The sequence below is a fragment of the Mesorhizobium sp. DCY119 genome (assembly GCF_003590645.1).
GTDB lineage: Bacteria > Pseudomonadota > Alphaproteobacteria > Rhizobiales > Rhizobiaceae > Mesorhizobium_M.
On sequence record NZ_CP031834.1, the window covers coordinates 4,525,112 to 4,636,317 of the forward strand.

General features: G+C 62.9%; 113 protein-coding genes and 1 tRNA gene (2 of these 114 running past the window's edge). 55 read left to right on the top strand and 59 right to left on the bottom strand.

Translation table 11 applies throughout. The features are described from left to right. Both DZG07_RS22125 and DZG07_RS22130 read left to right on the top strand, forming a co-directional pair. Positions 1–2, top strand: a 2-nt sliver of a protein-coding gene (locus DZG07_RS22125; RefSeq protein ID WP_091918746.1) for an HAD family hydrolase. 706 nt of this gene lie to the left of the window's left edge; just 2 of its 708 coding nucleotides fall inside the window; the start codon falls outside the window, past its left edge; only part of the stop codon is in view: it crosses the left edge, with 2 bases visible at positions 1–2. A gap of 102 nt (positions 3–104) precedes the next feature. After that, positions 105–542 carry a hypothetical protein gene (locus tag DZG07_RS22130; RefSeq protein ID WP_091918745.1) on the top strand — a complete coding sequence of 146 codons (438 nt, stop codon included), beginning with the start codon at positions 105–107 and terminating at the stop codon, positions 540–542. Positions 543–685: 143 nt separating this feature from the next. On the opposite strand, the gene DZG07_RS22135 is transcribed toward DZG07_RS22130, so the two are convergent. Beyond that, entirely contained in the window at positions 686–2,335 is a 1,650-nt protein-coding gene (locus DZG07_RS22135) for a long-chain fatty acid--CoA ligase (RefSeq protein WP_206782008.1), read from the bottom strand. 1,331 nt (positions 2,336–3,666) lie between these two features. Here DZG07_RS22135 and DZG07_RS22145 point away from each other — a divergent pair. The 5 genes from DZG07_RS22145 to DZG07_RS22165 all read left to right on the top strand — a co-directional run bounded on the left by DZG07_RS22145 (position 3,667) and on the right by DZG07_RS22165 (position 8,921). Next, entirely contained in the window at positions 3,667–5,262 is a 1,596-nt protein-coding gene (locus DZG07_RS22145; protein WP_091918744.1) for an ABC transporter substrate-binding protein, read from the top strand. Positions 5,263–5,326: 64 nt separating this feature from the next. After that, positions 5,327–6,334 carry an ABC transporter permease subunit gene (locus DZG07_RS22150; RefSeq protein ID WP_119820924.1) on the top strand — a complete coding sequence of 336 codons (1,008 nt, stop codon included), beginning with the start codon at positions 5,327–5,329 and terminating at the stop codon, positions 6,332–6,334. A gap of 7 nt (positions 6,335–6,341) precedes the next feature. Beyond that, the gene (locus DZG07_RS22155; RefSeq protein WP_091918742.1) at positions 6,342–7,247 is read left to right on the top strand and encodes an ABC transporter permease subunit; all 906 of its coding nucleotides are present in this window, start codon (positions 6,342–6,344) and stop codon (positions 7,245–7,247) included. Between the two features lies 1 nt (position 7,248). After that, entirely contained in the window at positions 7,249–8,094 is an 846-nt protein-coding gene (locus tag DZG07_RS22160) for an ABC transporter ATP-binding protein (RefSeq protein ID WP_119820926.1), read from the top strand. Then, on the top strand, positions 8,091–8,921 hold the full coding sequence (locus DZG07_RS22165; RefSeq protein ID WP_091918740.1) for a dipeptide ABC transporter ATP-binding protein: 831 nt from the start codon (positions 8,091–8,093) through the stop codon (positions 8,919–8,921). The genes DZG07_RS22160 and DZG07_RS22165 overlap by 4 nt, the downstream gene beginning before the upstream one ends. Positions 8,922–9,014: 93 nt before the next feature. Here the strand turns inward: DZG07_RS22165 and DZG07_RS22170 are convergent, their stop codons facing one another. After that, positions 9,015–10,817, bottom strand: coding sequence for an IlvD/Edd family dehydratase (locus DZG07_RS22170; RefSeq protein WP_119820928.1), 1,803 nt, complete (start codon positions 10,815–10,817; stop codon positions 9,015–9,017). A 1,271-nt stretch (positions 10,818–12,088) separates the two neighbouring features. On the opposite strand from DZG07_RS22170, the gene DZG07_RS22175 reads away from it, so the two are divergent. Then, a complete protein-coding gene (locus tag DZG07_RS22175) occupies positions 12,089–12,541 on the top strand; it encodes a carbon monoxide dehydrogenase subunit G (protein WP_091918920.1) in 453 nt (150 codons plus the stop codon). A 103-nt stretch (positions 12,542–12,644) separates the two neighbouring features. Beyond that, complete coding sequence (locus tag DZG07_RS22180; protein ID WP_119920317.1) at positions 12,645–12,938, top strand: hypothetical protein; 294 nt, start codon at positions 12,645–12,647, stop codon at positions 12,936–12,938. A gap of 160 nt (positions 12,939–13,098) precedes the next feature. Here the strand turns inward: DZG07_RS22180 and DZG07_RS22185 are convergent, their stop codons facing one another. From DZG07_RS22185 to DZG07_RS22195, 3 genes are all read right to left on the bottom strand, one after another. Next, complete coding sequence (locus DZG07_RS22185; protein WP_119820932.1) at positions 13,099–14,277, bottom strand: Mrp/NBP35 family ATP-binding protein; 1,179 nt, start codon at positions 14,275–14,277, stop codon at positions 13,099–13,101. A 114-nt stretch (positions 14,278–14,391) separates the two neighbouring features. Next, positions 14,392–14,649 carry a transcriptional regulator gene (locus tag DZG07_RS22190; RefSeq protein ID WP_133304790.1) on the bottom strand — a complete coding sequence of 86 codons (258 nt, stop codon included), beginning with the start codon at positions 14,647–14,649 and terminating at the stop codon, positions 14,392–14,394. Between the two features lie 38 nt (positions 14,650–14,687). Continuing rightward, positions 14,688–14,948: a type II toxin-antitoxin system RelE/ParE family toxin gene (locus tag DZG07_RS22195; RefSeq protein WP_245429552.1), complete on the bottom strand. Its 261-nt coding sequence runs from the start codon at positions 14,946–14,948 to the stop codon at positions 14,688–14,690. A gap of 181 nt (positions 14,949–15,129) precedes the next feature. Between DZG07_RS22195 and DZG07_RS22200 the strand changes: the two genes are divergently transcribed. The 6 genes from DZG07_RS22200 (at position 15,130) to DZG07_RS22225 (ending at position 22,158) form a co-directional block, all read left to right on the top strand. Next, entirely contained in the window at positions 15,130–16,026 is an 897-nt protein-coding gene (locus DZG07_RS22200) for a LysR family transcriptional regulator (protein ID WP_091917334.1), read from the top strand. A gap of 96 nt (positions 16,027–16,122) precedes the next feature. Next, a complete protein-coding gene (locus DZG07_RS22205; RefSeq protein WP_119820934.1) occupies positions 16,123–16,602 on the top strand; it encodes a formate dehydrogenase subunit gamma in 480 nt (159 codons plus the stop codon). Next, positions 16,599–18,155 carry an NADH-quinone oxidoreductase subunit NuoF gene (locus DZG07_RS22210; protein ID WP_119820936.1) on the top strand — a complete coding sequence of 519 codons (1,557 nt, stop codon included), beginning with the start codon at positions 16,599–16,601 and terminating at the stop codon, positions 18,153–18,155. The genes DZG07_RS22205 and DZG07_RS22210 overlap by 4 nt, the downstream gene beginning before the upstream one ends. A 12-nt stretch (positions 18,156–18,167) precedes the next feature. Continuing rightward, on the top strand, positions 18,168–21,044 hold the full coding sequence (gene fdhF / locus DZG07_RS22215; RefSeq protein WP_119820938.1) for a formate dehydrogenase subunit alpha: 2,877 nt from the start codon (positions 18,168–18,170) through the stop codon (positions 21,042–21,044). A 3-nt stretch (positions 21,045–21,047) separates the two neighbouring features. Further along, positions 21,048–21,878 (top strand): formate dehydrogenase accessory sulfurtransferase FdhD, encoded by an 831-nt coding sequence (gene fdhD, locus DZG07_RS22220; protein WP_119820940.1) that lies wholly within the window; start codon positions 21,048–21,050, stop codon positions 21,876–21,878. Then, entirely contained in the window at positions 21,868–22,158 is a 291-nt protein-coding gene (locus DZG07_RS22225) for a formate dehydrogenase subunit delta (protein ID WP_119820942.1), read from the top strand. The genes fdhD and DZG07_RS22225 overlap by 11 nt, the downstream gene beginning before the upstream one ends. A gap of 21 nt (positions 22,159–22,179) precedes the next feature. Here the strand turns inward: DZG07_RS22225 and DZG07_RS22230 are convergent, their stop codons facing one another. The 9 genes from DZG07_RS22230 to DZG07_RS22270 all read right to left on the bottom strand — a co-directional run bounded on the left by DZG07_RS22230 (position 22,180) and on the right by DZG07_RS22270 (position 31,766). Beyond that, positions 22,180–23,028 (bottom strand): sugar phosphate isomerase/epimerase, encoded by an 849-nt coding sequence (locus DZG07_RS22230; RefSeq protein ID WP_119820944.1) that lies wholly within the window; start codon positions 23,026–23,028, stop codon positions 22,180–22,182. A gap of 320 nt (positions 23,029–23,348) precedes the next feature. Then, positions 23,349–24,776, bottom strand: coding sequence for a gamma-aminobutyraldehyde dehydrogenase (locus tag DZG07_RS22235; protein WP_119820946.1), 1,428 nt, complete (start codon positions 24,774–24,776; stop codon positions 23,349–23,351). 116 nt (positions 24,777–24,892) lie between these two features. Next, complete coding sequence (locus DZG07_RS22240; RefSeq protein WP_091917326.1) at positions 24,893–25,708, bottom strand: ABC transporter permease; 816 nt, start codon at positions 25,706–25,708, stop codon at positions 24,893–24,895. Between the two features lie 194 nt (positions 25,709–25,902). Then, positions 25,903–26,871 carry an ABC transporter permease gene (locus DZG07_RS22245; protein ID WP_119820948.1) on the bottom strand — a complete coding sequence of 323 codons (969 nt, stop codon included), beginning with the start codon at positions 26,869–26,871 and terminating at the stop codon, positions 25,903–25,905. Positions 26,872–27,073: 202 nt separating this feature from the next. After that, on the bottom strand, positions 27,074–28,069 hold the full coding sequence (locus tag DZG07_RS22250) for an ABC transporter ATP-binding protein (protein ID WP_119821983.1): 996 nt from the start codon (positions 28,067–28,069) through the stop codon (positions 27,074–27,076). Positions 28,070–28,293: 224 nt separating this feature from the next. Then, the gene (locus DZG07_RS22255; RefSeq protein ID WP_119820950.1) at positions 28,294–29,451 is read right to left on the bottom strand and encodes an ABC transporter substrate-binding protein; all 1,158 of its coding nucleotides are present in this window, start codon (positions 29,449–29,451) and stop codon (positions 28,294–28,296) included. 126 nt (positions 29,452–29,577) lie between these two features. After that, positions 29,578–30,489, bottom strand: coding sequence for a LysR substrate-binding domain-containing protein (locus tag DZG07_RS22260; RefSeq protein WP_119820951.1), 912 nt, complete (start codon positions 30,487–30,489; stop codon positions 29,578–29,580). 42 nt (positions 30,490–30,531) lie between these two features. Further along, complete coding sequence (locus DZG07_RS22265; protein ID WP_119820952.1) at positions 30,532–31,170, bottom strand: DedA family protein; 639 nt, start codon at positions 31,168–31,170, stop codon at positions 30,532–30,534. After that, a complete protein-coding gene (locus tag DZG07_RS22270) occupies positions 31,167–31,766 on the bottom strand; it encodes a phospholipid methyltransferase (RefSeq protein ID WP_091917321.1) in 600 nt (199 codons plus the stop codon). The genes DZG07_RS22265 and DZG07_RS22270 overlap by 4 nt, the downstream gene beginning before the upstream one ends. Positions 31,767–31,980: 214 nt before the next feature. On the opposite strand from DZG07_RS22270, the gene DZG07_RS22275 reads away from it, so the two are divergent. The 4 genes from DZG07_RS22275 to DZG07_RS22290 are packed head-to-tail and all read left to right on the top strand — an operon-like array spanning position 31,981 to position 35,414. After that, on the top strand, positions 31,981–32,655 hold the full coding sequence (locus DZG07_RS22275) for a response regulator transcription factor (protein WP_119820953.1): 675 nt from the start codon (positions 31,981–31,983) through the stop codon (positions 32,653–32,655). Further along, complete coding sequence (locus DZG07_RS22280; protein WP_119820954.1) at positions 32,652–34,019, top strand: HAMP domain-containing sensor histidine kinase; 1,368 nt, start codon at positions 32,652–32,654, stop codon at positions 34,017–34,019. The genes DZG07_RS22275 and DZG07_RS22280 overlap by 4 nt, the downstream gene beginning before the upstream one ends. Before the next feature lie 59 nt (positions 34,020–34,078). Beyond that, on the top strand, positions 34,079–34,528 hold the full coding sequence (locus DZG07_RS22285) for an Rrf2 family transcriptional regulator (protein WP_091917318.1): 450 nt from the start codon (positions 34,079–34,081) through the stop codon (positions 34,526–34,528). After that, positions 34,518–35,414, top strand: a complete 897-nt coding sequence (locus DZG07_RS22290) for an NAD(P)/FAD-dependent oxidoreductase (protein WP_119820955.1) — start codon at positions 34,518–34,520, stop codon at positions 35,412–35,414. Before DZG07_RS22285 ends, DZG07_RS22290 begins: the two co-directional genes overlap by 11 nt. Positions 35,415–35,419: 5 nt before the next feature. On the opposite strand, the gene DZG07_RS22295 is transcribed toward DZG07_RS22290, so the two are convergent. Beyond that, positions 35,420–36,199, bottom strand: coding sequence for a DeoR/GlpR family DNA-binding transcription regulator (locus DZG07_RS22295; RefSeq protein ID WP_091917316.1), 780 nt, complete (start codon positions 36,197–36,199; stop codon positions 35,420–35,422). A gap of 242 nt (positions 36,200–36,441) precedes the next feature. Between DZG07_RS22295 and DZG07_RS22300 the strand changes: the two genes are divergently transcribed. From DZG07_RS22300 to DZG07_RS22320, 5 genes are all read left to right on the top strand, one after another. Then, positions 36,442–37,416, top strand: coding sequence for an ABC transporter substrate-binding protein (locus DZG07_RS22300; protein WP_091917315.1), 975 nt, complete (start codon positions 36,442–36,444; stop codon positions 37,414–37,416). Positions 37,417–37,494: 78 nt separating this feature from the next. Then, positions 37,495–38,514, top strand: a complete 1,020-nt coding sequence (locus DZG07_RS22305; protein ID WP_091917347.1) for a betaine/proline/choline family ABC transporter ATP-binding protein — start codon at positions 37,495–37,497, stop codon at positions 38,512–38,514. Positions 38,515–38,728: 214 nt separating this feature from the next. Then, complete coding sequence (locus DZG07_RS22310; RefSeq protein ID WP_119820956.1) at positions 38,729–40,750, top strand: ABC transporter permease subunit; 2,022 nt, start codon at positions 38,729–38,731, stop codon at positions 40,748–40,750. Between the two features lie 208 nt (positions 40,751–40,958). Beyond that, positions 40,959–41,849 (top strand): phosphotransferase family protein, encoded by an 891-nt coding sequence (locus DZG07_RS22315; protein WP_119820957.1) that lies wholly within the window; start codon positions 40,959–40,961, stop codon positions 41,847–41,849. Further along, positions 41,846–44,287, top strand: a complete 2,442-nt coding sequence (locus tag DZG07_RS22320; RefSeq protein WP_119820959.1) for an FAD-dependent oxidoreductase — start codon at positions 41,846–41,848, stop codon at positions 44,285–44,287. Before DZG07_RS22315 ends, DZG07_RS22320 begins: the two co-directional genes overlap by 4 nt. Before the next feature lie 82 nt (positions 44,288–44,369). Here DZG07_RS22320 and DZG07_RS22325 read toward each other — a convergent pair whose 3' ends face one another. The 3 genes from DZG07_RS22325 to DZG07_RS22335 are packed head-to-tail and all read right to left on the bottom strand — an operon-like array spanning position 44,370 to position 46,539. Continuing rightward, complete coding sequence (locus DZG07_RS22325; RefSeq protein WP_119820961.1) at positions 44,370–45,143, bottom strand: lipo-like protein; 774 nt, start codon at positions 45,141–45,143, stop codon at positions 44,370–44,372. After that, positions 45,140–46,072 carry a CHAD domain-containing protein gene (locus DZG07_RS22330; protein ID WP_119820963.1) on the bottom strand — a complete coding sequence of 311 codons (933 nt, stop codon included), beginning with the start codon at positions 46,070–46,072 and terminating at the stop codon, positions 45,140–45,142. The genes DZG07_RS22325 and DZG07_RS22330 overlap by 4 nt, the downstream gene beginning before the upstream one ends. Then, positions 46,069–46,539 carry a CYTH domain-containing protein gene (locus DZG07_RS22335; protein WP_091917310.1) on the bottom strand — a complete coding sequence of 157 codons (471 nt, stop codon included), beginning with the start codon at positions 46,537–46,539 and terminating at the stop codon, positions 46,069–46,071. Before DZG07_RS22335 ends, DZG07_RS22330 begins: the two co-directional genes overlap by 4 nt. A gap of 79 nt (positions 46,540–46,618) precedes the next feature. Here DZG07_RS22335 and DZG07_RS22340 point away from each other — a divergent pair, with 79 nt between their 5' ends. The 4 genes from DZG07_RS22340 to DZG07_RS22355 all read left to right on the top strand — a co-directional run bounded on the left by DZG07_RS22340 (position 46,619) and on the right by DZG07_RS22355 (position 50,438). Further along, positions 46,619–47,317 (top strand): CerR family C-terminal domain-containing protein, encoded by a 699-nt coding sequence (locus DZG07_RS22340; protein WP_119820965.1) that lies wholly within the window; start codon positions 46,619–46,621, stop codon positions 47,315–47,317. Next, entirely contained in the window at positions 47,314–48,258 is a 945-nt protein-coding gene (locus DZG07_RS22345) for an HlyD family efflux transporter periplasmic adaptor subunit (RefSeq protein WP_119820967.1), read from the top strand. Before DZG07_RS22340 ends, DZG07_RS22345 begins: the two co-directional genes overlap by 4 nt. Positions 48,259–48,387: 129 nt before the next feature. Then, positions 48,388–49,305, top strand: a complete 918-nt coding sequence (locus DZG07_RS22350; protein WP_091917307.1) for an ABC transporter ATP-binding protein — start codon at positions 48,388–48,390, stop codon at positions 49,303–49,305. Continuing rightward, positions 49,302–50,438 carry an ABC transporter permease gene (locus DZG07_RS22355; protein ID WP_091917306.1) on the top strand — a complete coding sequence of 379 codons (1,137 nt, stop codon included), beginning with the start codon at positions 49,302–49,304 and terminating at the stop codon, positions 50,436–50,438. Before DZG07_RS22350 ends, DZG07_RS22355 begins: the two co-directional genes overlap by 4 nt. Before the next feature lie 231 nt (positions 50,439–50,669). Here DZG07_RS22355 and DZG07_RS22360 read toward each other — a convergent pair whose 3' ends face one another. Further along, positions 50,670–50,987 carry a hypothetical protein gene (locus DZG07_RS22360; RefSeq protein WP_091917305.1) on the bottom strand — a complete coding sequence of 106 codons (318 nt, stop codon included), beginning with the start codon at positions 50,985–50,987 and terminating at the stop codon, positions 50,670–50,672. 166 nt (positions 50,988–51,153) lie between these two features. Here DZG07_RS22360 and mbfA point away from each other — a divergent pair, with 166 nt between their 5' ends. After that, positions 51,154–52,137 (top strand): iron exporter MbfA, encoded by a 984-nt coding sequence (gene mbfA / locus DZG07_RS22365; protein WP_119820969.1) that lies wholly within the window; start codon positions 51,154–51,156, stop codon positions 52,135–52,137. Here the strand turns inward: mbfA and DZG07_RS22370 are convergent. The 3 genes from DZG07_RS22370 to DZG07_RS22380 form a co-directional block, all read right to left on the bottom strand. Continuing rightward, a complete protein-coding gene (locus DZG07_RS22370) occupies positions 52,134–52,478 on the bottom strand; it encodes an antibiotic biosynthesis monooxygenase (RefSeq protein WP_119820971.1) in 345 nt (114 codons plus the stop codon). The two genes, mbfA and DZG07_RS22370, sit on opposite strands and share 4 nt — an antisense overlap. Beyond that, positions 52,475–52,807: an NIPSNAP family protein gene (locus DZG07_RS22375; RefSeq protein WP_119820973.1), complete on the bottom strand. Its 333-nt coding sequence runs from the start codon at positions 52,805–52,807 to the stop codon at positions 52,475–52,477. Before DZG07_RS22375 ends, DZG07_RS22370 begins: the two co-directional genes overlap by 4 nt. Positions 52,808–52,882: 75 nt before the next feature. Beyond that, positions 52,883–53,107 (bottom strand): DUF1127 domain-containing protein, encoded by a 225-nt coding sequence (locus tag DZG07_RS22380; RefSeq protein ID WP_119821984.1) that lies wholly within the window; start codon positions 53,105–53,107, stop codon positions 52,883–52,885. Between the two features lie 70 nt (positions 53,108–53,177). Here DZG07_RS22380 and DZG07_RS22385 point away from each other — a divergent pair, with 70 nt between their 5' ends. Continuing rightward, entirely contained in the window at positions 53,178–53,858 is a 681-nt protein-coding gene (locus tag DZG07_RS22385; protein ID WP_119820975.1) for a winged helix-turn-helix domain-containing protein, read from the top strand. Between the two features lie 187 nt (positions 53,859–54,045). Here DZG07_RS22385 and DZG07_RS22390 read toward each other — a convergent pair whose 3' ends face one another. Beyond that, the gene (locus DZG07_RS22390) at positions 54,046–54,552 is read right to left on the bottom strand and encodes a ferritin-like domain-containing protein (RefSeq protein WP_091917299.1); all 507 of its coding nucleotides are present in this window, start codon (positions 54,550–54,552) and stop codon (positions 54,046–54,048) included. A 416-nt stretch (positions 54,553–54,968) separates the two neighbouring features. Between DZG07_RS22390 and DZG07_RS24380 the strand changes: the two genes are divergently transcribed. Continuing rightward, a complete protein-coding gene (locus tag DZG07_RS24380; protein ID WP_091917298.1) occupies positions 54,969–55,100 on the top strand; it encodes a hypothetical protein in 132 nt (43 codons plus the stop codon). On the opposite strand, the gene DZG07_RS22395 is transcribed toward DZG07_RS24380, so the two are convergent. From DZG07_RS22395 to DZG07_RS22410, 4 genes are all read right to left on the bottom strand, one after another. After that, positions 55,094–55,465 carry a DUF1850 domain-containing protein gene (locus tag DZG07_RS22395; protein WP_119821986.1) on the bottom strand — a complete coding sequence of 124 codons (372 nt, stop codon included), beginning with the start codon at positions 55,463–55,465 and terminating at the stop codon, positions 55,094–55,096. The two genes, DZG07_RS24380 and DZG07_RS22395, sit on opposite strands and share 7 nt — an antisense overlap. After that, on the bottom strand, positions 55,462–57,567 hold the full coding sequence (locus tag DZG07_RS22400) for a TRAP transporter permease (protein ID WP_119821988.1): 2,106 nt from the start codon (positions 57,565–57,567) through the stop codon (positions 55,462–55,464). Before DZG07_RS22400 ends, DZG07_RS22395 begins: the two co-directional genes overlap by 4 nt. A gap of 190 nt (positions 57,568–57,757) precedes the next feature. After that, entirely contained in the window at positions 57,758–58,717 is a 960-nt protein-coding gene (locus tag DZG07_RS22405; RefSeq protein WP_091917295.1) for a TAXI family TRAP transporter solute-binding subunit, read from the bottom strand. 152 nt (positions 58,718–58,869) lie between these two features. After that, a complete protein-coding gene (locus DZG07_RS22410; protein WP_119820977.1) occupies positions 58,870–60,159 on the bottom strand; it encodes an MFS transporter in 1,290 nt (429 codons plus the stop codon). A 91-nt stretch (positions 60,160–60,250) separates the two neighbouring features. Here DZG07_RS22410 and DZG07_RS22415 point away from each other — a divergent pair, with 91 nt between their 5' ends. The 4 genes from DZG07_RS22415 (at position 60,251) to DZG07_RS22430 (ending at position 62,993) form a co-directional block, all read left to right on the top strand. Next, positions 60,251–60,709, top strand: a complete 459-nt coding sequence (locus tag DZG07_RS22415; RefSeq protein ID WP_091917293.1) for a helix-turn-helix domain-containing protein — start codon at positions 60,251–60,253, stop codon at positions 60,707–60,709. A 137-nt stretch (positions 60,710–60,846) separates the two neighbouring features. Further along, the gene (locus DZG07_RS22420; RefSeq protein WP_091917292.1) at positions 60,847–61,209 is read left to right on the top strand and encodes a YciI family protein; all 363 of its coding nucleotides are present in this window, start codon (positions 60,847–60,849) and stop codon (positions 61,207–61,209) included. Beyond that, complete coding sequence (locus tag DZG07_RS22425; RefSeq protein WP_119820979.1) at positions 61,182–62,456, top strand: DUF6596 domain-containing protein; 1,275 nt, start codon at positions 61,182–61,184, stop codon at positions 62,454–62,456. The genes DZG07_RS22420 and DZG07_RS22425 overlap by 28 nt, the downstream gene beginning before the upstream one ends. 72 nt (positions 62,457–62,528) lie before the next feature. Further along, positions 62,529–62,993 carry a DCC1-like thiol-disulfide oxidoreductase family protein gene (locus DZG07_RS22430; RefSeq protein WP_119820981.1) on the top strand — a complete coding sequence of 155 codons (465 nt, stop codon included), beginning with the start codon at positions 62,529–62,531 and terminating at the stop codon, positions 62,991–62,993. 28 nt (positions 62,994–63,021) lie between these two features. On the opposite strand, the gene DZG07_RS22435 is transcribed toward DZG07_RS22430, so the two are convergent. The 3 genes from DZG07_RS22435 to DZG07_RS22445 form a co-directional block, all read right to left on the bottom strand. Continuing rightward, positions 63,022–63,642, bottom strand: a complete 621-nt coding sequence (locus DZG07_RS22435) for a glutathione S-transferase family protein (protein WP_119821990.1) — start codon at positions 63,640–63,642, stop codon at positions 63,022–63,024. Between the two features lie 250 nt (positions 63,643–63,892). Continuing rightward, positions 63,893–64,873 (bottom strand): cysteine synthase A, encoded by a 981-nt coding sequence (cysK, locus tag DZG07_RS22440; protein WP_119820982.1) that lies wholly within the window; start codon positions 64,871–64,873, stop codon positions 63,893–63,895. 150 nt (positions 64,874–65,023) lie between these two features. Beyond that, entirely contained in the window at positions 65,024–65,638 is a 615-nt protein-coding gene (locus DZG07_RS22445) for a LysE family translocator (protein ID WP_119820984.1), read from the bottom strand. Positions 65,639–65,798: 160 nt separating this feature from the next. On the opposite strand from DZG07_RS22445, the gene DZG07_RS22450 reads away from it, so the two are divergent. Continuing rightward, a complete protein-coding gene (locus tag DZG07_RS22450; protein WP_119820986.1) occupies positions 65,799–66,401 on the top strand; it encodes a cytochrome b in 603 nt (200 codons plus the stop codon). Between the two features lie 2 nt (positions 66,402–66,403). Then, complete coding sequence (locus DZG07_RS22455; protein ID WP_119820988.1) at positions 66,404–66,994, top strand: YceI family protein; 591 nt, start codon at positions 66,404–66,406, stop codon at positions 66,992–66,994. Between the two features lie 75 nt (positions 66,995–67,069). On the opposite strand, the gene DZG07_RS22460 is transcribed toward DZG07_RS22455, so the two are convergent. The 3 genes from DZG07_RS22460 to hrcA all read right to left on the bottom strand — a co-directional run bounded on the left by DZG07_RS22460 (position 67,070) and on the right by hrcA (position 69,430). Continuing rightward, complete coding sequence (locus DZG07_RS22460; RefSeq protein WP_091917285.1) at positions 67,070–67,267, bottom strand: hypothetical protein; 198 nt, start codon at positions 67,265–67,267, stop codon at positions 67,070–67,072. Between the two features lie 51 nt (positions 67,268–67,318). Further along, positions 67,319–68,182, bottom strand: coding sequence for a DUF2189 domain-containing protein (locus tag DZG07_RS22465; protein WP_091917284.1), 864 nt, complete (start codon positions 68,180–68,182; stop codon positions 67,319–67,321). A 171-nt stretch (positions 68,183–68,353) separates the two neighbouring features. Continuing rightward, positions 68,354–69,430 (bottom strand): heat-inducible transcriptional repressor HrcA, encoded by a 1,077-nt coding sequence (hrcA, locus tag DZG07_RS22470; RefSeq protein ID WP_119820990.1) that lies wholly within the window; start codon positions 69,428–69,430, stop codon positions 68,354–68,356. A gap of 135 nt (positions 69,431–69,565) precedes the next feature. Between hrcA and rph the strand changes: the two genes are divergently transcribed. The 5 genes from rph to DZG07_RS22495 all read left to right on the top strand — a co-directional run bounded on the left by rph (position 69,566) and on the right by DZG07_RS22495 (position 73,138). Beyond that, positions 69,566–70,282: a ribonuclease PH gene (rph, locus tag DZG07_RS22475; RefSeq protein WP_091917344.1), complete on the top strand. Its 717-nt coding sequence runs from the start codon at positions 69,566–69,568 to the stop codon at positions 70,280–70,282. A gap of 9 nt (positions 70,283–70,291) precedes the next feature. Continuing rightward, a complete protein-coding gene (locus DZG07_RS22480; RefSeq protein ID WP_119820992.1) occupies positions 70,292–70,702 on the top strand; it encodes a VOC family protein in 411 nt (136 codons plus the stop codon). Further along, a complete protein-coding gene (gene rdgB / locus DZG07_RS22485; protein ID WP_119820994.1) occupies positions 70,703–71,350 on the top strand; it encodes an RdgB/HAM1 family non-canonical purine NTP pyrophosphatase in 648 nt (215 codons plus the stop codon). It begins immediately after the preceding gene. 11 nt (positions 71,351–71,361) lie between these two features. Further along, positions 71,362–72,516: a radical SAM family heme chaperone HemW gene (gene hemW, locus DZG07_RS22490; RefSeq protein WP_119821992.1), complete on the top strand. Its 1,155-nt coding sequence runs from the start codon at positions 71,362–71,364 to the stop codon at positions 72,514–72,516. A 184-nt stretch (positions 72,517–72,700) separates the two neighbouring features. Further along, complete coding sequence (locus DZG07_RS22495) at positions 72,701–73,138, top strand: EamA family transporter (RefSeq protein ID WP_091917280.1); 438 nt, start codon at positions 72,701–72,703, stop codon at positions 73,136–73,138. 70 nt (positions 73,139–73,208) lie between these two features. On the opposite strand, the gene DZG07_RS22500 is transcribed toward DZG07_RS22495, so the two are convergent. Next, a complete protein-coding gene (locus DZG07_RS22500; RefSeq protein WP_162931699.1) occupies positions 73,209–73,376 on the bottom strand; it encodes a hypothetical protein in 168 nt (55 codons plus the stop codon). A 166-nt stretch (positions 73,377–73,542) separates the two neighbouring features. Between DZG07_RS22500 and rsmI the strand changes: the two genes are divergently transcribed. The 3 genes from rsmI to DZG07_RS22515 all read left to right on the top strand — a co-directional run bounded on the left by rsmI (position 73,543) and on the right by DZG07_RS22515 (position 75,685). Continuing rightward, complete coding sequence (gene rsmI, locus DZG07_RS22505; protein ID WP_119820998.1) at positions 73,543–74,415, top strand: 16S rRNA (cytidine(1402)-2'-O)-methyltransferase; 873 nt, start codon at positions 73,543–73,545, stop codon at positions 74,413–74,415. Continuing rightward, on the top strand, positions 74,408–74,779 hold the full coding sequence (locus tag DZG07_RS22510; protein ID WP_119821000.1) for a YraN family protein: 372 nt from the start codon (positions 74,408–74,410) through the stop codon (positions 74,777–74,779). Before rsmI ends, DZG07_RS22510 begins: the two co-directional genes overlap by 8 nt. A gap of 78 nt (positions 74,780–74,857) precedes the next feature. Then, positions 74,858–75,685: a cyclase family protein gene (locus DZG07_RS22515; protein WP_119821002.1), complete on the top strand. Its 828-nt coding sequence runs from the start codon at positions 74,858–74,860 to the stop codon at positions 75,683–75,685. On the opposite strand, the gene DZG07_RS22520 is transcribed toward DZG07_RS22515, so the two are convergent. After that, a complete protein-coding gene (locus DZG07_RS22520) occupies positions 75,682–75,966 on the bottom strand; it encodes an acylphosphatase (protein ID WP_348626400.1) in 285 nt (94 codons plus the stop codon). The two genes, DZG07_RS22515 and DZG07_RS22520, sit on opposite strands and share 4 nt — an antisense overlap. 10 nt (positions 75,967–75,976) lie before the next feature. Then, positions 75,977–77,347: a cytochrome P450 gene (locus DZG07_RS22525; RefSeq protein WP_119821005.1), complete on the bottom strand. Its 1,371-nt coding sequence runs from the start codon at positions 77,345–77,347 to the stop codon at positions 75,977–75,979. A gap of 205 nt (positions 77,348–77,552) precedes the next feature. Between DZG07_RS22525 and DZG07_RS22530 the strand changes: the two genes are divergently transcribed. Then, positions 77,553–78,143, top strand: a complete 591-nt coding sequence (locus tag DZG07_RS22530) for an NAD(P)H-dependent oxidoreductase (RefSeq protein ID WP_119821007.1) — start codon at positions 77,553–77,555, stop codon at positions 78,141–78,143. 196 nt (positions 78,144–78,339) lie between these two features. Further along, on the top strand, positions 78,340–80,814 hold the full coding sequence (gene gyrB / locus DZG07_RS22535; RefSeq protein WP_119821009.1) for a DNA topoisomerase (ATP-hydrolyzing) subunit B: 2,475 nt from the start codon (positions 78,340–78,342) through the stop codon (positions 80,812–80,814). Between the two features lie 58 nt (positions 80,815–80,872). Here gyrB and DZG07_RS22540 read toward each other — a convergent pair whose 3' ends face one another. The 9 genes from DZG07_RS22540 to ubiE all read right to left on the bottom strand — a co-directional run bounded on the left by DZG07_RS22540 (position 80,873) and on the right by ubiE (position 90,521). Next, positions 80,873–84,421: a pre-peptidase C-terminal domain-containing protein gene (locus DZG07_RS22540; RefSeq protein ID WP_091917273.1), complete on the bottom strand. Its 3,549-nt coding sequence runs from the start codon at positions 84,419–84,421 to the stop codon at positions 80,873–80,875. Positions 84,422–84,663: 242 nt separating this feature from the next. Beyond that, on the bottom strand, positions 84,664–84,921 hold the full coding sequence (locus DZG07_RS22545; protein WP_091917272.1) for a hypothetical protein: 258 nt from the start codon (positions 84,919–84,921) through the stop codon (positions 84,664–84,666). A 232-nt stretch (positions 84,922–85,153) separates the two neighbouring features. After that, positions 85,154–86,029, bottom strand: a complete 876-nt coding sequence (locus DZG07_RS22550) for a M20/M25/M40 family metallo-hydrolase (RefSeq protein ID WP_197716892.1) — start codon at positions 86,027–86,029, stop codon at positions 85,154–85,156. Continuing rightward, a complete protein-coding gene (locus DZG07_RS24135) occupies positions 86,026–86,187 on the bottom strand; it encodes a hypothetical protein (RefSeq protein ID WP_197716893.1) in 162 nt (53 codons plus the stop codon). The genes DZG07_RS22550 and DZG07_RS24135 overlap by 4 nt, the downstream gene beginning before the upstream one ends. A 4-nt stretch (positions 86,188–86,191) precedes the next feature. Continuing rightward, positions 86,192–87,409 carry a bifunctional phosphopantothenoylcysteine decarboxylase/phosphopantothenate--cysteine ligase CoaBC gene (coaBC, locus tag DZG07_RS22555; RefSeq protein ID WP_119821011.1) on the bottom strand — a complete coding sequence of 406 codons (1,218 nt, stop codon included), beginning with the start codon at positions 87,407–87,409 and terminating at the stop codon, positions 86,192–86,194. Beyond that, a complete protein-coding gene (locus DZG07_RS22560) occupies positions 87,406–87,834 on the bottom strand; it encodes a type II toxin-antitoxin system VapC family toxin (RefSeq protein WP_119821013.1) in 429 nt (142 codons plus the stop codon). The genes coaBC and DZG07_RS22560 overlap by 4 nt, the downstream gene beginning before the upstream one ends. Beyond that, on the bottom strand, positions 87,831–88,070 hold the full coding sequence (locus tag DZG07_RS22565) for a hypothetical protein (protein ID WP_091917269.1): 240 nt from the start codon (positions 88,068–88,070) through the stop codon (positions 87,831–87,833). Before DZG07_RS22565 ends, DZG07_RS22560 begins: the two co-directional genes overlap by 4 nt. An 86-nt stretch (positions 88,071–88,156) precedes the next feature. Next, positions 88,157–89,731 (bottom strand): 2-polyprenylphenol 6-hydroxylase, encoded by a 1,575-nt coding sequence (ubiB, locus tag DZG07_RS22570; protein ID WP_119821015.1) that lies wholly within the window; start codon positions 89,729–89,731, stop codon positions 88,157–88,159. 13 nt (positions 89,732–89,744) lie between these two features. Then, positions 89,745–90,521: a bifunctional demethylmenaquinone methyltransferase/2-methoxy-6-polyprenyl-1,4-benzoquinol methylase UbiE gene (gene ubiE, locus DZG07_RS22575; protein ID WP_091917267.1), complete on the bottom strand. Its 777-nt coding sequence runs from the start codon at positions 90,519–90,521 to the stop codon at positions 89,745–89,747. Positions 90,522–90,653: 132 nt separating this feature from the next. Here ubiE and DZG07_RS22580 point away from each other — a divergent pair, with 132 nt between their 5' ends. The 4 genes from DZG07_RS22580 (at position 90,654) to DZG07_RS22595 (ending at position 93,428) form a co-directional block, all read left to right on the top strand. Beyond that, positions 90,654–91,628 carry an adenosine deaminase gene (locus DZG07_RS22580; protein ID WP_091917266.1) on the top strand — a complete coding sequence of 325 codons (975 nt, stop codon included), beginning with the start codon at positions 90,654–90,656 and terminating at the stop codon, positions 91,626–91,628. A gap of 101 nt (positions 91,629–91,729) precedes the next feature. Continuing rightward, complete coding sequence (upp, locus tag DZG07_RS22585) at positions 91,730–92,356, top strand: uracil phosphoribosyltransferase (RefSeq protein WP_091917265.1); 627 nt, start codon at positions 91,730–91,732, stop codon at positions 92,354–92,356. Positions 92,357–92,364: 8 nt separating this feature from the next. Continuing rightward, positions 92,365–92,757 carry a lysozyme inhibitor LprI family protein gene (locus DZG07_RS22590; RefSeq protein WP_119821017.1) on the top strand — a complete coding sequence of 131 codons (393 nt, stop codon included), beginning with the start codon at positions 92,365–92,367 and terminating at the stop codon, positions 92,755–92,757. Between the two features lie 113 nt (positions 92,758–92,870). After that, positions 92,871–93,428 carry a TIGR02281 family clan AA aspartic protease gene (locus DZG07_RS22595; protein WP_119821019.1) on the top strand — a complete coding sequence of 186 codons (558 nt, stop codon included), beginning with the start codon at positions 92,871–92,873 and terminating at the stop codon, positions 93,426–93,428. Positions 93,429–93,437: 9 nt separating this feature from the next. Here DZG07_RS22595 and DZG07_RS22600 read toward each other — a convergent pair whose 3' ends face one another. After that, positions 93,438–94,418, bottom strand: coding sequence for an AraC family transcriptional regulator (locus tag DZG07_RS22600; RefSeq protein WP_119821021.1), 981 nt, complete (start codon positions 94,416–94,418; stop codon positions 93,438–93,440). 73 nt (positions 94,419–94,491) lie between these two features. Here DZG07_RS22600 and DZG07_RS22605 point away from each other — a divergent pair, with 73 nt between their 5' ends. Then, positions 94,492–95,715, top strand: coding sequence for an MFS transporter (locus tag DZG07_RS22605; RefSeq protein WP_119821023.1), 1,224 nt, complete (start codon positions 94,492–94,494; stop codon positions 95,713–95,715). A 170-nt stretch (positions 95,716–95,885) separates the two neighbouring features. On the opposite strand, the gene deoA is transcribed toward DZG07_RS22605, so the two are convergent. The 7 genes from deoA to DZG07_RS22640 form a co-directional block, all read right to left on the bottom strand. Then, entirely contained in the window at positions 95,886–97,205 is a 1,320-nt protein-coding gene (deoA, locus tag DZG07_RS22610) for a thymidine phosphorylase (protein WP_119821024.1), read from the bottom strand. A gap of 183 nt (positions 97,206–97,388) precedes the next feature. Beyond that, positions 97,389–98,195 (bottom strand): purine-nucleoside phosphorylase, encoded by an 807-nt coding sequence (locus tag DZG07_RS22615; protein WP_119821026.1) that lies wholly within the window; start codon positions 98,193–98,195, stop codon positions 97,389–97,391. Next, positions 98,192–98,584, bottom strand: coding sequence for a cytidine deaminase (gene cdd, locus DZG07_RS22620; RefSeq protein ID WP_119821028.1), 393 nt, complete (start codon positions 98,582–98,584; stop codon positions 98,192–98,194). Before cdd ends, DZG07_RS22615 begins: the two co-directional genes overlap by 4 nt. A gap of 6 nt (positions 98,585–98,590) precedes the next feature. After that, positions 98,591–99,553, bottom strand: a complete 963-nt coding sequence (locus tag DZG07_RS22625; RefSeq protein WP_091917258.1) for an ABC transporter permease — start codon at positions 99,551–99,553, stop codon at positions 98,591–98,593. 1 nt (position 99,554) lies between these two features. Continuing rightward, positions 99,555–100,694, bottom strand: a complete 1,140-nt coding sequence (locus DZG07_RS22630) for an ABC transporter permease (protein WP_119821030.1) — start codon at positions 100,692–100,694, stop codon at positions 99,555–99,557. Beyond that, positions 100,691–101,608, bottom strand: a complete 918-nt coding sequence (locus DZG07_RS22635; RefSeq protein WP_245429553.1) for a GIY-YIG nuclease family protein — start codon at positions 101,606–101,608, stop codon at positions 100,691–100,693. The genes DZG07_RS22630 and DZG07_RS22635 overlap by 4 nt, the downstream gene beginning before the upstream one ends. Continuing rightward, on the bottom strand, positions 101,605–103,137 hold the full coding sequence (locus DZG07_RS22640; RefSeq protein ID WP_119821032.1) for an ABC transporter ATP-binding protein: 1,533 nt from the start codon (positions 103,135–103,137) through the stop codon (positions 101,605–101,607). Before DZG07_RS22640 ends, DZG07_RS22635 begins: the two co-directional genes overlap by 4 nt. Before the next feature lie 208 nt (positions 103,138–103,345). Between DZG07_RS22640 and DZG07_RS22645 the strand changes: the two genes are divergently transcribed. Together DZG07_RS22645 and DZG07_RS22650 are read left to right on the top strand one after the other, a co-directional pair. Beyond that, positions 103,346–103,555, top strand: a complete 210-nt coding sequence (locus tag DZG07_RS22645; protein ID WP_091917255.1) for a SlyX family protein — start codon at positions 103,346–103,348, stop codon at positions 103,553–103,555. A 109-nt stretch (positions 103,556–103,664) separates the two neighbouring features. Further along, the gene (locus tag DZG07_RS22650; protein ID WP_091917254.1) at positions 103,665–104,075 is read left to right on the top strand and encodes a hypothetical protein; all 411 of its coding nucleotides are present in this window, start codon (positions 103,665–103,667) and stop codon (positions 104,073–104,075) included. 72 nt (positions 104,076–104,147) lie between these two features. Here DZG07_RS22650 and DZG07_RS22655 read toward each other — a convergent pair whose 3' ends face one another. From DZG07_RS22655 to DZG07_RS22670, 4 genes are all read right to left on the bottom strand, one after another. After that, positions 104,148–105,356, bottom strand: coding sequence for an MFS transporter (locus DZG07_RS22655; RefSeq protein WP_119821034.1), 1,209 nt, complete (start codon positions 105,354–105,356; stop codon positions 104,148–104,150). A 73-nt stretch (positions 105,357–105,429) separates the two neighbouring features. Further along, positions 105,430–106,419 carry a BMP family ABC transporter substrate-binding protein gene (locus tag DZG07_RS22660; RefSeq protein WP_119821036.1) on the bottom strand — a complete coding sequence of 330 codons (990 nt, stop codon included), beginning with the start codon at positions 106,417–106,419 and terminating at the stop codon, positions 105,430–105,432. 217 nt (positions 106,420–106,636) lie between these two features. After that, positions 106,637–107,308: a peptide-methionine (S)-S-oxide reductase MsrA gene (msrA, locus tag DZG07_RS22665; RefSeq protein WP_119821037.1), complete on the bottom strand. Its 672-nt coding sequence runs from the start codon at positions 107,306–107,308 to the stop codon at positions 106,637–106,639. A 76-nt stretch (positions 107,309–107,384) separates the two neighbouring features. Continuing rightward, a complete protein-coding gene (locus DZG07_RS22670) occupies positions 107,385–107,681 on the bottom strand; it encodes a hypothetical protein (RefSeq protein WP_119821039.1) in 297 nt (98 codons plus the stop codon). A gap of 242 nt (positions 107,682–107,923) precedes the next feature. Here DZG07_RS22670 and DZG07_RS22675 point away from each other — a divergent pair. Then, positions 107,924–108,013 (top strand) — tRNA-Ser (locus DZG07_RS22675). A 5-nt stretch (positions 108,014–108,018) separates the two neighbouring features. Here DZG07_RS22675 and DZG07_RS24060 read toward each other — a convergent pair. Both DZG07_RS24060 and DZG07_RS24065 read right to left on the bottom strand, forming a co-directional pair. After that, positions 108,019–108,195 carry a hypothetical protein gene (locus DZG07_RS24060; RefSeq protein WP_162931700.1) on the bottom strand — a complete coding sequence of 59 codons (177 nt, stop codon included), beginning with the start codon at positions 108,193–108,195 and terminating at the stop codon, positions 108,019–108,021. 5 nt (positions 108,196–108,200) lie between these two features. Continuing rightward, positions 108,201–111,206 carry the final stretch of an Ig-like domain-containing protein gene (locus DZG07_RS24065; RefSeq protein ID WP_162931701.1) on the bottom strand. Its footprint extends 19,173 nt past the window's final position, so only the last 3,006 of its 22,179 coding nucleotides appear in the window; the start codon falls outside the window, past its right edge; its stop codon occupies positions 108,201–108,203.

A 111,206-nucleotide genomic window follows, 5' to 3' on the forward strand; every position in this document is an offset into this window, starting at 1 on the left:
GACCGTCAGAACCAATGACGTGACCCCACCTGCCGACATCACGATGGCAGCAGGCCGCGATTAATAGTGTTCGCACATTTTACAAACCAAAGGATGGCGCGACGATGCGGAGCTTCGAGACAAAGTCTGTTCGCATGGAGCCGTTGCTTCTCGTGACGGTCCAGATGCCTGTCGAGGATGTAGACCGCGTCATGGAGCATGTGGTGAAGGCTGCGCCGCTGGTCATGGGCAAGTATGACAGCAATGCCTACCAGTCTGGTGCCGGTATTGAACGCTATCGCCCGCTTGAAGGCGCGGCGGCGGGCGCGGAAAGCGAACTGCGCAAACGACCTGACATAGTCGAGGTGAGCTTCGAACTGGCCGACGACCAGGCTCTTCTGGAACAGGTCGTAGAGCTGATTTTCCAGGTTCACAGCTATCAGGAGCCTGTGATCCGGGTGGCGAACATACTGGGCAGCAGGTCAAAGGGCCTTGACGACAAGGACAATCCGAATCGCTGGTGGAACACGACCGGAGACTGGAAGAAGACGTCGGGCCAATAAACGGCGGCCTATGCCGCCGCTAATCGGCGCGTTTGAGACTACGCTGCCGTAACTGCTGCTCCAGCCCTCCGCTTAGGCTCCGGGCGTTCGTCACTCGAAAAGCCAAATCGTTGGCTTTTCGTTGGCCTTCGGCCAAACGCTCCTTACCCCCGCAGTTCCCGCCTGAGAATCTTGCCGACATTGGTCTTCGGCAATTCGGTGCGGAATTCGATCAGCCTCGGGCGCTTGTAGCCGGTCAGGTTTTGCTTGCAGTAGGCCAGTAGTTCTTCGGCGGTCAGGTTTGGGTCCTTCTTGACCACGAAGAGCTTCGGCACCTCGCCCGAATGCTCGTCCGGCACGCCGATTGCCGCCACTTCCAGCACGCCCGGATGCTGGGCGACCACTTCCTCCAGCTCGTTGGGATAGACGTTGAAGCCGGAGACCAGGATCATGTCCTTCTTGCGGTCGACTATCTTGGTGTAGCCGTTCTCGTCCATGAAGCCCATGTCACCGGACTTGAAGTAGCCGTCGGGCGTCATCACCTTGGCTGTCTCGTCCGGCCGGTTCCAGTAGCCGGCCATGACCTGCGGACCCTTTATGCAGATCTCGCCGACCTCTCCGAGGGGCATGTCGCGGCCTTCCTCGTCGCGGATGGCGAGTACGGTCGAGGGGATCGGCAGGCCGATCGTGCCGGTGAACGCGTCGGCGTCGAAGCGGTTGGCCGTCGCGACAGGCGCCGTTTCCGAAAGGCCGTAGCCTTCCGAGATGAGGCAACCGGTGAGTTTCTGCCAGCGATCTGCAACGCCGCGCTGCACCGCCATGCCGCCGCCGAATGTCAGCAGCAGCGGCTTGAAGTCCAGCTTGCGGAAGTCCTCATTGTTGAGCAGCGCATTGAACAGCGTGTTGAGGCCGGGGAAAACGTTGACCTGATACTTGGCCAGTTCCTTGACGAAGCCCGGAATGTCGCGCGGATTGGGGATCAGCACGTTCTGAGCACCCTGCTGCATGCCCATCAGCGCGTTCACCGTCAGCGCATAGATATGATAGAGTGGCAGCGCGCAGACGAAAGTGAGGGTTGCCGGCCGCGGCTTCTTCACGAAAGCCGTTTCCATCCACAGCAGGTTCTGCGCGACATTGGCCAGCACGTTGCGGTGAAGCAGGATCGCGCCTTTTGAAACGCCTGTGGTGCCGCCGGTATATTGCAGGAAGGCGACATCGTCAGCTTCCGACTTCACCGGCTTGAAGGTGCGCGCAGCGCCTTCCTTCTGCACCGCCGGGAATTTGGTGTGACCCGGCAGCGACCAGGCCGGCACCATTTTCTTGACGCGGCGCACGACCAGATTGACGATCAACCCCTTCATGCCGAGCATGTCGCCCATCGTCGCGACGACGACATGCTTGACCGGGGTCTTGGCAATCACCGCCTGCAAGGTGGTGGCAAAGTTCTCAAGGATGATGATTGCTTCCGCGCCCGAATCCTTGAGCTGGTGCTCGAGCTCGCGCGGCGTGTAGAGCGGATTGACGTTCACCACCGTATAGCCGGCGCGCAGAATGCCCATCATCGCCACGGGATATTGCAGCACGTTGGGCATCATGATCGCCACGCGCGCGCCCTTGGCCAGGCCCTTTGATTGAAGCCAGGCACCGAAGGCGGCAGACTGGCGTTCCAGTTCGCCATAGGTGATCGTCTTGCCCATGCAGGTGAAGGCGGGCCGCGTCGCGAATTTCTTGGACGAGTTCACCAGGAAATCGCCGATGGAATCGAATTCCAGCGGAGCGATTTCGGCCGGCACGACAGACGAATAGCTTTTCAGCCACGGCTTTCCTGCTGCCGTAGCGGGTTTCTTCGCGGCCGGCTTGTCGTCTTTTGGCGCAGCTGCGGCTTTTGCCGGGGTCGCATGGCCGGCAGCGCCGTTCGTCAGCGGCACCTTGGCAGCTGCGGGTTTGGGCGGAGTTTCGGCCTTGGCTGCTGGCTTCGCGACCTTGGGCGCGGCAACCGCTTTCGCCTTCGCGGCAGCGGGCTTCTTTGGTCCAGTCTTCGCCGCACCGGCCTTGGCTGCCACAGCCTTCGGCAACTCGATAAGTGCAGCTTTCGCAGCCGGCTCGACGGCAGGAGATGAAGCAACCGACGCCTTGCTGGATGCGGCTTTCGTCACCGGCTTGGCGCGCGATTTCGACGGCGCGGATTTTGCGGCTACTGGTTTTGCTGCGGGTTTGGCAGGGCTTGAGCTCTTCGAGCTTGTCTTTGCGGTGGCAGGCGCGGTCTTCACCGCCGGCTTGGCCGCAGCCGTCTTTGCAGTTGGCTTAACTGTTGCCTTGGCCCCTTGAGTGGGTTTAGCAGCTTTCGCCGGCGCAGCCTTGGTCGCTGGTTTGACTGCGGCGGCTTCCACCGCCGGCTTCGTCTGCGATTTCGCCGCTGGTGCTGCCTTGCCGGTTGCTGCCGCTTTCGCAGAGGGTTTCGCCGCCGGCTTGGCAGTTGCGGGCTTTGAGGACTTCGCAGCACTTGCAGCCTTCGGCGCCTTGGAGCCGGCCTTCGTGGAAGCCGCGGATGCCGTCGTGGCAGCCGCCTTCGGCGCTGCTGTCTTTTTCGCCGGGGCTTTCTTTGCCGGATCGTTTTTCACTGCCGCCGCAGCCGTTGCCTTGCCCGCCTTGCTGATCGTCGTCTTGGCCACTCGTTCCTCCCTGCCCTGTATTCTATTTCTTGGTCTCTCGGTCCTCACCGTGCATTCGCCCCGGCTTGCCCGCCTCGTCTGCCTCCTGCAGCATCTCGCGCAAAACCGCTGTGTCTCTATGTATTGTCACAAGGGCTGGCCATGCAAGTCTTGCCCCAGCGTAATGAAGGCAATGAAATTTACTGCGTGCTTCAGAACAATTTTTCAGAACAGCAGCGCTTCGACGTTGAAAGCCAGATCAGTCGAGCGGCACGAAAATCAAGCTTTCGTCGTCACTGCATGACTGCGACGCTCTATTTCGTCGAGGCATTCCCGAATGAAATATTATGTCTATAATTTATCGGCTTTTTGAAACTTTGTTCCTCTTCCCAAACGGCATGTAGACAGGGAGTTCCAAAGCCCTGAAAACGATGCTTATATGCGCGCTCGAAGCCTGTTCAGAGGGGCTTGGTATCATGACAGGGAGTGTTTCAATGATAAGGAAGCTGACTTTTGCAGCTGCGCTTGCGGCTGCAACCGTCTTGGGCGGCGCGGCAGCAAATGCCAAAACGCTGGTTTATTGCTCGGAAGCGTCACCGGCCGGTTTTGACCCGTCGCCATGGAGCGGCGGCAACGATTTCGACGCGTCCTCGCGCACCATCTATTCGCGCCTGGTCGAGTTCGAGCACGGCAAGACGACCATCACGCCGGGTCTCGCCGAAAGCTGGACCGTCTCGGACGACGGTCTCGAATACACCTTCAAACTCAAGCCGGGCGTCAAGTTCCAGACGACCGACTATTTCACGCCGACCCGCGACCTCAACGCCGACGACGTGATCTTCTCCTTCGAGCGTCAGTGGAAAAAAGAGAACAAGTGGTTCGAATATCTTCCCGGCACCGGCTGGGAATATTTCACCGGCATGGGCTTCCCGGACCTGCTCAAGGAAATCGTCAAGGTCGACGACCTGACGGTGAAGTTCGTCCTCAACAAGCCGGAAGTCGCCTTCCTGCCTGACCTTGGCATGGACTTCGCTTCGATCGTCTCCAAGGAATATGCCGACTCGCTCGAAAAAGCCGGCACCATGCAGCAGTTCACGCAGAAGCCGATCGGCACCGGCCCGTTCCAGTTCGTTGACTACCAGGTCGACGCCGTCATCCGCTATGCGGCATGGGACGGTTACTTCGGCGGCCGTCAGAAGATCGACGACCTGATCTTCGCGATCACGCCCGACCCGGCAGTGCGCGCTCAGAAGCTGAAGGCCGGCGAATGCAACATCATGTCCTATCCTGCTCCGGCCGACATTGCCGGCTTGCAGGCTGACGAGAACCTGCATGTTGCCGAACAGGAAGGCCTGAACATCGGCTACATGGCCTACAACACGACCGTGGCGCCCTTCGACAAGGTCGAGGTCCGCAAGGCCCTCAACATGGCCGTCAACAAGCAGGCCATCATCGATGCGGTCTATCAGGGCGCTGGCCAGGTGGCCGTCAACCCGATCCCGCCAACGATGTGGTCCTACAACACCTCGATCAAGGACGACGAGTACAATCCGGAAGAATCAAAGAAGATGCTTGAGGCCGCTGGCGTCAAGGATCTCTCGATGAAGATCTGGGCAATGCCCGTCAGCCGTCCGTACAACCCGAACGCCCAGCGCGTCGCGGAACTGATCCAGGCCGACTACGCCAAGGTGGGCGTGAAGGCTGAGATCGTCAGCTACGAATGGACCGAGTATCGCGAACGCGGCAAGCAGAAGGACCGCGACGGCGCCTTCCAGCTCGGCTGGACCGGCGACAATGGCGATCCGGATAACTTCCTGTTCCTGCTCGGCTGCGATGCCATCGGCCAGTCCAACTATGCGATCTGGTGCAACAAGGAGTTCCAGGACCTGCTTCTGAAGGGCAAGGCCACGACGGATCAGGCCGAACGCACCAAGATCTACGAAGAAGCACAGGTCGTCTTCAAGCGCGAAGCGCCGTGGTTGACCATCGCTCACTCGAAGGTCTTCATGCCGATGTCCAAGAAGGTCTCGGGCTTCGTCATGGACCCGCTCGGCATCCATCGCTTCGACGGCGTCGACATCGCCGAATAACAAGGCAAGCGAATCGAGGGGACGGCGCCTTTAATGGGGCGTCGTCCCCTTCTCGCAAGAAAAAATGCTCCGATATATTCTCAACAAGCTCGCTCTGATCGTTCCGACGATCTTCGGCATCTCGCTGGCTGCGTTCGCCTTCGTGCGTTTGCTGCCCGGCGACCCCATTCTGGCCATGGCCGGCGAACGCGGCGTCAGCCCCGAGCGCTATCAGGAACTGCTCGAACGCTTCGGCTATAACCGTCCGATCTGGCTGCAATATTTCGACTATATCGGGAACGTGCTGCAGGGCGATTTCGGCATCTCCATCGCCACCAAGCGCCCCGTCATCGGCGAATTCCTGGCGCTGTTTCCGGCGACGCTGGAACTGGCGACGGTCGCCATGATCATTGCGGTTGTCATCGGCATTCCGGCCGGCATTTTCGCCGCCGTCAAACGCGGTTCGTGGTTCGATCAGTTGACCATGGGTGCCGCACTGACCGGCTATTCCATGCCGATCTTCTGGTGGGGCCTGCTGCTCATCATCTTCTTTTCCGGCTATCTCGGCTGGACGCCTGTCTCGGGCCGCATCGGCCTGCAATATTTCTTCCCACCGGTCACCGGCTTCATGCTGATCGACAGCCTGCTGTCGGGCAAGAGCGGCGCTTTCAGCTCCGCCGTCAGCCATTTGATCCTGCCGTCGATCGTGCTTGCCACCATTCCGCTTGCCGTCATTGCGCGCCAGACGCGCTCGGCGATGCTGGAGGTTCTCGGCGAAGACTATGTGCGCACCGCGCGGGCCAAGGGCCTGACGCCCCGCCGCGTCATCGGCATGCATGCCTTCCGTAACGCGCTGATCCCGGTCGTCACCACCATCGGCCTGCAGGTCGGCACGCTGATGGCAGGTGCCATCCTCACCGAAACCATTTTCTCCTGGCCGGGCATCGGCAAGTGGATGATCGATTCCATCGGCAAGCGCGATTATGTCGTGGTGCAGAGCGGCCTGCTTCTGATCGCGCTGATCGTGATGGCCGTCAATCTGATCGTCGATCTCCTCTACGCCGTCATCAACCCGCGAATCCGCGTGCAGTGAGGCCGAGATGAGCAACGAAACAGTCACATTGCCCGTCGAAGCCAAAGCCCGTCCGGGCGCCTTTGGCGAATTCTGGCACTATTTCTCCATGAACCACGGTGCGGTCCTCGGCCTTATCGTTTTCTCGCTGCTGGTACTGGTCGCGATCTTTGCGCCCTTGATTGCGCCGCATCTGCCCAACGAGCAGTATCGCGACGCGCTGCTGACGCCGCCCGCCTGGCATGAAGGCGGCAAGTCGATGTTCATCCTCGGCACCGACGCCGTCGGCCGCGACATCCTCTCGCGGCTGATCTACGGTGCGCGCTATTCGCTGTTCATCGGTCTCGTCGTCGTCGTCTTCTCACTGACCAGCGGCATCATACTCGGCGTACTCGCCGGCTATTTCCGCGGCTGGGTCGACACGCTGATCATGCGCGTCATGGACATCATTCTTGCCTTCCCCTCGCTGCTTCTGGCGCTGGTGCTGGTGGCAATCCTCGGGCCTGGCTTGTTCAACGCGATGCTGGCAATCGCGGTCGTCCTGCAACCGCACTTCGCCCGCCTGACGCGTGCTGCCGTGATGGCGGAAAAGAACCGGGAATACGTCATCTCGGCCAAGGTTGCGGGTGCTGGCCACCTGCGGCTGATGGCTGTGACGATCCTGCCGAACTGTCTCGCACCGCTGATCGTGCAGGCGACACTGTCCTTCTCCAACGCCATTCTCGAGGCTGCGGCACTGGGCTTCCTCGGCATGGGCGCGCAGCCACCGACGCCGGAATGGGGCACGATGCTGGCCGCCGCGCGCGAGTTCATCCTGCGCGCACCCTGGGTGGTGACCTATCCCGGCCTCGCCATCCTGATCACCGTGCTTGCCATCAACCTGATCGGCGACGGCCTGCGCGACGCCTTCGACCCCAAGCTGAAGAGGTCGTAAGATGCCGCTTCTCGAAATCAAGAACCTTTGCGTTTCCTTCGACACCAGCGTCGGCGCGTTCATGGCGGTGAAGGGCATCGACATGTCGATCGAGCCGCGCGAAGTGCTGGCGATCGTCGGCGAGTCCGGCTCGGGCAAATCCGTGTCGATGCTGGCCGTGATGGGGCTGCTGCCGAAGACCGCGACGGTGACCGCCGACCGTATGGCCTTCAACGGCGTCGATCTGCTCGGCCTCACCGGCGAACAGCGCCGCAAGATCATCGGCCGCGACATCGCCATGATCTTCCAGGAACCGATGGCGAGCCTGAACCCGTGCTTCACCGTCGGTTTCCAGATCGAGGAGGTGCTGCGCGTGCATATGGGCATGGACCGTGTCCAGCGCCGCGCCCGCGCCATCGAGCTCATGCAACAGGTCGGCATTGCCGAACCCGCCGAGCGGCTCGGCTCCTATCCGCACCAGATGTCGGGTGGGCAGTGCCAGCGCGTGATGATCGCCATCGCCATCGCCTGCAATCCGAAGCTGCTGATTGCCGACGAGCCGACGACCGCGCTCGACGTGACGATCCAGAAGCAGATCCTCGATCTCCTCATGCGCCTCCAGGCCGAGCACGGCATGGGGCTGATCATGATAACCCACAATATGGGCGTGGTCGCCGAAACCGCCGACCGCGTCATCGTCCAGTACAAGGGACGCAAGATGGAAGAAGCCGACGTGCTGTCGCTGTTTGAATCGCCGAAGAGCAACTACACCAAGGCGCTTCTTTCGGCCCTGCCCGACAACGCCACCGGCGACCGTCTGCCGACGATCACCGACTTCGTGCTCGACCCAGAGGGAGCGACGGCATGACCGAGATCGTTCTCCAGGCAAAGAACATCGTTCGCGACTATCATGTCGGCGGTGGTCTGCTTACGAAATCGCGCACCGTGCATGCGGTCAAGGGCGTGAGCTTCTCGGTCGAGAAAGGCAAAACGCTGGCCATCGTCGGCGAAAGCGGCTGCGGCAAGTCGACGCTCGCCCGCATCATCACGCTGATCGATCCGGCGACCTCCGGCGAGCTTCTGATCGACGGCAACAAGGTCGACATCGCCCATTCGGCGCTGACGCCGGAAATGCGCCGCAAGGTGCAGATCGTCTTCCAGAACCCCTACGGCTCGCTCAATCCGCGCCAGAAGATCGGCGACGTGCTCGGCGAACCGCTGAAGATCAACACCGACATTCCGGCAGCCGAGCGGCGCGACCGCGCCATGGCGATGCTGAAGAAGGTCGGGCTCGGCCCCGAGCACTACAACCGCTATCCGCACATGTTTTCCGGCGGCCAGCGCCAGCGCATCGCGATCGCCCGCGCGCTGATGCTGAACCCGAGCCTGCTGGTGCTCGACGAGCCGGTCTCGGCACTCGATCTTTCGGTGCAGGCGCAGGTGCTGAACCTGCTCGCCGATTTGCAGGACGAGTTCCAGCTTACTTACGTCTTCATCAGCCACGACCTCTCGGTGGTGCGCTACATCGCCGACGATGTGATGGTGATGTATTTCGGCGAGGCAGTCGAGTACGGGTCACGTGACGAGGTCTTTTCCGACCCGAAGCACAGCTACACCAAGACGCTGTTCGCCGCGACGCCCCGCGCCGATGTGGAGAGCATCAAGGCGAGACTGGCGAAGAAGAAGGCGGCTTGAGGTCTCGGTCACCAACGCTGGTTTAGACCCCTCTCCGTCTCGGCTTCGCCGAGACGGGAGCTAGCGCAGCGCTCGCAGGCCTGCCTTCTATCGTCAATGATTGTCCCGCGGCACGCCCTTCGTCTGCGCCACGCGCTGGTATTTCACCGCCGGCTTCAGCACCATGCCTTGCGCGAGCTGGTCGACCATGCCGCGCTGGATTTCCTGCCAGGGCGTCTGATGCTCGGGATAATGATAGCCGCCATTGTTCTGCAGTTCGGCGCGGCGGCGCACGATCTCATCGTCGGTGACGAGGATGTCGGCGGTGCCCTTCCGCAAGTCGATGCGCACACGATCACCTGTCTTCAGCAGCGCCAGCCCACCGCCGACCGCCGCTTCCGGCGAGGCGTTGAGGATGGACGGCGTGCCGGACGTGCCGGACTGACGGCCGTCTCCGATACAGGGCAGCGAGTGGATGCCCTTCTTGATGAGGTAGGCAGGCGGCTGCATGTTCACCACCTCCGCACCTCCGGGATAGCCGACAGGACCTGCCCCGCGCATGAACAGCAGCGTGTGCTCGTCGATGCCGAGCGCGGGATCATCGATGCGGGCGTGGTAATCCTCCGGTCCGTCGAACACCATCGCCTTACCCTCGAAGGCTTCGGGGTCTTTCGGGTTGGAGAGATAGCGGTCGCGGAATTCCGGCGAGATCACGCTGGTCTTCATGATGGCGCTGTCGAAAAGATTGCCCTTGAGATTGATGAAGCCCGCGCTTTCCTTGAGCGGGTTCGAGACGGAGTGGATCACCTCCGGATTGAAATTTTCGGCGTCGGCGCAATTGTCGCCTATCGAGCGGCCATTGACCGTAAGTGCTGCGGGATGCGGCAGCAGCTCGGCCTTGAGCAGTTCGGCGACCACCGCCGGCACACCGCCGGCATGATGATAATCCTCGCCGAGATATTCGCCGGCCGGCTGGAGGTTGACCAGCAGCGGAATCTTGTGGCCGACAGCCTGCCAGTCGTCATTGTCGAGCTTGACGCCGAGATGGCGCGCAATGGCGTTGAGGTGGATCGGCGCATTGGTCGAACCGCCGATCGCGGAATTGATGACGATGGCGTTTTCGAAGGCCTCGCGCGTCATGATGTCGGACGGCTTGAGATCCTCATGGACCATGCCGACGATGCGCTTGCCGGTCTCGTAGGAAATCTGCCCGCGCTCGCGATAGGGCGCGGGAATGGCGGCCGAACCCGGCAGCTGCATGCCGAGCGCCTCGGCCAGCGAATTCATCGTGGTCGCCGTGCCCATCGTGTTGCAATAGCCGACCGACGGTGCGGACGAGGCCACGATGTCCATGAACTCGTCATAGTCGATCTCGCCTGCCGAAAGCCGCTGGCGCGATTCCCAGACGATGGTGCCGGAGCCGGTGCGCTTGCCCTTGTGCCAGCCGTTCAGCATCGGTCCGACAGAGAGCGCGATCGCCGGAATGTTGACGGTTGCGGCGGCCATCAGCATGGCCGGCGTGGTCTTGTCGCAGCCAATGGTCAGCACCACGCCATCGAGCGGATAGCCGTAGAGCACCTCGACCAGCGAGAGATAGGCAAGATTGCGGTCGAGCGCGGCGGTCGGGCGCTTGCCCGTCTCCTGGATCGGATGGCAGGGAAATTCAAAGGCGACGCCCCCGGCCGCGACGATACCTTCGCGCACCCGCTTGGCAAGCTCAATGTGATGGCGGTTGCAGGGTGACAGGTCCGAGCCGGTCTGGGCGATGCCGATCAACGGCTTGCCCGATTGCAGCTCCTCGCGCGTCAAGCCGTAATTCAGGTAACGCTCGAGATAGAGTGCCGTCATGCCCGGATTGTCAGGATTGTCGAACCACTCCTGCGAGCGGAATTTTTTTGTTGTTTTTGCGCCGGCCATGTGGTGCTCCCGAATTCGGTGCTGAATGGTTATGACAAGGTGTGAACGGTCGCAAGGGGCACTTTGGACCTTGAGCGAAAACTGCCGGCAGCGCCGGTAGGAGCGTCCTTCGAGGATCAGCGTCTCCCTCCCGCTTGAGGGGGGAGAATACGCCGGCGCGCTTCATCCCCAACCTCCCTCATCCTGAGGTGCGAGCGAAGCGAGCCTCGAAGGACGCACCTGTTCATCGCCACGCCCTGCATCGCAGTCTGGCCATTGTCAAAGAGCCGGGAAAGACGGGCGGCCGAAATCTCGCTCATCTTTTGTATTTTCTGCGATCTTTCGACCGCCCGTCTCGGTGTCTGTCCCGAAGTCGGCCGGTCACAACGCCCGCTCCATGTACATTCCATGGACAAGACGCCGCGGGTTCTCCGCATGGTTTTGGGCAGTGGCATTTGCGCCGTGCTCGTTCCACGCCGACCTGTGTCGGGCCCTCGGGTCCCTGGCTACCACACCAGGGCGGGAGGTCACCGCCACTCCCCCTTGATCCCGGTTCCAGACCCGGTCCCGCAGGAGCGATGGAGGGATTATGGGGGTAGCGTTTGGGGTGGGGATAAATCGGGCGTGAAAAAATGTGTGGGATGAGTGGAAACAATGGGTTGAGTGGAAATCGGGTGGAAATCTTTCCCCCGCTGCGTGAGCTTCGGGTTCGGCAGTTCTGCACCGCTGCGGCCTTCATCGATGGTCCGGCATGGATCCGTCGCAAGAGCGACCCCCGCATGCGCTTCGCTCATGCTGCGCCCGGGATGACGAACTGCATGTTAGGTCTTCGCTAATCGTCAACGCTGGCTCGCGGCTGTTACGTCTCCGGCGTGGTAGCCGCGCCTGCTGTGCGGCAACAACGTTTGCGATTAGCGGTGACACCCCTCTCTTCGTCATCCCGGGCGGAGCATGAGCGAAGCGCATGCGGGGGTCGCTCTTGCGACGGATCCATGCCGGAACGGAGAAGAGCTTCGGCGGTGCAGACTGCAACAGCGTCAGGGCCGGGCCACGCCAGACGATGCGCTGACCAATAGATCCCGGATAACCTCCGCTCCGCTCCGGTTTCCGGGATGACGATTTCACGGCTATCACCGCTAATCTCTCAGAGTTGATGACGCATTGCGTCCCTCGTCACCAATCGTAAACGCCGGCCATGCCGCGATAGCTCGGCTGGCGCCCAACACTTTGGTGCGATGGACAAGACCTGCAGGGTTCGATACGCCTCATGAAGCAATCAGTCGGAGGACATCATGGCCCTGATTATCGAAGGCGAGGAACAGATCGCGGCACCCGTGCAGAAAGTTTGGGAAGCGCTGAACGACCCGGCGGTTCTCAAGGAATGCATTCCCGGCTGCCAAAGCCTGGAAATGAAGACGCCGACCGACATGGCCGCCACGGTGGTGTTGAAGATTGGCCCGATCAAGGCGACATTCGCCGGCGAGGTGACGCTGAAGAACCTGAAGCCGCCGCACTCCTACACCATTCAGGGCGAGGGCAAGGGCGGCATTGCCGGTTTCGCCAAGGGCGGCGCGGATGTGACGCTGACCGAGGATGGCGCGAACTCCACCCTCCTCAAATATGAGGCCAAGGCAGATGTCGGCGGCAAGATCGCACAGCTTGGCAGCCGATTGATCACCTCGACGTCGAAGAAGCTGGCAGGGCAGTTCTTTTCGAGTTTCAATGAGAAGGTGAGCGCCGGGTAACGGTTCGCTCCGGCAAGATTGCCGATTTTGTGAACTGCCGGATTACTTTTGAGCCTTGTCTGGCTGGACGTAGCCTGATCGTCTCTTCTTCGTGAGGTGAAACATGCGAGTTATCGTCCTTTCGGCAACAGGCTTTCTTTTGCTGGCCATAGCCGGCTGTGTCAGCGCGCAAGATCAACCTGATCAACAGGCGGCAGCCCCGCAGTCGCAGCAGCAAGACCAGCAGACCGCCAATGCCGAGTCCGCCAATACGGATGTGGACCACGACAAGACGTTAAGCACTCAGCGGCAAGGCAACGATCGCTATCCGGTTTGCAGCCCCATGGATTCGAACAACCATCTGGATGTTTCCACGGGGAAGTTCGTCGGTCCCAGCTGCCAGATGGAAGCTGACTGATCGGGTGATTTTGCAGGCTGCACTGCTGAGCGCGTAGCGTCTTCCTCCCTCCGGAGGGAGAGGAAGGGCGTCAAGCTTTGTCGGCTCGCGCCTTCCCTCTCCCCCGTCGAACGAGGGAGAGCTGATCCGCGAAGCGGATCGGAGTGGGGGTCGACCAGCGTTACTCGAAAACGATGCTCGGCACAGCGGCCTCAGCTGCCCCGCGTTCTTCGTTGACCCGCTCCCAGACCTTCGAGGCGATGCCGCGGTAGATCTTCGCTTCCGGTCCCTCGGGCTTCGACACCACGACCGGCGTGCCGGCGTCAGACGTTTCGCGGATTTCCATCTGCAGCGGCACTTCGCCAAGGAAGGTGACGCCGAGGCGTTCGGCTTCCTTCCTCGCGCCGCCATGACCGAAGATGTCGTAGCGTTTGCCGGTGTCGGGAGCGATGAAGTAGCTCATATTCTCGACGATGCCGAGCAGCGGCACATCGACCTTCTTGAACATGTTCAGACCCTTGCGGGCATCGATCAGCGCCAGGTCCTGCGGCGTCGAGACGATGACGGCGCCGGCCAACGGCACCTGCTGGGCCATGGTGAGTTGCGCGTCGCCGGTGCCGGGCGGCATGTCGACCACCAGCACGTCGAGCGGACCCCATTCGACCTCGCGCAGCATCTGGGTGAGTGCCGACATGACCATCGGCCCGCGCCAGATCATCGGCGTTTCCTCATCGACGAGGAAACCCATCGACATGACCTTGAGGCCGTATTTTTCCATCGGCTTCAGGATCTTGCCGTCGACCGTCTGCGGCCGGCCGTGGAGATCGAGCAGCTTCGGCATGGACGGGCCATAGATGTCGGCGTCGAGCACGCCGACCTTCAGCCCGTTCGCCGCGAGGCCGAGCGCGATGTTGATGGCGGTGGTCGATTTGCCGACGCCGCCCTTGCCGGATGCGACCGCGATGATCGCCTCGATGCCCGGCACGCCGCGCTTGCCCGGTTGATGGCCGGCCGGCGCTTGGGGCGCGGGCCGAGCTACCGGAGCGGCAGGAACAGGACGAGGCGCTGCCGGACGCGCCGGCGGCGGTGGCGCTTCCATGCCGCCGCCCTTTTTCTCGGCGGTCAGCGCGACAACGGCGCCGGCAACGCCGGGAATGGCACGCACCACGCGTTCGGCTGCGGCACGCAGCGGCTCCATTTCCTTGGCGCGGGCGGCCGGCACGGTGATGGAGAAGAAGACCTTCTGGTCGGCGATGAAAATCTCGGAAACGAGACCAAGGCTGACGATATCGCCGGAAAAATCCGGGCCGTTGACCGTCTTCAGCCGTTCGAGAACGATTTCCTTGGTGACAATGGTCATGGCAGCCCTTTTCGGTCCTTGGTCGCGTTTCAGATAATGCAGATCACGGCCAGAACCAAGCGCGCAAAACGGCAATCGACTTCGTCGGAAAGCGCGGTCGAGAAAAATGACGGCTCAGGAAGCCAACGCCCTGCGTGCAGCGTCGGGTTCTTTTTCAATGATACGCAACAGCGTTGTCATGGCGGCATCGGGCTTCCTGCGGCCTTGCTCGTAGGATTCCATCGTACGTGCCGAAATGTGGAATTCCGCCTCGAAAGCCTTGGTGCTGCGCGCCACTCTGCGGCGAATTTCACGAATTCTCTCGGGCGTCAAAACATCGGCCGGAACTTCATAGCTTTCGACGTCAATCTCGCCGCGAAGATGCGCCGCCATCTCCTCAAAGGCTTCGACGAGATCCGCTCCTACCCTGCTCATTTCCCACTTCCTTTCAAACTGTCGATGGCCGCCAGAATCGCCTTGCGCTGATCGGGGGAGAGATCGTCGCGTTCATTCTTCGGATAGGCCGTCATCATATAGATAGCCGTTTCGACGGCGACATAGTAGATGACCCGCCCGCCGCCGCTCTTGCCTCTTCCCGGCAACGCGAAGCGAGCCTTTCGAACGCCGCGCAGGCCCTTGATGACGGGATGAGCTTCAGGTGCCGCCGCGAGATCGAGTTCGATGCGCCGCATGGCCGGATCGTCCAGCCCCATCCGTTCCATCGCACGAGTGTAGGGCTTCAGCCGAACGATCCTCATTTCACGATTTTACTACAAACGAGAACTACGTCAATGTAGTAGCAACGATGGAGGAAGCCTGCTCTTGCTTGTTGGCCGATTTTACCGGACGGTGCCTGCTTCGAGAAAGCAGAACATGATCGACAAGCTGGAATTCTTCATAGCTCTCGCCAAGCAGCAGCATTTCGGCCGCGCGGCGGAAGAATGCGGCGTGACGCAGCCGACGCTTTCGGCCGGCATCAAGCAGCTCGAGGAGGCGCTGGGCGTGATGCTGGTGCAGCGCGGTTCGCGCTTCCAGGGGCTGACGCCGGAAGGCAGCCGCGTGCTGGAATGGGCGCGGCGCATCGTCGGCGATGCCCGCACCATGCGCGAGGAGATGCGCGCGGCGCGCCACGGACTTGCCGGCCATGTGCGGATTGCCGCGATCCCGACCGCGCTTGCCATGACGCCGCGCCTGACCACGCCGTTTCGCGAAAAACACCCGGGCGTGACCTTCTCGATCCTGTCGCGCACGTCGATCGAGGTGCTGACCTTGCTGGAAAACTTCGAGATCGATGTCGGCATCAGCTATCTCGACAACGAGCCGCTGGGGCGCGTGGCGACCGTGCCGCTCTATTCGGAGCGCTACCAGCTCATCACCGCCGCAGGTAACCCGTTTTCCGAAAGCAAGACTGTGACATGGGCGGAGGTGTCCGCCTTGCCGCTGTGCCTGCTGACCCCCGACATGCAGAACCGGCGCATCATCAACCAGCATCTCGGCGAGGCCGGCGCGGAAGCGCATCCGACGCTGGAATCGAACTCGATGATCGTGCTGTTTTCGCATATCCGCACCGGAAAATGGTCCTCGATCATGCCGCTCAACCTTGCCGAGACCTTCGGCTTCGCCGAGCCGATCCGCGCCATACCCATCGTCGAGCCGGATGCCAGCCATCTCGTTGGACTGGTTGCCGCGCATCGCGAACCGCATACGCCGCTGGTTTCAGCACTGCTGCACCAGGCCCGGATATTGGCCGCCGATCTTTCCCTTCTTTGATAGAAATTTCCTATCGTTCAACGAATGAGCTCTATTGATTGAGCTTTTCCGTTTTGATTAGTTCTAAAGTGAGGAAATTTATAGGGAGGGCGCTGCATGTCTATGCAGGCTGCAAGTACCCAGATCGCGTCGCGAGCGGCGGCAATCGTTGACGAGATGAAGGCGCTCGAAGGCCCTCTCCTGCCCATCCTGCACGAGATCCAGGAAGAATTCGGCCATGTACCGGCCGAAACGCTGCCGATCATCGCCAAAGTGCTGAACATCAGCAATGCCGAAGTGCACGGCGTCGTCACTTTCTATCATGATTATCGCAACCATCCGGCCGGTCGCCACGTTTTGAAGGTGTGCCGCGCGGAAGCCTGCCAGTCGATGGGCGGCGATGCCATCGCGGCCCAGATCAGCCAGGCACTGGGCATCGGCTTCCACGAGACGGCGAAGGACAATTCGGTTACACTGGAGCCGGTCTATTGCCTCGGCCTTTGCGCCTGTGCGCCCGCCGCCATGCTCGACGGCGAAGTCATTGGCAGGCTTGATGCCGACAAGATCGAAGAGATCGTTCGGGAGGTACGCTCGTGACGGTCACTATCTACATACCCCGCGATTCCGGCGCGCTGGCGCTCGGCGCCGAGAAGGTTGCCAAGGCTGTCGCGCAGGAGATCGAAACGCGCGGGCTGGACGCCAAGATCGTGCGCAACGGTTCGCGCGGCCTTTACTGGCTTGAGCCGATGGTGGAAGTGGCGACCGAAGCCGGCCGCGTTGCCTACGGCCCGATCTCGGCCAAGGACGTTGCCTCGCTGTTCGACGCAGGCCTGGCCTCGGGTGGCGAGCACAAGCTCTCGCTCGGCGACCCCGAAAAAATTCCGTTCCTCGCCAAGCAGACCCGCCTCACCTTCGCGCGCTGCGGCATCACCGACCCGCTGTCGCTTGAGGACTACAGGAACCATGGCGGCCTGAAGGGGCTGGAGAATGCAATTGCAATGACGCCTGCCGATGTCGTCAAGCAGGTGACCGACTCGGGCCTGCGCGGGCGCGGCGGCGCCGGCTTCCCGACCGGCATCAAGTGGAAGACCGTTCTCGATACGACCGCCGACCGCAAGTACATCGTCTGCAATGCCGACGAGGGCGACTCGGCGACCTTTGCCGACCGCATGATCATGGAGGGCGATCCTTTCGTGCTGATCGAAGGCATGACGATTGCCGGCATCGCGACGGGTGCGACCAAGGGCTTCGTCTATATCCGCTCGGAATATCCGCATGCGGTGGCGACGATGCAGAAGGCCGTCGAGGTGGCGCGCAAGGCCGGCGTGCTCGGCGTCAATGTGATGGGCTCGCCCAACGCCTTCGACATGGAAATCCGCGTCGGCGCAGGTGCTTATGTCTGCGGCGAGGAAACTTCGCTGCTGAACAGCCTGGAAGGCAAGCGCGGCATCGTGCGCGCCAAGCCGCCACTGCCGGCGATCCAGGGCCTGTTCGGCAAGCCGACCGTCATCAACAATGTGATTTCGCTGGCCTCCGTGCCGATCGTCATGGATCGCGGCGCGCAGCACTACAAGGATTTCGGCATGGGCCGCTCGCGCGGCACGATCCCGATCCAGATTGCCGGCAACGCCAAGCATGGCGGGTTGTTCGAGGCAGCCTTTGGCCTGACGCTGGGCGAAATCGTCGATGAGATCGGAGGCGGTACCGTCACCGGACGCCCGGTCAAGGCGGTGCAGGTCGGCGGACCGCTGGGGGCCTATTTCCCGCGTTCGCTGTTTGACACGCCGTTCGACTATGAGGCGTTCGCGGCCAAGGATGGCCTGATCGGCCACGCCGGCATCACAGTTTTCGACGACAGCGCCGACATGCTGAAGCAGGCGCGCTTTGCCATGGAATTCTGCGCCATCGAGTCCTGCGGCAAGTGCACACCCTGCCGCATCGGTTCGACGCGCGGCGTCGAAACCATCGACAAGATCGCGCACAATATCGAGCCCGAGAAGAACCTCGCGCTGGTTACTGACCTCTGCAACACGATGAAGTTCGGTTCGCTCTGCGCCCTGGGCGGCTTCACGCCCTACCCGGTGATGAGCGCGATCAACCACTTCCCCGAAGATTTCCGGCCGACGCCGGTCGCTCAAGCAGCCGAATAAGGAGACAGGATCATGGGTCTCGTCCACGAAATCGACTACGGCACCCCGGCCTCGAAAGCGGAAAAGCAGGTCACGCTGAGCGTCGACGGCTTCATCGTTACCGTGCCGGAAGGCACCTCGATCATGCGCGCCTCGATGGAGGCCGGCATTGCCATTCCGAAGCTTTGCGCCACCGACATGGTCGACGCTTTCGGCTCCTGCCGCCTCTGCCTGGTGGAGATCGAGGGCCGCAACGGCACGCCCTCCTCCTGCACGACGCCGGTGGCGCCCGGCATGGTGGTGCACACCCAGACCGGCCGGCTGAAGGACATCCGCCGCGGCGTGATGGAACTCTACATCTCCGACCATCCGCTCGACTGCCTGACCTGTGCGGCAAACGGCGACTGCGAATTGCAGACGCAGGCCGGTGTCGTCGGCCTGCGCGATGTGCGCTACGGCTACGAAGGCGACAACCACGTCTTCAAGAAGATGGACGGCGCGGAAAACTTCAAATGGATGGCGAAGGACGAATCCAACCCGTACTTCACCTATGACCCATCGAAATGCATCGTCTGCTCGCGCTGCGTGCGCGCCTGCGAGGAAGTGCAAGGCACCTTCGCCCTGACCATCGAAGGCCGTGGCTTCGGCAGCCGCGTATCGCCGGGCATGCACCAGCCCTTCATCGACTCGGAATGCGTTTCCTGCGGCGCCTGCGTGCAGGCCTGCCCGACCGCGACGCTGACGGAAAAGAGCGTCATACAGATCGGCCAGCCGGAGCATTCGGTCGTCACCACCTGCGCCTATTGCGGCGTCGGCTGCTCGTTCAAGGCCGAAATGCGCGGCGACGAGCTGGTGCGCATGGTGCCCTACAAGGACGGCAAGGCCAATCGCGGCCATAGCTGCGTCAAGGGCCGCTTCGCCTATGGCTATGCCACGCACAAGGAGCGCATCCTCAACCCGATGATCCGCGAAAAGATCACCGATCCGTGGCGCGAAGTGTCGTGGGAAGAGGCACTGACCCACACCGCCAACGAATTCCGCCGCCTGCAGTACCAGTATGGCCGCACGGCAATCGGCGGCATCACCTCCTCGCGCTGCACCAACGAGGAAACCTATCTCGTCCAGAAGCTGATCCGCCAGGGCTTCCTCAACAACAACGTCGATACCTGCGCCCGCGTCTGCCATTCGCCGACCGGCTACGGCCTCGGCCAGACCTACGGCACCTCCGCCGGCACGCAGGATTTCGACTCGGTCGAAGATTCCGACGTGATCATGGTGATCGGCGCCAATCCTTCTGCCGCGCATCCGGTCTTCGCCTCGCGCATGAAGAAGCGCATCCGCCAGGGCGCCAAGCTGATCGTGCTCGATCCGCGCGTTACCGAGACGGTGGATTCGGTTCACGCCAAGGCCGACTATCATCTGCCGCTGAAGCCCGGCACCAATGTCGCCGTGGTCACCTCGCTGGCGCATGTCATCGTGACGGAAGGGCTGTTCGACGAGCAGTTCATTCGCGAGCGCTGCGACTGGTCGGAATTCGAGGATTACGCCGGTTTTGTCTCCGACGAACGCCACAGCCCCGAGCAGGTGGAAAAGCTGTCCGGCGTGCCGGCAGAGAAAATCCGCGAGGCGGCCCGGCTTTATGCGACGGGCGGCAACGGCGCGATTTATTACGGCCTCGGCGTGACCGAGCACAGCCAGGGCTCGACCACCGTCATCGCCATCGCCAACCTCGCCATGCTGACCGGCAATATCGGCCGGCGCGGCGTCGGCGTGAACCCGCTGCGCGGCCAGAACAACGTGCAGGGCTCCTGCGACATGGGCTCGTTCCCGCACGAACTGCCGGGCTATCGCCACATCTCGGGCGATGCCGTGCGCGACATCTATGAGAGCCTGTGGGGCGTGAAGCTCGACAACGAGCCGGGCCTGCGCATTCCCAACATGCTGGACGCCGCCGTCGAAGGCACGTTCAAGGGCATCTACATCCAGGGCGAAGACATTCTCCAGTCCGATCCGGACACCAAGCATGTCTCGGCCGGCCTCGCCGCCATGGAATGCGTGGTGGTGCATGACCTGTTCCTGAACGAGACGGCGCGCTACGCCCACGTCTTCCTGCCGGGCTCGACCTTCCTCGAGAAGGACGGCACCTTCACCAACGCCGAGCGCCGCATCAACCGCGTGCGCAAGGTGATGGCGCCGAAGAACGGCTTTGCCGACTGGGAAGTGACGCAGAAGCTTGCCCAGGCGATGGGCCTGGACTGGAACTACCAGCACCCGTCGGAAATCATGGACGAGATCGCGCAGACGACGCCGAGCTTCGCCAAGGTTTCCTACGACTATCTCGACAAGATGGGCTCGGTGCAGTGGCCGTGCAACGAGGCGGCACCGGAAGGCACGCCGATCATGCATATCGACCATTTTGTGCGCGGCAAGGGCAAGTTCATCCGCACCGAATATGTGGCGACGGACGAAAAGACCGGCCCGCGCTTCCCGCTGCTGCTCACCACCGGCCGCATCCTCTCGCAATACAATGTCGGCGCGCAGACGCGGCGTACCGAAAATGTCGTCTGGCATTCGGAGGACCGTCTGGAAGTCCACCCGCACGATGCCGAGAATCGCGGCATTCGCGACGGCGACTGGGTGCGCCTGCAAAGCCGGGCTGGCGAGACGACCTTGCGCGCGCTGATCACCGACCGCGTGTCGCCGGGTGTCGTCTACACCACCTTCCATCACCCCGACACGCAGGCCAACGTCATCACCACCGACTTCTCCGACTGGGCGACCAACTGCCCTGAATACAAGGTCACCGCCGTTCAGGTGGCGCCGTCCAACGGCCCGTCCGAGTGGCAGGAGGAGTATGAGGACCTGTCGCAGCGCTCGCGCAAGATTGCGACACTGGAAGCGGCGGAGTAGGTAGTGGCTGCGGCCCGCAAACCCATCACCCAGACCTCCCGCCTCGCCCGGCGCGCGGCGGGTACGGCTGCGGCCAACCGCATGGTGCCGGAGGAAACGCCGGTGGCGTTTTCGTTTGCCGGAACCACCCATGCGGTGATGATGGCGAGCCCGGCGGATTTCGAGGATTTCGCGCTGGGGTTTTCGCTGACCGAAGGCATCATCTCGTCAGTCGATGAGATCGAGGCGATCGAGGTCGAGGACCAGGGCGCCGGCATCGACATCCAGATCAAGCTGAAGGACAAGGCCAATACGCGCTTCCAGGCGCGGCGCAGGCGGCTGGCCGGACCAGTCGGCTGCGGGCTGTGCGGCATCGAATCCATCGAGGAGGCGATGCGCTCGGTCGATCAGGTCGGTGCGTCGCCGCTTACGCTCAGCGAAAACGATATCGTCCAGTCGGTAAAACTGCTTTCCAAGGTGCAGCCGATGCATGCCGAGACCGGCGCGGTGCACGCCGCCGGCTTCTACGTGCCGGGCAAGGGCATTATCAAGGCGCGTGAGGATGTCGGCCGCCACAATGCGCTCGACAAGCTTGCCGGCGCGCTCGCCCACAAGGCCATCGACGGTTCTTCGGGTGCGGTCGTCGTCACGTCGCGCGTGTCGGTGGAAATGGTGCAGAAGACGGCAGCGATCGGCGCGCGCTTCATCATCGCCGTGTCGGCGCCGACCGCCCTTGCCATCCGCACCGCCGACGAGGCCGGCATGACGCTGGTGGCGCTGGTGCGCGGCGATGATTTCGACATTTTCACCCATCCAGACCGCGTCACTTCCGGAGCAGCCAGACATGTCGCTTGAAGAACACAAGGCCAGCACGCGCGACAAGCTGATCCGCATGGCCAACCAGATCGCGACGTTCTTCCACTCCAAGCCGCGCGAAGAAGGCTTGGCCGGCACCGCCGAGCACATCAACAAGTTCTGGGAGCCGCGCATGCGCCGGCATCTGTTCGAGGTTCTCGACAGTGGCGGCGAAGGGCTGGACGAACTGGTGATCGCGGCTTCGGAAAAGATCAGGCGGCCAAGCGATCCTGTGACGCCGGCGCAAGCCGCGGAAGCAAATGCCGACGTTAGCGGCTGACCGCCCGCCGAGGCCGTCGTCCTATGCCCGCTTCCAGCCTTTCCGGATGTGGGCATATCCCTCGCGATAGACCGCTTCCGGGCTTTCGGCAAAATCGCGCCAGACTTTCGTTGCCGCCGCCAGATCCTTCAGCCCACGCCCGAACGCCTCGATGGTGAGCCAGCCGTCGTAACCGCTCTCCTTGATCGCGGCGAAGGTCTTCTTCCACGGGATGTCACCGCGCCCCGGCACGCCGCGATCGTTTTCCGAAATATGGATGTGGGCGATGTTGCGGACGTGCTTGGTATAGGCGCCGATGGGGTCGGCTTCCTCGATATTGGCGTGGAAGGTGTCGTACATGGCGCGGATGTTGGGGTGCCCGATCTCGTCGACATGGGCCGAGAGATCAGCCATCGTGTTCAAGAGATAGCATTCGAAGCGGTTCAGCGCCTCGAGCCCGATGGTGACGCCATGCTGGCCGGCATGGTCGCCAATGGCGCGCTGCGAGGCGACCGAGCGTTTCTTTTCGGCAGAAGTCGGGCCGACGCCTGAAAACTGGCCGAGCGTTGAATGAAGCGGGCCGCTGAGTGTTTTCGCACCCAGCGCCTCGGCGCAATCGATCGCCCATTTCATGTAGGTCACGCCGGCCTTGCGGGTGGCGGCACTGGGTGAGATCAGATTCATCGCGGGATCGCCCATGGCCGACACGGCAGTGCGCTCAAGGCCGATGCGATCGAGCATTTCGCCAAGCCGCCTGTAGTCGTCGGGCGTGCCTTCGAAGATCGGGATCTCGACGCCGTCATAGCCGGTCGCCTTGATGTCGCGCAGCAGTTTTTGGTGCTTTCCCGTGACGTTGGTCGTCCACAGGAACATGCAGAAGCCGATTTTCATTTGTCCCCTCCGATGGCCGCTCTGGTGGCGGTTCCACGGCAATCTAGCGGGGAAAATCTGGTAGGACCAGATGGTGCAGGCCGAAATCTTGGGCAGAGGGCGCATGGGTGCTCTGATGGACCTGAGCGGAGGAAAGACCCCCACCCCTAACCCCTCCCCACAAGGGGGAGGGGGACGATCTCGTCGCCTTAGCCATCAAGAACGGTGAAGGTTGGGGCCGGGCAGCCTTGCAGCAAAGTTCCCTCCCCCTTGTGGGGAGGGGTTAGGGGTGGGGGTCATCTCAAAGGCAATGCGCCGCCGAAAAGGAAGCGAGATGACGATCACCCATGGGCAAACATGACATGCCGCACCGCTGTATAATCTTCCAGCGCGTAGAGCGACATGTCCTTGCCGTAGCCGGACTGCTTCAGCCCGCCATGCGGCATCTCGTTGGTGAGCATGAAGTGGGTGTTGATCCAGGTGCAGCCATATTGCAGCCGTGCGGCGGTGGCCATGGCGCGCGACACGTCCTTGGTCCAGACGGACGAGGCGAGGCCGTAGTCGGAATCATTGGCCCAGTTGACGGCTTCGTCGGCGTCGGAGAAGCGGGTGACGGAGACGACCGGGCCGAAGACCTCGCGGCGCACGATCTCGTCTTCCTGCAAGGCGCCGGCAACCACGGTCGGCTGGTAGAAGAAGCCCCCGCCCTCACCCGGCTTGCCGCCGGTGGTGATCTCGACATGCTTCAGCTCCGAGGCGCGCTCGACAAAACTGGCGACGCGGTCGCGCTGGCGGCTGGAGATGAGCGGGCCGATCTCGTTTTCGGTGTCGTCCGGCTGGTTGAACTTGATGGTCGAGACGGCCGAGGACAGGTCTGCGACGAGTTTTTCGTAGATTTTCTTGCCGGCATAGATGCGGCAGGCGGCGGTGCAGTCCTGGCCGGCATTGTAATAACCGAAGGCGCGCAGGCCGTTCACCACCGCTTCCAGATCGGCGTCGTCGAAGACGATGACCGGCGCCTTGCCGCCGAGTTCCAGATGCGTGCGCTTGACCGATTTGGCGGCCGCCTGCAGCACCTTCTTGCCGGTGGCGACATCACCGGTGATCGAGATCATGTTGATCCTGGGGTGGTTGATCAGCGCGTTGCCGACGCTTTCGCCGCGCCCGAGCACGACATTGACCACGCCTTCGGGCAGGATCTCGGCCATGATCTTCGCCAGCTTCAGCGCCGTCAGCGGCGTCTGCTCGGACGGCTTGAACACCACCGTGTTGCCGCCGCCGATGGCCGGGGCGAGCTTCCACGCCATCATCATCAGCGGGTAGTTCCACGGCGCAATGGAGGCGACGATGCCGATCGGGTCGCGACGCACCATGGATGTATGACCGGGCAGATATTCGCCGGCCACCACGCCCGGCATGGAGCGCACCGCGCCGGCAAAGAAGCGGTAGCAATCGACAATGGCGGGGATTTCATCGTTGAGCACCGCATTGATCGGCTTGCCACAATTCAGCGCCTCGAGCTTGGCGAAGCTTTCCGCCTCGGCCTCGATGCGGTCGGCGATCTTCAGGAGATAGCCGGAGCGTTGCGCCGGCGTGGTGCGCGACCACTCGGTGAAAGCCTTCTCGGCGGCGGCAACCGCCGCCTCGATCTGCGACTGGCTCGCCTCGGGCAGATTGAGGATGATCTGGCCGGTCTTGGGGTTGAGGATCGGCTCCTCGGTCTCGGTGCCCTTTTCGAAGCGCGAACCGATCAGCATCTCGGTGTCCATGTAAACTCTCCCTGAATTGGTGTCTCAAGAGAGCGAGTAGTGAGTAGTGAGTGGTGAATAGGTTTGATCGCGTTGCTTTTTCCTATTCACTATTCACTACTCCCTATTCACTCATTTCACTTCCCCGCACCCGCTATCTGGTCGCCGTCGCGGGTCAGGTAATAGGCGGCAAGGATGGGCAGGAACGTCACCAGCACGACGACCATGGCCACGACATTGGTGACCGGGCGCTGGCGGGGCCGCACCAGTTCCTCCAGCATCCAGATCGGCAGCGTCTGCTGCTGGCCGGCGGTGAAGGTGGTGACGATGACCTCGTCGAAGGACAGCGCGAAGGCGAGCATGCCGCCGGCCAGAAGTGCGGTGCCGATATTGGGCAGCACGACATGGCGGAATGTCTGGAAGCCGTCGGCACCGAGGTCCATCGACGCCTCTATCAGCGAGCCGGAGGTGCGGCGGAAGCGGGCGACCGCGTTGTTGTAGACCACGACGACGCAGAAGGTGGCGTGGCCGAGAATGATCGTCCAGAACGAGAACGGAATTTCGGCCAGGCTGAAGGCTGAGCGGAGCGCAATGCCGGTGATGATGCCGGGCAGCGCGATGGGCAGGATGACCAGCAGCGAGATCACCTCACGGCCGAAGAATTTCGTCTGGCTGACGGCGGCGGCACACAGCGTGCCGAGCACCAGCGCAATCGCCGTCGACACCGCCGCGACCTTGACCGACAGGCCAAGGGCTGCCCACACATCAGGCCGGTTCCAGGCAACGGCGAGCCATTGCGTGGTGAGACCGGGCGGCGGCCACTGATAGCTCTTTTCCTCCGTCGTGAAGGCATAGACGAAGATCAACAGGATCGGCAGATGCAGGAACAGCAGGCCTGCGCCGGCGGCGATCTTGAGGCCGAGCGGGGCGGATTGATGGCGGTCAGAGCGCATGGGAACCTCGCGCACTTACGCTGACGTATTTACCCCCACCCCTAACCCCTCCCCACAAGGGGGAGGGGAATCTTTCCACCTCGCCCTCGGCAGGGACACACTCAGACAAAGAAAAATTCGGCAAGAATGAATGCATGAGAGATCCCCCTCCCCCTTGTGGGGAGGGGTTAGGGGTGGGGGTCATCTCCGAAGAACTAAAGCGCATCGAACGCCCCCATACGCTTGGCGGCCCAGAGATAGATCCCCATGATCACGACCGGGACCACGGTAAAAGCCGCCGCCAGCGGAATGTTGCCCGCCGTGCCCTGCTGGGCATAGACGGCCTGCCCGATGAACAGCCGCGACGTGCCGATGATCTGCGGGATGATGTAATCGCCCAGCGTCAGCGAGAAGGTGAAGATGGAGCCGGCGACGATGCCCGGCAGGGCCAGCGGAAACAGCACGTTGCGGAAGGTCTGGCCGGGGGTTGCCCCGAGATCGGACGAGGCTTCGACCAGATTGCCCGGCACGCGCTCGAGGGCTGCCTGTATCGGCAGGATCATGAAGGGCAGCCAGACATAGACGAAGACGATGAAGGTGCCGGTGAAGGAAACCGACAGCGAATTGCCGCCGACATAGGGCAAAGACAGCCAGGCATCGAGCAGCCACGACAGATGCAGCTTGGCGAACAGCCAGGTGAGAATGCCTTCCTTGGCGAGGATGAGTTTCCAGGCATAGATCTTGACCAGATAGCTCGACCACAGCGGCAGCATGATGCCGAGATAAAACAGCGCCTTCCATTTGCCGCGGGCATAACGCGCCGCAAAATAGCCGATGGGAAAAGCCACGACCGCCGAGGCCAGCGTGACGCAGGCGGCCATGGTCACCGTGCGGACGATGATGTCGAAATTGGCCGGGCGCAGCAGCTCGCCATAGGTCTTCAGCGTGAATTCGCGGTTGATGAGGCCGGAAAAATCATCGATCGAAAAGAAGCTCTGCAGCAGCAGTGCGAACAGCGAGCCGAGATAGACGACGCCGAGCCACAGAAGCGGCGGCGTCAGCATCAAGAGCAGAAGCAATTTCGGCTTGCGCCAGAAGATATCCGACAACGCCCCCGCAATACCGCCGCGGCTGGGCAGGATGACCGGCGCTGTATGGGCCTGAAGGGCGGTGGAGGTATTCATCCCGCATCCCTCCAACGCCGGCGCTTGGGCTGCCCCAACCGAGACGTCATCCTGGTCAAGGAAGCGGAGCGACCGCGAGCCGGGACCCATTCCGGAACGCCGTCTGGCACTGGACCGCTACGGAATGGGTCCCGGATAGCCGCTCTTCGCTCCGCTTCAAGCGGCTTCCGGGATGACGCGGTGCGGGTGTGTGCGGCTGCGCTCATGCCGGCTCGTCCATCAAATGAAGATCGGCCGGCAGCCAGACGAGCGAGACATTTGCGCCGTCGTCCGGCACGGGCTGGCCGGCGGGCGTTATGACATGCAGGCGGGTGCCTTCGGCATCGACGGTGAGCCGGTTGGTCGCGCCGAGAAAGCTGCGCGCGCGCACGGTGCCGGACACGCCCTGCCCCGCCTTTTCGGCCAGCCTGATCTTCTCCGGCCGCAGGCTCGCCCAGCGGCGCTTGCCGCCATGGCGGGCGACGAAATCGGGCGACAGAACGTTGGAGGAGCCGACGAAATCGGCGACGAAACGCGATTGCGGCCGCTCGTAGATATCCTGCGGCGTGCCGATCTGCATGATGCGGCCATCGTTGAAGACGGCAACGCGGTCGGCCATGGACAGCGCCTCGCCCTGATCGTGGGTGACGAAGACGAAGGTGATGCCAAGCGCGCGCTGGAGCAGCTTGAGCTCCTCCTGCATGTTTTCGCGCAGCTTGAGATCGAGCGCGCCGAGCGGTTCGTCGAGCAGCAGCACGCGCGGCTTGTTGACCAGCGCACGCGCCAGCGCCACGCGCTGACGCTGGCCGCCGGAAAGCTGGCTCGGGCGGCGCGCGCCATAGCCGGGAAGCTGCACCAGCTTCAAGGCGTCTTCTGCCTGTTTGGCACGCTCCGTGCGGCCCACGCCCTTGACCATCAGCCCGTAGGCGACATTGTCGAGCACGTTGAGATGCGGAAACAGCGCGTAGTCCTGAAACACCGTGTTGACGTTGCGGCGATAGGGCGGGACGCCCTCGGCGCGCTCGCCGAAGATGGAAATCGAACCCGCCGTCGGCTGCTCGAAGCCGGCGATCAGGCGCAGGCAGGTGGTCTTGCCCGAACCCGACGGGCCGAGCATGGCGAAGAACTCGCCGGGCCGGATATCGAGGTCGACCGCATCGACGGCGCGCACGGCGCCGAAGTGGCGGGAGACTTTTTCGAAGGAGACGGCTGTGGTCATGGCAATGATGTCCAAAGGTGCTCAGTCGGGATCGATACGGCCCGATCGCCGATTGCTGAGGTCGGCGCTGCCCCTCATCCGACCCTTCGGGCCACCTTCTCCCCGTGAACGGGGAGAAGGAAGAAGCGTCAGCGTCGCGGCCAGCCTTCCTCTCCCCGTCACTATACGGAGAGAGGATGCCGGCAGTCAGGTGAGGGGCGGCGCAAGCGCCGGAAGTTAACTGCTCACCGTCCGCCGATCACGCCGATATAGTCCGACACCCAGCGGTAGTAGGGCACGCATTCGCCCTGGCTGGCGCATTTGGCGACGGGGGTCTTCCAGAACTTGATCTTGGCGAAGTCCTCGAAGCCGTTGGTCTTGCAGCCTTCGTCGGTGAGCAGTTCGTTGCCCTTGCAGGCAGCCGGGACGGCCGGGTTGGAGCCGAACCAGGCAGCGAGATCGCCCTGCACCTTGGGCGAGAGCGAATGCTCCATCCACATATAGGCGCAGTTGGGATTGGCGGCGTCGACATGCATCATGGTCGTGTCGGCCCAGCCCGTGGCGCCCTCTTCCGGTATGGTCGAAGCGATCGGCTGTTTTTCCGACTTGAGCAAATTGACCTGGAACGGCCACGAGCCGGAGGCGACGACGCCTTCGTTCTTGAAGTCGTCGACCTGGATCATGGCGTCGTGCCAGTAGCGGCCGGCCAGCGTGCGCTGGACGCGCAGCAGGTCGAGCGCTGCCTTGTACTGGTCTTCATTGAGTTCGTAGGGGTCCTTGATGCCGAGATCGGGCTTGTGCGCCATAAGATAGTTGGCGGCGTCGGCGATGTGGATCGGACCGTCATAGGCCTGGACGCGGCCCTTGTTGGGCTTGCCGTCGGGGAAATCCATCGCCTCGAAGACGACGTTCCAACTCTTGGGCGCTTCCTTGAAGACGTCGGTGTTATACATCAAGACGTTCGGGCCCCACTGGTAGGGCACGCCGTAATGCACCTTGTCGACGGTGAACCAGGGCGCGTTCTGCAAGCGCTCGTCGACGGTTCCCCAGCTCTTGATGAGATCGACATTGACCGGCTGCACGCGCTTGCCGGCGACCAGGCGCAGCGAGGCGTCGCCCGAGGCGGTGACGAGGTCGAAGCCACCCTCGTTCATCAGCGCGACCATTTCGTCGGAGGTGGCGGCGGTCTTGACGTTGACCTTGCAGCCGGAAGATTTCTCGAAGTCCGAGACCCAGTCATAGGCCTTGTCGGTTTCGCCGCGCTCGATATAGCCGGGCCATGCGATGATGTTGACCTGACCTTCGCCCTTGCCGATTTCCTTCAGCATCTCCTGCGCCATCGCCTGGCCGGAAAAGCTCAGCGCCACGGTCAGGGCGGTGCATGTCTTCAGAAAAGATTTCATGAACTTTCTCCCATTTGAAGGGGCCGCTCTGGCTGGCGACGTTAATCCCTGAAATGAAAGGTGATCTGAATCCGAAGCATTCGCAAACGGATTTATCAGAAACACGATATCGGTTTTTCCGATAGGTTACGGTCTTTGCCGTGTTTGCCGCTGCGATTGGGCAATGCCTATGAAATCGCGGGCTGCCTGCGGCAGGCTGGAACCGCGTCGCCAGACCATGCCGACTTGCACGACCGGCAGCGAGCCGGAGATATCGCGCGACTCGATGCGGTCGCCTTCCAGCGACCACGGCCGGTAGACCAGATCGGGCAGCAGCGCCACGCCGGCGCCGGTGGCGACGAGGCTGCGCACCGCTTCCACGGAGCGCGTGCGGAAGGCGACATGCGGGCGCGCACCGAGCGCCACCAGCAGCTTGCCGGTGTTCTCCTCGATTTCGTCGACGGTGAGCATGATCAGCGGTTCGCTGACGATATCGTTGATACCGATGATGTCGGCGCTGGCCAGATGATGGCCGAGCGGCAGCCACAGGCGGTAAGGCGAGACCTCGAGGATTTCGGCCTGCAGCGCCATGCGGTCGCGCAGGTTGGAGATGACCATGACGGCGACATCCAATTCACCGCCGACCAGCAGGTGCTCGAGATAGTCGCCATTGTCCTCGATGGCCGACACGTCGATCGAGGGAAAGGCGCGGCGGTAGCGGGCAAGCAGGTCGGACAGCACATAGCCGGCGACCAGCGATGTGACGCCGAGCTGAAGCCTGCCCGTCGCGCGCTCCTTGTCGTCGGAAAAGGTGCGGCGGGCGTCGGACACGTCAGCCAGAATCTTGGTGGCATGGCGCAGGAACTGATGGCCCTTGTGGGTGATGTTCAGCCCGCGCGGATGGCGCTCAAAAAGCTCGACGCCGAGGTCGCGCTCAAGATCCTTGATCGCCTCGGTGACTGCTGATTGCGAGATGGAAAGGTTCTGCGCAGCACCGGAAACCGTGCCCTGCTCTGCGACCGCGACGAAGAACTGCAACTGCCTGATGGTGAATGCCATGGCGCGAATAAACACGCGCGCTGCAGGAATGGGAAGAGCCGCTCAGCGTCCCCGTCGCCGAAAGGCTACAGCGCGCTGCAACGCGCGGATGCGGCCAACGGCGCCGTAGCGCAGCGCGGCCAGGAATGCCGCCTCCAGCACGAGGACGACCGCAACGATGCGGAAGCCGATCGTCACCGGGTCCTGCCCGGCATCGCGCATGAGATAGCCGGCGCCCAGGAAGGCGGCATTCCAGACCAGGGTGCCGCAGAAGGTGGCGACTATGAACGGCAGGCCCGCAAGCCGCCATGCGCCGGCAGGGATAGCAAGATAGATGCGCACCGTCGGCACGAGCTGGGCCAGAAGCGTCACGCGAAACTGGTTGCCGCGATAGGCCTGCGCCAGCCGCTGATAGGTCGCCTTGGGCAGAAAAAGATATTTGCCGAAGCGCTCGACAAGCCGGCCTGCCCGGTCTGACCCCAGCCAGCGGCCCATGCCGTACCAGAACATCGAGCCGACGGTGGAACCGAGCGCGGTGATCAGCAACAGCGAGGCGAGGGTTTCGCTGTTCGGCGCTGCCGTCATGCCGAGGAACAGCAGCAGCACATGCGAGGGCGGCACGGGCAGTATCTTTTCAGTGAAGGCGAGAACGCCGGCGCCGAGAAGCCCAAGGCCGAGCATCGTCGCTACAGGTCCGATCATCGGATGCGCCAATCATATCTGTTAGCGGTCTCAATCCGGCTTATACGGTAGACAGCCGCCGGGGGGAAGTTTCGAAAGGTGTGGCCGATGCGGGTCGCCTCGAGGTCGAGACGATCAAGCATCGTCTGCTCGATCGGACAGCGCCAGCTATAGGTGAACTGGTAAAGCGCACCACCGGGGCGAAGATTGGCGAAAACGCCTTCTAGGATAGACTGCGTCTTGCGCGGCGGTATCGACAGGAAGGGCAAGCCGCTGATCGCAGCGCCCAAAACCGGCCCCTCGAACAGGGCCAGATGGCGCAAGCCCACGGCATCCATCTCGAACACACGCGCGTCGGGGAAGCGGTGCCTGAGCATGCTGGCGAAGTCGGATCCTGCCTCGATCAAAGTGAGGTTTTCCTCCTTCACGCCACGCGCCAGCAGTGCCCGGGTGAAAGGGCCCGTGCCAGGCCCGAGTTCAAGAACCTGTCCGGTGTCGGCATTTATCTCGCGCGTCATCAGCGCCGCGAGGCTGGGGCTCGACGGCGTGACCGAAGCGACCCGCAATGGCGCCGCAGCCCAGGCCATGAGAAAGGACAAAGTATCACTCGCAGGCATATCGACCCTCAATCCACATGTCGGCAGCAGGCGAATCGACCGCCAGCTTTAATGAGGGCTGTTTGCGACGGGAGGATTACACCGGCATTGCGCGGGAACGAGCCTCACGAAAAAATGCTGGCGTGCGGAAGGTGCATCGCCATTTCAACTTCGCAATGTTTCTGCAATGTTGACGGGATAGCCGGGCGGGACATTGCCTTCGCAAGGATGTTGAATGCGCATTTTGCTGGTCGAAGACGAGCCGGAGATGGTTTCGGCCCTGCGCAGCGCGTTGAAGCGGCATGACATGGTGATGGATCATGCCGGCTCGCTCGCTGCCGCGGAGGGCTTCGTCGCCACCGATACCTACGACGCCATCCTGCTCGACCGTCAATTGCCGGATGGCGATGGCCTGTCGCTGGTGCCGAAGCTTCGCGCGACCAAAAATGCCACGCCGGTTCTGGTGCTGACGGCGCGCGGCGACCTTGCCGACAAGGTGGCCGGGCTCGATATGGGCGCCGACGACTATCTGGCAAAACCATTTGCCTTCGAGGAACTTCTGGCCCGGTTGCGCGCATTGCTGCGCCGCCCTGCCACCGTGCAGGCGCAGACGCTGCGCGCCGGCGATCTTGCATTCGATGTCGGCCACCGCGAAGCCTCCATTCGCGGCGAACCGTTTACCTTGCCACGGCGCGAACTGCTGGTGCTGGAGGCGCTGATGCGGCGCACGGGCCGCATGGTGCAGCGCTCGTCGCTGATGGAATCGGTGTTCGGCCTCGATGACGAGATCCAGTCCAATGCGCTCGACACCCATGTTTCGCGGCTGCGCCGCAAGCTTTCGGAAGCCGCAGGCGGCGTGACGATCAACGGCATTCGCGGCGTCGGCTATCTGCTGCGCGAGACGCCATGAGAGACCATTGGCTCTGCTCGCTGAAATGGCGCCTCGTCCTGCGCATTGCGTTGCTGCAGGGCGTTATGCTGACGTTGCTCATCCTGCTGATATTCAGTGTGATGCTGGGCGCAGGCTTCATTCCTGAAAAATACGAGAACGGCACATTCGACGTGCTGAAAGATGCCGTCGCCCGCGATGCCGGCGGCAATCTGGTGCTGAAACCGACGCATGAGCTGGCCAAGCTGCGCACGAAAGTACCCGATCTCTGGTTCATCATCCGCGATGGGCAAGGACGCCAGCTTTCGGAGGGCTCGGTTCCGGCCGGGTTCGCGCCACTGGCCGGAATGCTCGATCTCGTCAGCGATGCCCGGCTCAGTCCGACCAAGGACGGTCCGCCGGCCGCAGTGACCAAATGGGCCCAAACGGCTGCCGGCGATGTGCGCATCATGACCGGCACGCAAGGCGATCTTTCGCTGCTGCGCCTGCTTACCGCTGTACCGCATTTTTTCCTCAAGGCGATTTTGCCGCTGACCGGCCTGATGGCGCTGGCAACCCTTCTGGCGACGCCCTGGGTCATTCGCGGCGCACTTACGGGCCTGGGCGAAGCGGCCGCAGCAGCCGGGCGGATCGACATCGACAAGCGCGGTGTGCAGCTGCCGGTCAAGGACGTGCCGCTGGAGGTGGTGCCGCTGGTCAATGCGGTCAATGCCGCGCTGGCGCGGCTCGACAAGGGCTATGAGCGCCACAAGCGCTTCCTGACTGATGCCGCCCACGAATTGCGCACGCCTGTCGCCATCCTCAACACGCGCATCGCCTCGCTGCCGGCAACGCCGGAACGGGCCCGGCTGCTGCAGGATACCGCGCGCCTGTCGACGCTGACCGACCAGCTTCTCGACCTGCAGCGACTGGACCGGCAGCAGGCCAAGTGTTTCAAGCCCGTCGATCTGGTCGAGACGACGCGCAGCGTGGTCGTAGACCTCGCACCAATGGCATTCGCAGCCGGCTACGAGGTGTCGTTCGAGCCGGCTGAGAAAGCGCTTTTCACGAATGGCGATCAAACGGCGATCGAACGCGCTGTGACCAATCTGGTGCAAAACGCCATCGAGCATGGATGCAATGCCGGCAAGATCACGGTGTGCGTAAATGCGCCCGCCACCGTCGAAGTGTCAGACGAAGGCCAGGGCGTTCCGGAAGCCGAGCGGGAAAGGATATTCGAGCCGTTCTACCGCGCCCGCCCGCAGAACTATGGCGCCGGCCTCGGCCTCAATCTCGTGCAGGAAATCATGCAGCTGCATGGCGGCCGCATCGAACTCGTGGCGAAAACCGCAGGGGCCTGCTTCCGCATGATCTTTTCACCGGCCGCCGAACCCAAGACAGCCTGAGACAGAGCATTCCAGAGCTTGTGTTTGACATCGCTTCGATTCGTAACTAAGTAAGTTACATGAAACGAAACAGCAAACTTTCCTCGACCCTGCACATCCTCGTCCACATGGCCGAGGCGCGGGAGGGCATTCAAACCTCCGAGCAGCTCGCCTCCTTCATCCACACCAATCCGGTCGTCGTGCGCCGCACCATCGCGGGCCTGCGCGAAGCCGGCATCGTCGCCTCGGCGCGCGGCCATGGCGGCGGCTGGCAGCTTGCGCGGGCGCCTGAGACGATCTCGCTGGCCGAGATCTGCACCGCACTTGGCGAGACGCTGCTGCCCTTCAGCACTGAGCCGGAAACCCCCGGCTGCCTTGTCGAGCAGGCGGTGATTGCGGTGCTCGACGATTTTCGCGCCGAGGCGGAACGCCTGCTTCTGCAAAAGCTCGCCCGCGTGACGCTTGCCGACATCGCCGCCGATTTCCGCCGCCGCTATGCCGCACTTGGAGTGACCGAACATGCCGTATGACATCATCATCGTTGGCGGAAGCTTTGCCGGACTGGCCGCAGCCACGCAGATCGCGCGGGCACGGCGGCGGGTTCTGGTTATCGACGCCGGCCTGCCGCGTAACCGTTTCGCCGAGCATTCGCACGGTTTTCTCGGACAGGACGGGCGAGCGCCGGCAGAAATCCTTGGAGACGCACGCAGGCAGCTTCTTGCCTACCCGACGGCGAAAATCGTCGACGGCCTGGCTGACAAAGCGGAAGCGACGGATTTCGGTCTTCGCATCGGCATCGACAGCGGCGAAACGTTCGAGGCGTCACGGCTGATCCTGGCGACCGGCGTGCGCGACACGCTGCCGGACATTCCCGGCCTTGCCGAGCAATGGGGTAAGACCGTGCTGCACTGCCCCTATTGCCACGGCTATGAGGTGGCAATAGGGGCGCTCGGCGTTCTTGCAACCGGACCCATGGCCATTCACCAAGCGCAGATGATTGCCGATTGGGGCGATGTGACGTTGTTCACCAACGGCATTTTCGTGCCGAATGCGGAACAGCTGCAGGCGTTGAAGGCACGCAATGTGACGGTCGAGCCTGCCAGCGTCATCCGTGTCGAGGGCGACAGCGCCAGCGGCCTTCTCCTCAGGCTTGACGACGGCAGCACCCAAAAGATCAAGGCACTTTTCACCGCCCCGCGCACCTGCATGGTGAGCCCGCTGGCGGAACAACTGGGCTGCGAATTCGTCGATGGCTTTTTCGGGCCGGTCATCAAGGTCGACGAGCGCCAGCAGACGACGGTGCAAGGCGTCTACGCCGCCGGCGATGCCGCGCGCGAGCCTCACAATGTGGCCTTTGCCGTCGCGAACGGCACCTGGGCCGGCGTGGCGGCTCATCAGTCGCTGATTTTCGGGTAGTTGGCTCAGGCCACTTCGCGATGGTCGCCGGCGATCCTGAGGCGCGTGCCGGCGGTGTTGAGCGCGGCGACGATTTCGCGCGGCGGCATACGGTCCGTCGCCAGTTCGCCGAAGCCGGAGAAGCCGCAGACCTGAACGAGACCCTGCCGGCCGAACTTGGTGTGGTCGGTAATCACGATGGTTCGCGTGGCGCGCGACAGCACCATGCGGGCGAATTCGGCTTCCTCGAGATCGTAGTCCATCACGCCCATCTGGGCATCGATGGCACCGGTCGAAATGACGGCGTGGTTGACGCTGAAGCGGCTGACGAACTCGATGGCCGAGACGCCGAAGGCCGCACCTGAATCGCTGCGCAGCTCCCCGCCGGCCATATAGACCTTGTTGCCGTTGACGGTAGCCAGCGTGCGGGCGATGTCGGACGAATTCGTCACCACCGTCAGTCGGCGATGGCCGAGAAGCTCACGGGCGAGATAGCTCGTCGTCGTGCCGGTATCGAGCATGATCGACTCGCCGTCGCGGATGGTTGCAGCGACCAGCTGCGCGATCGCCCGCTTGGCCTCGGCGTTGTCGCGCATGCGGCGCTCGAAGGGCGCCTCGCCGACCAGAGTGGGCAGGCCGATGGCGCCATGCATCTTGATGACCGTGCCTTCGCTGGTCATCGGCTTCACGTCGCGCCGTATCGTCTCCAGCGACACGCCGAGCTTTTCAGCAAGCTCGGCGACGCTGATCGTGCCCTCTTCCTGAATAATCCGCAGTATCTCGCTGTGCCGTTTTGAATGGTTCATGGATCGCCGTATCAGATGCCATCATCTATGACCGCTTTTTAAGCAATTATGTGGCATTTTACAACTAGCTTACCTTCACCCGGTCAAAAAAACACAAAAGACCACAAATTTCCGTTGACAGCCACCTTACGTTGCGTGACACTCATCCTCAGGGAACAGACCTGAAGCCGGCTGAGAAACACAGGCAACCGCAGCTTCGGGCACATAAAACGAATACCAAAACGGTGAGCAGGAGGGTCAGCATGCCATTGGGCACCCGCACCATCAGTTCCGCGTTCGGCGCGTTAGCGCTATCGGCGGCTGCCCTCCTCTCATCGTCGCAGTGGGCGGGGGCCCAGGAGTCGACCGATCCGATCAAGCTGACGCTGCATGACTGGACCGGACAGCTCATCACCACCCAGATCATGGGCGAGGTGCTGAAGAAAGCAGGCTACAGCGTCGACTACGTGCAGGCCGATTATCTGGCCCAGTTTGCCGGCCTCGAGACGGGCGATCTCGATGTCGCAATGGAAATGTGGGAAACCACCGGCCGCGACGCCATGGACGCCGCGACCGCCACCGGAAAGGTCGAGAATTTCGGCCCGACCGGCATGAAGGCCAAGGAAGAGTGGTGGTTTCCGGACTACATGAAGGAAAAGTGCCCTGGCCTGCCTAACTGGGAAGCGCTGAAGGACGAGAAATGCGCCGAGGCCTTCTCAACCGCCGAAACCGCACCCAAGGGTCGCTACCTCGGCGGACCGGTGACCTGGGGCGGGTTTGACGACGAACGCGTCGAGGCGCTCGACCTGCCTTTCGAAGTCATACATGCCGGCACGGACGCGGCACTCTTTGCCGAGCTCGAAAGCGCCTATCAGCGCAAGGCGCCGATCCTGCTCTGGATCTACGCGCCGCACTGGGCGCCGGCCAAATACAAGGGCGAGTGGATCGAATTCCCGGAATACACGAAGGAGTGCTACACCGACCCGAAATGGGGATCGAACCCCGACGCTCAATATGATTGCGGCAAGCCGCATGGCGAAATCTGGAAGGTCGGCTGGGCCGGCGTGAAGGACAAATGGCCGGGCGCCCACAAGGCGATAAAGGCCTTCACGCTCGACAATGACGAGATGGGCCAGATGATCACCAAGGTCGACCTCGACGGCAAGAAGGTGGATGACGTGGTTGCAGAGTGGATAGGCGCCAACGAGCCCCGCTGGTCGGAGTGGATCAAGAAATAGGATAGAAATTGCCCCTGCCCGCCGCCCTCGTGCGGCGGGTTTTTTTTGCTTTCACAGACATCCCAAACCGGACGGATGATGACCGCATCGGAACCAAAACTCATCTGTCGTAATGTCTGGAAGGTTTTTGGTGCCGGCGCCGGGGAATTTCTGAACGCAAAAAATGCCGACACATCGCTGGCAAGCCTTGGCAAGGCCGGGCTGGTCGGGGCAGTGCGCGACGTCAATCTGGAAGTCCATGCCGGCGAAATCTTCGTCATCATGGGGCTGTCCGGCTCCGGCAAGTCGACGCTGGTACGCTGCCTGTCGCGGCTGGTGGAGCCGACGTCCGGCGAAATCCTGTTCAACGGCGAAAACCTGCTGGCGGCGAGCGAAAGCCGCATGATCGAGATTCGCCGGCACCAGATGGGCATGGTGTTTCAGCATTTTGCGCTGCTGCCGCACCTGACCGTGCTGGCCAACGTCGCCTTCCCGCTCGAAGTTCAGGGTGTCGACCGCGGGACGCGAGAGGCGCGGGCGAAGAAAATGATCGATCTGGTCGGGCTCTCGGGCAAGGAGAATTTCTTTCCGCGCGAGCTTTCCGGCGGCCAGCAGCAGCGCGTCGGCATTGCGCGATCCTTGTCCGTGGAGCCGGAACTGTGGTTCCTCGACGAGCCGTTTTCTGCGCTCGACCCGCTGATCCGGCGCGAGATGCAGGACGAGTTCATGCGCCTGCAATCTGTGCTCAAGAAGACGATCGTCTTCATCACCCATGATTTCGACGAAGCGATAAGGCTGGCCGACCGCATCGCCATCATGAAAGACGGCGCCATCGTCCAGGCCGGCACGCCGGAAGACATCGTGCTCAACCCGGCAACACCCTATGTCGCGGAATTCACCCGCAACGTGCCCAAGGCAAAGGTGGTCAAGGTCGGCTCCATCATGCGCGCCGCCAACTCCGCCGCCGGCACGGGTGCTACCGTGCGCGAGCGGGCAACGATCGCCGAAGCTGCCCCCATCTTCGCCAATGTCGATCGGATTGGCGTGGTCGACAGCGCCGGCAAGCCGGTCGGTGTGCTGCATCGCGACGATGTCGTCGAACTGATGATGCGGGGATGAAGATGCTTCGATTGTATCGATCCTCATGCCATCTGCTCGTTACAGCCCTACGATGCGCACCCCCACCCCTAGCCCCTCCCCACAAGGGGGAGGGGAACGCCCAAATCGCCGAGCCGACTCACCACCGGCGGGGGGCAGAGTTCCCCTCCCCCTTGTGGGGAGGGGTTAGGGGTGGGGGTAACCCGACCTCACATATTCTGCCGATGGGTGTCTCATGAGCACCCCGGCCATCGACACAAGCCAACGCACCATCGCCCCGCGCATGGACAGCGGCTTGCTGTCGATTGCGTGGCTGGCTGCCGGTGTTGTCTTTATCGCCCTTTGGCAATTCGGCCAGCCGATCTCGAAATGGGCTTTCGACTATCCAAAAGCGTGGCAGATTCCGCTGGCGCGCTGGATCAGCGATGCGATGAAATGGCTGGTCAACGAGGCGAGCTTTGGCCTCTTCACCTTCACCGACCTGACCCGGTTCATCGCCGATATCGTCAACCTGCCCTACCGGCTGGCGCTCAGCCTGCTTGCGACCGGCTTTCTGTCCGGCCAGGGATCGAGCGCGGTGCAAATCCTGCCACCGCTGTCGTGGATCGGAGTCATCGCCGTCGTCACGCTGATCGGCTACCACGCCGGCGGGCGCAGGCTTGCGGCAATCGTTGCCGTCTGCTTCGGCTTTCTTGCGGTCTTCGGCCAATGGCAGAGTGCCATGGTGACGCTGGCGTCGATCCTCGTCGCCGTGCCGCTCGGTGTGGTTGGCGGGCTGCTGCTCGGCATTACCGCCTATCGCTGGCCGCGTTTCGAGACGGCGCTGACGCCCATTCTCGACCTGATGCAGACGATTCCGGTCTTTGCCTATCTGGTACCGATCCTGTTCCTGTTCGGCTTCGGGCCGACGGCGGCGATCGTCGCGACGCTGATCTACGCCATGCCGCCGATGACGCGCATCACCGTGCTGGCGTTGCGCGCGGTGCCGTCCGAATTCCGCGACCTCGGCAACATGATCGGCTGCACGCGTCGGCAGATGACATGGCGGGTGCTGGTGCCTTCGGCCAAGGACAGCCTGATGGTCGGCGTCAACCAGGTGATCATGCTGTCGCTCAACATGGTCATCATCGCCTCGATGATCGGCGCCGGCGGCCTCGGCTTCGACGTGCTGGCCGCACTTCGGCGCCTCGATATCGGCGCGGGATTGGAAGCGGGCCTGGCCATCGTCGCCCTTGCAATCGCGCTCGACCGGCTGAGCCAGGCCTATGCGGCGCGCGCCGGCGCACCGGTCGCGCCTGCGGCCACTGGAGGCTTCGTCGCCCGCCATCCCTATACGTTCGCTGCCGTCGCGGTGGTCCTCGTCACTGGAGCCATCGGGCTCGTCCTGCCTGCGGTGCAGACCTATCCCGATGCGCTGAAACTCTCGACCGGCTCGTTCTGGTCGAATGTGGTCGGCTGGATCAACGTCAACTTCTTCGACACGTTCGAAGCGGTCAAGAACGCCGTCCTGCTCAACATACTGATACCGTTCAAGCGCCTGCTCGGCGGCCTGCCCTGGCTCGGCGTGACCGGCATTCTGGCCTTCGCCGGCTGGCGGCTCGGCGGTCTGAAGCTCGCCGCCATCGTCGGCGTTCTCGCCTTCCTCATTGCCACCACCGGCCAGTGGGAAAAGGCGATGATCACCACCTATCTCTGCGGCATCTCGGTGATCTTCGCATCCCTTCTCGGCATTCCGATCGGCATATTGGCAGCCGAGCGGGCGCGGCTGTGGAGCTGGGTGCGCGTCATCATCGACACGCTGCAGACGCTGCCCTCCTTTGTTTATCTGATGCCGGCGGTGATGCTTTTCCGCGTCGGCGATTTCACCGCCATGATCGCGGTCGTCGCCTATTCGATCGCGCCGGCGATCCGCTACACCGTGCACGGCCTGATGAAGGTCGACCCGCGCCTAATCGAAGCCGGCCGCGCCATGGGCTGCACGCCGTTCCAGATCCTCACCAAGATCAAGCTGAAGCTGGCACTGCCGGAAATCATGCTGGGGCTGAACCAGACGATCATGTTCGCGCTGTCGATGCTCGTCATTACCGCTTTGGTCGGCACGCGCGATCTCGGTCAGGAGGTCTATATCGCGCTGACCAAGGCGGATACCGGGCGCGGGCTGGTGGCGGGGTTTGCCGTCGCATTCATCGCGATCATCGCCGATCGGCTGATTTCTGCGGGGGCGGCGCGCGCAAAAATAAGGCTGGGGTTGGTGTGATGATGATGTTTGTTCCAAGACTTGGCTACGTCACAAGCACCCCCACTCCGTCGCGCTACACGCGCCACCTCTCCCCCTGCCCGGGGGAGAGGAAACCAAGCTGGAAAAGCGTCGGCATTGCGGCAGCATTTCCTCTCCCCCGGGCAGGGGGAGAGGTGGCCCGAAGGGACGGAGTGGGGGTGCTTCATCTTGCGAGGCACGATTGCCCATGACCTCCACCGAAGACCGCATCCGCGCCCTGCCCTGCTGGAACGGCAGCATCACCATCGAGCCGCTGAATGGCGGGCTGAGCAATGAGAATTTTCTGGTCTCAGACGCTGCCGGAAAACATGTCGTGCGCTTCGGCAAGGATTATCCGTTCCACCACGTCTACCGCGAGCGCGAGATCATGACCGCGCGGGCCGCATTCGAGGCGGGCTTTGCGCCTGAACTGCAATATGCCGAGCCGGGCGCGATGGTTACCGCTTATCTCGGCGCAAAAACCTTCGGGCCGGACGATGTGCGCGAGAACCGCATCCGCATCGCCGAGCTGGCGCGGCACTTCCACGAAGAGATGCCGAAGCATATCTCCGGTGCCGGCTTCATGTTCTGGGTGTTCCACGTCATTCGCGACTATGCCCGCACGCTCGAAGCTGGCGGCAGCCGCATGACGGCAGAGCTGCCCTCCTATGTCGCGCTGGCCGACGAACTGGAGCGCGCGCAACTGGCGCTGCCGGTGGTGTTCGGTCACAACGACCTGCTGCCGGCCAATTTTCTCGACGACGGCAACAGGCTTTGGCTCATCGACTTCGAATATGCCGGTTTCAACACCGCCATGTTCGATCTTGCCGGCGTGGCCTCCAATGCCGGCATGTCCGAGCAGGAATCGGAAGACCTGCTTGGCGCCTATTTCGGCCATGCGCCGAACATTCCGCTGCGCCGCGCGCACGCCGCCATGCAATGCGCCTCGCTGCTACGCGAGGCGATGTGGAGCATGGTTTCGGAACTGCACCTGACCGCGCCCGGCGCGGACTATGTCGCCTACACCGCTGAAAATCTCGAACGGCTCGACGCCGCCCTCGAACACTACCGCATGACATATGGAAAGACCGCATCATGACCTTGCCATCCCATGCCCAGATCGTCGTCATCGGCGGTGGCATCATCGGCTGCTCGACAGCCTACCATCTGGCGCGCGACCACAAGGCCGATGTCGTGCTGCTGGAACAAGGCCGGCTCACTTCGGGTTCTACATGGCATGCAGCGGGTCTGGTCGGGCAATTGCGCTCGTCGGCCTCGATCACGCGCGTGCTGAAATATTCGGTCGATCTCTACAAGCGGCTGGATGAGGAAACCGGGCTGGCCACCGGCTGGAAGATGACCGGCTGCCTGCGGCTTGCCACCAACCAGGACCGCTGGACCGAGTTCAAGCGGCTGGCAACCACGGCCAAAAGCTTCGGCATGGAGATGCATCTGGTCTCGCCCGAGGAGGTCAAGCGCATGTGGCCGCTGATGGAGACCTCCGATCTCGTCGGCGCGAGCTGGCTGCCAACCGACGGCCAGGCGAGCCCTTCGGACATCACGCAGTCGCTGGCTAAGGGCGCGCGCATGCATGGCGCCAAGCTTTTCGAGGAGGTGCGCGTCACCGGCTTCGGAATGAAGGACGGCCGCATCACTGCGGTGAAGACGAACAAGGGCGACATCGCCTGCGAAAAGGTGGTGAACTGCGCCGGCCAGTGGGCGCGGCAGGTGGGCGCTATGGCCGGCATAAACGTGCCGCTGCAGCCGGTAAAGCACCAGTACATCATCACGGAGAAGATCGACGGGCTTTCCACCGACGCACCGACGATCCGCGATCCCGACCGGCTGACCTATTTCAAGGAAGAGGTCGGCGGCCTCGTGATGGGCGGCTACGAGCCGAACCCGCAGGGCTGGACGACGGGAGACGTGCCGAACGACTGGGAATTCCGCCTGTTCGATGACGATTTCGACCATTTCGAGCAGCATATGACGCAGGCCATCGCCCGCGTGCCGGCGCTCGAAAAAGTGGGCGTCAAGCAGATGATCAATGGGCCGGAAAGCTTTACGCCGGACGGCAATTTCATCCTCGGCGTCGCGCCGGAATGCTCGAACATGTTCGTCGGCGCCGGATTCAACGCCTTCGGCATCGCCTCGGGCGGCGGCGCGGGCTGGGTGCTGGCGCAGTGGGCGGTCGACGGCGAGGCGCCGCTCGATCTGTGGACCGTCGACATCCGCCGCTTCTCCGGCCTGCACCGCGACCGGCAATGGGTGTCGGATCGCACGTTGGAAGCCTATGGCAAGCACTACACGATCGGCTTTCCGCATGAGGAATATCAGTCCGGCCGGCCGCGCATCGTCTCGCCGCTCTATGAGCGGCTGAAGAAGCATCGCGCCGTGTTCGGCTCGAAACTCGGCTGGGAGCGGCCGAACTGGTTCGCGCCCGCAGGCATCGAGCCCGAGGATATCTATTCCATGGGCCGGCAAAACTGGTTCGAGCCGGTGGGCTACGAGCACCGCCATGTGCGCGAGGCGGTCGGTATCTTCGACCAGTCGTCATTCGCCAAATACGAGATGAGCGGCCCCGACGCGCTGAAGGCGCTGGACTGGATCTGCGCCAACGATGTCAACAAGCCGGTCGGGCGGATGACCTACACCCAGCTTCTCAACACGCGCGGCGGCATCGAGGCCGATATCGTCGTGGCGCGGCTTGCCGATGAGAAGTTCTACATCGTCACCGGCACCGGCTTCCGCACGCATGACCTGTCGTGGATCAGCGACCACATTCCCGCCGGCCTCGACGTGACACTGACCGACGTAACCGAGGAATTCGGAACGCTGTCGCTGATGGGGCCGCGGGCGCGGGACGTTCTGGAGGCTATAACCGAGGCCGACGTGTCCAATGCGGAATTCCCTTTCGGCCATGTCCGGGAGATCGTTATTGCCGGCCACACGGTTCGCGCCTTGCGCGTCACCTATGTCGGGGAACTAGGCTGGGAACTGCATGTGCCGATAGGGGCTGCCGGTGAAATCTTCGACGCGCTGATGGCGGCGGGTAAGCCCCACGGCATCCGCCCGGTCGGCTACCGCGCGCTGGAATCGCTGCGGCTGGAAAAAGGCTACCGCGCCTGGGGCGCCGACATCACGCCCAACGACACGCCACAGGAGGCCGGACTGGGCTGGGCGGTGAAGCTGAAGAAGAACACTGATTTCCTCGGCCGACGCGCCCTGGAAGGGCTGAGTGGCGAGCCGCTGAAGAAGCGCTTCGCCGGCTTCATCGTTGACGACCCGGACGTGGTGCTGCTCGGCCGCGAAACCATCCTGCGCAATGGCGAGCCGGTCGGCTACCTCTCCAGCGGCGGCTTCGGCTACACGCTCGGCAAACCGGTCGGTTATGGTTATGTCCGCAATGTTGACGGCGTCAGCGACGAATTTTTGACCAGCGGCGATTATGAACTGGTGGTGGCCATGGAGCGGACCAAGGCACGCATCCATCTCAAGCCGTTTTATGACCCGGCAATGGCGAAGGTGAAGGCTTAAGCGCTACGGCAATTTCGCGGCGTTAATGTCCCGGCGGTTCGCCTCCAAAGCCGCCGCTGGTTCTTCCTCCACCGGCCGCGGCTCATCCCCCCCAGGTCACCGTCTTGTAGTCGAAACCATATTCCAGCGTCGGCTTGACGATCTGGAAATAGGGCGACAGGTCGAAGTCGCGCGGGGTGTAGAGCGAGTGGTGGCGGATGTGCAGGATTTCCTGGCGCATATAGGTCGATTGCGCCGAGGCGCGGCCGGGCGCGCGGGTGATTTCGGGCAGGATCGGATAGCGGATCTGGCCATAGGCTTCGGCGATCATCGACGAACAGATGGCGCGGGTCGGGTCGCCCGAACCGAAGGCGATCAGGCGTCGGCGCCAGCGCACCGGTATCGGCGGCGTCGGCATGAAATAGCGCAGCATGTCGGTGATGTTCTTCAGGTCGTATTTTAGGCCGAGCCGCGAGATCATGAAGGACACGACCTTGTTGCGGTCATCCGGTGTCAGGCCGCGGGCACGGCAGATGCGGGTGTTGTAGGTGCGGTATTTCGACAGCGGTACCGCCACGCAGCCCTCGCCAAGATTGACCTCGATCAGCCGCGGCCGCTCCGAGCCATCCTCCGGCTCGGGCAGCGCGTCGCCCACATAGAAGGCCGAGTGCGACCAGGTCGACTGGGTGAGGTATTTGATGACGGCCGAAATGCGCTGGTTGCCCTCGATGAGAAGGATATCGCCGGGCTCCAGCACGCGGCGCAGGGTTTCGGGATCGGACGGCGTGTAAGGCTGGTAGCCAGACGATTCCTGCTGCAGCCGGCCGGCCAGCCAATGGCCGATGCGGTCAAGCAGCGTGTCCCTCGGGGCCGTCATTGGTCGGTCGCGGGGCGCTCTTCATCGGCCCCGGCCTGGTAGTTCTTGACGATCCGGCGGGCAGTCTTGTTCGGCGCATCGTCGAAAAGCCGCTCGGCCTCGCGCAGGGCCTCCTTCTTCAGCGCCTTTTCGGAGCGCTTGATCAGCCGGCGCAGCAGCGCCAGTTCCCGCCCATTGCCCAGCGCCTTGCCCTCTTCCTCGATAAGCCGGCGCAGCACGAAAAGGTCGTTCAGTTCGCCAAGCCGCTCGCCCAATTCGTCCACCGCCTTGCGGCGTGGTTTCAGCGGGCGCGGCCAGAAGGCATGCAGCAGCTGAAGATGCATCCAATGCGTCTTCACGCATTTGCGCAGTTCATGAAAGTCTTCAGGCGCGCCGTGCTTTTGTGCCTTCTCGAGCGCACGCGACGCCTGCCGCATAGCCTTTCGGGCGCCGTCGGCAAGCAGATCGGCGGCAGCCTCCGGTTCGTATGGCAGCACGAAGGTGCCAAGGGCCATGCGCCCGCGTTCGCAGTCGGCGAGCGCCTCGTCGATATCGGCCTCCAGCCCGGCGCCATTGGTCGAGATCGCGGCGCGGCGCGCAACGAGAACACCGCGCGGGCCGGCAAGGGCGTTATAGGCGGTGTCCTGTGGAAACGCCCTGACCAGCCGGTCGATCGTTTCGATCAGGGCCGTTGCCTCGCGCGCGCCGGCCAGGCTGCGGCCAAGATCGCGATAGCGGGCATTTTCGCTGCGGCAGAAATCCTCGTCCGCATCCCGCACCAGCCGGAACAGCGCGCGCAAGCGCTTGAAGCGGCGGCGCGACTGGTGAAGCTTGACCTCCGGTTCAGTGCGTGCCGCCGCAAGGTCCTCCATCGCCGTGCCGATTTCCTCGGTGGCGATGCGCCGTATCTCGGCGGTGAGCGGCAGGCGCGGATCGATGCGAAAGTTCATGCAACCTCTCCCGGCCGGCCGTGCAGCGCCAGCGAAGCGTTGTAGAATTCCGTTTGCCCGGTCACTTCGCGGCCAAGCCAGGCGGGCAGCGCACTATTCGGGACATCCTCCGGCGTTTCGAGCTCCGCCATGACCAGCCCGGTCAGATCGCCGCCAAAGACATCGACTTCGTAAAGATGCCCGCCATGGCGGACATTGTAGCGCGTTTTTTCCACGACGCATCCGACGGCAAAGTCCAGCATTTCCTCCGCATCCGCCAGCGGGATCGCATATTCGAACTCGTCGCGGACGCGCGCATGGACACCGAATTTGAGCGTGAGCAGCGCCGCACCCTCGCGGATGCGCACGCGCACGGAGCGATCCGGCTCGGCATCGAGATAGAACTGGCGCATCGAAACGGCAGCCTCGGCCAAGGCACGCCAGCCTTCGCCAGTCACCAGGAATTTGCGTTCTATTTCCTTGGCCATGGCGCGAGAATAAAGCCTACCCGGCCCTCCGGGGCAAGCCGTATTGACTTTAATCATTCGATTGATTAAACTATGAGGCATGATCAGGAAACCGAGCTCAGCAAACACGCAGGCAGCCTCGTCTCCCTCCGCCGAGCAGACGCGGACTGCGCTCATTCGCGCCGCGCTGACGCTTTTCGGTGCCAAGGGCTTCGAGGGCACGTCGACGCGTGAAATCGCCGCCCAGGCCAATGCCAATATCGGCTCCATCGCCTATCACTTCGGCGGCAAGGAGGGGCTAAGGACGGCAGCGGCGGACTATATCGTCGCGACCATCCAGGGCATTGCCGGCCAGGCGCTGGGCAATTTCGAGCTTGCTGGCGGGGCGAAGATCACGCCGGAAGGCGCACATGCGCAGCTTCGGGCAGCCCTTGAGCGCATGGTCGCCTTCGTCGTCGTGCAGCCCGAGGCTGGCGAGATCGTGCAGTTCCTGCTGCGCGAGCTTGCCCATCCGACGGCAGCGCTCGACCGCATCTATAGCGGCGTGTTCGAACCGACCCACAAGCGGCTCTGCGCGATGTGGGAGGCTGCCACAGGCGAAGCCGCCGAGAGTGAGGAAACCAAGCTCGTCGTCTTCACGCTTATCGGACAGGTCATCTATTTCCGCATCGGCCGCGAGGCCGTGAAGCGGCGCATGGGCTGGAATGAAATCGGCCAGGCGGACGCGGCCAAGATCGCGGTGGTCGCCGGGCAAAATCTCGATGCAATCCTGAACTCCCGGAAAGGCAGGAAGCCATGAGCTTTCTTTGCGCCATCCCTCTCGCCGCCTCGCTGTTTTCGTCCTGTGCGGGCGAAGCGCCGCTGGCCGTCGGCTATGTCGAGGGCGACTATGTTCTGCTGGCGCCGATCGAGGTGGCGCAGGTGCGTTCTATCGCGGTGAAGCGCGGCGACCGCGCCGAGCCCGGCAAGCCGATCGCGCTTATGGAAGACGCCGATGCGAAGATCGCCGTCGCGCAGGCAGAAGCCGCCCTTGCCCAGGCACAGGCCGAGCTTGCCGACCTTCAGATCGGCAAGCGGCCCGAGGAAATCGCCGTGCTGGAAGCTTCAGTGCAATCGGCCAAGGCGCAGGCCGACGACGCCCAGCGCACATTGAGCCGCACGCAAGACCTGACAAAGCGGGGCGTCGCCACGCAGGCGCAGCTGGACGATGCGACTACGAAAATGGAGGTCGCGGCAGCCGCAATCGGACAGAGCACGGCCAATCTTGCAGTCGGGCGCCTGCCGGCACGGCCCGAGACGATCAAGGCCGCGGAGAACGCGGTGAAGGTCGCGCAAGCCAAGCTCGAGCAGGCGCGCTGGCAGCTTTCCAAGCGGACCATCGAAGCGCCCGCACCCGGCCGCGTCAGCGACGTCATCCGCAATCCAGGCGACGTCGCCGGACCGTCCGCGCCAGTGATTTCCATGCTGCCGGACGGAGCGGTGAAGCTGAAGGTCTATGTGCCGGAAGCGCAGTTCTCGTCGGTCAAGATCGGCACCGAATTGTCGGTGCGCTGCGACGGGTGCCGCCCGGATTTGAAGGCGAAGGTGAGCTATGTCTCGCCCGACCCTGAGTTCACGCCGCCGGTCATCTACTCGCTGGAGACCCGCCAGAAGCTGGTCTACCTCGTCGAAGCGCGGCCGGAAGGCGATGCGACGCCGTTGCAGCCGGGGCAGATCGTGGATGTGAGTTTAGGGGAGTAGTGAGTAGTGAGTAGTGAGTAGTGAGTAGTGAGTAGTTAAATCCGGATTGAGCGCGGCCATGTCAAAGATAGTTTCCTCTACTCGCTATTCACTACTCACTATTCACTGCATCGCCGAAGGCGATGCACAATGAACGCCATCGAAGTCCACAACCTGGTCAAGCGCTTCGGCACGAAAACCGTCGTCGATCATGTGACGATGAGCGTGGCCGAGGGCGAGATCGTCGGCTTTCTCGGGCCGAACGGCTCGGGCAAGACGACGACGATCCGCATCATGTGCGGGCTGCTGACGCCCGACGAAGGCGACGGCCAGGTGCTCGGCTACGATCTTCTGACCGACAGCCTGAAGATCAAGCGCGAGGTCGGCTACATGACCCAGAAATTCTCGTTCTATGAAGACCTGACCATCGGCGAAAACCTCGAATTCGTCGCAAGGCTCTACCAGCTGCGGCCGGTGGAGGAGCATGTCGGCCGAACGCTGGAAGAGCTGGGACTGACCTCACGGCGCGACCAGCTGGCCGGCACGCTCTCTGGCGGCTGGAAGCAGCGGCTGGCGCTCGCCGCCTGCATCATGCACAAGCCGAAGCTGCTGCTGCTCGACGAGCCGACCGCCGGCGTCGACCCCAAGGCGCGGCGCGAATTCTGGGACGAGATCCACCGGCTGGCGCGAGACGGGCTGACCGTTCTGGTCTCGACCCACTACATGGACGAGGCCGAGCGCTGCCATCGCATCAGCTACATTTCCTACGGCAAGCTGCTCGCCACCGGCACGGTCGACGAGGTGATCGCTAATGCCGGGCTGAGCACCTTCGTGGTCAGCGGGCCGAGACTGAACGAGGTCGCGGCAGCACTCGAAGGCAAGCCCGGCGTCGAGCAGGTCGCGCCCTTCGGCACGACGCTGCATGTCGTCGGCTCCGACCGCAAGCTGCTCGAAGCGGCACTGAAGGAGATCAAGGCGCGCAAGGACACGAAGGTTGAGCCGGGCGAAACCAGCCTGGAGGACGTGTTCATCCAATTCATGGCTGGGTCGAAGGACAACATGGCATGAACGCTATGTTTTCCTTCGCCCGCCTCGGCGCGCTTTTGATGAAGGAATTCATCCAGATGCGCCGCGACCGCATCACCTTCGCCATGATGCTGGGCGTGCCGCTGATGCAACTGGTACTGTTCGGTTTCGCCATCAACAGCGATCCGAAAAGCCTGCCGGCGGCCCTCGTCGCCACCAGCAACGACCAATACACCCGCGCCATGGTGTCGGCGCTGCAGATGACCGACTACTACCGTTTCGACTATGTGGCGCAGAGTGCGGCGGAGGCCGAAGAACTGATGGCCAAGGGCGCCGTTTCCTTCGTCGTCACCATTCCCTCGGATTTTGCACGGCGCGTCGAGCGGCGCGACAGCCCGCAGATCCTGATCGAGGCTGATGCGACAGATCCTTCGGCGGCGAGCGGCGCGGTCTCGACGCTGAGCACTGTGGCAAGCCAGGCGCTGCTGCGCGAACAGGGCATGCAGGCCGAAGCCGCCGAGACCGCCAAGACCCAGCTTCAGGTGGTCGTGCACAAACGCTACAACCCCGAAGGCATCTCGCAATACAACATCGTGCCCGGCCTGCTCGGTGTCATCCTGCAGATGACCATGGTGATGATGACCTCCATGGCGCTGACGCGCGAGACCGAGCGCGGCACGATGGAAAACCTGCTGGCCATGCCAGCGAGCCCGGCCGAGATCATGCTGGGCAAGGTGCTGCCCTTCCTCGTGGTCGGCGCGGTGCAGGTGGCGGTGGTGCTGGTGGCAGCCAAGCTGCTGTTTGCTATCCCCTTCGTCGGCTCACTTTCGCTGCTCTTGTCGGCCGTGCTGGTGTTCGTGCTGTCGCTGGTGCTGCTCGGCTACACCATCTCGACCATGGCGCGCACGCAGATGCAGGCGATGCAGCTCACCTTCTTTTTCTTCCTGCCGTCGCTGCTGCTGTCGGGCTTCATGTTTCCCTATCGCGGCATGCCGGACTGGGCGCAGGTTCTGGGTGAGATTTTTCCGCTGACGCATTTCCTGCGCATCGTGCGGGCGGTGATGCTGAAGGGTGCCGACTTCCAGGCGATTGCGGGAGAGGTCAGCGCACTGGTGCTGTTCGTGTTCCTGTTTGCAGGGCTGGCGCTGTTCCGCTTCCGGCGGACGCTGGATTGAGTTCAGCTTTGCGTGGTCCAATCATGTTTGGGTGCGTCCTTCGAGGCTCGCTTCGCTCGCACCTCAGGATGAGGGAGTTTGGCGCGCCATGATCTGAACCTGAAGCGTAAGCGCGTCTCAGAATAGAGAGCCTCTGCCGGCACCTTCCTCCCTCATCCTGAGGTGCGAGCGAAGCGAGCCTCGAAGGACCCACCCAGGCAACCGAAGGTCAAATCCTGGGCAGCCCGGGCATCACCCCAGCAGCACGCTCTTGCGCTTGTCGCCGCCGGCCTTGCGCCAGGCGTTGAGGCGATGGGTTGCGGCGGCGAAGGAAATCTTCATCGCCTGGGCCACCGAATAGCGGCTCTTGCCCTCGTCGAACAGGCGATAGCAGCACTCGACGCCGTCGGCGGTCAGCTTGCCGTCGCAGGTCTTGTTGCGCGGGTCGGCGGGGTCGAATTTCTGTGCCGGCGGCTGGAGCATGCCCTTGAGGCGTTCGAGATCGGACTCGATGCTGGCGATGAGTTCGAGCACGGGCTTGGGATCGAGGGGCTGCTTCTTGGCCGACATCGCGACTTCCTTCTTATGAGTATAGCTTAGCCTATATAGGTGAAGGTATGGCTATAAAAAGACCGGCGCCTGCTTTTTTGTCGCGGCGGTCCGCCCTGCCCCGGCCATTGACCACGGCGGGACATGATCCTAGTTTAGAACTATTCTAAACTAGGTATTCGCACTCATGCTTTCCCGCGTTTTCGGCTTTGGCCGCCGTCCCTTCGAATCCCTGTCGGAACAGGAAATCCTGGCGCTTGCAATCTCGTCGGAAGAAGACGATGCGCGCATCTACCGCGCCTATGCCGACGGCCTCTCGGAGCAATATCCAGACTCGTCCAAGGTGTTCGAGGAAATGGCGGAGGAAGAAGACGGCCATCGCGCCGTGCTGATCGAACTCCACCGCAAGCGCTTCGGCGAGCGCATTCCGCTGATCCGGCGCGAGCATGTGCGCGGCTGGTATGAACGCAGGCCCGACTGGCTGGTGCGGCCGCTCGGCCTCGACAAGGTGCGGGCCATGGCCGAGCAGATGGAGGACCAGGCCTACCGCTTCTATATCGAGGCGATAAAGCGGACCTCCGATGCTTCGACGCGCAAGCTGCTCGGCGATCTGGCGGCTGCCGAAAAAGTGCACGAGTCGCTGGCCGTTCGGCTTGGCCAGAAGCACCTGACCGACGACGTGAAGTCGCAGGAAGCTGCGACCGAGCGGCGGCAATTCATCCTGACCATGGTGCAGCCGGGACTGGCGGGCCTGATGGACGGTTCGGTGTCGACGCTGGCGCCGATCTTTGCCGCAGCCTTTGCCACGGGCGACACATGGCAGACATTTCTGGTCGGCCTGTCGGCCTCGGTGGGTGCCGGCATTTCCATGGGCTTCACCGAAGCGGCGCATGATGACGGCAAGATTTCGGGCCGCGGCTCGCCGATCATCCGGGGGCTGGCTTCCGGCATCATGACGGCGATCGGCGGGCTTGGACATGCCCTGCCCTATCTGATCGCCGATTTCTGGACGGCAACGACGATCGCCGCGATCGTGGTCTTCATCGAGCTCTGGGCCATCGTCTTCATCCAGAACCGCTTCATGGAAACGCCCTGGCTGCGCGCCACGCTGCAAGTGGTGCTCGGCGGCGCGCTGGTGCTGGCGGCAGGTGTGCTGATCGGGAATGCTTAGCCATTCACCACCAGACTATCCGCCGGCGCTTCCGCCCTTTCATCAAGCCCATAATCGCGCACGACATGGGCGATGCGCAGGCGATAACCTTCGAAGATGCCGCCGCGTCCGGCCTGCTGCGCCTGCCGGTGTTCCTCGGTGTTGCGCCACGCCTTGACCGCCTCCTCGTCGCGCCAGAACGACAGCGACAGCATGCGGTCGGGATTGGTCAGGCTCTGGAACCGCTCGACCGAGATGAAGCCGTCCATGCTCTCCAGCAGCGGCTTCAGATTGCCGGCGATGCCGAGATAGGCGTCGCGCTTGCCTTCGGCGGGCGTGACTTCGAAGATGACTGCGATCATGGCAAGACCTTTGCGGCGTGCGGCCCCGAGGCCAGTTTCAGGAAGATGCGGTCCTCGCGGCGGATGAATTTTTTCTCCTTGGCGAAAGCGTAATTTTCTCTCCCGAGGAGGTCGGACGCAAGCCGTGCGCGGTAAGCTTCGTAGGCGGCGAGGTTTTCGATGTTGTAGACGCCGTAGGCCGTCGTTGCCGAGCCTTCATGCGGGGCGAAATAGCCGATGAGATCGGCACCGCAGCGCGGGATCGCCTGGCCCCAATTGCGGGCATATTCCTCAAAATCGGTCTTGCCGAACGGATCGATCTCATAGCGGATGAAACAGGTGATGGTCATTTTTCTTTCCTCATGATTGCGGGAGGGGAATGGTTCGATCTTCGTCGAAACATCCGGCTGGTCGATCTGTCATGCTCAGCGCCGCCAGAACGGCTTGGCGCATTCGCGTGCCACGTCGTTCGGCGAGATGCCGATATCGCGCAGCAGGTGATCGTCGAGTTCGGCAAGGTCCTGGCGCTGGAGCCAGCGCTCGTAGCGGGAAACGATGCAGCGACAGAACCGGAGGAATGGCGCGAAGGCAGAGCCGGGCCTCTCGGGTTGCCCCAAATTCGCAGCGTCTCGAAGGGCGGTATCGGTCATGTTTTTCTCCATCGTCATGCAACAGAGAATACAGCTTGCAGCACATGAATGCTTCGACTAGCATCGAACTATGAAGAACGGTCCCGACATAGCGCGCATTGCCAGCCTCGTAGGCGACCCGGCACGCGCCAACATGCTGACGGCACTGATGGGCGGCGGCGCGCTGACCGCCAGCGAACTGGCGCTGGAAGCCGGCGTCACCGTGCAGACGGCGAGTTCGCATCTGTCGAAGCTGATGGAGGGTGGGCTGCTGTCGCTCGCGGCACAGGGCCGCCACCGCTATTACGGCCTTGCCAGCACGCAGGTGGCCGGCATGCTGGAATCGATCATGGGTGTGGCCGCCACATCCGGGCCGCAGCGCGTGCGCCCCGGCCCGCGCGACGCGACGATGCGGGAAGCACGCATCTGCTACGACCATCTCGCCGGCGACCACGCCGTGGCGATGCTCGACGGTTTTCTGGCGCGCAAGATTCTTTTGCGCGACGGCGACAAGATCACGATAGGAAAGGCCGGCACCGGTTATTTCCAGGCGGTCGGCATCGAGCCGGAAACGCTGAAGAAATCCCGCCGGCAGGTCTGCCGCGCCTGCCTCGACTGGAGCGTACGGCGCTCGCATCTGGCCGGCACGCTGGGTGCCGCGATCTTCGACAAGATCCTCACTGAGAAATGGGCGCGCCGCGACGCCGAAAGCCGGGCGGTCGTATTTTCGCCTGCCGGCAAAAAGGAATTCGAGAAGGCTTTTCTCAGCTAGACAAAAAGCGCGGCGTCATCCCGGAAGCCGTAGCGAAGCGAAGGCTATCCGGGGACCCATTCCGTGAGATTCGTTGTTCCGGAATGGGTCCCGGGTCTCTGCATTCGCTTCGCTCATGCTCCGCCCGGGATGACGACCGTTCTTAACTGCCGCCAATTGCAAAAACCGATGAACCGCTCACCGAGCGCTACTCGGCGGCCTGCAGGTTGATGTTACCCTCGGCAAGCGTCGTCAGCTTCTTGTCGGTCGCTTCCTCCTCCTTGAGGTTCTTCACAAGCACGGCGGCGCAGTCGTCGCGGCCAAGCTGCTTGGCCCAGGCGGCCAAGGTGCCGTAGCGCGTGATCTCGTAATGCTCGACAGCCTGAGCGGACGCGATAAGCGCCGCATCCAGAACCTGCTTGTCGTCGATGTCGCCGCTGACCTCGTCGGCCTCTTCCAGAATGCCGTCAATGGCCGGGCAATTGACGCCCTTGGCCGTGACCCCGTGCATCTCGAACACCTGCTCGACGCGTTCGATATGGCCCTTGGTTTCCTGAAGATGCTTCTGGAAGCCAACCTTGAGGTCGGCGTTCGTTGCCTTGTCGATCATCTTCGGCAATGCCTTCTCGATCTGCTTTTCGGCATAGTAGATGTCCTGCAGCGTGTGCACGAAAAGATCGTCGAGTGTTTTGATGTCTTTCGAAAAAAAGCCCATGGTTTCGGCCCTTCCTGTTTCACGTTGATGTGGGAAGTTTTTGAGCACGGATGCTCGAGGGAGGCCGGTCGAACCGGTGCTCCATCGGCCAGGTCTCCCCGGTCCATTAGCCAACGTGCCGATGCGGGCACGGTTCCTTCAAATCTTCATCGAAACGGAAAAACTTGGTCCCGCATCGATGCAGGTCAGTTTTTGCGCGAGCTGCCGATTCAACGCAAAATATGTGGCGCAAAAGGCACAGTCGGGGGAATCACGACGATTGCCAGCAAAACACCGCCAAACCAACGCTTTTCGGCCATGATCGGGGCCGGTTTTGTGAAGAAGTTAACAGCGCATTCACCGTCTATTCACGACAATAGCCTAACAATCGCGTCCATATTCGGAAGGGACATCCGAGGGACTTGGGACTTAAGAAAATGGCACTCTGGCACCGCATCACCAACTACGCAGTAGCGCTCCGCGAATTCGTCGCGCCGACCTACCGCCCGGAGCGTCATTACATGCGCGGACCCGGTCCCGCCTGCGCCCGCCGCGCTGCCTTTCATTGAGCGGATTGTTCACACGGTTTGATCTTTACCGGCGCGCCTGCGGCAGCGCCGATAACGGTGCATTGGCTATTCGCGCACAGCGACCAGCCCTCGCCCGTCGCGCCTGACGCGGCCAGCACAAGCTCCGGTCGCGGCGGCAGCTTCGGCGCATAGACCCACCAGCCATCCTTCAACACAGCATCCTCGGGCGGCTCCATGCCGGCGCCCGAACCCTTGATGCGCGCCTGAACGATCTCGAGGCCGGCAGGCATCACCCGCCAGGCCTCTTCCCAGCGCGTCTTCTGCACCGAATGGGTCCAGGACAGCGTGAAGGCGGTCGCCGCCATCACCGTGACCTTGCCGGCTGCGAGGATGCAGAGGCTCATGCCGGCGCGTCGCCCGACGCGCGTGCGCGCCACCAGTGCCAGCCGATCCATATGGCAGCGAGCGCGAAGCCGGCCTCGTCGGTCAGCGGCAGTGCGACGACCAGCAGGACGCCGGCCGCGAACGCAACCACGCGCTCCCAGATGGCCATGCGCACGACCAGGAAGCCGACCACGGCAGCACCCCAAAGGACAATGCCCAGGCAGGCCTTGAAGACGATGTAGACGACCTCGACGGGATAGCCGTAGGCAGCCGCCATCGGCCCGGCATCCTGCAGCATCAGCGCCGGCGTGTAGACTGCCATGAAGGGCACGACGAAACCGGCGATCGCAAGCTTCGTTGCCTGGATACCGATCTTGAGGCCGGACTCCTTGGCCATGGGTGCCGCGGCAAAGGCTGCCAGCGCCACCGGCGGCGTCAGATCGGCCATGATGCCGAAATAGAAGACGAACATGTGGCTGACGATGAGCGGCACGCCGAGCTCGAGCAGCGCCGGGCCGGCCAGCGACGAGGTGATGATGTAGTTCGGTATCGTCGGGATGCCCATGCCGAGCACGAGGCAGGTGAGCATGGTCAGCACCAGCGACAGGAACAGGTTGTTCTCGCCGATCGAGATGATCCAGCCGATGAAGGTCGAAGCGATGCCGGTCAGCGTCAGCGTGCCGATGACGATGCCGACGATGGCGCAGGCGATGCCGACCGGCAGCGCGTTCTTGGCGCCTTCGGCCAGCGAGTCGACGCAAATGACCAGCGTCTCGCGGCCGCCCTTGAACAGCGCGCAGGCGATGACCAGCGCGCCGATGACCAGGGCCAGGATGTTGACGCCGAACTTCATGAAGGCGGCTGCCGCCAGCCCAAGCGCGATCCAAAACACGACGCGGAAGGCGAAGGGGCCGATGAGTGCTGCCAGCGGCGTGCCGAGGATCAGGACGACCGTCAACGCCAGGCCCATCGTGCCGGCGAAGATCGGCGTGTAGCCGGCAAAGAGCAGGTAGACGAGAGCCGCCAGCGGCAGCACCAGCGGCCAATGCTGCTTCACCGCGCTCCATGGATTGGGCAGCGTCGCCTTGTCCATGCCGCGCAGATTGGCCTTGCCGGCTTCGAGATGAACCTGCCAGAAACAGGCGCCGAAATAGAGGAGCGCAGGGATGATTGCCGCTTTCACGATCGCCGCATAGGGCACGTTCAGCGTCTCGGCCATGATGAAGGCGACAGCGCCCATGACGGGCGGCATGATCTGCCCGCCCATCGACGATGTCGCTTCCACACCGCCGGCAAAAGCCGAGCGGAAACCGAAGCGCTTCATCAGCGGGATGGTGAACTGGCCGCTGGCGACGACATTGGCGACGCCCGAGCCCGAGATCGTGCCCATCAGCGCCGATGACAGGATGCAGACCTGCGCCGGCCCGCCGCGCCAGCCGCCGACGAGGCCGAGCGCGAAATCGTTGAACAGCGCGATCATGCCGGCACGCTCGAGGAAGGCGGCGAAGACCACGAAGATGAAGATATAGGCGGCCGAAACATAGATCGGCGTGCCGTAGATGCCCTCTGTGCCGTAGGCGAAGTTTTCGATGATCTGGTCGAAACTGTAGCCGCGATGCACGAAAGGATCCGGCAAATAATTGCCGAAGAAACAGTAGGCGAGGAACAGCCCGGCTATGATGGTGAGCGGCAGGCCCATCAGCCGGCGAGCACCCTCGAACACCAGCGCGATCAGCACCACGCCGACGAAGAGATCGACATGGGTGAGGAAGCCGCTGCGCTGGATCAGCGGCACATATTCGGCCCAGTTGTAGATGCCGGTGAGGAAGCCGACGATGCCGAGCAGCCAGAACCAGGCTTTTCCCGCGGTCGTCTTGGCGCGCAGATTGGCGATCAGCGCAAAGCCGAGCAGCAGCAGGAACCCGACATGCATGGCCCGCACCACCTGGCTCGGCAGCGCGCCATAGGCGGCGGTGTAGAGCTGGAAGGCCGAAAACGCCACAGCGATCCAGAAGGCGATTTTGCCGGCGATGCCCTCGCCGAAGCCCGGCGGCAGGCCTTCGATCGGCTCCTCGACATTGGGAGAGATGACGGTGGTGGTTTGGTGCTGCGTTTCAGTCATTGCGAGGACTTTCATGAGCGGGACGGCGACGCATCTATCCCTCCCCCTTGAGGGGAGGGTGCCGAGCAAAGCGAGGCGGGTGGGGTCAGCGCGGCAGCTCGCCAGCGCAAAGGGATGTGGAGCACTGCCGCAACGACCCCACCCGGCCCTACGGGCCACCCTCCCCTCAAGGGGGAGGGAAAGTCGCGAGCTACTTCAACAGCCCCTTTTCCTTGTAGTAACGCTCGGCGCCCGGATGCAGCGGCACCGGCATGCCGTCCAGTGCCTTGGCGGGGTCGATCGCCTTGGCAGCGGCGTGGGCTGCCGTCAGCTTGTCGAGATTGTCGAACAGCAGCTTGGTCATCTGGTAGGCGGTCTCGTCGGAGACGCCGTCATGGGTGATGAGGAAATTGCCGACGGCTGCCGTTTCGACATCGGCGTCCTGGCCGTCATAGGTGCCGGCCGGAATGATGACCGAGAGATAGGGCGTGCCGATCTTTTCGACGTCAGCCTTCGGCACCGCCACGACGTTGATTTTCAGCGAGGTCGCGAGATCGCGGATCGAGGCGACGCCGAGGCCCGCGGATTGCAGCGTGGCGTCGAGCTGGCGGTTCTTGATGAGTTCGACGGATTCGGCGAAGGGCAGATATTCGACCTTGCCGAGATCCTCATATTTCAGGCCGGCGGCCTCGAAGATCGCGCGGGCATTGAGCTCGGTGCCGGAGGCCGGCGCGCCGACCGACAGGCTCTTGCCCTTCAGGTCGGCCAAGGTCTTGATGCCGGAATCGGCACTGGCGACGATCTGAATGTAGTTGGGATAGATGGCGGCGATACCGCGCAATTTGTCGAGCTTGCCGGGGAAGCCGGCTTCCTTGTGGCCTTCGACAGCAAGCTTCACGGAATCGCCCAGCGAAAAGCCGATCTCGCCCTTGCCCTGCTGAAGCAGATTGAGGTTTTCGACCGAGGCCTTAGTCGCCTGCACCTGCGTGCGTGCGCCTTCGATGCCCTTGCCGTAGATTTCCGACAGCGCCACGCCGAGCGGGTAGTACACGCCCGAAGTGCCGCCGGTCAGCACGTTGATGAATTCGGCCGCCCTGGCAGAGACGCTGCCCAGGCCAAGCGACAGCGCGACGGCGCCGGCTGCCAGAATCTTCGTTTTCAGATTAAGCATGCAATTTCCTCCCTCGTGTTTCCTTGCCGCGCCACCGCTCCACCCGGCACAACCGGTGCGAGTTTAGAGAGCGAACCGGAAATGCCAACCCGCAATCGTCGCTTGTGCGACGAAGGGTTTAGAGAGGGCCCTGGAAGCTCTCCCGCGTAACGTCAGTTGCTCCCGATCGCCTGCGTGGCGGTTGCGGGCGTAGCGCTTAGTGTTGCAGCCCAGAAGGCGATTGCCAGGGCGCTGATGCCGGCCCCGAGCAGGCAGACGCCGGTCCACCCGGCGTAGGCGTAGATCATCGTCGACAGTGAGGAACCAAGGGCGCTGCCGATCGAATAGAAGACCATATAGGCCGCGGTCAGCCGGCTCTGCGCTTCGGGCCGGACGCGGTAGATCATGCCCTGGTTGGTGACATGCACGGCCTGCAATCCGAAATCGATGATCAGAACGCCGGCAATCAGCCACAGGATCGAATGCGGCAGCAGCGCGATCGGCAACCACGCGACAAGCATCAGCGCCAGCGCAATGCCTGTCGTGCGCTGGCCGTAGCCGCGATCGGTCCAGCGCCCTGCCCGCGCAGCGCCAAGCGCACCTGCGGCACCTGCCAATCCGAAAAGGCCGATGGCCGTGTGCGACAGCGAGAAGGGCGGCGCGCTCAACGGCAACACCAAGGGCGTCAGCAGCGTCGTGATATCGGCAAAGATCAGCATGGCGATGATCGCCCGAATGCGAAGCACAGGCTCCTCAGCGAATAGCGTGAAGAGCGAGCCGATCAGGCGCGGATATGACATGCGCTTGTTCTGCGGCTCCTGCGCCGGCAGCACCTTGTAGAGCAGTGCGGCGATGATCAGCGTCAGCACTGCGGAAACGAAATAGACCGTGCGCCAGCCCGAGAGATCGGTGAGCGTGCCCGCCACGGTGCGCGCAAGCAGAATGCCGAGCACGATGCCGCTGGTGACGACGCCAACCACCTGCCCGCGCTCGGCCGGTCGCGCCAGGCTTGCGGCATAGGCGACAAGCGCCTGCGTGACGACAGCCATCAAGCCCATCGCGGCCATGGAGCCCAGCAGCATGGCGCCCGTCGTCGAGAAACCGACCGAGACGAGCGCCAAAACCGAGAGAAGCGACTGGCCGACCACCAGCTTGCGCCGGTCGACGAGATCGCCAAGCGGCACCAGCAGGACGAGGCCCAGCCCGTAGCCGAGCTGCGTAAAGCCGACGATCAGCCCGGCGGTGGCGCGGGCGATGCCGAGATCGTCGGCCATCACGTCGAGCAGCGGATGGGCAAAGTAGGCATTGGCGACGGCTAATCCGCTCGCCACGGCAAACAGCAGCACGACAGGGCGCGAGAGGCCGGAGGAGAGCCGCTCATTGCCCTTTTCGAATTCGCTTGCCTGGAGACACGCGCCAGCGCTCGCGGCGCCGGCGGACGCCACCTCGTTTGTCGATCGCATTGTAAGCTCCGATTATGGAATCGGTTTCATTATGAAACCGATTGATCGATAGCAAACAAGGTTTTATAATGCAACCGAAATTGGAGGCGGCATGGTCAAGCGAAGAAGCCTGAAGGGAGATTACTGCCCGAGCGCGAGATCGCTGGATGTGATCGGCGATTGGTGGTCGCTGCTGATCGTGCGCGACGCGTTTGACGGGCTGACGCGTTTCGGCGAATTCCAGAAAAGCCTCGGCATTGCCAAGAACATTCTCTCCGAACGGCTGCGCACGCTGATCGCGCGCGGCATCCTTGAGGCGGTTCCGGCGGCTGATGGCGGTGCGCATCAGGAATACCGCCTGACCGCGATGGGACGCGACCTCTTCCCGGTGATGGTGGCGCTGAGGCAATGGGGCGAGCAGCATCTGTTCGCGCCCGGTGAAGAACATTCCAAGCTTGTCGAGCGGGACACCGGCCTGCCGGTGCGGCTGGATGTGCGTGTCAACGACGGGCGGCCTGCCGGACCGGACAATACCGTCATCCTCAAAGTGCCCGAGCCGGATCAGGACTGATCCCCGCGAAAAACCGGCTCTTGCGTAACTTCATATCGAAGCCGAAGATTTTTCCGACGCCTGTCGAAATCGCGCTGTGCCGCGCGACATTGGTTCGGCACGCAACGACGCGGCCTTGGTAACAAGAGGAGATCACCATGCGCTACATGCTTTTCATCCATCTCGACGAAAGCAAGATGCCGAAGACCCCGGCAGACAAGGGCTATGAAATGCTCGCCGCCTACGGCGCCTACAATGAGGCGCTGAAGAAAGCCGGCGTCTATCTCTCCGGCGACCGCCTGACGCCGAGCGCAACGACCACGCAGGTGCGCATTGCCGACGGCAAAACGAGTGTGCTCGACGGTCCTTATGCCGAAACACGCGAGCAGATCGGCGGTTACTACATCATCGAGGCGGAAGACCTCGATTCCGCAATCGCCTGGGCTGCGCGCTGTCCCGGTGCGAACCACGGCACCATCGAGGTTCGGCCGATATGGGAAGCGACATCGGTCGCGCAGTGAAGCAGCCGGCAAGCGAAAGCGACGGACGCGCGGCGGCAGAGGCGGCCGCGCGCCGCAGCTACGGCAAGCTTGTCGCCATTCTGGCCTCGCGCAGCGGCGATGTCGCGAGTGCCGAGGACGCGCTCGCCGATGCCTTCGCGGCAGCACTCGAACAATGGCCGGCAAGCGGCGTCCCGGCCAATCCGGAAGGCTGGCTTGTGGCGGTGGCGCGGCGGCGCACCGTAGATGCGATCCGCCGGCGCAGGACCAGTGCCGAAGGTGCCACGCATCTGCAGCTGATCGCCGCGGAAATCGAGGCATCATCCATGGAAGACGACCTGCCTGACGAGCGGCTGCGGCTGATGTTTGCCTGCGCCCATCCGGCGATCGAACAGAGCATCCGCGCGCCGCTTATCCTGCAGACGATCCTCGGCTTCGACGCCGCCGCCATCGCCTCGGCCTTCCTCGTCTCGCCGGCGACGATGGGGCAGCGGCTGGTGCGCGCCAAGAACCGCATTCGCGAGGCCGGCATTCCCTTCCGCATTCCCGAGCGCGAGGCGCTCGACGAGCGGCTCGACGCGGTGCTGGAAGCGATCTACGCCGCCTTCGCCGAGGGCTGGGCCGATCCAGCCGGAACCGAAAGCCGGCGCAGGAACCTTGCAACCGAAGGCATCTGGCTCGGCCGGCTGACGGCGTCGCTGATGCCGGATGAGCCGGAGACGCTGGGGCTGCTGGCGCTGATGCTGTTTGCCGAGGCGCGGCGTGCTGCAAGGCGCGACGGCAGTGGCGACTATGTGCCTTTGGCCAAGCAGGACACCAAGCTGTGGGATAGCGGGCTGATCGATGAGGCCGAAGCGCTGCTGCGCCGAGCCGGCACCATGGGCAAGATCGGGCGCTACCAGTTGGAGGCCGCCGTGCAGTCGGCACATGCGGCACGCCGCTTGACCGGAGAAACAGACTGGCAGGCGATCGCACGGTTTTATGAAGCGCTGTCACGCATGACGCAGTCGCCGGTCGTGTCCATCAACCACGCGATCGCGCTGGCACATGCCGGCGACAGGGGCGCCGGCATGACGTTGCTGGAGGCGCTTGCCAGCGACAAGCGGCTGCTGACCTATCAACCTTACTGGGCCGCGCGCGCCGAACTGTTGACCCTGGCGCAAAAGCCATCCGAGGCGCATGAGGCCTATGGCATGGCGATCGGCCTCGAGACGGACCCGGCGATCCGCAAATTCCTGCAGGAACGCCGTGCGCGGCTGCGGAACTGAAGCCGATCACATTCCCGTTGCGGGATACGGTGACGGCTTGCAACGGGCCGCAGGCTGCATAGCTTGGGACTGATGCGACACGAGACTAATATCAGCCACGCCGACAGCGACACGCCTTCTCCCAACCGTACTTACGATGCGCGGCAACCGCTGATCGTCTTCGACGGCGTATGCGTGCTGTGCTCGGGCTTCGCGCGCATGGTGGTGCGGCTCGACCAGCAAAAGCGCTTTCGCTTCGCCACCGCGCAATCGCCCCTCGGCCAGGCGCTTTACGAGAAGTACGGGCTGCGCACGGATTTCTACGAGACCAATCTCGTCATCATCGACGGCACCGCCTATCAGCGGCTCGACAGCCTGATCGCCACGGCGGATGCACTAGGCTGGCCGTGGCGGGCGGCGCGCGTCTTGAGAATCCTGCCGCTTCCGCTACGCGACCGCCTCTACCGGCTGATCGCGCAAAACCGCTATGCCCTGTTCGGTCGCAAGGACAGTTGCGAGATACCATCCGGCGAACTCAGAAATCGGATCATCGACTGAGCAGGCCGACATTCGCCGGCAAGCGTATTCACCAAAGCTCGTGCGTGACGTTCAGCTTCAGGATCACCGGGTGCTGCCGCAGCGCGTCGCAGAGCCGCTCGATGTTCGGCCAGATAATGTGAGTGTCAGTCCATTGCGGATGCCAGTGGGCCAGCATCAGCAGATAGATATCGGCCGTGGAGAAATCGTCGCCGGCCAGCCAGTCGCGCCCTTCGAGCCACTCATCCATGATCGAGAGACCACGCTCGAATTCAGCGACCGCCGCTTCCTTGACGACGTCGGCGCCATCGGCATCAGCCGTGTAGCGCGGCGCATAGTAGTAGCGCAGGATCGCCGGATACATGACCGAGGACAGGAAAGCCATCCAGCGCAGGAAGTCGGCCCTTGCGGGCGAGCCTGCCGCCGGCGCAAGAGCGGCGTCGGCATGGCGCTCTGCCAGCAGAATGCACATCGCCGCCGATTCCGTCATCGTCTGCCCCTCCGGCAAGGCCAGGACCGGGACCTGGCCGAGCGGACTGATTTCCAGAAAGCGGGGATCAGGTCGCGCAGACTTGATGACGTTGACCCGCTCGAAGGGCGCTGCCGCCAGTTCGAGTGCTGCCTCGACCACGAAGCCGCCGCTGCCGGGGCGCGTATAGAGTTTGTACATGGTGCCTCCGCCGACCGGCACAGCGCCGGTCGGCAGGGATATGACAGGCAAACCGGCGAATTCTCAACCGGTCCGCGCGTCCGCCACGCAGTTTTTTCGACGGCAGTAAGAATAATTGAGACGGTTCGGAATTCAGGTGAGGCCGAGCCTAAAATGGTGATTTTCGAGAACCGGAGCGGAGTGGACATTCTGTCCGTGAGCACCGGAAGCGCAGACAATCATCATTTGCAGGCCGGCCTCACCTGAATTTTCAGCCGCCGAGGCCTTCGAAGAGGATGGTCGACAGATACCGCTCGGCGAAGGATGGGATGATGACGACGAGATTCTTGCCGGCATTTTCGGGCCGCGAGCCGACGACGATTGCCGCCTGAAGGGCTGCTCCAGACGATATGCCGACCGGCACGCCTTCGAGGCGGGCGACGAGCCGGGCATTGGTAATGGAATCATCGTTGGAGACCTGCACGATCTCGTCATAGATCGTGGTGTCGAGGATTTTTGGCGCGAAGCCGGCGCCGATGCCCTGGATCTTGTGCGGGCCGGGCTGGCCGCCCGACAGCACCGGCGAGGCTTCCGGCTCGACGGCGATGACCTGCACGCCCGGCTTGCGCTTCTTCAGCACCTGGCCGACGCCGGTGATGGTGCCGCCGGTGCCGATGCCGGAAACGAGGATATCGACCTCGCCATGGGTGTCGTTCCAAATTTCCTCGGCGGTGGTCTGGCGGTGGATTTCGGGATTGGCCGGGTTTTCGAACTGCTGCGGAATGATCGCGTCAGGCAGCGTGGCGGCCAGTTCATCAGCCTTGGCGATGGCGCCCTTCATGCCCTTCGGCCCCTCGGTCAGCACCAGTTCGGCACCCAGCAGCGCCAGCATCTTGCGGCGCTCGAGCGACATGGTTTCGGGCATGGTCAGGATCAGCTTGTAGCCCTTGGCGGTGGCGGCGAAGGCGAGCGCGATGCCGGTATTGCCGGAGGTCGGCTCGATCAGCGTGGTCTTGCCCGGCGTGATCTTGCCGGCGGCTTCCAGCGCCTCGATCATGGCAACGCCGATGCGGTCCTTGACGCTGGCGATCGGGTTGAAGAATTCGAGCTTCGCGATGAGGTTGGCGACGATGCCGGTTTCCTTGGCGAATTTGTCAAGGCGCACCAGCGGCGTGTCGCCGATCGTCTCGGTGATCGAGTTGTAGACACGGCCGCGGCCGGGGGCGCGCGCGCTGGTGACGGGCTTGTTCATCGATATGGCTCCCACATTGGAATTTCGGACGCAACAATAGGCGCGCCGCCCGAAAAAACCGAGTGGGCGGCGTGCTTAAAAAGCCGAAACACCAGAAAAACGTTTTCTAGATTCGCGAAATTGGAGAATTATTTGGCGCGAAACTGCCTCTCAGCGGGAGGCGATGGCTGCGGCGGCTCCCGCCATGAAAACAGCTGCCGTGCGGTTCAGCGTCCGCAGCGCACGCGGCGTCTTCAAGAGCCAGCGCGCTTTCGCGGCCAGCGCCAGATACGGCACCAGAACGACGAGCAGGACCAGCACGGTCACCACCGCCAGAATGCCGTAGTCGGCGACCGTGATCGTGCGCAGATCGACCAATGTCGGCGTCAGCGCCAGGTAGAAGATCATCGTCTTGGGGTTGCCGAGCGTCACCGTCAGCCCCGCCAGGAAGCTGGTGAACAATCCGCCCTTGCCCTTCCGCGCCTCGATGTTTTCCGGCGTGATGCCGCTCGTCCAGAACGTCCAGGCGAGATATGCGAGGTAGGCGACGCCGAGCCACTTGATGACGAGGAACACCGTGCCGAAGGTCTGCGCCACCAGTGCAAGGCCCAGCACGACGGCGGTGAGATAGGTGAGATCGCCGCAGATCAGCCCCAGCGACATGGCAAGCGACGAGCGGAATCCCGAGCCAAGCGCACGCGCCACCAGTGCGGTGACGCCGGGTCCTGGGATCGCGGCGGCGATGGCCAGCGCGCCAGCATAGGTAACGAAGCCTGCAAGGGTCATGGATCGAACTCGACAATTTTCGGAAAGCGATAATCGCACGGACATTAAGCGCTGCAAATAGGCCAGAAATCGGCAGCGGCCTATGAATTTATTCGGCCAGGGAGGAAGATATCCAGACGCGCAACGTTGTCTGTCGTAACCGCCGCGTGCCGAGACACCGATGCTTCGCAACAGAGACAATGCCTACGGGCTGATCGCGATCCTATTTCACTGGACGATCGCGGCGCTGTTCGTCGGCCAGATACTGCTCGGTCTCACGACGCAGTGGGTGGCGAGCATGGCGCTGCAGTTCACGCTGATCCAATGGCACAAATCCTTCGGCTTCCTCATCCTGGCTCTGGCGGCGCTGCGCCTGCTATGGGCGCTCGCCAACAGGCGACCTGCGCGGCCAAGGGATTTCAGCCGCGCCGAATGGCTGGCCGCGAAGCTCGTCCAGTCATCGCTCTACGTCCTGATGCTCGCCGTGCCGCTGACCGGCTGGGCCCTGGTTTCGACGTCGACGCTGCAGATTCCGAGCTTTGCCTTCAATCTGGTCGTGGTCCCCCATCTGCCGCTTGCGCCTTCCGAGGCATCGGAGAATTTCTGGCGGGACGTCCATTGGTGGGTCGCCTATGGCACGGCCGCTATCGCCGCAGGCCATATGCTGGCAGCGCTGCGCCATCATTTCTGGCTCGGCGACGGCATTTTGAAACGCATGCTGCAACCGGGCGCAGAAAGCCCAAACCGCGGGACCGTCAAAGGTCAGAAAGCCGCCGGGAGATGACAATGTCGACGCATGTCTGGAAATCGTCACGCAACATAGTCCTGAGCGCCGGTCTGGCCGCGCTGTTGGCCGGCCTGCCCGCCCATGCCGACCCGCTGGCCGAGGCTGCGGGCAAATACAGCATCGCCCCTTCCTCGCGCATCGCCTTCAGCGTTGCGCAGGTCGGCGGCGGCGGCATCGCCGGCGATTTCGGGGAGTTTCGCGGCATATTCCGCATCGACGGCAAGGATATCGGGCGGTCGAATGTCAGCTTCACGCTGCTGCCGGCAAGCGTGCGCACCGGTGAGGCGCGCGTGGAACACTTCCTGCGCTCCGACGCGGTGTTCGATGTCGCAAACTTTCCCGAGATTTCGTTCCGTTCCACCGGCATCACGCAAACGGGCGCCAGCAGCGCCCGCATCGATGGCGTGCTGACGGCGCGTGGCAAGACACGCCCGGCGCAGTTCGATGCCAGCGTCAGCGACCGCACCAAGCGCAAGATAACCTTCCGCGTGCAGGGAAAAATCCTGCGCTCACCCTACGGCATGGATGTCGGCACGCCGATCTACTCCAATGTCGTCAAGTTCGACATGGTGCTGCAGGGAACACGTTGACCGACACGAAAGGTCAGTCTTTCTGTTTGACCATGATTTTTTCCGAAAACCGGTGCCCACTTTTCGGGATCATGGTCAGCTGCCCTCTTCGTAAAAGCCGGCGTCCAGCTTGCGTTCAAGGTCGACGAGATCGGCGGGCAGCGGCATGCCCATGGCACGCAATTCGTTCAGCTTTTCGCGAAGACGCTCATGCACTTCATGAGCGTCTTCGGGCTGTTCGATCATCTGCTCGAGCAGGAGACTTATCTGCGCCTTGAGTTGTTCCAGTGCCATCGGTGCCTCCTGTGATCGAAACCACAGCCTACACCCGATGGCGCGCAGGTACTACGCTCGCTTTGCTGCTGCCTTGAGGGAGCCGCGCCGTTTTTCCGCAGCTTTCGAGCTTGCAGTCACGCTCGGCTCCACCACCTTGCGATAGAGATGCCATGTTGCGTGGCCGAATATCGGCATGACGACGGCAAGTCCGGCGAACAGCGGTATCGAGCCGATGACCAATCCAACGGCCACGAGAAGCCCCCAGAACAACATGGGCAACGGATTGACGATGAGCGCGCGGGCGGAAGCTTCCATCGCTGCAATCACGCCGACATCGCGATCGAGCAACAGCGGGAAGGCAATGACGGTGGTGGCGAGCGCGACAATGGCGAACACCAGCCCGACCAGATTGCCCCACAGGATCAGCGACCAGCCACGATCTGTCGTCAGCACGTCCCTGATGAAGGTGCCGATCGACGTCGGCGGCTCGGAACCGAAGGTCATTGCGTAGATCGCCTGCGCCACGAGCAGCCAGGCGATGAACAGCGCAAACAGCCAGATGCCGACGGCGACGATCGACGGCAGCGCCGACGAATGGCGAACGTCGAAGGCATGAACCCATGACGTATCCATGCCGAGTTCGCGGCGGCGGCTTATCTCATAAAGTCCTATCGCGGCGATCGGCCCAAGCAGGGCAAAGCCGGACATCAGCGGAAACAGCAACGGCAAGGCATTGTTGCCGGAAGTCCAGGTCGCCAGCACGACGCCGACGAGCGGATAAATTATGCACAGGAAAACATAGTGAGACGGTTTTTCCCAGAAATCCTCAGCACCCTGCCTCAGAGAGGCCGTGACGTCGGAAAAGCTGATCTTGCGCACGGCAACATGATTATAGGTCTCGCCGGCGCCTGCCATGACATGAAATTGTGCCATTCTCATACCTCCGCTGCTTGAAAGTCGCGGTGGTTTAGGGAGCCGTCGAAGCATGCCGCTCGACGGGCCGCGACCTGCAGTGACCGGACTATACACAGCCTGAGCCATTTTGTCGCATCACGAAGGTGAAAGCGCTGAAAACCTTTTCAGAATTCGCTCTGGCGCGTGCGCTTATCGCAGCATGCGCGAGATCAGCTGCGCCGTGTAATCGACCATCGGCACGATGCGGGCGTAGTTCAGCCGTGTCGGGCCGATGACACCGAGCGCGCCGACGACGCGGGCATCCTTGTCGCGATAGGGCGCGACGACCAGCGACGAGCCTGAGAGCGAAAACAGCTTGTTTTCCGAGCCGATGAAAATACGTACGCCGGAGCCTGCTTCGGCAAGATCGAGAAGCTGGACCATGCCTTCCTTGGTCTCGAGATCCTCGAAGAGATGCCGCAGCAATTCGATATCGGCCTGCGCCGTCACGTTTTCCAGCAGATTGGCGCGGCCGCGCACAATGAGCCGTGACGGCAGGCCGCGCTCGACGCCGCCGCCACCCCACACGGCGAGGCCCTTTTCGACAAGGTCCTGCGACAGCGTGTCGAGTGCAGCCTTGGTCTCTTCCTTCAGCCGCGCGATTTCGGCTTTCGCTTCGGCCAGCGTGCGCCCGCCGATATGGGCGTTCAGGTAGTTCGACGCCTCATGCAGCTGCGAGGTGGTGACGCCGGGCGGCAGTTCCACGACGCGGTTTTCGACATCGCCGTTCTGCGAGACCATCACCGCCAGCGCGCGTTGCGGCTCGAGCTGGATAAATTCGATATGCTTCAGCGGCACTTCGTTCTTGGTCGCCAGCACCAGTCCGGCGCCGCGCGACATGCCCGACAGCATCTGGCTGGCTTCCGTCAGCATCTGCTCCAGCGTAGCGCCGCTGCCTGCGGCCTTCACCTGCGCGTCGATGACCCGGCGCTCCTCGTCCGAGAGGTCGCCCAACTCCATGAAGGCATCGACGAAAAAGCGCAGGCCTTTCTGCGTCGGCAGGCGGCCGGCCGAGATATGCGGCGCATAGACGAGGCCGAGATGCTCCAGGTCGCTCATCACATTGCGCACGGTAGCCGGCGACAGCGACGACGGCAGCATGCGCGACAGGCTGCGCGAACCGACGGGTTCGCCGTCCAAAAGGTAAGAATCGACGATGCGGCGGAAAATATCGCGCGAGCGCATGTCGAGCGATTGCAATGTCGGATCCAGCACAGGTTTCGTCATGGTTTCACCAAACCTCCGGAATCAAGATATAGATGGCTGGCGCCGGAACACAACATGGCCGGTTTTCCTTTGCGCCGGAAACGGCATGGAGCTACAAGCCGCGACGACTCCACCAATTTTCACAGAAAGAACCGTATGCGCCCTTCCAAACGCCAATTCGACGAAATGCGCGCCATCTCCTTCGAGCGCAACGTCTCCAAACATGCGGAAGGCTCGTGCCTGGTCAAATTCGGCGACACCCATGTTCTGTGCACCGCAAGCCTTGAGGAAAAGGTTCCCGGCTGGATGCGCAACACCGGCAAGGGCTGGGTGACGGCCGAATACGGCATGCTGCCGCGTTCCACCGGCGACCGCATGCGCCGCGAAGCCTCTTCCGGCAAGCAGGGCGGCCGCACGCTGGAAATCCAGCGCCTTATCGGCCGCTCGCTGCGCGCCGTGGTCGACATGCAGGCGCTCGGCGAAATGCAGATCACGGTCGACTGCGACGTCATCCAGGCCGACGGCGGCACGCGCACGGCCGCCATCACCGGCGGATGGGTCGCACTGCATGACTGCCTGCGCTGGATGGAAGCGCGCCAGATGGTCAGCGTTTCCAAGGTGCTGAAGGATCACGTCGCCGCCATTTCCTGTGGCATCCATGACGGCCAGCCGGTGCTCGACCTCGACTATCTCGAGGATTCATCGGCCGGCACCGACTCCAATTTCGTGATGACCGGCAAGGGCGGCATCGTCGAAATCCAGGGTACGGCCGAGGGCGCACCCTTCACCGAAGAAGAATTCGCCGCGCTGATGGCGCTGGCCAAGAAGGGTATTTCCCGGCTAGTCAGCCTGCAGCAGATGGCGGTCGCTTGAGGTTCAGCCATGCAGCCTTCCGCCATCCTCGAATCCGCGCTCTACGTCACCGACCTCGACGAGGCTGAGCGGTTCTATGGCGGTGTGCTGGGGCTGGACATGATCTTGAAAGCCGAAGGCCGGCACGTGTTCTTCCGCTGCGGGCCAGGCGTGCTTTTGCTGTTCAACGCAGAAGCAACCAGAAACCAGCTTGCGGCCGGCGCGAAACTGCCGATTCCACCGCATGGCACGACAGGCGAAGGACATCTGTGCTTCGCCGCGACCGCCGACGAGATCGTGCGGTGGAAGGCCACCTTCGAGGCCCAAGGCATCGCCATCGAGGCCGATTTCGAATGGCCAAACGAAGGGCGCTCGATCTATATCCGCGATCCCTCAGGCAATTCGATAGAATTTGCCGAACCACGCATCTGGGGACTTTGAATGCGCATTCTGACCGAACGGGAAATCGTCGTCGCCAGCCACAATGAAGGCAAGTTGCGGGAATTCGCCGACCTGATGGCGCCGTTCGGCTTCCAGGCCAAGTCGGCCAAGGAATACGGCCTGCCTGAGCCGGACGAGACCGGAACGACCTTCGAGGAAAACGCCTTTATCAAGGCATTCGCGTCGGCCAAGGCGACCAGCCTGCCGGCGCTGTCGGACGATTCCGGCCTCGTCGTCGATGCGCTCGGCGGCCAGCCGGGCGTCTACACCGCCAACTGGGCCGAAAAGCCCGACGGAACACGTGATTTCGGCATGGCTATGCAGCGCACGGAAGTGGCCCTTCACGAGGTCGGCGCGACCGACCCTGAAGATCGCAAGGGCCGCTTCGTCGCCGTTATCTGCGTTGCCTGGCCGGACGGACATGCCGAATATTTCCGCGGCGAGGCCGAGGGAACGCTGGTGTGGCCGCCGCGCGGCGAGAAGGGTTTCGGCTACGATCCGGTCTTCATGCCGGACGGGCACGATCTGACATTCGGCGAGATGACGGCCGAGCAGAAGCATGGCTGGAAGCCGGGCCAGGACGAGGCGCTTTCGCACCGCGCCCGCGCCTTCCAGAAATTCGCCCGCGCCATGCTCGGCTCGGCGTGAAGGACAAGGCATTGACGGGCAGCGAACCGGGATTCGGCGTCTACATCCACTGGCCTTTCTGCGCGGCCAAATGCCCTTACTGCGACTTCAACAGCCATGTCCGCCACCAGCCGGTCGATCAGGAACGCTTCGCCAGCGCCTTCGAGACCGAGCTTGCGACGATGCGCGAGCGCACCGGCCCGCGCGAGGTCACCAGCATCTTCCTTGGCGGCGGCACGCCTTCGCTGATGAAGCCCGAAACGGTGGCCAGGGTGCTGGATGCCGTGGCCAAGAACTGGACCGTGCCGGACGGCATCGAGATCACGCTGGAGGCCAATCCATCGTCCGTGGAGGCCGAGCGCTTTCGCGGCTATCGCGCAGCCGGCGTCAACCGCGTCTCGCTCGGCGTGCAGGCGCTGAACGATGCCGACCTGCGCTTTTTGGGCCGCCTGCACAATGTCTCCGAGGCGCTGCACGCGATCGGACTGGCGCGCGAAATCTTTCCGCGCCTTTCCTTCGACCTGATCTACGCCCGCCCCGGCCAGACGCCGGAAGCGTGGAGCGCTGAACTCGAACAGGCAATCGGCCACGCCGCCGACCATCTGTCGCTTTACCAGCTGACCATCGAGGAAGGCACGCGCTTCCACACGCTTTACGCCGCGCATAAATTCGAACTGCCGGATGCCGAAGCGTCGGCAGACCTCTACGCGATTACGCAGGAAGTGACCGCTGCGCGTGGCCTGCCTGCCTACGAGATTTCCAACCACGCACGCCCGGGTGCGGAAAGCCGCCATAACCTGACCTATTGGCGCTATGGCGAATATGTCGGCGTCGGCCCCGGCGCGCATGGCCGCTTCATCGAGGATGACCGCCGCGTGGTGACCTTCACCGAGAAGATGCCGGAAAGCTGGCTCGATCTTGTCGAGACCAATGGGCATGGCGTCATCGGCGGCGAGACCCTGACGCGTTCCGAGGAAGCCGACGAGTTCCTGCTGATGGGACTGCGGCTTGCCGAGGGCATCGACCTCGACCGCTTTGAGCGGCTTTCAGGCCGCGCGCTTTCCTCACCCCGCATGTCGATCCTGCAAGGCGAAGGACTGATCGCGCCCGTCGGAAATTCACGCCTGCGCGCAACCGCCTCGGGCATGATCGTGCTGGACGCGGTGGTGGCCGATCTGGCGCGGTAGGACGCCGCACCGCGCCCTCCGTTGATGAAAAGAGTGGGCACGGAATTGGACGATCGTTTTTGTGCGTCAAAGCCCCCTCTCCGTCTCGGCGAAGCCGAGACGGAGAGGGGGATAAAGTTCACGCACGATTGCGCAATCGTCCCGTAACGAACAATCTCCTACTGCTTTAACAGGAAACCATTCAATGAATTCCGCCCTCACCTCCTGGCAGTTCTGGGCACTGCTTTCAGCCGCCTTCGCCGCGCTGACCGCGATCTTCGCCAAGGTCGGCATCGAAAACATCAATTCGGATTTCGCGACGCTGATCCGCACCGTGGTCATATTGCTGGTGCTGGCGGGGATAGTCTTCGCCACCGGGCAGTTCCAGAATCCGGGCGAAATCTCGGGAAAGACCTACGGCTTCCTCGTCCTGTCGGGACTGGCGACGGGGGCGTCGTGGCTGTGCTATTTCCGCGCGCTGAAGCTGGGCAACGCCGCGCAGGTCGCGCCAATCGACAAGCTAAGCGTGGTTCTTGTCGCGGTGTTTGGCGTGGTGTTTCTCGGCGAGCGGCTGAGCGGCGCGAACTGGCTTGGCGTCGCGCTGATTGCCGCGGGTGCTGTTCTGGTCGCCTACCGGGTCTGACGGACGCTCGTCGGCGTGCCGTTTTTCCAGACGCGGCAGGAATGCATCGAAGTGATTGGGCATTGTATCTTCAGGCCTTTTTCGAGTTAGGCTCTGGCGTGACCGGCTTTTTATCGCCGGTCTCGTCGCTGTCCTTGCGCTCGGTTTTCGGAGCCGGCGCCATTGCACCGTCAGCGAGAAAACTCCTGCGGTCGGCGTAGTAGGGCTGGAACACGTCCTGTAGCTGAAGGCCTTGCATTGGATCCTCCCGAATGAACATGCCAAACCCGACGCGCATGGTTTCGTTCCCGATTGCGGCAAAATTTACGTAAGGGCCGAAAGGTTTTTTGCAAGGCGACCGACGGCGTGCCAAAGAGGGAGCTCAAGGAGAATACGGCGTGCGGGCAGACGGCAGGAAGAGTTTCATGATCGGGCAGACGGAGGTGGCCGCCCGTCCGATGGAAGCCGCGCTCTATCTCGTCGCCACGCCCATCGGCAATCTCGGCGACATCACGCTGCGCGCGCTGGAAACGCTGGCCGGCGCCGATATCCTCGCCTGCGAGGACACCCGCGTTACCCGCATTCTGCTGGAACGCTACGGCATCCGCCAGCGCCCGACGCCTTATCACGAGCACAATGCCGCCGAGGCCGGTCCGCGCCTGATCGAGGCGCTGGAAACCGGGCAGAGCGTGGCGCTGGTCTCGGACGCCGGCACGCCGCTGGTTTCGGACCCCGGCTACAGGCTGGTCGGGCAGGCGCTGGAAAAGGGCATCCGCGTCGTGCCGATACCCGGCGCTTCGGCGGTTCTGGCCGCACTGACTGCGTCGGGCCTGCCCTCCGACGCTTTCCTGTTTGCCGGTTTCCTGCCGGTCAAGGACGGCCAGCGGCGCACGCGGCTTTCCGAACTGACCGCCATTCCGGCGACGCTGATCTTCTTCGAATCGCCGCGGCGGCTGGCCGACACGCTTGTCGCCATGGCCGACGTCTATGGCGACCGCCATGCCGCCATCGGCCGCGAACTGACCAAGAGATTCGAGGAGATGCGCACCGGCAACCTCGCGGCGCTCGCAGCGCATTATGCCGAAGCCCCGACGCCCAAGGGCGAGATCGTCATCTGCGTCGGCCCGCCGGAAGAACAGGCCGTGACCGGGCCGGAAGACATCGACCGCCTGCTGCTGTCGCTGGCCAGGGAAATGCCGGCGTCGAAGGCTGCCGCCGAAGCCGCACGCATGACCGGCGGGCAGAAGCCGGCACTTTACCGCCGCCTGCTCGAACTCAGGGAAGGTACGGGTGACTGACGCCAGCGCGCGGATCAAGGCCTACAAACGCGGCCACCGCGGCGAATGGCTGGCGGCCCTTGCCCTGATGCTCAAAGGCTATCGTATCGTCGCCCGGCGCTACCGGACAAAACTCGGCGAAATCGACCTGATTGCGCGGCGCGGCAACCTCGTGCTGATCGTCGAGGTCAAGGCGCGGCCGACGCTGGTTTCAGCCATGGAAGCCCTCGCCTACAGCTCCGAGCGCCGCATCGAGGGCGCGGCCGACCTGTGGCTGTCGCGCCAGCCCGATTATGGAAAGCTGTCGGTGCGTTTCGACATGGTGGCGGTGCTGCCGCGCCGCTGGCCGGTGCATATCGAAAACGTTTTTCACGGGCGCAACTAAACGCGCAAGATCAGGCACTTGCCGTTGCGGCAACCGTGGAACAAACTCCCTCCGTCAACCAGAATGAAGAGGGGTATCATGTGCCATCACTGCGTAATGGAATCCGTCAAGGCGGGCATGCTCAGCCGCCGCAGCTTCTTCAAGGGAACTATCGCGGCAGCGGGTGCTGCAGCACTTGCCACGGCCTTGCCGTCACGGCCGCTTTTTGCCGCCGAAGCTCCCAAGAAGGCCGAGGATCTCACTCATGAAATCTGGGAGCAGTTTCCGACCTATTTCGGCGGGCAGCAGCTTTTCATCGACCAGAAATTCAGCCACGCCAAGGACACGTTCAACCTGAACGAATGGCGCATCAGCGAGCACACCGGCACGCATATCGACGCGCCGCTGCATTTCACCGCCGACGGCAAATCGGTGGCCGAACTGCCGGTCGAGGACCTGATCGCGCCGCTGGTGGTGATCGACATCCGTGCCAAGGCGGCGGAAAATCCCGACGCGCAGCTCACGCCGGACGACATCAAAGCCTGGACGAGCGCCAATGGCGACTTGCCGGAAGGTGCGGTGGTGGCGCTGCTGTCGGGCTGGGGCGATCATGTCGCGACGGAAAAATTCCGCAATGTCGGCGACGACGGCAAGACCATGCATTTCCCGGGCTTCCATGTCGAAACCGCGCAGCTGCTGATCGAGCAGCCGTCGATCAAGGCGATCGCCGTCGACACGCTGTCGCTCGATCACGGCCCCTCGCCCGATTTCATCGTGCACAACACCTGGCTGCCCAGCGGCCGCTACGGCATCGAGGGCGTCGCCAATCTCGACAAGGTGCCGGTGAAGGGCGCGACCATCGTGGTCGGCGCGCCGAAGATCAAGGGTGCGACGGGCGGACCTGCGCGGATTTTTGCGCTGGTCTAGGCGGTGATTTCGAAGCCGGCAGGTGCGGCCTCCGCACTTGCCGCCTCGGTCTCCACCTTCGACACCACCGCCCCGCGCGGTCCGTTCCATAACAGCTTCAGCATGGCCGCAGTGGCTTCGCCGGGGCCAGAAATCAACGCCGTGACGGAGCCGTCCCGTTCGTTGCGCACCCAGCCGCGCAACCCGAGCCTTTCGGCCTCGTCCTGTGTCCACATACGAAAGCCGACGCCCTGGACCCGCCCGGTTATCCGCACCAGCAAAGCCGAAGGAGCGTCGCTCACCATCCCTCCCTCAGCGCCGTGTCACCCGCATCGGCAGGCCGCCCTGCGGCTGTGTCGTCAGCTTCTGCACCGGCCAAGGCTTGGTCTCCGCGACGGTATCGAAGCGGAAGCGCGACAGCATGATCGCCAGCGCGATGATCGCTTCCTGCATGGCGAAGCTGGCGCCGATGCAGACGCGCGGGCCGGCGCCGAAGGGCAGATATTGAAAGCGGTCGATCTTTTCGCGGTTTCCGGGATGGAACCGCTCCGGCATGAAGGCGTCGGGCTGGTCCCACAGTTTGCGGTGCCGATGCACGACCCACGGCATGACCAGCACGGCTGCATGTTTGGGAATGTAGAGGTCCTTGTAGGTTTCCGGCTCGATCGGCTCGCGATTGATCGACGGCGCCGGGGGATAGAGCCTCAGCGCCTCATCGAAGGCGGCGCGGGTCAGCGGCATGGCGTCGAGCCATTTCGTCGGGTCCGGCTCGCGCGCCAGCACAGCCTCGATCTCGGCCTCGACCTTGTCGCGCTCCCAGGGTGCTTCGGCGAGGCAATAGATGGTCCAGCCGAGCGCGCGGGCCGTGGTCTCATGGCCGGCGCCGATGAAGGTGATGATGTTGTCTTCGATCTCGGCGCGCGTCAGGCCGTTCGGCCCTTCGGCACGCAGGAGAAGCGTCAGGAAATCCTCGGGTACATTATCTGGGTCACGCGCCAGTCGTTCCGTGCGCATCGACACCGTATCGGTGACGATCTTGCGGAAATAGGCCATCGTCTTGCGGCCGCGAATGCGGGTAAGGCGCGGCATCCAGTCGGGTGCGCGCAGGAGATCGAGCGGATCGACACGGCCCATCGTCTCGAACAGGCGATCGATTTCGCGAGCAAAACTGCCCGGCTCGCCGGCGATCTCGCCTGAAAATAGCGTTTCGGCCAGAATGTCGTAGGTCAGCAGGGTCATGTCGTGGGCGACATCGACGGTGCCGGGTTCCTCTTCGTAGCGCGTGACGAATTCCTGCGTGCGCTTCAACATCGGCCCAGCGAAGCCGAAGATGTGGCGCGGCGTGAACACCGGCGCCATCGCCTTGCGCGAGCGCTTCCAGACGTCGCCTTCCGCCGTCAGCAGCCCATCGCGCAGGATCGGCCGCAGGATTTTCTGGCGCACCGTCGCCATCTTGTAGTTCTTGGCGTTGTCGACCAGCACGTGGCGGATCAGGCCGGGATCGTTGGCGATGACCAGCGGCCCGCCGACGCCGTTCACCGAAATCCACGGCTCGTTGTAGGAAGGCTCGCCCCACAATTCGAGCGGGTTGCGGTAGACGATGCGGATCATCTCCAGCGTCGAAGGCGGCGAGGTGCGCGGCTTCGGCGCGGGCGGGACGAAAGGCGCTGGGGCGATATCCATCAATTGCTCCATTCGGGTCCCTTCTATGTAGGCGCGCCGATGGCCAGCGTCCATGCGAGGGCATTGTCGCACCGCGTTTGGTGAACGCTGTGTCACCAAAACCTTCCCAAGTTACCGAAAAGTTCCCTCTTGTGCACTGCACACAAGAGCGCTTATGTACACTCGGTTACCATTGGATACCTAATCCTCCCACAGGATCACGACTATGACACAGAAACTCAACATCATCATCGGCAGCACCCGCCCCGGCCGCGTCGGCCCGGTGTTCGCCAAGTGGTTCGCCGATTTTGCCCGCAAGCACGGCAAGTTCGAGCCGGTTATCGTCGACCTGGCCGAACTCAACCTGCCGATCTTCGACGAGCCCAAGCATCCGCGTCTTGGCCAGTATGAGAACGCCCACACCAAGAAATGGTCCGAGGCGATCGACGCCGGTGACGCCTTCGTCTTCGTGACGCCGGAATACAATTACTTCGCGCCGGCCTCGCTCATCAACGCCATCACCTACCTTTCGGCCGAATGGCGCTACAAGCCGGCCGGCTTCCTGTCCTATGCCGGCGTCTCCGGCGGTCTGCGCGCAGTGGAGTCGCTCAAGCCGCTGCTGACGACGCAGAAGATGGTGCCGATTCCCGAAGGCGTGCCGGTGCCGAACTATCCGCAGTTCCTCAAGGACGGCGCGTTCGAGCCGAACGATCTCATCACCACCGGTGCCACGACCATGCTCGACGAACTTGACCGCTGGGCCGGCGCTCTGAAGGCTCTGCGTCCGATGAAGGCAGTAGCCGACAAGGCCGCTTAACGCGCACGGGCAGCAACCTGTGCGAACATGATTGCCCGGCTCTCGACCAGCACTCCGTCCTCCTCGCTTTTCCCCGGCAAAATCCTTGGAAAACTTGGAAAAAAGCCATGAAGCGCCTATATCTAGGACATGATCGGGCGCGCGATTCGGAATGGAATTGCGCGCCTGTCCCGCGATAGAGAGACGAAAGCACTTCATGAGCGATACGACCGAAAACCAGGCCGGTGCGCAGGCTGAGTATGGCGCCGATTCCATCAAGGTTCTCAAGGGTCTTGATGCGGTGCGCAAGCGGCCGGGCATGTATATCGGCGACACCGACGATGGCTCGGGCCTGCACCACATGGTCTACGAAGTCGTCGACAACGCCATCGACGAGGCGCTGGCCGGCCATGCCGACCTGGTGACGGTAACGCTCAATCCCGACGGTTCCTGCACGGTCATCGACAATGGCCGCGGCATTCCGACCGATATTCACACCGGCGAAGGCATTTCGGCGGCTGAAGTCATCATGACGCAGCTTCATGCCGGCGGTAAGTTCGACCAGAATTCCTATAAGGTTTCGGGCGGCCTGCACGGCGTCGGCGTCTCCGTCGTCAACGCGCTTTCGGTGTGGCTGAAGCTGAAGATCCGCCGCGACGGCAACATCCACGAGATGAGCTTTACCCACGGCAACTCCGATGCGCCGCTCAAGGTGACCGGCACCTATGTGCCGAACAAGCTCCCCGCCACCTATGAAGGGCGCAGCGGCAGCGAAATCTCCTTCATGCCGTCGACCGACACCTTCACCATGGTGGAGTTCGACTACAACACGCTGGAACACCGGCTGCGCGAACTGGCGTTCCTGAATTCCGGCGTACGCATCGTGCTGACCGACAAGCGCCACGCCGACGTCAAGACGCAGGAACTGCTCTACGATGGTGGCCTGATCGAATTCGTCAAATATCTCGACCGTGCGAAAAAGCCGCTGATTTCCTCGCCGATCGCCATCAAGGCCGAGCGCGACGGCATCACCGTCGAAGTGGCGATGTGGTGGAACGACAGCTATCACGAGAACGTGCTGGCCTTCACCAACAACATCCCGCAGCGCGACGGCGGCACCCATCTGGCCGGTTTCCGTGGCGCGCTGACGCGTCAGGTCACGGGCTATGCCGAATCCTCGGGCATTTCCAAGAAGGAAAAGGTTTCCATCACCGGCGACGACAGCCGCGAAGGGCTGACCGCCGTTCTTTCGGTCAAGGTTCCCGACCCGAAATTCTCTTCGCAGACCAAGGACAAGCTGGTTTCGTCGGAAGTCCGTCCGGTCGTCGAAAGCCTCGTCAATGAGGCGCTCGGCACTTGGTTCGAAGAGCATCCTTCTGAAGCCAAGATACTGATCGCCAAGGTGGTGGAAGCAGCCGCCGCCCGCGAAGCCGCGCGCAAGGCGCGTGAGCTGACGCGGCGCAAGGGCGTTCTCGACATCACCTCGCTGCCCGGCAAGCTTGCCGACTGCCAGGAGCGCGACCCGGCCAAGTCCGAAATCTTCATCGTCGAGGGTGACTCGGCAGGTGGCTCGGCCAAGGGCGGCCGCTCGCGCCAGAACCAGGCCATTCTTCCGCTACGCGGCAAGATCCTGAATGTCGAGCGCGCGCGCTTCGACCGCATGCTGGGCTCCGACATGATCGGCACGCTGATCACCGCGCTCGGCACCTCGATCGGCAAAGACGAGTTCAACGCCGACAAGTTGCGCTACCACAAGATCATCATCATGACCGACGCCGACGTCGACGGCGCCCATATCCGCACACTGCTGCTCACCTTCTTCTTCCGGCAGATGCCGGAGCTGATCGAGCGCGGCCACCTCTATATCGCGCAGCCGCCGCTCTACAAGGTTTCGCGCGGCAAGAGCTCGCAATACATCAAGGACGAAAGCGCCTTCGAGGCATTCCTGATCGGCTCGGGCCTCGAAGAAGCGTCTCTCACCCAGTCGACAGGCGAAGTCCGCACCGGGCAGGATCTGCGTGGCGCGGTGGATGATGCAATGGCTGTGCGTACCCTGCTTAACGGGCTGCACACGCGCTACTCGCGGACGGTGGTCGAGCAGGCCGCTATCGCTGGCGGACTCAACCCGGACATTTTCTCCGACCTCGGTCGCGCCAACGCCATGGCCGAAACCATCGCCCAGCGCCTCGACGCCATCGCCGAGGATACCGAGCGCGGCTGGGAGGGCCGCACCGCGACCTCGAATGAAGGCCCGGGCGGTTTCATTTTCGAGCGCACGGTGCGCGGCGTGAAGGAATATGCCCATCTCGACATGGGGCTGATCAACTCGGCCGATGCGCGCGCGCTCGACCGCTATGCCGCCCGCCTGCACGAAGTCTACGCCCAGTCGCCCGTACTGCGGCGCAAAGAGGTGTCCGAGACCATCTCGGGACCGATGGCACTGCTCGACGCGATCTTCGCGACCGGCCGCAAGGGCCTGACCATGCAGCGCTACAAGGGTCTTGGCGAAATGAACGCCGAGCAGCTCTGGGAAACCACGCTGGACCCGAATGTGCGCTCGCTGCTGCAGGTCAAGATCCACGACGCCACCGACGCCGACTCGCTGTTCTCGCGCCTGATGGGCGACGAGGTCGAGCCGCGCCGCGAGTTCATCCAGGACAATGCGCTCAGCGTCGCCAATCTGGACGTCTGACGGCTAGGCATCAGACTGTGCGCCGGGCCGGCGCACAGTCCATTTCGATCGTCTTCGATCAGGCTGCAGCGAACAGGAAATCACTCTGCTGCAGGTTCGCCACCGCGACATTTCGCAATGTCAGGGTGTTGTCGTCATCATAGGTGATCACGGTGTTCGACCCGACCTGAGTTGCCGCGGCCAGGACCGAGGCGAAGTCCTCGAACAGATCGGTTGCAAAGCCGATCACGTCGTCCACCGAGCCGGCGACGAAGTCCGTGATGGTGTCCAGGCCGAAATCATCCGCGAACAGGAAGGTGTCATTACCGTCGCCACCGGCCAGCGTGTCATTGCCACCAGCGCCCGTCAGCGTGTCATTGCCGCCGAGCCCGCGAAGCGTGTTGGTGCCGCCATTGCCGGTGATTGCGTTGGCAAGCGAGTTGCCGGTGCCATTGATGTTGGCCGCACCGGTCAAGGTCAGGTTCTCGATGAACTGGCCACCGAGGCTGAAGCTGGCGGAACTGTTCACCAGATCAATCCCGGTCCCTGTCCTTGCCTCCACGACGATATCGCTGCTGGTATCGACGGCATAGGTATCGCCGCCGTCGCCGCCGACCATCCTGTCCGTGCCGGCGCCGCCGTCGAGATAGTCCTGACCGAGGCCACCGTTCAACGTGTCGTTGCCAGCCCGGCCGTAGAGGGTATCGTTACCCTCGCCGCCATCGAGCGTGTCGTTGCCGGCTATGCCGATATGGGGCATGACAGGTGCCGGCGGCGCGACCGAGACATTCAGCTCATAGGCAATGCCGGAGCCGACGACCGGCTGGAAGCCGTCGCTGCCCGGAACCCAGCTTCCGACCTGGATGTAGTAGGTGCCGTCTTCCTCCACGGTGAAGGTGAGCCCGGAATCCCGACCTGACGACGAACCCGGATCGCCGCCATTGTCGTCGTTGTCGGCAAGCACGGTGCCGTCGCCGCCGATCAGCTGGATCCAGCTGTCGAGCTGGTCCGGATCGGCAATGCCGTCGATGTCGGCAGTGATGGTCGAGCCGGCTTTCAGCACCACCTTGTAGAAGCCCGACGAACCGTTGCCTGTAGCGTTGACCGTCCAATGCGGCACGGTCGCGGCGTCGCGTATCTCGGCGTCGGCAGCGAGCGAGAAGCCGTTGGTGAAATCAACGGCAGTGGCAGTCGAGTTGTTCGTCGCGCTCGCTGGCAAAGTGACATAGCCGTCACCCATGCCGATGCCCGAGACCGGGAACGGTACGAAATCGCCGTCGAGCACGTCGTTGCCCGCACCGCCGGCCAGCGTGTCGTCGCCACCCTGCCCGACCAGGCTGTTGTCGCCGGCGTCACCGGTCAGGGTGTCGGCAAAGGCCGACCCGGCAATTCCCTCGATGGACACCAGCGTGTCTTCGCCGGCCTGACCGAGCGCGAGGACGACACCTTGCGTGCTGTCGTAGAACGCAACCATGTCGCTGCCAGCGCCGCCGTCGAGATAGTCCTGGCCGGCACCGCCACCCAGCACATCGTCGCCGGCACCCCCGCTCAGCCTGTTCACGCCGGCATCGCCGAAGAGATTGTCGTTGAGGGCTGAACCGACAAGGTTCTCGATCGAGATCAGGGTGTCGCCCTTGACGCCGTTCACCGTATTGCCTTCGGCATCACCGCCAGCAGCCAGATGCTGGGCGAGATCGACGGTCACGCCTCTTGTGCTGCCGGTGTAGACCGCCGTGTCGTTGCCGTCGCCGCCGTGGATATAATCATATCCCGCACCGCCGATCAGCGTGTCGTCGCCGGCGTCGCCATAGAGAACATCGGCATCGCGTGCTCCATCGAGGATGTCGTTGCCGTCGCCGCCATTGAAGACGTCGCCGCCACCGAGACCTTGGAAGTGGTTGTCCGCAGCGTTGCCGATGAAGCGGTCGATGCGGTCATCCGAGCCGATCAGGTTTTCGATGCTGTAGAAAGTGTCGCCGGAGGCAGTGCCGCCGCTGGCGATGTTCAGCTCGAGATTGACCAATAGCTGGAACGGGCTTTCCTTGCTGTAGTCGACCGTGTCCGAGCCGTCGCCGCCCCGGAAGACGTCGACGCCTGCCATGCCGCGCAGGATATCATCGCCTGTTCCGCCATCGAGGAGATCATCGCCGGCGCCGCCTTCGATGGTGTCGTTGCCGGCCTCGCCGTAGAGCCGGTCATTGCCGTCGTTGCTTTCGGTCTGGTCTTCCAGCGACGGGATGGGAAGCGTGTTGTTGATGTCGCGGCTGGCAAGGGTGTCGCGCCCGCCGGCTATCATGTCATCACCGTCGCCGCCGCGCACAACGTCTGCGCCGTCACCGCCGTCCATCCGATCGTTGCCGACGCCACCCGTCAGCGTATCGTCATCGGCACCGCCGATGACCAGGTCGTCGCCCGCGCCGCCGGCAAGCTTGTCGTTTCCGGCGCCGCCATCCAGCTTGTCGTTGCCGCCGGCGCCATTGAGCGTATCGGCACCGTCGCCGCCGACCATCTCGTCATCGCCGGCGCCGCCATTGACCGTGTCGTCTCCGGTTCCGCCGTCCAGTATGTCGGCTCCAGCGCCGCCATTGATGTTGTCGTTGCCGGCAAACCCAGCGATCTTGTCGTCGCCGGCGCCGCCAATCAGCTCGTTGTCGCCATCATTGCCAAGAATGATATCGTCAAACCTGCTGCCGACGCCCTTCTCGACGTAATATTGCGTCGCATCGGCGTTGTGGCCGTCGAAGATCGCAACGTTGTTGCGGTGACCGTTCACGCTGGACCAACGGCCTTCGCGCAGATCGAGGATCGTGTCCGCGGTCGAACCCGAAAAATCGATCGTATCGTAGCCACCCGTATCGTGGATGACGAAGCCAACGTCATGGCGTGGCCCGGCGGCGGTCAGCTCGTAACCGAGTTTCGTGCTGCCGAAACCGTAGACATTGTCGCCGGTGTTGAGCTGGATATCCTCGTAGGTTCTCACGCCGTCGACAACCGTCGAGAAATAACGGCGGATAACCGCCTCGATATCGCCGACCATCGGCGTCGTCGATGTCCACCGCGTGCGCTCGCCGACGTCGATGCCGTCGAAATAGGACATCACGCTGTAGCGCTGCTGGTCATAGACCCATGTCGCGCCGGCAAGAAAGGTGATCTGCTCACCGCCGGGACCGCCGTAATTATAGACGCCGGGATGGTTCAGCCCCCATTCGTGGCCGAATTCGTGGACGAAGGTGTTGAAGAGATAGCCGCCCGGTTCGGTCTTGTGCGGCTCGGTATCGTGAAATCTCTGGCCGACACTGACATAGCGGCCGGCGGAATAGGCACTGCCGTCATCTTCCTCGCCGATCTCCGGGCTGACAACGGTCAGATACTCGCCGCTGGTGACAAGCTCGAACTGGAGCGGCGTTACCGCGGACCATTGCTGGAGCGCGCCGGCTGCCGCTTCCTTGTACTCGGGATGGTTGTTGAGCTCCTCAAGATTTACGGTGATTGGCTGGTGAGCCATCGCGACCGTCAAAGGGCGGTTCAGAGCTCCGAGATAATTTAGAAAAGCCTCATAATCAGTACTCTTGTCGAAGGGATTTTCGGGTGTCTGATCAATGTTCTGCCATTCCGGGGGGTTCGGCATTTTTCAACTTCCCTGGGTTCGAGTTTGCCCCAAGCCGGATAGCCCCTAAGAGCTATCTTTAACCGTTAGCGCTCTCTGTGCAAGGCAGTTGTGATTGTTATGGGATCGACCTCTAGTTGCTCTCATTCAAATCAGATCTGACCGCGGTTTTTGTCGGCGTCAGCATCGATGACGGAAAATGGGAGCGGCAAAGCATTCCGTGGAGAAGGTTACCAAGCGCTACAGCGCTTTCTGAATGGATATCAGAGACCTGTCGACGAAGCATTCGCTCCCTGGCCGGATGGTGCTTTCGGTGCAGTCGGCTCGCCATCGCTCGAAGCCCGCGCAAGGCTTATGCCCTCGGCGGAAGCACGCGTACGGACCGCTCCGACCGTGCGGTTGAGACGCCGTGCGATCAGGGCAACGCTTTCGTTCTTGCGCGCAAGCCGTTTCAGAAGGTTGATATCGTCCTTCGACCAGTGCTTGTACCTACCGGCATATTCACTTTCGTATCGGACCATTGCCACGCTCGTCAGCGAGTGGAATCGGCGAAATTTTGAAGCCAGCGGACCGCATCGCACATCACCCGGACGGGTAGAAACGACGGGTTTGAGGTACCAAATTCGCGGTAGATTCACCTTTGAGATGAACCGGCAGCGGTAGAAAACAAGCCCTTGCCTACGCCATCTGGATTAGACCACTTAGCCTTTGGATGATGCCTGTCACGGAATCCGGGCTGACGGGACCTCGATCCTACGACCGTATCCCGCACCAACCGGCAGCAAACAGCGCAATGGTCTTGGTGACACGCCTGAGCGACGAAAGGCTGACACGCTCGTCGACAGCATGGATGTTTTCCGCGACCGGTCCATAGACCAGCGACGGGATGTTGCCATGCACGGCAAAGACCGCCGCGTCGAGATAACAGGCCATGACATAGGCTTCCAGCGGCCCGCTTCCATCGCGCGCGGCCTGATGCGCCAGCGCCAGCATGGCCTCGGCATCGGAGCCGGGTTCCAGCGCATAGCCGGCATGCATGACGCCGACCCATTCGACGCGCGGCGGCGGGCAGTTGCGAAAGCCCGGATCACCGGCAACGGCTTCCGCCACGAAAGCCTCGAATTCTCGGGCGCGCTGTTGCGGATCATCGCCCGGATAAAAGCCGATGCGCCCCTCGAAGCGGCATGAGGACGGCACCGAGGCGATCCATTCACCGCCGGCGATGGTGCCGATGGTGAGCGCCGCGGGATTTTCTACATCATCGAAGAACGGTTTTGACGGCCGCTCCTCGTTCCATTTCGCTTCGAGCTTGCGCAGATGGCCGATCAGCCGCACTGCCGCGTCGATGGCGCTGATGCCATGGTCGATCTCGCGCGGATGCGCCGGCACGCCCTCGACTGTGATGGCGAATTTGTTGACGCCGGAATTGGCCCGCACCAGCTTTTCGTCGGTCGGTTCGGGAATGAGGATCGCATCGGCGACATAGCCCTTGACCAAAGCCATGGCCGCGCCATTGCCGGTGATCTCTTCCTCGACAACCGACTGAAGCTGGACGTCCGCCGTCAGTTCGAACCCTGCCGCCTTGATCGCATCGAGCGCGAAGAGCGCCGCCGAGAGGCCGGCCTTCATGTCGCCAAGGCGGCCTCGACGACATCCTGCACGCCGGTTTCCTCGCCGCGCTGCGAGGCGCAACGGACAAGGCTCGCCAGGAAATCGACTTGCTTATCGAAAGCCGCGTCGACCGCATCCAGAATGCGCCGGCGCGCGGTGTCATCGATGGGTTGCAAAGCGTCAGACCTCGATCGTCTTGAGGCGTTCGGCGATCAGTGCAGCGAGCCTGCTTGCTACTTCGTCCTTGCCCATTTCGGGCCATTCCTCAACGCCGGCGCTGGAAACGATCTTCACCCGGTTGCGGTCGCCGCCCATGACGCCGCCCTCATGCGAAACATCATTGGCGACGATGAAGTCGGCGCCCTTCTTCTTCAGCTTGGCCTGCGCATTCCTGACCACGTCCTGCGTCTCGGCGGCAAAGCCGACGACCAGATAGGGCCGCTTCTTGTGATGGCCGACGCCGGCCAGAATGTCGGGGTTTTCGACCATCTTCAGCGCAGGCGGCCCCTCACCGGCCACCTTCTTGATCTTCTCGCCGGCGGAATCCGCCGTGCGCCAATCGGCAACCGCCGCAACGAAGACCGCGCCGTCGGCCGGCAGCAACTGCTCGACGGCGTCCTGCATTTCGCGGGCGCTTTCGACATGAACGGTCTTGACGCCGGCTGGGTCGGCAAGCGTCACAGGACCGGATACCAAGCGCACGTCAGCTCCGAGCTTGGCAAGGGCGGCAGCAATGGCGTGCCCCTGCTTGCCCGAAGAACGATTGGCGATGTAGCGCACCGGGTCGATCGGCTCATGCGTCGGGCCGGAGGTGACGATGATCTTTCGGCCCGAAAGCGGCTTGGCGCTGGTGTCGAAAAAGGCTTCGACCGCAGCCACGATCTCCAGCGGTTCGGCCATGCGGCCCTCGCCAGCCTCGGCGCTTTCGGCCATCTCGCCGCGGTTCGGACCGATGAAAGCAATGCCGTCCTTTTCCAGCGTTGCGCGGTTGCGCCGCGTCGCCGGATGCGCCCACATTTTCGGGTTCATCGCCGGCGCCATCAGCACGCGTTTGTCGGTGGCGAGAAGTGCTGTGGATGCGAGGTCGTTGGCAAGTCCGTTGGCGATCTTGGCCATCAAGTCGGCGGTGGCTGGGGCTACGACCACCAGATCAGCCTCGCGCGACAGGCGGATATGGCCGATATCGTGCTCGGCCTGCCGGTCGAACAGGTCGGTGAAGACATGATCGGCCGAAAGCGCGCCGACCGAAAGCGGCGTGACGAATTGCTGCGCCGCCTCGGTCATGATGCAGCGCACCGCCGCACCGCGCTCGCGCAGGCGGCGGATGAGATCCAGCGACTTGTAGGCCGCGATGCCGCCGCCGATGATGAGCAGTATGCGCTTGCCGGAGAGGGTCATGCCTTGCCTGCCGTTGGAGCAGGCTTCAATGCCGGCTCGATGTCGGTATGGAGGAAATCGTCGCCCTTGAAAAGCAGCGGCAGGTTCCGCGTCCTGGCAAGCGCGTAGGAAAAGCAGTCGCCCATGTTGAGATTTGCCTTGTGGCCGGAGCCACGGCCATAGCGTGAATAAGCGCGGCGGGCCACGATCAGTTGATCGAGATCGAAAGCGATCATTTCAGGTTCTACCAAGGCAAGCAGATCGTCGACCTGTCGCGCCTTTTGCGGAAAGCTTTCACGTGTCGAAACGCAATAGGCTTCGTGCAACGTCGCCACGCTGATCATCGGCGACAACTGTTGATCCAGATAGAGCCTGAAATGGTCAGCGTCATGCTCCCTCAGCAGAATTGCGATAATCGCGGACGTATCGATGACAAAGCCGCTCAAAGCAGGCCTTCATCCCACATTTCGTCACTAATCCTCTTCTGATCGAATGGCTTGTCGGGATTGGCACCCAAGCGCCTTAGATCCTCAAGGATGGATTTTCTCTGCCGAGGTCCGGCAATGCGATCGGCCAACGCATCGCGCACCTCCTGCTCCATCGAAACGCCACGCTCGGCGGCGCGCTTGCGCAGTTCCTGTTTGACGCTGTCGTCGAGGTTTCGGATCGTGATGGTGCTCATGGCTTCGCTCCTGCATTCACAAGATAGCGCACCAAGCTACTGCTTTCAATGACAGCACTGCTAGCAATGCTGTCAAACCACCCTGTCTAGAGCAGCTTCCACGCGATCCACACCAGCGTCAGCGCGATCACCCACAGCGCCACGCGGCCGGAACGCGTATGCCGCGCTTCGGCCTTGCCGATGGCCTTCGCTGTCTCGTCGTCGAAGCGCAGGCCGTGCTCGGCCATCTTGTCGATCTCGCGCGACAGGCGCTCGGTGCGGGCGGCGAAGTCCGGCGCCTGGCGGGCCAGCGACAGCAGCGCCTTCACGCCATCGCGCGCGTCGGTCAGCATGCCGCGCGGGCCGAGATTGCTGGCGATCCAGTTGCCGACCACGGGTTCGGCCGTCTTCCACATGTTGAAGGCGGGATCGAGCGTGCGGGCGACGCCCTCCACCACCACCATAGTCTTTTGCAGCAGCACCAGTTCGGGGCGGGCCGCCATGTCGAACAGTTCCGTCACCTCGAACAACAACGTCAGCAGCTTGGCCATGGAAATGGTCTCGGCCGGCTGGCCATGGATCGGCTCGCCGATGGCGCGGATAGCCTGGGCGAAGGCGGCGACATTGTGCTTGCGCGGCACGTAGCCTGCCTCGAAATGAACTTCGGCCACGCGCAGATAGTCGCGCGTGATGAAGCCGTAGAGGATTTCGGCGAGGAAATGCCGCTCCTTCTTGCCGAGCCGGCCGGCGATGCCAAGGTCGACGGCGACGATGGTGCCATTGGCCTCGACGAACAGGTTTCCCGGATGCATGTCGGCATGGAAGAAGCCGTCGCGCAGCGTGTGGCGCAGGAAGGACTGGATGAGGTTCGCGGCAATGAGCGGCAGGTCGTGGCCGGCGGCACGCAGGCCCTCGACATCGCTCATCTTGATGCCGTCGACCCATTCCATGGTCAGCACGTCGCGGCCGGTGCGCTCCCAGTCGACATGCGGCACGCGAAACCCCGGATCACCTTGCGTGTTCTCGCCGATTTCCGACAGGGCCGCAGCCTCGAGCCGCAGATCCATCTCGATCTTGGTGGTCTGGGCCAGCGTTTCGGTGACATCGACCGGCCGCAGACGCCGGCTCGACGGGATGTAGCGCTCGTGCAGCCTTGCGGCGAGGAAGAAGCTTTCGAGATCGTGGGCAAAGGCCTTGCGCACGCCGGGGCGTATGACCTTGACCGCGACCTTCGAAACAACACCCTCGCGCTCGACCTCGGCCGCATGGACCTGCGCGATCGACGCCGCCGCCACCGGCTCGCCGAGTTCGCGGAACAGCTCACCCACCGGACGGCCGAGCGAACCTTCGATGGCATGCACCGCCTGCTCGCGCGGAAAGGTGTGCATCCGGTCCTGCAGCAGGGCGAGATCAAGCGCGATATCGTTGCCGACCACATCCGGGCGCGTTGCCAGGAACTGGCCGAGTTTCACGTAGGAAGGGCCGAGCCGCGCAACAGCGCCGGCCAGCCGCTCCGAGCGCTGGCGCTTCTTGGCGCGGCGGCGCGTCAGCAGCTTGGCCATGCGCCAGCCGAATTTCGGCGGCCCCGAAAGCTCCTCGCCCGGCAATGCTGCGACGACGCCCTCGCGCGTCAGAATCCAGCCGGCCCTGGCGAGCCGGAATGCGGCACTGAGCGAACTCATGCGGAGGCGCCCGTCAAAGCTTCCAGCCCGAATGAAGGGCGGCGATGCCGCCGGAATAGTTGCGGAACGACACGCGGCCAAAGCCGGCGTGCGAAATCATCGCTGAAAAATTCGCCTGATTGGGGAATTTGCGGATCGATTCGACGAGATAGGCATAGGGCTCGCCGTCACCGGTGACGACCTGGCCGATGCGCGGAATGGCGTTGAACGACCATGCCTCATAGACCTTGTCGAGCACAGGCATGTCGACTTCCGAAAATTCCAGGCACAGGAAGCGCCCGCCCGGCTTCAGCACCCGGAATGCCTCGGACAGCGCCACGTCGATGCGCGGCACATTGCGGATGCCGAAGGCGATCGTATAGGCGTCGAAAGTCTCGTCGGCGAAGGGCAGTTCCTCGGCATTGGCCTCGACGAAATCGGTGTTGGCAGCCGAGCCCCGCTTTTCTGCGCGCTCCTTTCCGACGCCGAGCATCGAGCCGTTGATGTCTAGCACGGTCGCATGCGCCTGCCCCTGCGAGGCGTCGATGATGCGGAACGCAACATCGCCGGTGCCCCCGGCAACGTCCAGCACTTTCCAGCCCGGCCGCTTCGGCGGGTTGAGCCACGACACCAGGCCGTCTTTCCACAGGCGATGCAGGCCGCCGGACATCAGGTCGTTCATCAGGTCATAGCGGCTGGCGACGCGGTGGAACACGTCGTTGACAAGGCTTTGCTTGTCGCCCTGGCCGACCTCCTTGAAACCGTAGGAGGTTTCCATGCCGCCGGCTGCCGTTGTGCGATGTTCTGACATTATTTTGATCCGCCATAAAACCGGCGGGACCATAGCCGATCAGGATGGGGGACGCTATTGTTTAAGGCGCGGTGAACAGCCGCGCTTCGGGGCGGCACGATTCGAAACGCGCATCACACGAGGAAAACCGGAATGCCATTGAAAGCGGAACTTCACTGCCACATCGAAGGTGCGGCAGCGCCGGAACTCGTGCTGAAGCAAGCGCAGAAATACGGCAAGGATGTTTCCGCCATCATCAAGGACGGCTCCTTCGTCTGGCACGACTTCACCAGCTTTCTCGCCGCTTATGATGTCGCCTCCGACCTGTTCCGCACCGAGGAGGACTATGCGCGGCTGGCCGACCATTATCTGACCAGCCTGGCGCGCGACGGCGCTATCTACTCCGAAATCTTCACCTCGCCCGATCATGCCGTCAAAGCCGGCCTGTCGCCGCAGGCCTACACCAACGCGCTGGGCGAAGGCATGATGCGCGCCCGCGACAAGACCGGCATCGAAGGCCGCATGATCGTGACCGGCGTGCGCCATGTCGGGGTCGATTCGATCGAGGCGGCGGCGCGCTTCGCGGCGAAATGCGGCCATCCGCTGGTCACCGGCTTCGGTGTCGCCGGCGACGAGCGGCAGGGCGAGTTCGAGGATTATGTGCGCGCCTTCGAGATAGCACGCGAGGCAGGCCTCGGCATCACCATCCATGCCGGCGAATTCGGTGGCTGGGAAAGCGTGAAGGCGGCACTCGACCACATCCGCCCTTCCCGCATCGGCCACGGCGTGCGTGCCATCGAGAACCCCGACCTGGTCAAGCGCATTGCCGACGAGGGCGTTGTGCTGGAATGCTGCCCCGGCTCCAACATCGCGCTGAAGGTGTTCGACAGTTTCGAGACCCACCCGTTCCTGGCGCTGCAGGCGGCCGGCTGCAAGGTCACGCTCAATTCCGACGACCCGCCCTATTTCTGGACGACGCTGAAGCGCGAATACGACATTGCCGCCACCCATTTCGGCATGGACGACAAGGCGCTGACGGCAGTGACGAAGACGGCGATCGAGGCTGCCTTCGTCGATCGCAAGACCAAGACGGCGCTTTTGGCGAAACTCAACGGTGCAAAGCGCTGATCTGCCGCGACAAAGCTGTGGCTGGCGCGCCGCCGGCGGTTTCACGCGCACGGTTCAGCCGATAGTATCGCCTGAGAAAAAGACATCAGGAGCGAATTCTCATGGGCGTGACCGTCGTCGACCATCCGCTTGTCCAGCACAAGCTCACCATCATGCGCGACAAGGAAACGTCTACGGCGAGCTTCCGGCGGCTGCTGCGCGAAATCTCGCTGCTGCTCGGCTATGAGGTGACGCGCGACCTCGAACTGACCACCAAGACGATCGAAACGCCGATCGAGACGATGGAGGCGCCGACGCTGGAAGGCAAGAAGCTCGTATTCGCCTCGGTGCTGCGCGCCGGCAACGGCCTGCTAGAAGGCCTGCTCGACCTCGTGCCCGCCGCCCGCGTCGCCCATATCGGCCTCTACCGCGACCACGAGACGCTGGAAGCGGTGGAATATTTCTTCAAGGCGCCGAGCGATCTCGGCGACCGCCTCGTCATCGTCGTCGACCCGATGCTGGCGACCGCCAATTCGGCGACGGCGGCAATCGACAAGCTGAAGGAGCGCGGCGCGACCAATATCCGCTTCCTGTGCCTGCTTGCCGCCCCGGAAGGCATCGAGCGCTTCACCAAGGCGCATCCGGACGTGCCTGTCTACACCGCCGCGATCGACCGCCAGCTCAACGAGAAGGGCTATATCATTCCCGGACTGGGCGATGCCGGCGACCGGCTCTACGGCACGAAGTAGAGGCTGCCATGAAACGGCTGGTGCCGCTGGCGCTGCTCACCACGATATTCGTCGTCACGCCGGCATTCGCCGACGATGTCTACGACAAATGCATCGACGCCAGCGACGGCACCAACCCGGCCTGGGGCCAATGCGGCGGCGAATGGGTGGACCGCGCCGACAAAGCGCTGAACGCCGCATGGAAGGAACTGCGCTCCTCCGTTGACGGCGACACTGCGAAAGCACTTGTCGACGAACAGCGGGCCTGGAACGACTTCAAGGAAAAGTCCTGCCTGTTCTACGCAAATGGCGATTATGGACGGGAGGGCCAGGTTCTGAGCTATCCCATCTGCCGGGCCGGTGTGATCGAAGCGAGAACCAAGGACCTCAAATCCTACATGTCCGGCGAAGGCGGTAACTGACAATGCTGACGGCCATGGCAAGCATTTGCTAACCGTCACCACGGAAGCCCGCATTCCGTTAAAGCCAAAGTCACCTTAAGAGGTCCATCATTCGCCAAAAACAGGGCGAATGCATGCTGCGTCAGGTGATCATATTTTCGGTTTGCGCCGTGGTGGCGGCCTCACTTCCCGGCCTTTACCAAGCCCATCGCGAAACGATCCTCGGTGTTCTGAAACCCGAGCGGGGAACGGTCTCTCAGCCCGTGGCGGCAGTTGTTCCGGCAAAGCCGCAAGCCCCGTCATTCGCCGACGATCTGTCCGGCCGCAAGGTGCGGCTCGCCGCCGATCAGCGCGGCCATTTCAGCGCCGATTTCCGGCTCAACGGCCGTATGGTCACGGGGATGATCGACACCGGCGCCACCGCCGTTGCGATCAACCGCTCGACGGCGCGGCGCATCGGCATATCGCTTCAGCAATCGGATTTCTCGCAGCAGGTCGATACGGCCAACGGCAGGACGGGTGCTGCCGTCGTCATCATCGACAGGCTGGAGATCGGCCGGATTTCCGTCGACAAGGTTCCGGCGCTGGTGCTGGAAGACAAGGCGCTCAACGGCACGCTGATCGGCATGAGTTTTCTCAGCCGGCTCGGCAAATACCAGGTCGAGAACGGTTCGCTGCTGCTGGTGCAGTAAGGTCGCGGATCAGGCAGCGCTGCCGGGATGTTCGTCGGCCCGGAAATGGCTGGGCGGCGAGCCGATCACGCGCTTGAAGGCGCGGCTGAAGGCGGCTTCCGATTCATAGCCCAAACGCGAGGCAACCACCGAGATCTTGAGCCGGTCGCTCATCAGCCACTGCCGTGCCTGATGCATCCTGACCTGCGTGACATATTTCAGCGGCGTTTCGCCAACGATCGTGGCGAAGCGTTCGGCAAAGCCCGAGCGCGAGGCGCCCATCATCTTCGCCAGCGCTTCCACAGTCCATTCGCGGTTCGGCTCCAGATGGATCGCCGCCAGCACGCGGCCGATGTCCCTGTCCCGCACCGCTGCGATCCAGCCGCTGGTTGCGCCGCAGCCACGCTCGACCCATGAGCGGATGATGGTGGCGGCAAGCACATCCGCCAGCCGCGCCAGAATGCCGCCCGAGCCGACGCGCTCCATGGTCACCTCGCGCGCCATCGCCTCCAGCAGATGCGGGATCGCGGGGTCATACGCTTCCAGCCCATGGGTGAGCATCACATCCGGCATCATGCCGAGCAGCGGATGCAGCCTGTCCAGATTGAAATACATGCTGCCGCTGAACAGCAGCGTGCCCGGCTGGCAGCCTTCCCGGACATCGCCGTCGTCCGACATGCAGTAGACGTCCTTGCAAAGCTCGGCGACCGTATAGCCGGTGATCGGCGAGGTCTTGACGCCGGGTTCGCTCGCCAGCACATGCACGTCGCCGCGCGGCAGCAGCACGGCGTCACCCGCATTGAGCTGCACCCATTCGCCGCAAGGACGCAGAAGCCAGCAACCCTTCCGGCCGATGAAATGGAAGCGCGCGGCCTCCTGCGCCGGGAATTCGACGCCCCAGGGCTCCTGCATTTCGGAGCGGCCATATTCGACACCATCGAGGCGAAGGCCGCGCAAAATGTCGGTGAGCGGATCGCCTGTAATCGGAAGTTTGGACGAATGGTCAAGCATGATGGCGTTTCTAGCATGGAAACTCCAGAGAGTCACCACCATGTTGCACTGCATCCAAACTGGAGATTCCATCATGACCGAACCGGCGACAGGCGTCATGGACGCCATTCCGCTCGACCTCGAAAAACCCGACGAACGATCCGACGCGGCTTGGGGGGCGGTCTTTTCACTTGCACTCGGCACTTTCGGGCTGGTGACGGCGGAGTTCCTGCCCGCCAGCCTGCTGACGCCTATCGCCCATGATCTCGGCATCACCGAGGGTGCAGCCGGACAGGCCGTCACCGCCACTGCCATCATCGGCGCGATATCGGCACCCACCATGGCCATCATAACGAAGCGCGTCGATCGACGGATCGTCATGTGGGGGCTGACGCTGCTGCTGATCCTGTCGAATGTGCTGGCGGCCGTCGCATGGTCGCTGCCCGTTCTGCTCGTGGCGCGCGTCGTGCTCGGCATAGCGCTCGGCGGTTTCTGGTCGATGTCGGCGGCGCTGACGATGCGGCTTGTTCCGAGCCATCTCCTGCCGCGTGCCATGTCGATCATCCTGACCGGCGTCTCCGCCGCCACCGTTTCCGCGGCTCCCATCGGTGCCTATGTTGGCGACATCTGGGGCTGGCGCACCGCGTTCATGATTGCCGCCGTCGTCGCCGCGCTGACGCTTTTGGTGCAGCTCGTCACCATTCCGCGGCTGCCTCCGGTCGGCGTGGCGAGCTTCCGCAGCCTGCTGGATGTCGCGCGCAGGCCGATGATCAGGATCGCGCTGCTGGTCGTCGTGCTGGTCGCCTCCGGCCATTTCGCCGGCTTCACCTATGTCCGCGCCTTCCTCGAAAAGGTTCCGGCGCTCGATATCGAGACGATCTCGCTGGTGCTGCTCGCCTTCGGCATCGGCGGCTTCTTCGGCAACATAGCCGGCGGCTTCCTCGCCGAGCGCAGCCTCAAGGCGGCGGTGGCGCTGGCGCCACTGCTGATTGCGATAGCCGCCATCTCGCTGCTGGTACTGGGAACGTCGACTGTCGCATCGGCAATCGCGGTCACGCTCTGGGGCTTTGCCTTCGGCGCGGTTCCCGTCGGATTGCAGACCTGGCTGGTGCGGGCGGCGCCCGATCAGGCCGAAAGCGCCGGCGGGCTGATGGTCGCGACCTTCCAGGTGGCGATTGCGGCAGGCGCGATCTTCGGCGGCCTGCTGGTGGACAATGCCGGTGTGGCCAGCGCCTTCGCCTATAGCGGGGCAGCCACGCTGCTGGCGGCCGTAACGGTGTTCCTGCTTGGCCCGAAGCGGGAAACCGGGACTGCCTGACGATCCTCGATCGTTTCAGGTACTGATGGAAACAGCCCCCCACCCTTACCCACTCCCCGCACGCGGGGAGTGGGGTCGTCAACGTTGCGGACAGCCTCCTTCTCCCTGTCCTTCACGGCGAGAAGGTCGCGGCAGCAGGATGAGGGGCGATTCTACCTCAGCTGGAAAGGCTAGCCGCGCGGCGCGATCCGGCGCACGATGACCTTGGCGGCGGCTGGTTTCGTGTCACCAAGTGTATAGCCGGACAGCAGTACCAGCGCAGCCCTCTCGGCATCGGTCTTGTTGCGGGCATGGACAAGCGCCAGCGGTTCGCCGGCCTTCACCTCCGCCCCAACCGGCAGCAGCCGCGTTATGCCCACGGCATGATCGACACTGTCTTCCGGCCTGGTGCGGCCACCGCCAAGCGCCACGACGGCTAGGCCGATATCGCGCGTCTCGATGTCGGTTACGAAACCGCTCTCGGGTGCCTTTACCGCGAATTCCACTTTCGCCTTCGGCAGATAGCTTTCGCTCTTCTCGACGAAATCCTTCGGCCCGCCGAGGGCCGCCACCATACGCGCAAAGACTTCCGTCGCCTTGCCGCTCTCCAACGCCTTATGTGCCTGCCGCGCGGCATCCTGATGCGAGGCGGCAAGCCCTGCCTGCTGCAGCATTTCGGCGGCGAGTGCCAGCGTCACCTGCTCCAGCCTTCGGTCGCGGAAACGGCCGGTCAGGAAATCGACGGCGTTCTGCACCTCCACCGCATTGCCGGCGGCAGATGCTAGCGGCTCGTTCATGCCGGTGATGAGTGCCGATGTTTTCAGCCCCGCGCCATTGGCGACCTCGACGAGGCTGGTCGCCAGTGCGGTCGCGTCGCGGGTTTTTGCCATGAAGGCGCCGTTGCCGAGCTTGACGTCCAGCACCAGCGACTGCAGCCCGGCAGCGAGTTTCTTCGACAGGATCGAGGCGGTGATGAGGGCGACCGACTCGACCGTCGCCGTGACATCGCGGATGGCATAGAAGCGCTTGTCGGCGGGTGCGAGATCAGCAGTCTGGCCGATGATCGCGCAGCCGGCGGCAAGCACCGTCTTGCGGAACAGCTTCTTGTCCGGCTGCGTGGTGTAGCCGGGGATCGAATCCATCTTGTCGAGCGTGCCGCCGGTGTGGCCGAGCCCGCGCCCCGAAATCATCGGCACATAGGCGCCGCAGGCGGCAACGATCGGCGCCAGCATCAGCGAGACATTGTCGCCGACGCCGCCGGTCGAGTGCTTGTCGGTGACGGGACCGGGCAGGTCCGACCAGTCGAGCACGTCGCCGGAATCGCGCATGGCGAGCGTCAAGGCGACTGCCTCGTCGCGGCTCATACCGTTGAAGAACACCGCCATAGCAAGGGCCGCGACCTGCCCCTCGGACACCGCGCCCGTGGTCAGCCCGCGCACGAAGCCGGCGATTTCATCAGCGGAGAGCGGCTTGCCGTCGCGCTTGCGGCGGATGATTTCCTGGGGGAGCATCAGCTTTTCCCTCCCCCTTGAGGGGAGGGTGGCCGCGAAGCGGTCGGGTGGGGTCGTTGCGGAAGTGCGCGACGCCAATTGAAGCCCGCCAGCTTACAAGTAGGTAGCGATCGGCCGCTATGACCCCACCCACCTCGCTGCGCTCGGCACCCTCCCCTCAAGGGGGAGGGAAAGGTCGCCGCACTACCCATCCACCAACCCCTCCCGGAACATGGTCTTCAGCACCGTGGCCAGGCGACCGCCACCGATGGGCGCCATGTCCTTGGTTTCCTCATGCGAAAGCTCGGCGCCTGTCATGCCGGCGGCGAGATTGGTGATGACCGAGCAGGCAGCGACCTTGAGGCCGCAGAACCGCGCCAGTATGACCTCGGGCACGGTCGACATGCCGACGGCATTCGCGCCCATCAGCCGTGCCATGCGGATTTCGGCCGGCGTCTCGAAACTTGGGCCGGAGAACCACATATAGACACCCTTGTGGAGGGCAGTGTCGGAGACCTCCGCCGCCTTCTCGAAGGCGGCGCGCAGGCCGGCATCATAGGCTTCCGTCAGGCCGACAAAACGGCGGTCGCTCGGCTCCCCGAACAGCGGGTTCGAGCCGGAAAAATTGATGTGATCCTCAATCAGCATGATCGAGCCGGGCAGCATGTCGGGGTCGACGGAGCCGGCGGCGTTGGTGAGGATCAGCTTCTCGATGCCGATGCCCGCCAGCACCTCGATGACCGGGCGCATGGCGGCGGCATTGCCATGCTCGTAATAATGCGCGCGGCCGGCCAGCATCAGCACCGGCTCGCCGGCGAAATTGCCGGCCACCACCTCGCCGGCATGGCCGGTGACGCCGCTGGCCGGGAAGCCCGGCAGCTCGGCGTAGGAAATGCGCACCGCGTTTTCGACCTCGTTGACCAGCCCGCCGAGACCGGAACCGAGCACCATCGCAACCTTGGGCACCAGTCCGCCAAGCCGCTCCACCAGAAGATCGATCGTCTGCATCATCTGAGAATTCCGCCTTCGAAGCCGTAGGGCAGCATCTGGCCCATCGTTACCGTCTCGACCACGCCGGTCTGGTCGCAGAGGAAAAGTTTCGTGTTGGCGTCGGCGAATTCGGCGAGCCGCTGGCGGCAGCCGCCGCAAGGTGTGATGCGGTCCATGCGCTCGGCTACGACCGCGATCTCGGTGATCTTGCCACCGCCGCCCATGATGTAGTGGCCGAGCGCGGTCGTCTCCGCGCACCAGCCTTCGGGGTAGGATGCGACCTCGATGTTGCAGCCGGAAAAAACGCGACCATCTTCGGTGCGAAGGGCGGCACCCACCGGGAATTTCGAATAGGGCGCATGGCATTTCGCCATGGCCTCGCGCGCGGCGAGGAAAAGGTCATGCGACATAAGAGGCTATCTTTCCTTCACATAGGGCACGCCGCCGGCGCGGGGCGGGATCGCCTTGCCGATGAAGCCGGCGAGCAGGATGACGGTGAGGATGTAGGGCAGCGCCTGCATGAGCTGCACCGGCACCTTGCCGATCATCGGCCATGCCATGCCCTGGAAGCGGATGGAGGCTGCCTCGAGGAAGCCGAACAGCAGGCAGGCAAACATCGCCGGCACCGGCTTCCATTTGGCGAAGATGAGGGCCGCAAGCGCAATGAAGCCCTTGCCGGCGGTCATGTCCTTCACGAAGCCGGCATTCTGCGCCACCGACAGGTAAGCGCCGGCAATGCCCGTCAGGATGCCGGTGCAGATCACGGCGCGGTAGCGCAGCCAGGCGACCGAAATGCCGGCGGTGTCGACCGCTGCCGGGTTTTCGCCGACAGCGCGCAGCCGCAGCCCGAAGCGCGTGCGAAACAGCACCCACCAGGTGAACGGCACCATCAGGAAGGCGACATAGACCAGCAGCGAATGGCCCGAAAGAATGTCGGAATAGATCGTGCCGAGGATCGGCACGTCCTTCACCGCTTCGGCACCCGGCAAAGTGATCGCCTCGAAGCGGCCACCGCCGCTCAGCGACGGCGTGCGCCCGCCCTGCTTGAACCACGCCTGCCCGAGAATGATGGTGGAACCGGCGGCGATGAAGTTGATCGCCACGCCCGAAACGATCTGGTTGCCGCGATGGGTGATCGAGGCAAAGCCGTGGACCAGCGCGAAGCAGACGGCGGTTAGGATCGCCGCACCCAAGCCGACCCAGGCCGAGCCGGTGACGGCAGCGGCAGACGCGCCGGCGAAGGCGCCGGCCAGCATCTTGCCCTCAAGGCCGATGTCGAAAATGCCTGCCCGTTCCGAATAGAGGCCGGCAAGGCAGGCGAGCAGGAGCGGCACCGAAACGCGGATGGTCGCATCGATGAGCTGAACGAGCACATCCATCTCAGACACCCTCCCCTTTCGCCGCCGTAACGCCGACCGAGCGCGGGCTGATGCTGGCAAACAACGTCTGGATGGCCGGGCGGAACATGTGCTCCAGCGCGCCGGCAAACAGGATGACCAGACCCTGGATGATGACGATCATGTCGCGCGAGATGGCGGGCATCTCGAAGGCGAGTTCGGCGCCGCCCTGATAAAGCACGCCGAACAGGATCGCCGCCGGCACGATGCCGGCCGGGTGCGAGCGGCCCATCAGGGCGACCGCAATGCCGACGAAGCCGGCGCCGGTGACGAAATCGAGCTGGACGCGGTGCTGGTCGCCCATGATCGGGTTCAGCGCCATCATGCCGGCCAGCGCGCCCGAGATCATCATGGTGATGATGATGATGCGCGTCTCCGAAATGCCGGCATAGCGCGCAGCCTTGGGGCTGAAACCCATGGTGCGGATCTCATATCCGAGCTTGGTGCGCCAGATCAGCACCCAGACCAGGAAGGCCATGACCAGCGCCAGCAGGAAGGAAATGTTGAGCGGCGCGGAGCGCACGGAAAGCCCGAACATCTCCAGCAGCCAGCCCATCTTGGGCAGCTGCGCGCCGGGCAGGAAATCGCGCGTCTGCGGCGCCATCGAACCGGCCGGCTTCAGCACGTCGACCAGCAGATAGACCATGACGCTGGCGGCAATGAAGTTGAACATGATGGTGGTGATGACGATGTGCGAGCCGCGCCTGGCCTGCAGATAGGCCGGGATCAGCGCCCACAGCGCGCCGAGGGCTGCCGAACCCAGGATCGCCAGCGGAAAGGTCAGCCACCACGGCATGAACCCGTCGAAGGCAAGGCAGACCAGCGCCACGCCGAGCCCGCCAATATAGGCCTGCCCTTCGCCGCCGATGTTGAACAGGCCGCAATGGAAGGCGACCGCCACCGCTAGGCCGGTGAAGATGAAGTTGGTGGCGTAGAACAGCGTGTAGGCGATGTTCTGCCCGCTGCCGAACGCGCCATCGACCAGAACGGCTGCCGCATGCAGCGGATTTTCCCCGACCAGCAGGACGACGAGCCCGGCGACAATGAAGGCCACGATCAGATTGATGACCGGTATCAGCCCGTAATCGGCCCAGCCGGGAAGCTTCGTGTAGGGCGTGCTCATTGGGCGGCCTGCAATTCGTCCTGATAGGCTTTCAAGGTCTTGTTCATATTAGCCAACACCCATGAAGTTCGACCGTTTGCGTTTCGACCATAAATTACTGCGGCCGCGGCACTCGGGCTCGAAAACAATGTATCCTTTGTGAATCGCAAAAACTGACCATTTTCCTCTGGAACGAGAGTTCCTTCCCGTTCCAATCTTTCTCGTAAAGGTTGGTACTGATTCATCGCGTAGTCTGGATAGCGATCGGCCAATGAGTCTTTGAGAACTAAAATCTCACCCTCGCGCTCAACCGCATCAGCGATTAGACCTTTTCGGCTCGACCGAAGCTTCAAGGGAACCAAAGTAATTTCAGACTCCGTCTCTCGAACTGTCTCTTTTCCCAGATGAATCGGACGCACAAATTTATCTTTTAGAACATCGTATCCAAGAACAGGAAGTATTATCCTAACTTGCTCGATAAAATACTCCATATCAGCAATGTCGGATTCAGGAAGTATACCAAGAGCCGGCTCAATAGAATTTAAAACATCCGCTCTATCAGATTCTTTTGCTATGATTGAAAATCTATTTTCTAGATATCTTGCGTGCGCTTTAGTAAGATTTAGATCTTTGCTTGTTATCAGGCAAAATTTCTCAAAGTCCTTCTCATCGGATCTAACGTGTTGAGAAATTCTCCTCCCAACATTATCGCTTTCGCCGATATAGACAGGTCGCCTTCCACCTAACTCCGCCAACTCCCCGAACAAGAAATATACGCCCGTCTTCTGCGTTTCTGATCGTGTCAAAATATCAGAGAGTTTTGATCTGGGCGCCACGAGCGCATGCCCGGTCCAATTCACAACTTCTGCCGTGATGATACCGCTAGGGTTTCCATCAACGAGAAATAGGCGAACTGATCTGCCTATCGAACTCACTCGGCGGCCTCCTTGCGCTCGACGCCGGCCATCAGCAGGCCGAGTTCGCCCTCGGTCGCATCCGACCCGCGTTCGCCGACGACGCGGCCGTCGAACATCACCAATATGCGGTCGGACAGCGAGCGGATCTCGTCGAGTTCGACGGACACCAGCAGCACCGCCTTGCCCTGGTCGCGCATGGCGATGAGGCGCTTGTGGATGAATTCGATGGCGCCGACATCGACGCCGCGCGTTGGCTGGCCGACGATCAGCACGCCGGGATCCTGCTCCATCTCGCGGGCCAGCACGATCTTCTGCTGGTTGCCGCCGGAGAAATTTGCGGTCTTCAGGCGGCAGTCGCCCGGCCTGATATCGTATTTCTCGATCTTGTCTTTGGCATCGTTGCGGATGGCATCGATGTTGAGCAGCGGCCCTTTCAGATATTTCGGGTCGTCGTGATAGCCGAGGATCGAATTCTCGTTTTCCTCGAAGGCCAACACGAGGCCGACATGATGGCGGTCTTCCGGCACATGGGCCAAGCCCCGGTCGCGCAGCTCACCTGGATCGGCAATGCCGGTCACATCTATGGGCTTGCCGTCGAGCATGACGCTGCCGGAAACGGCGCGGCGGATGCCGGAGATCGCCTCGATCAGTTCCGACTGGCCGTTGCCGGCGACGCCGGCGATGCCGACGATCTCGCCGCCGCGAATGTCGAAGGAGACGTCCTCGACCATAGTGACGCCGCGCGAATCCCTGACTGTCAGGTTCCGGACGGAGAGCTTTACCGCGCCGGGCTTGGCCTCACCCTTTTCGACGCGCAGCAGCACGCGGCGGCCGACCATCAGCTCGGCCAGCTCACCGACCGTGGTCTTCGCCGTCTCACGGGTGGCGACCATCGTGCCCTGGCGCATGACGGAGACGGTGTCGGTAATCGCCATGATCTCGCGCAGCTTGTGCGTGATCAGCACGATCGTCTTGCCCTGCTCCTTCAACTGCTTGAGGATGCGGAACAGGTGGTCGGCCTCGGGCGGCGTCAGCACGCCGGTCGGCTCGTCGAGGATCAGGATTTCGGCGCCGCGATAGAGCGCTTTGAGGATTTCGACGCGCTGCTGCAGGCCGACGGGCAGTTCCTCGATCACCGCGTCGGGATCGACTTCCAGCCCGTATTCGCGCTCCAGCCGCTGCAGTTCGGAGCGCGCCTTGGCGATGCTCTTCTTGAGCAGCGCCTCGCTCTCGGCGCCGAGAATGACGTTTTCCAGCACGGTGAAATTTTCGACAAGCATGAAATGCTGATGCACCATGCCGATGCCCACCGCGATGGCGTCATTGGGCGTCTTGATGGTGATCGGCTTGCCGCCAACGCGGATTTCGCCGCTGTCAGCCTGGTAGAAGCCATAGAGGATCGACATCAGCGTCGACTTGCCGGCACCGTTCTCGCCGATGATGCCGTGGATCGTGCCCGGCGCGATTTCGAGATTGATATCGCGATTGGCGCGGACCGCGCCAAAGCTCTTGTTGATGCCGATAAGCTCGATTGCAGCTTCCGCCATGCGACCTGTCCACCTCTCGTTCTTCTTTTTATCGTTTGGTCAAAGAGCTAGCATGCCGCCTTTCCCCTGCCAATCGGCAAGCGGCTTGCCTACACTCTCGACAAATCGCCATGCGCTTGTCAATTTCCAAGGTGAAGCCACGCGTGATATCGACAGTTTGTCGAGCACGCCGCGGCGGGCTCCCCAAGGTAAAGCAAGGATTTTCGACATGACATTGCCCGACGACCGGCTGACGACGCTCGAAATCCGAACTGTCGAGCAGGAAAAGATCATCGAGGAGCTGTCCGGCCAGATCGCCGAACAGTGGAAGGTCATCGAGCGGCTTCAAAAGAAGCTCGACGCGCTGACCGAGCGCTTCCTGTCGCTGGAAGAGGTGGCGACGCCCGGCCACGAGATAACCAAGCCGCCGCATTGGTGAGGACGGCCACATAGCGGCTTTACGCCCGGCAAAATAGCTGGTGATGTCCGTTTCTGACCGGCTTGGAGGATTCGAGGGCGCGGCAGGCTTGATCATGAGGGGGAGTGTCATGGTCGACGGCGGTGATCGCATGACGCGGGCCGGCAATTACGTGCTTGGCCTGTTGGATGACGACGAGCGCGAGCGGGCCGAGCGCGATCTTGAGCGCGACGCCGATTTTCGCGACGCAGTCGTAGAAATCGCCGAGCGCATGCACATGTTCGACATCACGGCATCGCCGGAAACCTTGCCCAGGACGATGTGGGAGACGGTTTCGGCACGCATCGCCGATATGCCGCAGATGCGGGCCGCATCGCCGGGCGACAACAAAGCCGATACGCCTACCCGCCCCATCATCCAGCCGGAAGGCACCAAGGCGATCTGGCGCGGCCCGCATTCCGTAGGCGGCTCACGCGGTTTGCTGATGGCGGCAGCGCTGATCGCCGCATTCGTGCTCGGCTACCTGACCGCCAGCCTGTAAACGCAGATACGACCGACTTCGGAATCCATTGGCGCGTTTCCGTGGCAATGCCTGCCTGTTTAAGCTTCGCCATCATTTCATCGAGATCGTCGCCGCTTCCGGCATAAATGCGCGCGACCGCAGCACAGGCAAGAGGCATAGCGCCCCGACAGCGGAGACCAGCGCCAGAAAGACGCCGAAACCGGGCCAGCCATATGCCTCGATGATGTGGCCGGCCAGCGGTGGTCCAAGCACTGTGCCTATGCCGCCGGCCTGGCAGACGAGGCCGATCGCCACCGCGACAGAGCCGCCCTTGGGCACGATCGACGGAAGGCCGGCAAACAGTGCCGAGGCAACGAAGCCGCCGGACATGGCGAACAGCAACAAAGCAAGTGTGGCAAACATCGGAATCGAGCCGCCGAATGCCGGGATCGCGGTCAATGCAGCGATCCCCAGCCCAAGAGCTGCGAGCAGCACGATGAAGCGCCCGTCGCGGCCCCCGACCAGCAGGCTGGTCAACCCGTTTCCGACCGGCCCGACCAGGGCGATAACCCCGGCAGCGAGCAGGATGCCGGCGCCGGACCAGGAGATGAAAGCCGGCATGAAGGCAAAGAACCCGACCGAGGCGATGACATAGATGCCGAAGGCCAGCGCCACGAGCACGACAGGCAAGGTCAGCGTCGCGCTGAAACTGCGTGCCGGTTGCGTCGCGTCCGCGCGCTCACCGGCGTCCATGTCGTCGATCAACCCGAGAAGCACAGCTGCGACCAGTGCAAGCACGGCAAACGCCAGAATTGCGGCCAGAAGAAAGATCTTCGGCTCGGCGACCGGCAAGAGTTCGCCGGCCATGAAATCGGCAACGGCAAAGCCGACCGGAACGAAACCACCCCAGATCGCCAGCACCGGCGCCCGCCAGGACGGCAGCGAAACCGAGTTCAGAAGCGCTGGAATGACGATGACAAGGATGAGATAGCCGACGCCTTCGACCAGCCGCGCGGCAAGAATGGCGCCGGGCGCATGAAGAAAAGCCAGCGCCAGCCCGCCTACCGTCATGACCGCCGCGGCAAAGGCGAAGCTCAGGCGCATGCCGGCGCGCTCGATCACCCAGCCGGCCGGCAGCGCGACCAGCGCCACGAAAATGCCGATGGCCGAGGTAAGCCAGCCGATCAGCGTCAGCGAAAAGCCGACCTCATTTTGATACCAGCCAACCAACGGCGCAAGCTTGCCGAGCTGCGAGCCGGCCAGAACGCCTGCCAGCAGCAGCGCAATGATGGCGGCAAGACGCAGCTTCCGGTCGTTCATTCCATCCCCTCCCCCAAAGGCACAAACGAAAACCGCCGGCACTGGGCCGGCGGTTTCATTCAGTCGCTGCCGATCAGTAAGGGCAGGTGTTGTCCGACATATAGTCGTGAACCTTGACGGTGCCGGCGATGATGTCGGCCTTGGCCTTTTCGGCGGCGGCCTTGATCTCGTCGGTCACGAGGCTCTTGTTGTTGTCGTCCATGGCGTAGTCGACGCCGCCTTCCTTGAGGCCGAGGTCGTTGATGCCGGCGGTGAACTTGCCGTCCTTGGCATCGGTGAAGGCGTTGTAGACGGCCACATCGACGCGCTTGACCATGGAGGTCAGGATCTTGCCCGGCTGGAGGCCGTTCTGGTTGGAATCGACGCCGATGCCGAGCTTGCCGGAATCGGCAGCCGCCTGCAGCACGCCAACGCCGGTGCCGCCTGCCGCAGCGTAAACCACGTCAGCGCCCTGCGAGATCTGCGCCTTGGCGATTTCGCCGCCCTTGGTCGGGTCGTTCCATGCAGCCGGCGTGTCACCGGTCATGTTCTCAATGACTTCGGTCGCACCCGCTGCCTTGGCACCGCCGACATAGCCGCAGCCGAACTTGCGGATCAGCGGGATGTCCATGCCGCCGACGAAGCCGACCTTCTTGGACTTGGAGGCGATCGCCGCCATGACGCCGACGACATAGGAGCCTTCCTGCTCCTTGTAGACGACCGAGCGGACGTTCGGCTTGTCGACGACCATGTCGATGATGGCGAAGCTGGTGTCGGGGAAGTCAGCGGATACCTTTTCGAGCACCGCCGCCCAGGAAAAGCCGGCCATGACGATCGGGTTGTTGCCGTCTTCGGCGAATTTGCGCAGCGCCTGCTCGCGCTGGGCGTCATTCTGGATTTCGAAATCGCGATAGGCGATGCCCGACTCGGTCTTGAACTTCTCCGCGCCGTTGAAGGCGGCCTCGTTGAAGGATTTGTCGAACTTGCCGCCGAGATCGTAGATGATCGCCGGCTTGACGTCCGCGGCAAGCGCCGGGAAGGCCAGTGCGGTTGCGGCCAGGAGGCCGAGAACAATACGCTTCATGTGATCCACACCCTGTCGGTTATTTTTTCCAATAACGTACCGCGTGGATGCCTCGGTCCCCGGGCGCCTCGCGGCACATGGCGGGAAGTTTGCCCTCCCACTCAACCGGCAGTCTTGCACGGCGAAAAACAAAATTCACGCGGAATCTTGACCACTTGGAAAAACGCTGCGGCAGGTGCGCCGCAACGAGTATTTTCGACCACGGCGTGGTTTCAGGTCAGGTCTCGGCAGACACCGCCTGCGGCATGGCGCAGGCCACGCCGGTACCCTTCAGGTTGCAATAACCGTAGGGATTCTTGGCCAGATATTGCTGGTGGTCTTCCTCGGCGAAATAGAACTCCGGCGCTGGCGCGATTTCCGTCGTGATCTTCTCGCGTCCGGCGCTGCTGAGCGACGCCCCATAGGCGTCGCGCGAAGCGATCGCGGCCTGATATTGCGCGTCGCTGAAGGTGTAGATCGTCGAGCGATAGGTCGTGCCGACATCGTTGCCCTGGCGCATGCCCTGCGTCGGGTCGTGGTTCTCCCAGAACGCCTTCAGGAGATCGGCATAGGAGATGATCTTCGGATCAAACACGACCAGAACGACCTCGGCATGGCCTGTCAGGCCTGTGCAGGTTTCCTGATAGGTCGGGTTCGGCGTGACGCCGCCGGCATAGCCGACCGCCGTGACCCAGACGCCGTCCATCTGCCAGAACATGCGCTCCGCACCCCAGAAACAGCCCATGCCGAACATCGCCGTCTCCAGCCCTTCGGGATAAGGGCCTTTCAGCGGGCGCTTCGAGACATAATGCTTCGAGGCGGTCGGCATCGGTTTGTCGCGGCCGGGCAGAGCCTCTCCAGGCTTGGGCAGCTGCAGCTTCTTGTTCAGCATGTCGCTCAGGAAAAACATGGCATTCTCCCTTTCCGGGTTGCGGGCGCTCGGCACCCTGTTTGTTCGTCCAGACGCCGCGTCTCGCAGCGTCCGATCAGCTCTCGGCGATGAAGCGGCCAATGCGGCGCGGCGGTTTGCGCCCGATGGCGTATAAAAGAAAGGCAAGTACGCCGAACACGATGAACCCCGGCTGGTTGAGGATGCCGGCGATGACCGGATCCCACACCAGCGGGTGGATTTTGGCGCGTACGAATTCCTGCACGGTGTTCAGCGTCTCAGGCGACACCGCGAGCCAACTGGTGGCAAGCGGCGTCATAACCAGTTGTGACGCCGCCACGGTGCGCGTGGCGTCGAGCACGGCCATGATTACGGCGATCGCAAGCGCGACCATTGCCAAGAGCCTGAACAGCAAGCGCAAACTCAAATCCTCCGGAGCTTTCGACAGGATAGATATGGCGCGCGATGCTCCTTCGCAATCACCCACCATGAATTTGACCCCATGACGCGTATAAAGCGCACTCGGAATAAAGTTCTGCGCCAACCAACAAACAATATGTCCGGCAGGCTTGGCATTCGGCGCAGGATCGACTAGATGAGCCCGGCGCACTGATGCCAGAGGCATTTGTCGCGCATGGAGAGGTGGCCGAGTGGTTGAAGGCGCACGCCTGGAAAGTGTGTTTACGGGAGACCGTAACGCGGGTTCGAATCCCGCTCTCTCCGCCAGATAATCACGTAAATGCCCCCAGCCAGCTTGCATCGAGGACGATGATCGATCTGTCGACACACTCTATGATGCCCTCATTTTCCGATTCGCGCAGGGCTTCGATTGGTTCGGTCGCGCGAAAATCGATGAGATTTTCGTCTCCCGTCCCGCCGCCAGATCCAATCATGGGATCTGGGTTCATGCGGACTACGCTTGGTCGATAATCTGCAGGGCAGTCCAACTGCCCAGCGCCCTCGCGAGCAGGTTCGCTTCTTCCTCGCCCCCATTCAGTTCGTGGTGGAGCCGGTCGGAGAAAAACCCGTTGCCGACGCTGGCATGGCGATCGGCACTGTGACCGGTTATCGAACCGGTGGACAGATCGAGGCGGAACGTATCCTCGACCACTCCATCCTCGCTGACAGCCTGGACGCGCAGGTCGATGAACTGGAGACCGGCCGGCGGTTGCCCGATCGTCACGCCGTTGCGCGTAGCACCCAGCCATGCCGGCAGCGCACGCCCATCAGCCTGCGTCACCCGAAACTCGATCGCTTCTCCACTGCCCCGCCTGGAGATCAGGATATAGAGAAGACCTTCATTGAAGATCGTATCAACCTCGAACCAGGTCCGGTCATCGCCCGCATCGGCCAGGTGGATTGTCGAGCCGCCACGCAGCTGTTCGACCATGAGATCATCGATCCGCTTCGTGCTGTCGGACCATTCACCGATCTCTCGAACCGCATGGAGCACCGCGCCCTCGGCTGGCAGGCCGGAAATGCTGTTGAGCGAGCGGAAGGCGTTGACGACGCTGTCTATTGGCCCGTCGGCGGTGATGCCGTCATAGATGCTGCCGAGATCCCCAATCGATCCCGATATCTCGCCGTCAACGGAAACGTCGGGCGGGCCCGGTATTTCCTCTTCGGGGAAGACCATCGGCGGATCGATCTCAAGCGGCGGACGTTCCGTCTCTCCCGACGGCCGCACATTGAGCGTGATCGTGTAGGTCAGAGTCGTGGTGCCGTCGCTCACCGTATAGGTGAAGCTGTCGGGACCGTTGTAGTCGGGATCGGGCGTGTAGGTGAACGTACCGTCCGGATTGACCACCAAGGTGCCATGACCGGGCTGCGAACCCGCACCATAGATCAGCGGATCGCCGTCGACATCGGTCGCGACCGGCAACCTGCCATGAAGCGTCGTGTCTTCGTCGGCGTCGATCGTTGCGTCGGACCCGACGGGCGGATCGTTGACCGGCGTCACGTCGATGGAGACGGTATAGATCACCGTCGTCTTGCCGTCGCTCACTGTGTAGGTGAAGCTGTCGGGCCCGTTATAGTCGGGGTCCGGCGTGTAGCTGTAACTGCCGTCCGGGTTGACCGTCACCGTGCCATGGCCGGGCTGGGAACCCAGGCCGTAAGTCAGCGGATCGCCTTCCGGATCGGTTGCCGCCGGCAAGGTTCCGGTGAACGGCGTGTCTTCGGTCGCGGTGATCGCAGTGTCCTGGCCCACCGGCGCGTCGTTTACGGGCGTGACAGTCACGGTAACCGTTACGGTGGTGATCCCGCCATGTCCGTCATTGACGGATACCTGGAAAGTCTCGCTGCCGTTGAAGTCGGCGTTCGGGGTGTAGATGTAGGTACCATCGGCATCGAGCACGACGGTGCCGTTCGGCGGCTGGCCGGCCAGCGTGAATGTCAGGGCATCGCCATCGACATCCGTTGCCCTGATCACGCCGGCGACCGGCGTGTCTTCCCGCGTGGTGTGGGAAGCGCCGGAGGCAACCGGCAGGTCGTTGACCGGCTGCAGGATGATCGTTGACGTATCCGTGTCGGACAGCGGCCCGCCACTGCCGGTATTGCCACGATCGTTTGTCGTCATCGACAGCGTGACCGGATCATTGGAATTGGCAACCGGCGTATAGACCGGGGCCGAGGCGCCGGCGAGATAGGCATTGATGTCAGCCAGCGTTCCAGACAGCGTGATGGCACCGGTGCCGGAACCCGTCACGGTGACACCTGCGGCCGAGGCTGCCGCCAATGTGCCGGCATCCACCGACAGCGTGACCCGGATCGGCCCGCTGCCTGCATCGACATCCGTCACCGCAAGACCGGCAAGCGTCAGCGGTTGATCCTCGGTGCCGTTGAAGGTCGGCGGCAGGGTGTTGACCGGTGCGTCGTTGACCGGCAGAACCACGCCGTTGACGGTCGCCTGAACGCTCGCGGTGCCATCCGACACGGTATAGGCAAAGGACGGCGCGCCGTTGAAGTCGGGGTTGGCCGTGAAGCGCAGCGTCCCATCGGCGTTCAACGTCACCGTGCCGCCGGTCACAGCCACCGAGCCACCAGCCGCTATCGGCTGGCCATTGATTTCAGTTACCGTCAGCGTGTCGCCATCCACGTCGCTGTCGTTCTGCAGCACCGGAATATCGACGGTCCCATCCTCGTTGACGACAAAGCTGTCGTTGCGGGCAACCGGGATGTCATTGACTGCGGTCACGTTGATGGTGACGGTCGCGGTGTCGAAGCCGCCATTGCCGTCGCTGATCCGGTAGGTGAAGCTGTCTACGCCGTTGAAATCAGCGCTGGGGATATAGGTGAAGGTCCCATTCGCGTTGAGCACCACCGAGCCATTGGCCGGCTGTGTCACCAGCGACGCCGAAAGCGGATCGCCGTCAGGGTCGCTGTCGGCACCATTGCCGTTGTCCGCAAGCACCGAACCGGAAAGGCTACCGTCTTCGGCAACCGTGAAGTTGTCGTTGACCGCATCGGGCGCGGGATTGGTGACTGTCCAGGTGAAGGTACGCGCAATCGTTCCGCCATTGCCGTCATCGGCCATGACGGTCACGCTGTAGTTCGTCGTGCCTGACGGTCCTGATGCATCGCGATCGATGGTGCCGCTGATCAGCCCGGTTGCCGGATCGAAGGTAAGGCCCGGCGGCAGGCCGGTGACGTCGAAGGTGAGCGTATCGCCATCGACATCGGAGAATGCCGCGCCCGCATCGAGCGACACCGCCGCGCCATCGGAGTTCGACTGCGCAGGCAGTGTCGTCGCGTTCGGCGCATCGTTCACGCCGGTTACGGTGACCGTCAGCGTCGCCGTATCGGTGCCGCCGTGACCGTCGGAAACCGTGTAGGTTATCGTCGTTATGCGCGTCTGGCCGACCGGCATATTGTCGAAATCGGTACCCGGATCGAAATTGAAGGAACCGTCCGGCTGGAT

Bases quoted from the DNA above. Each gene is read 5' to 3' on its own strand.
- DZG07_RS22130 (WP_091918745.1), top strand. From the start codon at position 105: ATGCGGAGCTTCGAGACAAAGTCTGTTCGCATGGAGCCGTTGCTTCTC.
- DZG07_RS22145 (WP_091918744.1), top strand. From the start codon at position 3,667: ATGATAAGGAAGCTGACTTTTGCAGCTGCGCTTGCGGCTGCAACCGTC.
- DZG07_RS22150 (WP_119820924.1), top strand. From the start codon at position 5,327: ATGCTCCGATATATTCTCAACAAGCTCGCTCTGATCGTTCCGACGATC.
- DZG07_RS22155 (WP_091918742.1), top strand. From the start codon at position 6,342: ATGAGCAACGAAACAGTCACATTGCCCGTCGAAGCCAAAGCCCGTCCG.
- DZG07_RS22160 (WP_119820926.1), top strand. From the start codon at position 7,249: ATGCCGCTTCTCGAAATCAAGAACCTTTGCGTTTCCTTCGACACCAGC.
- DZG07_RS22165 (WP_091918740.1), top strand. From the start codon at position 8,091: ATGACCGAGATCGTTCTCCAGGCAAAGAACATCGTTCGCGACTATCAT.
- DZG07_RS22170 (WP_119820928.1), bottom strand. From the start codon at position 10,817: ATGGCCGGCGCAAAAACAACAAAAAAATTCCGCTCGCAGGAGTGGTTC.
- DZG07_RS22175 (WP_091918920.1), top strand. From the start codon at position 12,089: ATGGCCCTGATTATCGAAGGCGAGGAACAGATCGCGGCACCCGTGCAG.
- DZG07_RS22180 (WP_119920317.1), top strand. From the start codon at position 12,645: ATGCGAGTTATCGTCCTTTCGGCAACAGGCTTTCTTTTGCTGGCCATA.
- DZG07_RS22185 (WP_119820932.1), bottom strand. From the start codon at position 14,277: ATGACCATTGTCACCAAGGAAATCGTTCTCGAACGGCTGAAGACGGTC.
- DZG07_RS22190 (WP_133304790.1), bottom strand. From the start codon at position 14,649: ATGGCGGCGCATCTTCGCGGCGAGATTGACGTCGAAAGCTATGAAGTT.
- DZG07_RS22195 (WP_245429552.1), bottom strand. From the start codon at position 14,948: ATGCGGCGCATCGAACTCGATCTCGCGGCGGCACCTGAAGCTCATCCC.
- DZG07_RS22200 (WP_091917334.1), top strand. From the start codon at position 15,130: ATGATCGACAAGCTGGAATTCTTCATAGCTCTCGCCAAGCAGCAGCAT.
- DZG07_RS22205 (WP_119820934.1), top strand. From the start codon at position 16,123: ATGTCTATGCAGGCTGCAAGTACCCAGATCGCGTCGCGAGCGGCGGCA.
- fdhF (WP_119820938.1), top strand. From the start codon at position 18,168: ATGGGTCTCGTCCACGAAATCGACTACGGCACCCCGGCCTCGAAAGCG.
- DZG07_RS22225 (WP_119820942.1), top strand. From the start codon at position 21,868: ATGTCGCTTGAAGAACACAAGGCCAGCACGCGCGACAAGCTGATCCGC.
- DZG07_RS22230 (WP_119820944.1), bottom strand. From the start codon at position 23,028: ATGAAAATCGGCTTCTGCATGTTCCTGTGGACGACCAACGTCACGGGA.
- DZG07_RS22235 (WP_119820946.1), bottom strand. From the start codon at position 24,776: ATGGACACCGAGATGCTGATCGGTTCGCGCTTCGAAAAGGGCACCGAG.
- DZG07_RS22240 (WP_091917326.1), bottom strand. From the start codon at position 25,708: ATGCGCTCTGACCGCCATCAATCCGCCCCGCTCGGCCTCAAGATCGCC.
- DZG07_RS22245 (WP_119820948.1), bottom strand. From the start codon at position 26,871: ATGAATACCTCCACCGCCCTTCAGGCCCATACAGCGCCGGTCATCCTG.
- DZG07_RS22250 (WP_119821983.1), bottom strand. From the start codon at position 28,069: ATGACCACAGCCGTCTCCTTCGAAAAAGTCTCCCGCCACTTCGGCGCC.
- DZG07_RS22255 (WP_119820950.1), bottom strand. From the start codon at position 29,451: ATGAAATCTTTTCTGAAGACATGCACCGCCCTGACCGTGGCGCTGAGC.
- DZG07_RS22260 (WP_119820951.1), bottom strand. From the start codon at position 30,489: ATGGCATTCACCATCAGGCAGTTGCAGTTCTTCGTCGCGGTCGCAGAG.
- DZG07_RS22265 (WP_119820952.1), bottom strand. From the start codon at position 31,170: ATGATCGGACCTGTAGCGACGATGCTCGGCCTTGGGCTTCTCGGCGCC.
- DZG07_RS22270 (WP_091917321.1), bottom strand. From the start codon at position 31,766: ATGCCTGCGAGTGATACTTTGTCCTTTCTCATGGCCTGGGCTGCGGCG.
- DZG07_RS22275 (WP_119820953.1), top strand. From the start codon at position 31,981: ATGCGCATTTTGCTGGTCGAAGACGAGCCGGAGATGGTTTCGGCCCTG.
- DZG07_RS22280 (WP_119820954.1), top strand. From the start codon at position 32,652: ATGAGAGACCATTGGCTCTGCTCGCTGAAATGGCGCCTCGTCCTGCGC.
- DZG07_RS22285 (WP_091917318.1), top strand. From the start codon at position 34,079: ATGAAACGAAACAGCAAACTTTCCTCGACCCTGCACATCCTCGTCCAC.
- DZG07_RS22290 (WP_119820955.1), top strand. From the start codon at position 34,518: ATGCCGTATGACATCATCATCGTTGGCGGAAGCTTTGCCGGACTGGCC.
- DZG07_RS22295 (WP_091917316.1), bottom strand. From the start codon at position 36,199: ATGAACCATTCAAAACGGCACAGCGAGATACTGCGGATTATTCAGGAA.
- DZG07_RS22300 (WP_091917315.1), top strand. From the start codon at position 36,442: ATGCCATTGGGCACCCGCACCATCAGTTCCGCGTTCGGCGCGTTAGCG.
- DZG07_RS22305 (WP_091917347.1), top strand. From the start codon at position 37,495: ATGACCGCATCGGAACCAAAACTCATCTGTCGTAATGTCTGGAAGGTT.
- DZG07_RS22310 (WP_119820956.1), top strand. From the start codon at position 38,729: ATGAGCACCCCGGCCATCGACACAAGCCAACGCACCATCGCCCCGCGC.
- DZG07_RS22315 (WP_119820957.1), top strand. From the start codon at position 40,959: ATGACCTCCACCGAAGACCGCATCCGCGCCCTGCCCTGCTGGAACGGC.
- DZG07_RS22320 (WP_119820959.1), top strand. From the start codon at position 41,846: ATGACCTTGCCATCCCATGCCCAGATCGTCGTCATCGGCGGTGGCATC.
- DZG07_RS22325 (WP_119820961.1), bottom strand. From the start codon at position 45,143: ATGACGGCCCCGAGGGACACGCTGCTTGACCGCATCGGCCATTGGCTG.
- DZG07_RS22330 (WP_119820963.1), bottom strand. From the start codon at position 46,072: ATGAACTTTCGCATCGATCCGCGCCTGCCGCTCACCGCCGAGATACGG.
- DZG07_RS22335 (WP_091917310.1), bottom strand. From the start codon at position 46,539: ATGGCCAAGGAAATAGAACGCAAATTCCTGGTGACTGGCGAAGGCTGG.
- DZG07_RS22340 (WP_119820965.1), top strand. From the start codon at position 46,619: ATGATCAGGAAACCGAGCTCAGCAAACACGCAGGCAGCCTCGTCTCCC.
- DZG07_RS22345 (WP_119820967.1), top strand. From the start codon at position 47,314: ATGAGCTTTCTTTGCGCCATCCCTCTCGCCGCCTCGCTGTTTTCGTCC.
- DZG07_RS22350 (WP_091917307.1), top strand. From the start codon at position 48,388: ATGAACGCCATCGAAGTCCACAACCTGGTCAAGCGCTTCGGCACGAAA.
- DZG07_RS22355 (WP_091917306.1), top strand. From the start codon at position 49,302: ATGAACGCTATGTTTTCCTTCGCCCGCCTCGGCGCGCTTTTGATGAAG.
- DZG07_RS22360 (WP_091917305.1), bottom strand. From the start codon at position 50,987: ATGTCGGCCAAGAAGCAGCCCCTCGATCCCAAGCCCGTGCTCGAACTC.
- mbfA (WP_119820969.1), top strand. From the start codon at position 51,154: ATGCTTTCCCGCGTTTTCGGCTTTGGCCGCCGTCCCTTCGAATCCCTG.
- DZG07_RS22370 (WP_119820971.1), bottom strand. From the start codon at position 52,478: ATGATCGCAGTCATCTTCGAAGTCACGCCCGCCGAAGGCAAGCGCGAC.
- DZG07_RS22375 (WP_119820973.1), bottom strand. From the start codon at position 52,807: ATGACCATCACCTGTTTCATCCGCTATGAGATCGATCCGTTCGGCAAG.
- DZG07_RS22380 (WP_119821984.1), bottom strand. From the start codon at position 53,107: ATGACCGATACCGCCCTTCGAGACGCTGCGAATTTGGGGCAACCCGAG.
- DZG07_RS22385 (WP_119820975.1), top strand. From the start codon at position 53,178: ATGAAGAACGGTCCCGACATAGCGCGCATTGCCAGCCTCGTAGGCGAC.
- DZG07_RS22390 (WP_091917299.1), bottom strand. From the start codon at position 54,552: ATGGGCTTTTTTTCGAAAGACATCAAAACACTCGACGATCTTTTCGTG.
- DZG07_RS24380 (WP_091917298.1), top strand. From the start codon at position 54,969: ATGGCACTCTGGCACCGCATCACCAACTACGCAGTAGCGCTCCGCGAA.
- DZG07_RS22395 (WP_119821986.1), bottom strand. From the start codon at position 55,465: ATGAGCCTCTGCATCCTCGCAGCCGGCAAGGTCACGGTGATGGCGGCG.
- DZG07_RS22400 (WP_119821988.1), bottom strand. From the start codon at position 57,567: ATGACTGAAACGCAGCACCAAACCACCACCGTCATCTCTCCCAATGTC.
- DZG07_RS22405 (WP_091917295.1), bottom strand. From the start codon at position 58,717: ATGCTTAATCTGAAAACGAAGATTCTGGCAGCCGGCGCCGTCGCGCTG.
- DZG07_RS22410 (WP_119820977.1), bottom strand. From the start codon at position 60,159: ATGCGATCGACAAACGAGGTGGCGTCCGCCGGCGCCGCGAGCGCTGGC.
- DZG07_RS22415 (WP_091917293.1), top strand. From the start codon at position 60,251: ATGGTCAAGCGAAGAAGCCTGAAGGGAGATTACTGCCCGAGCGCGAGA.
- DZG07_RS22420 (WP_091917292.1), top strand. From the start codon at position 60,847: ATGCGCTACATGCTTTTCATCCATCTCGACGAAAGCAAGATGCCGAAG.
- DZG07_RS22425 (WP_119820979.1), top strand. From the start codon at position 61,182: ATGGGAAGCGACATCGGTCGCGCAGTGAAGCAGCCGGCAAGCGAAAGC.
- DZG07_RS22430 (WP_119820981.1), top strand. From the start codon at position 62,529: ATGCGACACGAGACTAATATCAGCCACGCCGACAGCGACACGCCTTCT.
- DZG07_RS22435 (WP_119821990.1), bottom strand. From the start codon at position 63,642: ATGTACAAACTCTATACGCGCCCCGGCAGCGGCGGCTTCGTGGTCGAG.
- cysK (WP_119820982.1), bottom strand. From the start codon at position 64,873: ATGAACAAGCCCGTCACCAGCGCGCGCGCCCCCGGCCGCGGCCGTGTC.
- DZG07_RS22445 (WP_119820984.1), bottom strand. From the start codon at position 65,638: ATGACCCTTGCAGGCTTCGTTACCTATGCTGGCGCGCTGGCCATCGCC.
- DZG07_RS22450 (WP_119820986.1), top strand. From the start codon at position 65,799: ATGCTTCGCAACAGAGACAATGCCTACGGGCTGATCGCGATCCTATTT.
- DZG07_RS22455 (WP_119820988.1), top strand. From the start codon at position 66,404: ATGTCGACGCATGTCTGGAAATCGTCACGCAACATAGTCCTGAGCGCC.
- DZG07_RS22460 (WP_091917285.1), bottom strand. From the start codon at position 67,267: ATGGCACTGGAACAACTCAAGGCGCAGATAAGTCTCCTGCTCGAGCAG.
- DZG07_RS22465 (WP_091917284.1), bottom strand. From the start codon at position 68,182: ATGGCACAATTTCATGTCATGGCAGGCGCCGGCGAGACCTATAATCAT.
- hrcA (WP_119820990.1), bottom strand. From the start codon at position 69,430: ATGACGAAACCTGTGCTGGATCCGACATTGCAATCGCTCGACATGCGC.
- rph (WP_091917344.1), top strand. From the start codon at position 69,566: ATGCGCCCTTCCAAACGCCAATTCGACGAAATGCGCGCCATCTCCTTC.
- DZG07_RS22480 (WP_119820992.1), top strand. From the start codon at position 70,292: ATGCAGCCTTCCGCCATCCTCGAATCCGCGCTCTACGTCACCGACCTC.
- rdgB (WP_119820994.1), top strand. From the start codon at position 70,703: ATGCGCATTCTGACCGAACGGGAAATCGTCGTCGCCAGCCACAATGAA.
- DZG07_RS22495 (WP_091917280.1), top strand. From the start codon at position 72,701: ATGAATTCCGCCCTCACCTCCTGGCAGTTCTGGGCACTGCTTTCAGCC.
- DZG07_RS22500 (WP_162931699.1), bottom strand. From the start codon at position 73,376: ATGCAAGGCCTTCAGCTACAGGACGTGTTCCAGCCCTACTACGCCGAC.
- rsmI (WP_119820998.1), top strand. From the start codon at position 73,543: ATGATCGGGCAGACGGAGGTGGCCGCCCGTCCGATGGAAGCCGCGCTC.
- DZG07_RS22515 (WP_119821002.1), top strand. From the start codon at position 74,858: ATGTGCCATCACTGCGTAATGGAATCCGTCAAGGCGGGCATGCTCAGC.
- DZG07_RS22525 (WP_119821005.1), bottom strand. From the start codon at position 77,347: ATGGATATCGCCCCAGCGCCTTTCGTCCCGCCCGCGCCGAAGCCGCGC.
- DZG07_RS22530 (WP_119821007.1), top strand. From the start codon at position 77,553: ATGACACAGAAACTCAACATCATCATCGGCAGCACCCGCCCCGGCCGC.
- gyrB (WP_119821009.1), top strand. From the start codon at position 78,340: ATGAGCGATACGACCGAAAACCAGGCCGGTGCGCAGGCTGAGTATGGC.
- DZG07_RS22540 (WP_091917273.1), bottom strand. From the start codon at position 84,421: ATGCCGAACCCCCCGGAATGGCAGAACATTGATCAGACACCCGAAAAT.
- DZG07_RS22545 (WP_091917272.1), bottom strand. From the start codon at position 84,921: ATGGTCCGATACGAAAGTGAATATGCCGGTAGGTACAAGCACTGGTCG.
- DZG07_RS22550 (WP_197716892.1), bottom strand. From the start codon at position 86,029: ATGAAGGCCGGCCTCTCGGCGGCGCTCTTCGCGCTCGATGCGATCAAG.
- coaBC (WP_119821011.1), bottom strand. From the start codon at position 87,409: ATGACCCTCTCCGGCAAGCGCATACTGCTCATCATCGGCGGCGGCATC.
- DZG07_RS22565 (WP_091917269.1), bottom strand. From the start codon at position 88,070: ATGAGCACCATCACGATCCGAAACCTCGACGACAGCGTCAAACAGGAA.
- ubiB (WP_119821015.1), bottom strand. From the start codon at position 89,731: ATGAGTTCGCTCAGTGCCGCATTCCGGCTCGCCAGGGCCGGCTGGATT.
- ubiE (WP_091917267.1), bottom strand. From the start codon at position 90,521: ATGTCAGAACATCGCACAACGGCAGCCGGCGGCATGGAAACCTCCTAC.
- DZG07_RS22580 (WP_091917266.1), top strand. From the start codon at position 90,654: ATGCCATTGAAAGCGGAACTTCACTGCCACATCGAAGGTGCGGCAGCG.
- upp (WP_091917265.1), top strand. From the start codon at position 91,730: ATGGGCGTGACCGTCGTCGACCATCCGCTTGTCCAGCACAAGCTCACC.
- DZG07_RS22590 (WP_119821017.1), top strand. From the start codon at position 92,365: ATGAAACGGCTGGTGCCGCTGGCGCTGCTCACCACGATATTCGTCGTC.
- DZG07_RS22595 (WP_119821019.1), top strand. From the start codon at position 92,871: ATGCTGCGTCAGGTGATCATATTTTCGGTTTGCGCCGTGGTGGCGGCC.
- DZG07_RS22600 (WP_119821021.1), bottom strand. From the start codon at position 94,418: ATGCTTGACCATTCGTCCAAACTTCCGATTACAGGCGATCCGCTCACC.
- DZG07_RS22605 (WP_119821023.1), top strand. From the start codon at position 94,492: ATGACCGAACCGGCGACAGGCGTCATGGACGCCATTCCGCTCGACCTC.
- deoA (WP_119821024.1), bottom strand. From the start codon at position 97,205: ATGCTCCCCCAGGAAATCATCCGCCGCAAGCGCGACGGCAAGCCGCTC.
- DZG07_RS22615 (WP_119821026.1), bottom strand. From the start codon at position 98,195: ATGATGCAGACGATCGATCTTCTGGTGGAGCGGCTTGGCGGACTGGTG.
- cdd (WP_119821028.1), bottom strand. From the start codon at position 98,584: ATGTCGCATGACCTTTTCCTCGCCGCGCGCGAGGCCATGGCGAAATGC.
- DZG07_RS22625 (WP_091917258.1), bottom strand. From the start codon at position 99,553: ATGGATGTGCTCGTTCAGCTCATCGATGCGACCATCCGCGTTTCGGTG.
- DZG07_RS22630 (WP_119821030.1), bottom strand. From the start codon at position 100,694: ATGAGCACGCCCTACACGAAGCTTCCCGGCTGGGCCGATTACGGGCTG.
- DZG07_RS22640 (WP_119821032.1), bottom strand. From the start codon at position 103,137: ATGGCGGAAGCTGCAATCGAGCTTATCGGCATCAACAAGAGCTTTGGC.
- DZG07_RS22645 (WP_091917255.1), top strand. From the start codon at position 103,346: ATGACATTGCCCGACGACCGGCTGACGACGCTCGAAATCCGAACTGTC.
- DZG07_RS22650 (WP_091917254.1), top strand. From the start codon at position 103,665: ATGGTCGACGGCGGTGATCGCATGACGCGGGCCGGCAATTACGTGCTT.
- DZG07_RS22655 (WP_119821034.1), bottom strand. From the start codon at position 105,356: ATGAACGACCGGAAGCTGCGTCTTGCCGCCATCATTGCGCTGCTGCTG.
- DZG07_RS22660 (WP_119821036.1), bottom strand. From the start codon at position 106,419: ATGAAGCGTATTGTTCTCGGCCTCCTGGCCGCAACCGCACTGGCCTTC.
- msrA (WP_119821037.1), bottom strand. From the start codon at position 107,308: ATGTTTTTCCTGAGCGACATGCTGAACAAGAAGCTGCAGCTGCCCAAG.
- DZG07_RS22670 (WP_119821039.1), bottom strand. From the start codon at position 107,681: ATGGTCGCGCTTGCGATCGCCGTAATCATGGCCGTGCTCGACGCCACG.
- DZG07_RS24060 (WP_162931700.1), bottom strand. From the start codon at position 108,195: ATGAACCCAGATCCCATGATTGGATCTGGCGGCGGGACGGGAGACGAA.